This window comes from Streptomyces sp. NPDC059696, assembly GCF_042733745.1.
Lineage (GTDB): Bacteria > Actinomycetota > Actinomycetes > Streptomycetales > Streptomycetaceae > Streptomyces.
On the sequence record NZ_JBHWFG010000015.1, the window covers coordinates 1 to 115,343 of the forward strand.

Consider the following 115,343-nt stretch of genomic DNA (forward strand, 5'->3'; position numbering starts at 1 on the left):
CCGTCACGCCGTCTCCGTACGTGACGGGCCGGCGACGGCAGGCCGGTCACCGGCCGGAGGTGCACACGGGAGGGGACCTCCGGCCGGGCCGGGCGGGGGGTGGCTGGTGACGCGGCGCGACGGGAGCGGCCGTGCGGTGGCAGAGGGCTCGGGCATGGAAAGCCCGTGCGGAGACACCGGGCGACGAGATGCCCGTACGGGGACGGGCGGGTCCGGGACACAAGGACGTGCCGCGTGACGGATCCGGCGCCACGGACCCGGTGGGACGAGGAGAGTTGTAGACCTGCGCCTCCGCCAACGTCAAGGCCCTGCAAGGGAGTTGTCAGGAGACTGAGCCTTTCGGAACAGCGGCGACTCACCCGTGACGCACAATCACCACTCTTTGTTCACACTTCCCTTGACCCTTCATATAACCCCCGGTAACTTCCTCATCGGCTACTGCGGCGTAACGAGAAAGCCCTTGCAACCGCCGGGAGTTGCGGGAGACGTGCGTACGCGGTCGATGTCCGCGCCAGGGCAACGTGCCACCGACGTCCGATCCGCACCGACACGCACCTGGAGCAGACATGACCTCCGCCGAGCAGACCCCCGAAAGACCGGACGGCGCCGCCGCCCCGGACGCCAGTGACGCTCCCGCGCGCCGGGGCCGGGTCCGGGCCCGCCGGGCCGCGGTGATGGCGGTGCCGGCCACGCTGGCCGCCGCCGGCCTCGCGGTGCTCACCGCCCAGGGGGCGCTGGGCGTGCAGTTCGCCATCTCGGGCATGCCGTTCACCGTCACCGCGACCGAGCTGAACGGCACCGGCTTCGCGCAGTTCGGCGGCCTGGACGAGATGGCCGAAGGCAGCCCCAACGCCGGCGACACCGGCGGCCAGGTGCTGGTCGTCACGTCCGTGATCAGGAACGCCACCCTCTCCAAGCTGTGCCAGAGCGTCGACCTGGGCGGCACGAACCTGGTCATCCGGGCCGGTGAGGGCGCGCAGAAGGTCACCGCCAGCGACCTCACGACCGACTCGACCGAGCTGACCGGCGACGCCGCGTTCAACAACATCGAGATCGGCAACGACGCCAGCACGCTCGACAAGGCCGGGCCCAAGGGCCGCGGGCCGAAGGGCGTCTTCAGCCAGCAGTCCGACACGGTGCACATCGCCAACCTGCGGCAGACCAACTACGCCACGACCGCCGGTGTGTTCAAGCTGCCCGGTCTGAAGCTGGGCTTCAGCGGGTCGGGCTGCTGATGTCGCGCGGTCCGCGCGAGGGTGTCCGGCCCGCCTTCCGGCAGTGGCGGGCCGACCGCCCGTTCTGGGGCGGGCTGCTGCTCGCCCTGGGCGGGGCGGAGGTGCTGCTCACGCTGAAGGCGTCGCTGGACGTCGTCCTGCACGTCGGCATGCAGGGCCTGGCCGGCTATCTGCTCCCGGTCGTGATGCTGCTGTGCGGGGTGCTGATCCTCTTCAACCCCGCCCAGCGGCTGTTCTACTCGGTCATCGGGGTGCTGGTCTCCCTGGGTACCTGGCTGACCTCCAACCTCGGCGGCTTCTTCGTCGGACTGCTCCTGGGCGTGGTCGGCAGCTGCCTCGCCTTCGGCTGGCTCCCGGACCAGGAGCCCCGCGTCGGCCGCAGACAGCGCCGCAAGGAGGCCAGGGCCGCCGCGCGCACCGCACCGCTCCCCCGGGAGCGGCAGACCGGCCAGACCGCCTGAATCAGGTCACTGATCCTCCCTCCCCTGGCGCCACCGGGCCACGGCCCAGTTGGCTGGACGGGACGCGCGCCCGCCCACCGGCGTGTGCGTGCTCCGTGACAGCCGCCGATCCAGGGAGAGTCCGATGGAATTCAGCAACCCGACGGTGATCGACCCGACCGGCCGAGACATCCACGGCGAGGCCGCCCGGATCCGGGCACGCGGACCCGTCACACCCGTCGAACTGCCCCACGGTGTCCCGGCCTGGGCGGTCAGCAGCGCGCCGCTCCTGAAGCGGCTGCTCACCGACCCGAGGGTGTCGAAGGACGCACGCCGGCACTGGCAGCGCTGGAGCGACGGCGAGGTGTCGCCCGACTGGCCGCTGTACACGTGGGTCGCGGTGCGGAACATGTTCACGGCGTACGGCACCGAGCACAAGCGGCTGCGCACCCTCGTCTCCAAGGCGTTCACCGCCCGCCGCACCGCCGCGTTGCGGCCCCGGATCGAGGAGATCACCGCGGCGCTCCTCGACCGCGTCGCCAAGGCGGGGTCCGGCGGCCACGCGGTCGACCTGCGGGAGGAGTTCTGCTATCCGCTGCCCATCCAGGTCATCGGCGAACTCCTCGGCTTACCGGAGGAGCTGGGCGCCGAGCTGCGGGTCGTGGTGGACGGCGTCTTCCACACGTCGGCCGACGCGGCCGAAGTGGCCGACATCTACGCCCGCTTCTACGCCGTCCTCGGTGAACTGGTCGCCGCGAAACGGGCGGCGCCCGGTGACGACCTGACCTCCGCGCTGATCTCCGCCCACGAGGAGGAGAGCGGCACGCGGCTCAGCGAGCAGGAGCTGCTCGACACCCTGATGCTGATGATCAGCGCCGGCCACGAGACGACGGTGAACCTGCTCGACAACGCCGTCCACGCGCTGCTCACCCACCCCGCCCAGCTCGCACACGTCCACGAGGGGCGGGCCTCCTGGGACGACGTCATCGAGGAGACCCTGCGGGCCGAGGCGCCGGTGGCCAGCCTGCCGCTGCGCTACGCCGTCGAGGACCTTCCCCTCGGTGAACTGGGTGGCCCGGACGGCGCGGTGATCCGCAAGGGGGAGGCGATCCTCGCCGCGTACGCCGCCGCCGGACGCGATCCGGAGCAGCACGGCCCGGACGCCGCCGTCTTCGACGTCACGCGCGCCTCCAAGGATCATCTGGCCTTCGGCTACGGCGTCCACCACTGCCTGGGTGCCCCGCTCGGCCGGCTGGAGGCGCGCGTGGCCCTGCCCGCCCTGTTCGACCGGTTCCCCGGCCTGACTCTCGCGGCACCCGCGGACGGACTGCCGCCGGTGGACTCGTTCATCTCGCACGGCCATCGGTCACTGCCGGTCCTGACAGGCTGACGCGCGGCGCGGCAGGCGCCGCGGCCCGTCGGCGGGCCGGTCCGCACCGGTCCGCCGAACCGCACGGACGGTATGGAAACCCGAGGTGAGAGCGTCCGTGACCCCCATGGTTCGACCGGCCGGACAGATCATCACGATGCGGCAGCATCAACTCACGGCAGGTGGCCGCTCACTTGACGACCAGTGGTCACACACGGTTGGCTCCGGGCCAGCGAGAGTCATCCGGGCGGTGCGCACCTGCGGCCCCGCCCGCGCTCTCCCCCCTGCTCTTGCTCGGCCGCACAGCGAGGTCCGCCCCCCATGAACAGTCCCCGCCCGCCGCACACCTCCGCGAGAGGCCTGCGTGTCGCGGTCCTGGCGTCCGTCCTGTGTCTGCTGGTCTCGGGCTGCTCCGTGCTCGGCGCGGCCGGTGACGGCCCGGACGGGGACGCGGCGGGCGGGCCGGTCGGCGGGATGAAGGTCGCCCTGGTCACGCACGGCGGCAAGGGCGACGCGTTCTGGGACCTGGTGCGCAAGGGCGCCGAGACGGCCGCCGCGAAGGACGGCGTCGACCTGACGTACGCCAGCGACGCCGACCCGGCCGCACAGGCCGCGCTGGTGCGCGACGCGGTCGACGACAAGGTCGACGGCATCGCGGTGACCCTCGCCAAGCCGGCGGCGATGCGCGGCCCGATCGCCCGGGCCAGGGCGGCCGGCATCCCCGTCGTCGGGCTCAACTCCGGCATCGACGCCTGGCGGCCCGCGGGCCTGCTGGAGTACTTCGGCCAGGACGAGTCCGTCGCGGGCCGGGCCGTCGGCGACAAACTGGACGAGGTCAGGGCCGGGCACGCCCTGTGCGTGGTGCACGAGCGGGGCAACGTCGCGCTGGAGGCCCGATGCGCCGGGATGAGGAAGACGTTCCACGGCGACACCGACAACCTGTACGTCGACGGCAGCGACATGGACACGGTGACCGCCGCCATCGCCGCCCGGCTGCGCCAGGACACGAGCATCGACGAGGTCGTCACCCTGGGCGCGCAGTACGGGCTCAGTGCCGTCGACGCCGTGCGGCGGGCCGGCAGCCGGGCGAAGGTCGCCACCTTCGACCTCAACAAGGACCTGGTCGAGGCGGTGAGGAGCGGGCGGGTGCAGTTCGCCGTGGACCAGCAGCCCTACCTGCAGGGCTACCTGGCGGTGGACGCCCTGTGGCTGTACCGGACCAACGGCAATGTCAGCGGCGGCGGAACGGCACCGGTGCTCACCGGGCCCGCCTTCGTGACCAGGTCGAACGTATCCGCCGTCGCGCGGTTCGCGGCCGCCGGGACCCGGTGACCGGGCACGTCCTGTGACGGAGTCGCCAAAGATTCGGTCAGGCCCGGCCCGCATGTCCACTTGTACGGATAACATCCTGCGCATCCCATGTGCCGCGCCCGGGACGGCACCACCCCCGCGCCCGTCCCCCACCTCCCCCTATCGCTCCGCCTCCCCGCTCCTTCCTCCCCGCTGATCGCCCTAGGACGACGATGTCTCGACGGACAGGTGCCCGGCGCCGCCTCGGTTCCATACGCCTCTCCCTGGTGCTGCTGGCCCTCGTGCCCGGCGTCACCCTCGCCGCCATGTGGGGCGTGACGACGATCCAGATGTTCTCGGAGGGCCTTCGGCTGCGCGACCAGACGGAGCTCAGCCGGTCCACCGGCGCCATGGGCACCGACGCGACGCTCGCACTCCAGCGGGAACGCAGTCTGTCCGCCGCGTTCCTGGCCTCTCCGAAGAGCTCCCGGGCGGCGCTCGACGCCCAGCGCGCGGAGACCGACAAGGCGGTGGCCAAGCTGGTCGGGCAGGCGGACGCGATCGAGAAGGCGCCCGCGCGCATATCCGACCGGCTGTACTCAGTCCTGGGCTCGGTGGGCAGTCTGGAGTATTACCGGGACCAGGTGGACAACCCGACCGACATCACCGCGCAGCAGGCGCTCGACCAGTACTCGTCGATCATCGACGACCAGATCCACGCCTTCCAGGAGCTGTCCCAGGTCGACGACGGCGACCTCACCTCGCAGGCCGGCCCGCTGGTGGCGCTGGAGCACGCGGCGGAGCTGGTCTCCCGGGAGGACGCGCAGCTGACCCTGGCCTGGCCGACCGGGCACCTGGACGACAGGGCGTGGACCCAGTTCACGGAGTTGGTGAACACCCGGCGCTGGCTGGTCCAGGACCAGGTCCTGCCGCAGCTGACCGGCAGCGCCAAGGCACAGACCGAGCGGATCCTGGCGAGCCGGGAGTGGCGGACGCTGCAGTCCGTCGAGGACCGGGTGCTGGCGGCGCGCAACGCGAGCACTACCGCCGACCGGATCGACCTGCCGGACGCGCACCGGCAGTGGTCCGCCGCCATGAGCCGGCTGTCCGACCGGTACGCGAGCCTCATCGAGCAGCAGACGGCGGGCCTGCTGCAGCGCAGCGCCGACAAGGCGGACGCCCTGCTGCTCAAGGCGGGCCTGCTGAGCGCGGGCGGGCTGCTCGCGCTGCTGGTGTGCGTCGGCATGTCGTGGCGGATCACCCGCTCGCTGTCCCGGCGGCTGCGCGGCCTGCGCCGGGCCGCCGTCAGCCTCGCGCAGGAGCGGCTGCCCGACGTGGTGGCGCGGCTGGAGCGCGGCGAGACGGTCGACCCGGAGTCGGCGACGACGCCCCTGGACTACGGGCACGACGAACTCGGCCAGGTGGCGCGGGCGTTCAACACCGCCCAGCGCACCGCCGTGCACGCCGCCGTCGAACTCGCCGACACCCGGCGCGGCTTCCAGAAGATCATCCTGGGTATAGCGCGGCAGAGCCAGAACCTGGTCAACCTCCAGCTGAGCAAGCTCGACACGCTGGAACGCGAGCACACCGATCCCGACATCCTCAAAGGCCTGTACGAACTGGACTCCACCGCCAGCCAGTTGCGCCGCTACGAGGAGAACCTCGTCATCGTCAGCGGGGAACGGCCCGGCCGCAGCTGGACCGAGCCGGTGGCGCTGATCGACATCCTGCGCAGCGCGGTCGGGGAGGTCGCCGAGTACCAGCGGGTGGAGGTGCTCACCGAGGAGGAGGTGTTCGTCGCGCCGCCCGCCGTCGCCGACGTCATCCACCTGCTGGCCGAACTCATCGACAACGCGACCGCCTACTCCCCCGCCCCGAGCGCCGTCACGGTGCGCACCCAGATGGTGGCCAAGGGCCTGGCCGTCGAGGTCGAGGACCGGGGCCTCGGCATGTCGGAGGAGGACTACACGTCCTTCAACGAGCAGCTGGCGGTGCCGCCGCAGTTCGACGTGGTGGCCCTCGCCGACGACCTGCGCCTCGGCATGTTCGTGATCGCCCAGCTGGCCCACCGGCACGGCATCGCCGTCACCCTGCGCTCGTCGCCCTACGGCGGGACCACCGCGATCGTCCTGCTGCCGCACGAGATCGTGGTGCGTGAGCTCGCGGACACCGGGGCGCCGGGCGGCGACGCCCCGGACGAAGGGCACGCTGCCGTGGACGGGCGGCGTGCGGGGGACGCCGAGCCGAGTGCGGAGCCGCGGCGCGGCGGGGCGTCGCGCGGGAGCGACGACGGCGCGGGGGCCGCCCACGCACTCAGGCCCATCGTCACGGCCCGCACCGCCTCGGCCGCCCCGTCGGCCACCCCGTCGGCCACTCCGTCGGTCACCCCGTCGGCCGCCCCGTCGGCCACCCGGGAAGTCCTCCCCCGCCGGGACGGTCTCGCCCCGCTCCCCCGCCGGGTGCCGCAGACCAGCCTGGTGGAGGAGCTGCGCGAGGAGGCCGCGCCCGCCGGTGACGACGGCTCCCTCGACGACTTCACCGCGGAGGCCGCCGCGTCCTCCCTGGCCGGTTTCCAGCGCGGCACGCTCCGGGCCCGTGACGACGCCGCCACGCCGCCCCCCGCCGACGAGACGCCCGTCCTGCCCGGGCAGGCCGCCGCCGGTTCCGTCCCCTCGACTCCGCCCGCCGACCGCTGACGAAGGACACCGCAATGACACGCCCCATCCCCGCCACGCACACCCAGCTCGACCAGCTGCTGACCGGACTCGTGGAGCGGGTCGCCGACGTGAACCAGGCCGTGGTGCTCTCCGAGGACGGCCTGGTGGTCAGCAAGTCCACCGGCTTCCTGCGCGACGACGCCGAGCGGCTCGCGGCGACCGCGTCGGGTCTGATGAGCCTCAGCAAGGGCGTCAGCATGGACTTCCGGGGCGGTCCGGTGCGCCAGGCGCTCATCGAGATGGCCAACAGCTATCTGATCCTGACCTCCGCCGGACCCGGTGCGCACCTGGTCGTGCTGACCGGGCCGGGCGCGGACGTCGGGGTGGTGGCGTACCAGATGAACATGCTGGTGAAGAAGATCGGCGAGCACCTCAGCGCGGCACCCCGGGGCGTCGCCGGCCCCGTCGCCGGTCCCGGCGTGTGAGGTGGACGCAGGTGATGCGGCGGGCCGGCTCGTCAGACCGTTCACGCTGACCCGTGGCCGGACCCGCCCCAGCCGCGCCGACTTCACACTCATCTCGACGGTCACGGCGGTCGACCCGCCGCCCGCCGCGGCGGCCCGGTGCCAGCCCGAGCACACCCGCATCCTGCGGCTGTGCGCCGAGCCGGTCGCCGTGGCGGAGCTCGCGGCCCGGCTCGACCTGCCGGTGAGCGTGGTCGTCATCCTGCTGTGCGACCTGCTGGAGGCGGGCCGGATCACCGTCCGCCCGCCCCGCCCGGTCTCCCGTACCGCTCCCGACCTGGACCTGCTGCAGAAAGTGAGGGACGGCCTTGGCCGGCTCTGAGCTTGCCACTGACGCGTCTTCGGCACCCGACACGGTCAAGATCCTGATCGCCGGTGGCTTCGGCGTCGGCAAGACCACCATGGTCGGGTCGGTCAGCGAGATCGTCCCGCTGCGCACCGAGGAACCCCTGACCATGGCCGGTCTGGGCATCGACGACCTCGACGGCATCGAGGAGAAGCGGGCCACCACCGTGGCCCTGGACTTCGGCCGGATCACCATCAGCCGCGAACTGGTGCTGTACCTGTTCGGTACGCCGGGACAGCAGCGGTTCTGGTTCATGTGGAACGACCTGGCGCTCGGCGCGCTCGGGGCCGTGGTCCTGGTGGACGTGCGCAGGCCCCGGGCCAGCTTCGCCGCGATCGACTTCTTCGAGCGCCGGGGCATTCCGTTCGTCGTCGCGGTCAACGGCTTCCACGGCGAACACCCGTATCCCGCCGAGGAGATCAAGGAGTCGCTGGCGGTGCCGGATCACGTCCGGGTGCTGCTGTGCGACGCGCGGGACCGGGAGTCGTGCCGGGACGTGCTGATCGCGCTGATCGACCAGTTGATCGCGTCGGCGGTGCAGGCTTAGGTTCCGTCCGGCGAACGTCGCCGGCCCGGGGCGCCAGGAGGACACATGCGACGCGGTGAAGTCTGGTGGGTCGGCTTCGACGAGCGACGTCCGGTCGTGCTGCTGTCGGACGAGGAGTCATCCGGGTTCCGGGTGATGCAGATCGTCCCTCCAGCGGGCGTCGACATGAGCGGCCTCGGCATTGAAGTGGCCGTCGGAAGCCTGGATGGACTGCCCTTCGGAGCACTCGACGAGTAGCGGACGCCCCTGCAGCTTCCGGGCAAGGGCGGCCCGCTGCCGTCCGGGGGATCCGAGAACGGCCGCTGCCTCGGTGCCGGCGAGCCGAGGCTCCGGCCAAAGAGGAGCCGGCCCGGGCGGTCTCACTCGCCCGGGCCGGTTGCCGCCAGGCCGTCACGCCGTCACGCCGTCAAGCCGTCACGCCGTCACGCCGTCACGCCGTCGCGCCGTCAGTTCAGGCCCGCCGACTTCAGCCACGTCGTCGCCACGTCCAGCGGGTCCTTCTTCTCCAGCTGCACCTGCGCGTCGAGTTCCAGCAGGGTCTTCGTGTCCAGCTTGGCGGAGACCGCGTCGAGGGCGTCGACGCCCTTCTGCGGGAGGCCGCTCTTGTTGACCAGCGGGGTGACGTTGGCGAACCCGAAGAGGTTCTCCGGGTCCTTCAGGACGACGAACTTCTCCTTCACGATGGTCGGGTCCGTGGTGAAGATGTCCGCGGCCTGGATGGTGTTCCGGGCCAGGGCCGCCTGGGTCAGCGGGCCGCCCGCGTCGAGCGCCTTGAAGGACTTGAACTCCAGGCCGTACACGGACTTCAGGCCCTTCAGACCCTGCTGCCGGGTCTGGAACTCGGGCGAACCGCCGATCACCAGGTCCGGGGCGGCGTCCTTGAGGTCGGCGAGGGTCGAGGAGGCCGTGAGCTTGTACTTCTTCGCGGTCTCGGCGTTGACCGTGACGGAGTCCTTGTTCTCGGCGGGCGAGGACTGCAGCAGCGTCAGCTTCTTGTCCAGCTTGGCCTTCACGGCCACGTCCACCGCGTCGGCCGACTTCTGTTCGGCCTTCGGGTCCAGATAGGCCAGCAACGAGCCGTTGTACTCCGGCAGTACGGTGACGGAGCCGTTCTTCATCAGTCCGTACGTGGTCTCACGGCTGCCGATGTTGTGCTTGTAGGTGACCTTCAGGCCCTTCGCCTTGAGTGCCTCGCCGTAGATGTCGGCGAGCAGGGTGCTCTCGGCGAAGTTGTTGGAGCCGACGACGACGGTGCCGGCCTTCGCCTTCTCGCCCGCCAGGGGGTTGTCGCCGGAGTCGCCGGAGGAACAGCCCGCGAGCAGCGCCGCAGCGGCGGTGAGCGCGACGGCCGCCACGCTGGTGTGCCTCGTCCTGGACCTGCTGCTGTTCGCGGTGATAGTCATCCACCGATCCAATCCAGCCGCTTTGTGATCAGTCAAGAGCGTCCTGGTCACGGTTTGTCACAGACCCGGCCGGCCGTCAGCGCCGGCGCACGCCCGGCGACACGGCCACCCGGCCCGCCGCCCAGAACAACGCCAGGGTGACCAGGGCCAGTACGGCCACCAGCGTGGCGCCCCCGACCACCTTCTCGTAGTCGCGCTGGTAGAGCCCGTCGACGATGTAGCGGCCGAGGCCGCCCAGACTGACGTACGCGGCGATGGTGGCCGTCGACACGATCTGGATGGCCGCCGAGCGCAGACCGCTCAGGATCAGCGGCAGCGCGACCGGCAGTTCGACCTGGAACAGGATCCGCGACTCGTGCATGCCCATGCCGCGGGCGGCGTCCACCGGAGCGGGGTCGACAGTGCGGACCGCCTCGTAGGTGGTCACCAGGATCGGCGGCACGGCGAGGACGACCAGGGGGATCATCACGGGCAGCAGGCCGAAGCCCATCACGATGACGATCAGCACCAGGAGGCCGAAACTGGGCAGTGCGCGGGCCGCGGTGGCGATGAAGGCGAGGGCGTTGCCGCCCCGCCCGGTGTGCCCGGTCACCAGACCGACGGGCAGGCCGATCGCGGCGGCCAGGGCCAGGGCGAGCAGGGAGTACTGGACGTGTTCCAGCAGGCGTTGCGGGATGCCGTCGTAGCCGTGCCAGTGGGCGCTGTCGCTGAAGAAGGCGTTGACGAAGTTCAGTACGTTCACCGGGTCACGTCCTGCGGGCGTGCGGGCAGGGGCTGCCGCGCTCCGGTCTTCGGGCGTCTGCGGGCGCCGCTCGGCATCCACGGGGTCAGCACGACCCGCAGCAGCACCAGCAGGGCGTCGCACGCGATGGCCAGGACCGCCGTCGTGATCACGGAGTTGACGGCCAGTTCGGGCCGGTCGTACTTCTGCGCGTCGGCGAGCAGATTGCCGAGGGCGCCCTGGTTGCCGATGAGGGTGCCGACGCTGACCAGGGAGATGCTGGAGACGGTGGCGACCCGGAGTCCGGCGATGATGGCGGGCACGGCGATCGGCAACTGCACCTGCACGTAGCGCCGTACGGGTCCGAAGCCCATGGCGGTGGCCGCGGCCAGGGTCTCCTGGGGCACGGACCGCACCCCGTCGACGATGGCCGGGACGAGTACCACCAGGCTGTACACGGCCAGCGGGATCATCACGGTCAGCTCGGTCTGGCCGGTGTAGTCGATGAGGACCACGAAGAAGGCCAGCGACGGGACGGCGTAGAGGATGGTGGTGGCGCCGAGCACGGGCGGGTACAGCCAGCGGAACCGGACGCAGAGCTGGGCGAGGGGCAGGGCCAGGACCAGCCCGGCCAGCACGGGCAGCAGGGCCTCGCGCAGATGCAGTCCGATCAGACCCGGGTAGCTGTGCTGGAGGTCGCTCGGGATGTCGAAGAAGCCGTTCACGAGGCGACCTCGGCCTCTTCGGCATGACCCGCGGCGTGGGCGCTGCGGATCGCCTCGCCGATGGTCGCCTGCGAGACCACGCCGGTCACCCGCCCGGCGTCGTCCACGGCGACGGCCCAGCCGGCCGGGGAGAGCACCGCGCAGTCGAGGGCGGCGCGCAGGGAGTCGGTGCCGGGGACGAACGGCCGTCCGTGCGGCAGGAGCCGGCCGGGGTCGATGCCACCGGCCGACAGATCGCGGGGCTCGGCCCAGCCGAGGGGCCTGCCCTCGGCGTCGGTGACCAGCAGCCAGGGGGCGTCGGCGGCGGCGATCCGCTCGGCGCCGGCGTCGGCCGGGACGACCGGGCCGGTCGTCAGCGGGAGGTCGGCCGAGGAGAAGAACGACAGCCGCCGGATGCCGCGGTCGGCCCCGAGGAAGTCCTCGACGAAGGCGTCGGCGGGGCTGGACAGCAGTTCGGCGGGCGGGGCGTACTGGGCGAGGTGACCGCCCTCGCGCAGCACGGCGACCATCGTGCCGAGTTTGATCGCCTCGTCGATGTCATGGGTGACGAAGACGATGGTCTTGCCCAACTCGTCCTGAATGCGCAGCAGTTCGTCCTGGAGCCCCTTGCGCACGACCGGGTCGACCGCCGAGAACGGCTCGTCCATGAGCAGGACGGGCGGGTCGGCGGCGAGTGCCCGGGCCACACCGACGCGTTGCTGCTGGCCGCCGGAGAGCTGGTACGGGTACCGCTTGGCGAGCGCGGCGTCGAGACCCACGCGTTCCATCAGCTCCGCCGCCCGCGCCCGGGCCTTCTGCTTGCCCCAGCCCAGCACCCGGGGCACGGTGGCGATGTTGTCGAGGATCGTGCGGTGCTGGAAGAGGCCGGCGTTCTGGATGACGTACCCCATGGACCGGCGCAGGGTGGTGACGGGCCGGCGCTGGATGTCCTCGCCGTCGAGGAGGATCGTTCCCTCGCTCGGTTCGACCATCCTGTTGATCATCCGCAGGGTGGTCGTCTTGCCGCAGCCGGAGGGCCCGACGAGGACGGTGATCGAGCGGTCGGGTATCTCCAGGGACAGCCGGTCGACAGCCACCGTGCCGTCCGGATAGCGCTTGGTGACTGATTCGATCCGTATCAAGGCGCCGGAGCCCTTCGGGTTGGCGGAAGCGTTGGCCGGTGGTCGTACGGGCTGTTTCCGGACGAGTCTAGAGGGCGGCTCTCACCGGTCCGCAGGGCGTACGCCGCTCCTGGGCAGGCGCACGGTGAACACCGTCGCTCCCGGCGCGCTGTTCACCTCGATGCGGCCGCCGTGGGCGCGGACCAGGGACCGGGCGACCGCCAGGCCCAGGCCGCTGCCTCCTCGGTCGCGGCTGCGGGCCTTGTCGACGCGGTAGAAGCGGTCGAAGACGCGCGCCCGGTCCCCGGGCGGGATACCCGGCCCGGTGTCGGCGACCCGCACCTCGGCCTCGCCGGGTGTGACGGCCACCGCCACCGACACCTCCGTGCCGGCGGGGGTGTGCACGGCGGCGTTGGTGAGGAGGTTGTCCACGACCTGCCGGATGCGCAGCGCGTCCATCGGCAGCGGTACCGGTCCCGGCCCCGTGCGGACGGTCAGCGGATGGCCGGGGTGACCGGCGCGGAAGGCGTCGGCGGCCTGCGCCACCAGCTCCACGAGGTCGGCGTCCTCCAGGCGCAGCGGTGCCTCCACCTCGGCCGCGTCGAGCCGGGCGAGCAGCAGCAGGTCGTCCAGGAGGACGCCCATGCGGGCGGCCTCGGCGCGCAACCGGGCCAGGTGCCGGTCGCGTTCCTCGGGGGCGTTGGCGGCGGCGTACTGGAAGAGGTCGGCGTACCCGCGCACCGACATCAGCGGGGTGCGCAGCTCGTGCGAGGCGTCGGCGACGAAGCGGCGCAGCCGTTGCTCGGCCTCGGCACGCACGGCGAGGGAGTCGTCGATGTGCTCCAGCATCGTGTTGAAGGCGGTGCGCAGTTCGTCCACCTCGGGCCCGCCGTCCCGGCCGTCGACGCGCAGCGGGAGCCGGGCCGCCGACTCGGTCAGGTCGTGCGAGGCGATGCCGTGCGCGGTGGACGCCATGTCGCTGAGCGGTTTCAGACCGCGGCGCAGCATCCGGCGGCCGAAGACGACCAGGGCGAGCAGGGCGAGGGCGAAGGTGACGACCTGGAGGGTGATCAGCTGCCCGACGGTGTCCTCGATGTCCTCCAGGGGCGCGGCGCTGACCAGGACCACCCCGGGCTCGACCTCGCAGGCGCGCAGCCGGTAGGTGCCCGCGCCCTCGAGGTGCTCGGTGCGCAGCAGTTCCTGGTGGGCGGCGGTCTGGGCCCGCGCGAGGGAGGTGAAGTCGTCGACGTCCTCGGGCAGATCGGCGGGGTCCTCGGGCCTGCGCAGTTCGGGCCTGCCGTCCGGCACGTCGTACACCGCGTAGAACCAGCTGTAGTACTTCTTGCCGGAGAGGGTGCCGTAGTCGGCGATGCTCTTGGACTGGGCGATCTGGGCCTGGGCGAGCTGGGTGTCGAGCTGGGCCGACAGGTAGTCGCGCATGTACGTGGTCAGGGCCGTGCCGACGACGGCGAACACGACCAGGGCCAGGGCGCCGAGGCCGAGGGCCAGCCGGGTTCCGAGCCGCATGGACCGGTAGGCCCGGCGCAGCCGGGCGATCACTCGGCGGCCTGCCGCAGCACGTACCCGAAGCCCCGCACGGTGTGGATGAGCGGCGAGCCGCCCTCGTCGCCCTCGCCGGTCTCGTCGAGCTTGCGGCGCAGCCGGCTGACGACCAGCTCGACGACGTTGGAGCGGCCGCCGAAGCCGTACTCCCACACATGGTCGAGGATCTGCGCCTTGGTGAGCACGGTGGGCGACTTGCGCATCAGGTAGCGCAGCACCTCGTACTCGGTCGGGGTCAGCGACAGCAGCCGGGCGCCGCGCCGGACCTCCCGGGTGTCCTCGTCCATCGTCAGGTCGCCGACCCGGAGCACGGACCGCTGGAAGGCGGGCCCGGCGCTGCGCCGCAGCACGGTGCGCAGCCGGGCCATCAGCTCCTCCACGGCGAACGGCTTGACCAGGTAGTCGTCGCCGCCCCGGGTGAGGCCCGCGACCCGGTCGGCGACGCCGTCGCGGGCGGTGAGGAAGACCACCGGCACCATCGTGCCGGAGGCGCGCAGCCGGTCCAGGACTCCGAAGCCGTCGACGCCGGGCAGCATCAGGTCGAGCACCACGATGTCCGGGTGGAACTCCGCGGCCCGCCGCAGGGCGTCCTCGCCGGTGTACGCCGTGACCGCCTCCCAGCCCTCGTAGCGGGCGACGGTCGCGACGAGATCGGCGATGGGCGGGTCGTCGTCGACGACGAGAAGTCGTACTTTCTCCACGCGCTCATAGTGCTGCACGGGTCCGGACCCCCCATAGCCGCCCGCCCTCTCGCTGCCGGATCGATAAACACTTGAAAGTTGAGCGACAGCTTTCCGACAGTTCCCGCGCGCCAAGCTCGGTGCACCAGGAGCCGATCAAGGAGCTGCCGATCGTGACGACCCTCCGACAACCCGCCGTGACGGCCCGCCCGGGCGTCCGCCCCCGAGTGGTGGGCCGCATCGGCCTGTACGCGGTGCTGCTGGCGAACGCGGTCGCGGTGGCCGTGTTCTTCGCGCAGGCCGGTTTCGCATCGAACGCGCTGATCGTGCTGGGCCGGCTGACCGGTCTGTACGCGGCGTTGCTGATGGCGTTCCAGCTGCTGCTGGTGGCCCGGCTGCCGTGGTTCGACCGGCGGATCGGCATGGACCGGCTGACGTCGTGGCACCGCTGGACGGGCTTCTCGGTGCTGTGGCTGCTGCTGTCGCACGCCGTGTTCGTCGTCCTCGGTTACGCGCGGGCGTCGTCGCTGGACCCGGTGAACCAGCTGGTCGACCTCGCGGAGACCGTCGAGGGCGTGCTGCGGGCGGTCGCCGCGCTGGCGATCATCCTCGTGGTCGGCGCGGTCTCGGCCCGCTCCGCCCGGCGCCGGCTGGCCTACGAGACCTGGCACTTCATCCACCTGTACACCTACGTGGCGGTGGTGCTGGCGTTCACGCACCAGGTCGCGGCGGGGACGACGTTCGCCTCGTCGCCGGTGGCGAGGGCGTACTGGTACGTCCTGTGGGGCGCGGCCCTGGCCTCGGTGTGCGCGGGCCGGCTGCTGCTGCCGCTGTGGCGGAACGCCCGCCACCGGCTGCGGGTGACGGCGGTCGTCCCGGAGAACGACCAGGTCGTGTCGGTCTACGTCACGGGCCGCGACCTGGACCGGCTGCCGGCGCGGGCGGGGCAGTTCTTCCTGTGGCGGTTCCTGACCAAGGACCGCTGGTGGCAGGCGAACCCGTTCTCCCTGTCGGCCGCCCCGGACGGCCGGACGCTCCGTCTGACCGTCAAGCGGGCCGGTGACGGCAGCGCGGCCCTGCGGCACCTGAAGCCCGGCACGCGCGTGTTCGCCGAGGGCCCCTACGGCGCCTTCACCGCCCTGCACCGCACCCGGCCCGACGCCGTGCTCATCGCCGGTGGCGTCGGTGTCACACCGATCCGGGCGCTGCTGGAGGAACTCGACGGGCACGCGGTCGTGATCTACCGGGTCGCGACGGACCGGGACGCCGTCCTCCACGACGAACTGCGCGACCTCGCCTCGGCGAAGGGCGCCGAGCTGCACCTGGTGACCGGGCCGCCCGTGCCCGACCGGCTGGCGCCGCGGGAGCTCGCCCGGCTGGTGCCTGATCTCGCCGAGCGGGACGTCTTCCTGTGCGGGCCGCCCCCGATGATGAACGCGGTGCTGGGCAGCCTGCGCGCGCTGGGCGTGCCCGGGCCCCGGATCCACTTCGAACGCTTCAGCCTGGCCGGATGACGAGGAGAGATTCGTGAAGCGAGCCCTGCCCGTCCTCGTCCTCAGTGTCGCGGGCCTGATCCCGCTGTGGCGCTGCTCCCCCGCGCACGACACCGGCTCGGCGGCCGCCCCCGCCGAGGCGGCGCCGGCGTCCACCCCGTCGGTCTCCTCCTCGGGCGGCACCGCGACGACCGTCGTGCCGGGGTCGCTCGTCGACACGGAGAAGGGCCCGGTGCGCGTCGAGGTCACCTTCGACGGCGACCGGATCGCCTCGGTGCGGATGCTCCGGCAGCCGGACCATCCGCAGACCACGGCCGCCGTGCCCCGGCTGATCGAGGAGACACTCCGGGCGCAGAGCGCCGACATCGACGCGGTGTCCGGCGCGACGGTCACCAGCGAGGGCTACAAGGAGTCGCTCCAGGCCGCCATCGACGCGAAGGGCTGAGGGGATGCGCCGCGTCGAGCACGTCATGGGGTTCCCCGTGTCGGTACGGATCGACGACGAGGACGTCCCCGAGGCGGCGGTGGACGGCCTGTTCGCCTGGCTGCGCGAGGTCGACGCGCGGTTCAGCCCGTTCCGCCCGGACAGCGAGGTGTCACGGCTGGACCGGGGCGAGGTGCGCGAGCCCGGCCCGGAGCTGCGTGAGGTCCTCGACCTGTGCGAGGAGTACCGGGTCGCCACCGGGGGCGCCTTCGACGTGCGTCTGCCCGGCCGGGGCCTGGACCCCTGCGCCGTGGTGAAGGGGTGGTCGGTGCAGCGGGGGGCCGAGCTGCTGCGGGCGGCGGGCGCGCACCGCTTCTGCCTCAACGCCGGCGGCGACGTGGTCGCCTCCGGCGGTCCCTGGCGCGTGGGCGTGCGCCACCCCGAACACGCCGACCGGCTCTGCGCGGTCCTGGACGTGACGGACCGGGCCGTGGCGACCTCCGCCCGCTACGAACGGGGCGAGCACATCCTCGACGGCCGCACCGGCCGCCCGGCGACCGGTCTGATGAGCGTGACCGTCGTCGCCCCGACCCTGACCGAGGCGGACACGGTCGCGACGGCGGCGTTCGCGCTCGGCCGGGAGGGCGCCCGGTGGGCCGCGGCCCGCGAGTGCTGCGAGGTGTTCGCGGTGGACGCGGAGCGGCGGGTGCTGCGCAGTGCGGGGTTTCCGGTGGCACGGGGCGATGTGACCGGGCGTCACCTGCCGGGCAGGTCCTCCAGGAAACCCGCGGGCGGTACGAAGAACAGGCTGCCGGTGACGGCACGCGAGTAGTCCAGCAGCGGGTCGGGGCCCGCGTCCGGCCCGCCCAGGAACATCGTGCGCAGCATCGTCTCGGGGATCCGGGGCGTGCGCGCGTAGGCCACGAAGTACGTGCCGAACTCCCCGTGCCCGGGCCTGCCGAACGGCATCGCCGAGCGCAGGATCCGCACCTCCGCGCCGTCCGGGCCGAGGACGGTGTTGACGTCCTTGTGCGAACCGGGCGCGTCGAGTTCCAGGTTGGTGAGCTTGGTGCGGCCGATGACCTTCTCCTGCGCCTCGACGGCGAGGGCGTCCCAGGCGTCCACGTCGTGCAGGTACTTCTGCACCAGCGCGTAACTGCCGCCCCGGAAGCGGGGATCCTCGTCGCCGACCAGGGCCGCGTCGGCGGCGGCCTGCCCGACCGGGTTCTCGGTGCCGTCGACGAAGCCGAGCAGGTTGCGCGAGTCGAAGGAGGAGAAGGCCTGTGTCTCGTCCCGGACGGTGACGGCGCCGCGCAGCCGCCGCAGCAGCTCGGCGGCCAGCGCGAAACAGAGGTCGGTGCGGGCGGCCCTGATGTGGAGGAAGAGATCCCCCGGGGTGGACGGCGCGTGATGCCGGGGCCCGGCCAGTTCGCGGAAAGGGTGCAGTTCGGCGGGGCGCCGGCCGCCGAACAGCCGGCCCCACGCCCGGGATCCGACCCCGGCGACGCAGCCGAGACCGCTGTCGGGGCTGGGGAATCCGACGGACCGCACGAGGCCCGCGACCGAGCCCAGCGCCTCCCGCACGGCGCCTTCCCCGCCGGGTTCGATCGTGGCGACCAGAAACACCGCGACCGAGGCCGGCGGGTTCAGCACCGGCTGCGGCAGCATCTCGCCCGAGGGCAGCGGTGACGTCATGGATTCCCATCCCTTCGCCCGGACGGCACGGCCCGTCCGCTCCCCCTCCGGGACGGTACGGCCCGCGCCCCTGACACGATGCCCAGCGAACGGACGGCCGGAACTCCCCTGCTGCCACGAGCAGTTGATGTGTCCGCCCCGCCCATCGCGCCTGGACGTTCGTCGTACGTCACCCGGCGGCCGCGGCCGGCCCGCCCGGCCGCCGCCCGGCGGAGAGGACCTTTCGACTTCGTTCGTCACCCACTCGCACCTCATCGGCACCGGTTACTGTCATAGGTCACCGAAGGTTGACGGGGGGTTGCCCATGGTGAAGGACGCTCGCACGCCGCCGGACTGCCCTGGGGGCCACGACGGCATGCCGGAGAGCGACGCCGCGCGCCACCTCCAGAACCAGCTCGAGGTCCTCATCCAGGACTTCCGCAGGAGCACCGAGCCACCGATGCCGGTGTTCGTCGTGCACGCGCAGGACGGCGGCGACGACGACGCGGTGGCCGGTCTGGTCCGCCAGCTGCACACGGGCCAGGAGGCGCACGGCACACGCTGCGCGGTGACGCAGGACTCCTACGAGGGGTCCACGGAGGTGCGCCGGGCCGCCGCTCTGGTGAGGGCGTTGAGCGACCCGCGCAAGTGGGGCGGCCCCAAGGCGGTCTACCGCCGCTACGCGTTCCCGCGGCTGCGGCTGGTGCACGCCATCGACGACGCGGTCGCCGCGCTCGGCGACACCTGGCCGTCCCCCGCCCCCGGCAGCCCCGAGGCGGGACAGGACCCGCGCCAGCGGCTGCTGAACGAACTGGCGCAGCAGCGCTGGCGGCCGAAGAACACGGCCCGCTGGAGATCCGGCCTGCCGCTGTTCGACATGGCGCACATCCTCCCGGCGAGCCTCGTGACCGTCCTCGCCGCGCTCCTGGCCCGCAGCGAGTGGTACGTCGCGGTGGGCGCCGGTCTGGTCTTCCTGCTGCTGCTGACCGTCCTCAACTACGTCCTGCCGGGCCGGGCCCCGATCTTCCTGTGGCTGCGCCGGGAGAGCCGCTGGTTCATGACGACGACGTTCCTGAGGGCGGTGGACCAGGAGGAGCCCACCGAGGTGTCGCTGCTGCGGCCGGTCCGCTCCTGGAAGGCGATCGCGGCCCGGGCCCACGACGTGGCGGAGGCGCTGGCGGCGGGCGGCGACTTCCACCTCCAGCTGTGCGTGCTGGCGCTGCGCGAGGACCTGCGGGACAACCACCGCCGCTGGAGCTGGGACCTGCGCGGCTTCAAACGCCCGCGGCCGCCGATGCTGTTCCTGCCGCACGCGGACGACCGCAACGGCGGCATCGAGCTGATCCGGGCCATCAGCGACGTCCGCAGCCGGCGCAGCGAGCTCGACCCGCTGCTCGTGGTGGCCGCGGTGCGCGCGCAGGACGTGCCGCGTCTGGAGCGCAGCGTCGTCCAGGCGGCCCCCGCCTCCGACGCGACGCCGCCCACGTTCGGGGTCCGGCTGCGCACCTGGTACCAGGAGTGGGGCCGCAACCTGCGCGCCGAGCAGTCACCCAGCCGGGAACGGTCCGTCCTCCCGTGGGTGATGAAGGTCCCGCTGCCGCACGACCAGCTGGGCCCCGTCGAGGAGGGCCGCCACCACCTGCGGGCCTCCGCCCGGCCGACACCCGCCCGGCTGGTGTGGGCGCTGCACACCCTGGTGCTGGTCGTCGCCCTGGTCACCGCCGCGACCGTGATGCGGGCCGACGCCCTGCAGGACCGGTACTGCTCGGCGTCCGTGCTGACCGCCAACCGGGACACCCGGCGCGAGCAGGGGCCCGACGGCCGCACGGAGTGCATCGGCGTCGCGACGGACGACGTCCGTTTCGCGGACTGGCTGCCCGTGCCCCGGGCCGACGACGACCTCAAGGCGCTCACGGCCGACGACGACACGCCCTGGACGGTGGCCGACCTGGAGGAGCGCATCGCCCGGCAGAACGCGGACGTCCTCGGCCGGCATGCCGGCGCGTACGTCACCGTCGTCTACGCCGGACCGCTCAGCGCCGACACCTCGGCCGGCTCCTCCCTGGTGAAGGGCGCCGAGGAGCTGGCGGGTGTGTATCTGGCGCAGGCCGTCATCAACGAGAACTCCAGTGTGAAGCTGCGCGTCCTGATCGCCAACGGCGGCGTGGACCTGGGCCGGCAGGCGGAGATGGCGGAGTCGATCGCCGCGTACGCCGCCCACGACCCGACCGTGGTGGGGGTCGTCGGCACCGGCCGCGACCTGAAGTCGAGCCGGGCGACGACCCGCATCCTGATGGAGGCCGGTCTGCCGGTCGTGTCCGGCACGAACTCCGCCACCTATCTGCCCCGCGAGTTCGCCAACTGGTTCAGCCTGGCCGCCACCGACGAGTGGCAGAGCCGGCAGCTCGGCCTGATCGCGGCCCAGTTGCGCACACCGAACCGGCGGCAGTACTCCCTGGTCCTGGCCCGCGACACTGCGCGCACCGACGACCTCTACACCGACGAGCAGGCCCGCTACGGCCAGCGGATGCTGCGCCGGCAGGGCTTCACCCCGCTCGAGCAGCGGCGCTACACGCTGAGCGGCGGCAAGCCGGAACTGCGCTCGCACGCCCAGGAGATCTGCCGCGGCGGGCGGGTCCCCTCGGTGATCTACTTCGCGGGCCGGGTGGAGGACATCGACCCGCTGATGAACCAGCTGGGCACCGAGCCGGGCTGCGCCGGGAAGCCCCTGGCCATCCTCACCGGCGACGACCTGTCCAAGGCCGACTTCGCCGGCGGCGGCCAGTCCGTCGCCCCGAAGGTCACGCTGTACCACGCGGCCCTCGCGGAACTGGAGATCGCCGCCACGAACACGGGCTTCTACCTGGACGCCGCCAAGCACCTGCCCGGACTGCGCGGCCACCGCCTGCGCTACGACAGCCCCGCCCTGGCCAGCGGCCAGACCGCACTGGCCCATGACGCGACCCGGGCCCTGTTCTACGCGGCCACCCGGGGCGACCGGCCGCAGAGCAGGGCCTCGACCTGGGTGAATCTGCGCAGCGTCAAGATCGAAGGCATGGCCACCGGCACCATCGACTTCACGGGAGCCCCGCTGTACGGCGACCGCAGGGGGCACAGCATCGTCCTCAAGGAGGTCCACCGCACCGAGGACGGCACCTCCGAACCCCGGGTGGTGTGCCGCCGCACGGCGGGGAACACGGCACCCCTCACCCAGAAGGAGTGCCGGATCCGCTGAGCGCGGCCTCAGCCCTGCTCGGGGGTGAGGCGCAGCGCGATCGAGTTGATGCAGTAGCGCTGGTCCGTGGGTGTCGGATACCCCTCACCCTCGAACACGTGCCCGAGGTGCGAGCCGCAGCGTGCGCAGCGCACCTCGGTCCGCACCATGCCGTGCGACCGGTCCTCGATCAGCTCGACCGCGTCGGTGTCCCTGGGATCGAAGAAGGACGGCCAGCCGCAGTGCGACTCGAACTTGGTGTCCGAGGTGAACAGGTCCGCTCCGCAGGCACGGCAGGAGTAGACGCCCCGGGTCTTGGTGTCGGTGTACTCACCGGTGAAGGCGGGCTCCGTGGCCGCCTGGCGCAGCACCGCGTACTCGCCCGGGCTCAGCTCCACGCGCCACTGCTCGTCCGGCTTCTCGACGTCGTACGGCATGAGCCTCCAGCCCCTCAGTTCGACAGACGGTCCAGGATGAGCGGGCCGAGGTCGGTGACGTCGCCCGCTCCCATGGTGAGAACGAGATCCCCCGGCTTCGCCATTCCCGCGACGACCGAGGGGGCGTCCGCCTTGTCGTGCACCGGCGTCACGTCGGCGCCCGCCGCCCGGGCCGCCTCGATGATCAGCTCGCTGGTCACGCCGGGGATCGGGTCCTCGCGGGCCGGGTAGATGTCCAGCACGACGGAGGCGTCCGCGAGGGCGAGGGACTGGCCCATCTCCTTGCCGAGCTCCTGGGTCCGCGAGAACAGGTGCGGCTGGAAGACGACCAGGATCCGGGCGTCGCCCGCCGCCGCGCGCATGGCCTCCAGGTCGGCGGTCATCTCGGTGGGGTGGTGCGCGTAGGAGTCGATGACCTGCACGCCGGCGGCCTCGCCCTTCAGCTGCAGCCGCCGCTTGACCCCCGTGTACGCGGCGATCGCCGGGGCCAGCTCGGCCGCCGGGACGCCCAGGGCCGCTCCGGCCGCCAGCGCGGCGACCGCGTTGTGCGCGTAGTGCCGACCGGGGACGGAGACCGCGAAGGTCAGTTCCGTGCCCTCCAGCACCACGGTGACCTCGCTCTTCAGTCCCTGCGGCACGACCGACAGGATGCGCACGTCGGCGTCCTCGGACTCGCCGTAGGTCACCACGCGCACACCGCGCCCGGCGACCCGGCGCGTCAGCTCGCGCGCACCCTCGTGGTCGGCCGCGATCACCAGCGTGCCGCCCTCGGTGATGCGGTCCACGAACGTCTCGAACGACGCGTAGATCTCGTCCATCGACGCGTAGTTGGCGTGGTGGTCGAGCTCGACGTTGAGGACGATCGCGACCTCGGGGGCGTACTTGTGGAAGCTGCGGTCCGACTCGTCCGCCTCGGCGACGAAGATCTCGCCCTCGCCGTGCAGCGCGTTGGAGCCGGGCGCGTCCAGGTCCCCGCCGATGGCGTAGGAGGGCTTCAGGCCCAGCTCGCTCAGCGACACGGCCAGCATCGACGTCGTGGTCGTCTTGCCGTGCGTCCCGGCGACGGCGATCGGCCGCAGCCCGTCCATCAGGGCGGCGAGGGCGTCGGAGCGGTGCACGACGGGGACGCCGAGCTCGGCCGCGCGGGCGAGCTCGGGGTTGTCCTGCCGGATCGCCGACGACACGACCACACAGCTGGCGTCGTCGGCGAGGTGCTCCGCGGCGTGCCCGATGTGCACGGTCGCGCCCAGCGCGCGCAGCGCCTCGGCCGTCGCCGACTCCTTGGCGTCACTGCCCGCCACGACGGCCCCGCGCTGCGCGAGGATCTTCGCGATCCCCGACATTCCGGCGCCACCGATCCCGATGAAGTGCGGTCGGTCCATGGCGGGAGGAAGGCCGGCTGCCATGCGTGTCTCCAAGTTCGGGTGGCGAGGGTTGGCGGGGCCAAGCCTATTGCGTACGCGGGACCGGCACGCCCATCAGGGGCGCGGGGAGCCGCGCGAACGGCCATGAACGCCCCGCACCCGGCAAACCCCCGCGATCCGCCCCTACGCCTTGCTGTGCGAGAACAGCTTCAGCACCGGCACCCCCACCTTGTGCCGGGCCCGTGAGGCCCAGTCCCGGTGGAAGAACTCCTCCACGTAGTGGGGGTCGGTCAGCACGATGACCTCGTCCGCCCCGACCTCCTCCACCAGCGACTTCAGCGCGTCGAGCGGATGGTCCTCGATCAGCCGCCCCTGAGCCGCGCTGCCCGAGGCGCGCAACGCCGTGAGGGACACCTCCAGCGCCCGCTGCCCGACACTCAGCGCTTCCTCGCCCTCGGGGGTCTCCCCCTCGCGCACGGCCTCGTCGAGTTCGCCGAGCGCCACGTCGTCGATGGCCCGCAGCAGGCGGTCCGCCTGCTCGCCGCGCGGCTGCAGCAGCACCTCGAACGAGACCTGCTCCTCGCCGTGCAAGGTGGTGACGAACTCCACGTCGGCCGACGTGAGCGCCTTCTCGATCATCAATACGCTCGTGAACACCAGGCGCCCCTTCTGCTCCCGGGGCCCAGGGCCCCGCCTCGCCGCAGGCCGGCCGTGCCAGGCCCTGCGGAAACCATCCTGCCCCGTCTTCGCACGGGTACTGCCGGATTCAGTGTGCCCTCCTAAAACCAAACAGAACGGAATATTCGACCGATGAACGGACTCACGGCGGGGCCCGCTTCCCCTCCGGACGTACCGGTCGTCCGGGCCGCCCGCCGCCGACACCTTCTACCCGGAGCCCGGCGTTTCAGTACGCGCTCAGGCCCGTCCGTACCGGGTGAACAGGAAGCCGTCCTCCTCCAGCATCGACACCAGCCCGAAGCGCTGCGGGACGGTGACCGCCGGCCCCCCGGCGATGCGCTGCGCGTCGCCCGCCGTGAGCATCGGGGAGACAGTCAGGCAGAGCTCGTCCAGCACACCGGCCGCGACCAGCTGCCCCAGCAGTCGCGGACCGCCCTCGGTGAGCAGCCGGGTGTGGCCGAGGTCGGCCAGGGCGCGCACGGCGCGGGCGGGGTCCACGCCGATGCCGTCCCCGGCGATCAGCACCCGCGCGCCCGCCTTCTCGGCGGCCGCGACGCGGTCCGGGGCGGCCGCGGCGCCGGTGAGGATCAGGGTGGGGACCAGGGGCGAGGTGAACAGCGGGAGCGAGAAGTCCAGGTCCAGGCCGGCGGTGACCACCGCGATCGCGGGTGCGGGCCCCTGGCCGGCCGCCTCCCGCATCGCCGCGAAGTCCTCCCGCGCGCGTGCGGGCCGGTAGCCCTCCTGCCGTACCGTCTCCGCGCCCACGACCACGACGTCGGCGAGCGCCCGCAGGGTGCCGAAGATCCGCATGTCGGCGGCGCTGGAGATGGGCTGCGAACGGCCGTCGTGCTGCGCGGCGCCGTCCAGGGTGGACACCATGTTGGCGCGCAGCCACGGGACCGGCCCGCCGGGCCCCGGCTCGGGATAGGCGTACGCGGCGGCCAGCTCGTGCAGGCTCCATTCCCGCCCGGCGCCCCCACCGGACGCGCCGCCCGGCGCCGGAGCTGCTGTTTCATCGGTCACAGGGAACAGACGTCGCATGCCGTGCAGTGTTCCACGCGCCGTAGCATGGTGAACCGTGTCTTCTCCCCTGGCCCCCTCCGGAAGCGGCCCCATAACCGACCCGGCCCCGCTGTCGCTGTGCGCCCGTGAGCCGCGGGTGCCCGCGGACCGGCTGGTCGCCGAGATGGTGCCGCCGCCGCGGTTCGACTCCGTCCGCTTCAGCACGTACATCCCCGACCCGAACCAGCCCAGCCAGACCGAGGCCGTCCGGGTCCTGGAGGGTTTCGCGGCGGGCCTCGACTCGGGCGGGTCCCCGGGCTCCGGCAAGCGGCGGCTGTTCGGCTTCGGCAAGGCACCGAAGAAGGCCCCGGCCGGCCCGCGCGGCGTCTACCTGGACGGCGGTTACGGCGTCGGCAAGACCCACCTGCTGGCGTCCCTGTGGCACGCCACCCCGGCCGAGCCCGCGCTCAAGGCGTTCGGCACGTTCGTGGAGCTGACCAACCTGGTCGGGGCCCTGGGCTTCCAGCAGACCGTCCAGACCCTGTCGGGCCACCGCCTGCTGTGCATCGACGAGTTCGAGCTCGACGACCCGGGCGACACCGTGCTGGTGTCCACCCTGCTCGGCAAGCTCGTCGACGCGGGTGTGGCACTGGCCGCCACCTCCAACACGCTGCCCGGCAAGCTCGGCGAGGGCCGGTTCGCCGCGGCCGACTTCCTGCGGGAGATCCAGGGGCTGTCGGCCCACTTCCGCGCCCTGCGCATCGACGGGGAGGACTACCGCCACCGCGGTCTGCCCGAGGCTCCGCCGCCGTACTCCGACGAACAGGTGACCCGCGCCGCGCACGCCACCGAGGGCGCCTCCCTCGACGCGTTCTCGCCCCTCCTGGAGCACCTGGCCCGCGTCCACCCCAGCCGGTACGGCGCTCTGACCGACGGGATCAAGGCCGTGTGCCTCACCGGTGTGCACCCGGTTCCCGACCAGTCGACGGCCCTCAGGCTGGTCGTCCTCGCGGACCGGCTGTACGACCGCGAAGTGCCGGTGCTCGCCTCGGGCCTGCCCTTCGACCGGTTGTTCAGCGACGAGATGCTGAACGGCGGCTACCGCAAGAAGTACTTCCGGGCCATCTCCCGGCTCACCGCCCTGGCCCGCGACGCCGGCTCCCTGGCGGAACCTCGGTAGACACCACCCGATACCGCGTCAACCGCTGTGCGGGTAGGGCTTGTTCAAGCCACGCCACCTGCGGTTTTCAGGCTCTCTTCAGCTTGAAACGTTAAGTTAACCCTGCAAACGACTTTGCAGGGTTAACGTGTTTCTTGACCGGCCGTTGACCAAGTGTTGGTCTGCACTAGAGGTGCGACGTACCGGAAGGGGGGCGCATGTACCGAGGTACGACGGCACGGACCGTGGTGTCCGTCCTCGCCGCCGTTCTGCTCGCCCTCCAGTTCTTCGCACCGACGGCATCCTTCGCATCCGCGCACACGCACAGCCAAGCCGAGGCCAAGGCTCAGCCCGGAACGAAGCCCTCCGGTACGTCCTCCCGCCCCGGGCCCAAAACCCCGGGGAAGGCCCTGCGCGACGAGACGGCCACCTGCCGGGCCGGACACCACGGGGACCCGACCGGTCCCCTGCGGACCCGGCACCGGTCCCACACCGCGGACCTCACACACCCGGTCCCGGAGCGCCCGCTGCCACGGCACATCCGGCCGACGGCGCCCGAACCGGTCAGACCCGGCGCCGCGCACGACCACACGTCGAGATCCTCGACCTCGCACACTCCGGCGGCACTTCAGGTCTTCCGCTGCTGATCGGCGAAGCAGTTCCCCCCACCCCCTTGCCATGCCCGTCCGACGCGCCCCCACTGCGCGCCAGGAGGAGTCACCACACTCATGCAACCCCTCATCGACAACGCCCGCATCTTCGGACAGCGCCCTGAGGAGTTCGCCCACCTCGCCGAGGGCCAGTCCCCCGACGTCCTGTTCATCACCTGCTCCGACTCCAGGGTCGTACCGGCCCTGATCACGGGCGCCCGTCCCGGCGAGCTCTTCGAGCTGCGCACCGCGGGCAACGTCGTCCCCCCGCACACCCTCCGGCACCCCACCTCGGAGGCGGCCACCATCGAGTACGCCGTGGAAGTCCTCGGCGTCAAGGAGATCGTGGTCTGCGGCCACTCGCACTGCGGCGCCGTGGGCGCGGTGGTGCGCGGCGACGACCTCTCCGGCGTCCCCGCCGTGCGTGACTGGCTGGCGCACGCCTGCGACCAGCCCAAGTGCGCGGACCCGGCCGACAAGACGGTCACCGAGGCCGTGCAGAACCACGTCCTGACCCAGGTGGAGCGGCTGCGCTCCTACCCCTGTGTGGAGAGCCGCCTGACGGACGGCCGGCTCCGGCTGCACGCCTGGTTCTACGAAGTGCACACCGGCACCGTGCGCGCACACCGCGCGGACACCGATTCCTTCGAGAAGGTGTGAGGGCGACCATGACCAAGTTCCCCTACCTCAAGCAGGACTTCCTCGCCTCGATCGTCGTCTTCCTGGTCGCGGTCCCGCTGTGCGTCGGGGTGGCGGTCGCCTCCGGCGTCCCCGCGGAGCTGGGTCTCATCACCGGCATCGTGGGCGGGCTCGTCACCGGGATGATGCGCGGCAGCAGCCTGCAGGTGTCCGGACCCGCCGCCGGCCTCACCGTGCTGGTCTTCGAAGCCGTGAGCCGGTTCGGGGTGGCCACGCTCGGCGTGATCGTGCTGCTCGCCGGCCTGCTCCAGCTCGCCATGGGCTTCCTGGGGATCGGCCGCTGGTTCCGGGCGATATCCGTCTCCGTCGTCGAGGGCATGCTCTGCGGCATCGGCCTGGTGATCATCGCCGGGCAGATCTACGCGGCGGCGGGCCTGAAGGCGCCGGAGACCGGCCTCGGCAAGATCGCCGGCCTGCCCGGGATGTTCGCCGACACGCTCGGCAGCACCGAGGCCCTGACGTCCCTCGCGATCGGTGCGGGCACCATCGCCGTCATCGTGTTCTGGACGAAGACGCCGAAGGCGGTCCGGACCGTGCCCGGCGCCCTCGCGGCGGTCCTCCTGGCCACGGCCGCCACGCTCGCCTTCGGCCTGCCGGTCGCCACCGTCCAGGTGGAGGGTCTGCTGGGCGTCGTCCAGCCGCCCGGGGCCGAGGCCTTCGGCGAACTGGCGGATCCGGCCATCTGGGGCACCATCATCGCGTTCGCGCTGATCGCCTCCGCGGAGAGCCTGTTCAGCGCGGCCGCCGTGGACCGGCTGCACAACGGTCCGCGCACCGAGTACAACAAGGAGATGATCGCCCAGGGCGCGGGCAACACCCTGTGCGGTCTGCTCGGCGCGCTGCCGATGACCGCCGTCATCGTGCGCAGCTCCGCCAACGTCAACGCCGGCGCCAGGACCAAGGCCTCCCGGGTGCTGCACGGCGTGTGGCTGCTGCTGTTCGCCGCCGCGATGCCGTGGGCGCTGGCGCTCATCCCGGTCCCCGCCCTCGCCGGCATCCTCGTGCACGCCGGCTGGAAGCTCATCCCGTTCCGCCAGATCGCCACGCTGTGGCGGGCCCACAAGGGTGAGGCGCTCATCCTGATCGTCACCGCCGTGTCGATCGTCGCGGTGAACATGTTCGAGGGGGTGCTCATCGGTCTGGCCCTGTCGATCGTCAAGACCGCCTGGGAGGCCTCGCACATCAAGCTCGACATCATCGACAAGGGCGCCGGCCCGATCCAGGCGTACCTGTCCGGCAACGCGACCTTCCTGCGCCTGCCGAAGATCCTCGACAGCCTGGAGAGCCTGCCGCAGGACCGCCCGGTCGAGCTGGACCTCTCGGGTCTGCACCACCTCGACCACGCCTGCCGCACCGCCCTGGAGAACTGGGCCGCACGGCACAGCGCGACGGGCACGGAGCCGGTGAAGGTCACCGAGCCCGAGGAGGCACCGGAGAAGGTCACCGTCGCCTAGCCGACGGGACCACCCGCCCGGCCCGGTCCGGGGCGCGCCGGCTGCGCGCCCCGGACCACGCGCGTCCGCCCCCGTTCCGGCCCGTTCGCCGGGCATGGCCCCACGCCCCGGTTCGGGCATATCGTTACAGGAGTGGACGGATAGGGACCTCTGAACCGGGAGGTCGGCATGGTCGAAGAGCTGGTCGGCGTGGTGGCCGCGGTCGGGGCCGGTGCGCTGGTGTACACGGCCGCCGCGGCACGGGTCGTCAAGCAGTACGAGCGCGGGGTCGTCTTCCGGCTCGGGCGCCTGCACGGGGAGGTGCGGCGGCCCGGGTTCACCCTCGTGATCCCCGCGGTGGACCGGATGCGCAAGGTCAACCTGCAGATCGTGACCATGCCCGTCCCCGCCCAGGAGGGCATCACCCGGGACAACGTGACCGTACGGGTCGACGCCGTCGTGTACTTCAAGGTGGTGGACCCGTCGGCCGCGGTCGTCAACGTCGAGGACTACCGCTTCGCCGTCTCGCAGATGGCGCAGACCTCGCTGCGCTCGATCATCGGCAAGAGCGAGCTGGACGACCTGCTGTCCAACCGGGAGAAGCTGAACCAGGGCCTGGAGCTGATGATCGACAGTCCGGCCGTGGAGTGGGGCGTGACGATCGACCGCGTGGAGATCAAGGACGTCTCCCTGCCGGACACCATGAAGCGCTCCATGGCCCGCCAGGCGGAGGCCGACCGGGAGCGGCGGGCCCGGCTGATCAACGCCGACGCCGAGTACCAGGCCTCCAAGAAGCTGGCCCAGGCCGCCCACCAGATGGCCGACACGCCCTCGGCCCTCCAGCTGCGGCTGCTGCAGACCGTCATGGCGGTGGCGGCGGAGAAGAACTCCACGCTGGTCCTGCCCATCCCGGTGGAACTGCTGCGGTTCCTGGAGCGGGGCGCGCAGCCCGGGGCGGAGAGCGCGGGACAGTCGCGCTCGGCGGCCGGCACGGCGGAGGAGAGCGCGGGACAGTCGCGCTCGGCGGCCGGCACGGCGGAGGAGAGCGCGGGACAGTCGCGCTCGGCGGCGGGCACGGCGGAGGAGGAGGCCGTGGACCGCGCGCAGCCGACGGACCGTGCGGAGATCGAGGAGCGCGGCGCCGACCTCACGGAGCAACGCGCCGTCGACCTCACGGAGCAGGCCGGGGAGGCCATGGAGCGGCTGCGGCGCGCGGTCGAGCAGTGACGCGCGCTACGCGCGTGGTTCCCGTGGCCGGAACCAGGTGATAGACACAGCGGGATCACTGTTCCTGTCCGCCAGCAGGAAGGTTTCCCCATGACCGCATCAGGTCGCTTCGCCACCCGACGCCGGATGCTCGCCGGAACGGGTGCCCTGGGTGTCGGGATCGCGTTCTCCGGCGCCCTCTCCGAACTCTTCGCCGGCACCGCCGCCGCCCAGGGCCTCGGCCACACCGGCTACGGACCGCTCGTCCCCGACCCGAAGGGCGTTCTCGACCTGCCGGAGGGGTTCCGCTACCGGATCCTCTCCCGCGAGGGCGACGAACTGCGCTCCGGTGAGGGCAAGGTCCCCTCCAACCACGACGGCATGTCCGCCTTCGGCGGCAGAGGCGGCCGGGTCCATCTGGTCCGCAACCACGAGAACCGCGTGAACGGCAAGGTCCCGGTGCCGACCGTCGAGGGCCTCACCTACGACCCGGGCGGCAAGGGCGGCTGTACGGCGCTGACGCTCGACTCCCGGGGCAGGGTGCTGTCGGAGCGGGTCGCGATCGCCGGCACGGCGGTGAACTGCGCGGGCGGGCCCACCCCGTGGGACACCTGGCTGACCTGCGAGGAGACCGAGGACAGGGCCGGCACCAACGGCTACACCAAGGACCACGGCTTCATCTTCGAGGTCGACCCGGCCGATCCGCACCGCACCGGGGCCGTGCCGCTGACCGCGATGGGCCGCTTCGCGCACGAGGCGATCGCCGTCGATCCCCGGCGGGGCGTGGTGTACGAGACCGAGGACGCCTTCGAGAAGCCCTTCGGCCTCTTCTACCGCTTCCTGCCGAACCGGCCGCTGGGCGGCAGGGGTTCGCTGCGCGCCGGCGGCCGGCTGCAGGCCATGCGGGTGCCCGGCGTGCCGGACCTGTCCTCCGTCCAGGACGTCGGCGCCGAGTTCGACCACATCGAGTGGGTGGACGTGCCGGACCCGCAGGCCGCGCAGACCCCGATCCGGTTCCAGGACTTCGGCCGCGGGGGCATCACGCACGCGCAGAAGCTGGAGGGCTGCTACTGGGGCGGCCGTTCGGTGTACTTCGTGTCGTCCTTCGCGCGCCGGTCCGACGGTTCGGCGGCCGACCACTTCGGGCAGGTCTGGCGCTACGACCCGGAGCGGCGCCGGCTCACCCTGGTGATCGTCTTCGGCCCGGACACCGATGTGCAACTGCCGGGCGAGTCGCCGGACAACATCTGCCTGGCGCCCAGCGGCGGCCTCATGGTCTGCGAGGACGGCAACGGCGCCCAGCACGTCTTCGGCGTCACCCGCCGCGGCGAGGTCTACGCGATGGCCCGCAACCGGCAGAACATCGGCACCGAGCAGGAGCCCGAGTGGGGCGAGTTCGCCGGGGTGACCTTCTCCCCGGACGGCGACACGATGTACGTCAACTGCTACACACCCGGCACCACGTTCGCGGTGACGGGCCCCTGGCGGCGATAGCAGCCGCTCCGCTCCCGACAGGGGCGCCGGGTGCGAAACCCGGCGCCCCGCCGGATCATCGAGGCGCCGGACCGTGGCTCGTCGAGCCGGTCGAGTTCCAGGCGGACTTCGACGTGGCCGAGTGCCCCGGGCGACTGTCGGAGCAGGCCTGACCGGGCGGGCTCAGGCCGCGAGCAGGGCGTCGATCTGGCCGACGGCCTCCTTGAGGCCCTCCTCCATGCCCATGGCGACCATCTGTTCCATCTGCTCACGGGAGTCGAACAGGGAGCGCATCTCCATCCGGGTGCCCCCGGCGTGCTCGCTGAGCCGCACCGTCACGGACATGGTGGGCAGATCGTCCTTGGGCTTGCCGTCGTCGTCGGCGAAACCGTCGGTGAACTCCAGGGCCGTCGGCTCGCTGACGGAGGTGACACGCCACCAGCCGCGGTGCCGGTCGCCCTCGGGGCCGGTCATGAAGTAGGTGACCTCTCCGCCGGGGGTGAGGTCGTGCTCCTCCACGGTCGCCGGGTAGGTCGGCGGGCCCCACCAGCGCTCCAGCTGCCGGGGGTCGGCCCACAGCCGCCACACCCGCTCGACGGGGGCGGCGAAGTCGGCGACCAGGGTGAGGGTGAGGGCGTCGAGGTCCTTGTCGACACTGGTGACAGTCATCGCTCGGGTCCTTCCGTCGGGTCGTTCTCTTCGGGTCCGTGGTCCTCGGCGAGCAGCCGGGCCATCCGGTCCACCCGCCCGCGCCACGCCGATGCGAGGTCGTCCAGGGCCTGGCGTGCGCGGCCCACCGCGTCGGGGTCGGTGCGCACGAGCTGCTCCCGTCCGCTGCGCTGCTTGGTGACCAGACCCGCCCGCTCCAGCACCGCCACGTGCTTCTGTACCGCGGCGAAACTCATCGGGTAGGTCTCGGCCAGCCGGGACACCGACAGCTCCCCGCGCACGCAGCGGCGCAGTATGTCCCGGCGCGTGGTGTCGGCCAGGGCGTGGAACAGCCGGTCGACCGTCTCGTCACTCCACTCATCTACAACCATTTGGTTGTACGTTAGCCCGGCCCGCCCCCGCTGTAAAGCCAACCCCCGCTGTAAAGCCAGGCTGTCCAACGCGGCTGCACAGCCCAGCACCCGACACTGAAGCGGCCGGACCGGGGTACTCGGCCCCGCATGAGCGAGAAGCAGCAGGTCAGCAGCTCGTACTGGCTCGAGACGGCACCGGACGGCCGTCACCCGGCGCTCACGGAGGACCTGGACGTCGACGTGGCGGTGATCGGCGCCGGGATCGCCGGGCTGAGCACGGCGTGGGAACTGACGCGGGCCGGGCGGAGCGTGGCCGTCCTGGAGGCCGGGCGGGTCGCGGCCGGCGTCACCGGACACACCACCGCCAAGGTCACCGCCCTGCACACCCTCGTCTACGACAAGCTGCGGCGCACCCGCGGCCCGGAGGGTGCCCGGCTGTACGCGCGGTCCCAGTCGGAGGCGATCGGGCACGCGGCCCGGATCGCGGAGGAACTGGGCGTCGACTGCGAGTGGGAGACGAGGAGCGCCTGCACCTACGCGCGCGACCCGGGCCGGGTGGCGGAACTACGGGCCGAGGCGGAGGCCGCGGCCGAGGCCGGGCTGCCCGCCTCGTTCGTGACGGAGACCGGGCTGCCCTTCCCGGTCGCGGGTGCGGTCGAGGTCACCGGGCAGGCCCAGTTCCACCCGCGCAAGTACCTGCTGGCGCTCGCCGCCGATCTGGCCGGGCGCGGTGGGCGGATCTTCGAGGACACCACCGTCCTCGGCCTGGACGAGGGCGAACCGTGCAGGCTGTCCACCGCGACCGGGGCGACGGTCCGGGCCCGGGACGTCGTCGTCGCGACGCACTACCCGATCTTCGACCGGGCCCTGCTGTTCGCCCGCCTGTCCACACGCCGCGAGCTGGTCGTCGCGGGGACGATCCCCGCGGACCAGGACCCGGGCGGCATGTTCATCACGCCCGAGGAGGACACCCGCTCGGTGCGCACCGCGCCCCACGGGGACGGCCGGCGGCTGCTCATCGTCACCGGTGAGCACTTCACCCCCGGCACCGGCGACCCGCGGGCCCGCTTCGAACGCCTCACCGACTGGGCCACCGGCCACTTCCCGGACCTGGAGGTCACGCACCGGTGGGCCACCCAGGACACCGAACCCACCGACACGGTGCCGATGGTCGGCCCCCTGCACCCGGGCGCCCGGCACACGTACGTGGCCACCGGCTTCGGCGGCTGGGGCATGACCGGGGGCATCATGGCGGGCCGGCTGCTGACCGCGCAGATCCTCGGCCAGGAGTGCGAGTGGAGCGCGCTGTACGACCCGCGGCGGGTCAAGCCCGCGCTGCGTGAGGCGCCGACGTTCCTCAAGACGCAGGCGAAGGTCGCCGGGCACTTCGTGGGAGACCGGCTGCGGCCCTCGCCGCCGGTGGAGTCCCTGCCGCCGGGCGAGGGCGCCGTGGTCCGCGCCGACGGCCACCGGGTCGCGGTGTACCGGGACGAGGACGGCGGGCTGCACGCGGTCTCCGCCCGCTGCACCCACCTGGGCTGCCTGGTCGACTTCAACGCCGCCGAGCGCGCCTGGGAGTGCCCCTGCCACGGCTCCCGCTTCGACACGGACGGCAAGGTGATCCAGGGCCCTGCGACCAAGCCCCTGGAGCAGCGGGACCTCTGACCACCCGCCCCGGACCCGCGCCCCGGTGGCCAGACACCGCACGGCGCCCCGGTGACACAGCACTGCACGGCCGCCCGGGCGGGTCGGCCGGTGACCGCGCCCCCGTGCGGTGGCCGGAGGCGACGGTCGCCTGCGGTCATCCCGCACGATCTTCCGGCTGGCACACTGGGGCTCGTGAGCGAGAACCCGACGCCCGAGAGCGAAAACGGCAGTCCCTTCCGGTCCGAGCCCTCGGCGCGCGACGAGGCACCGCAGTTCGTGCTGCCGCTGGTCGTACGGATCGAGCGGGCGGACCCGCCGGCCCGCACCGACGCGCTGGAGACGGCCGCGCGGGCCGTGCTGACGATCCTGGCCGACGAGCGGTCGGCCGGTGAGGGCGAGTGGGCCGGGGCGATGCGGGACTGGCAGGACGCCAGGATCCGCAAGGTGGTGCGGCGGGCGCGCGGCGCGGAGTGGCGGCGGGCCGAGGCGCTGCCCGGCATCACGGTCACCGGCAAGTCGGCCGAGGTGCGGGTCTTCCCGCCCGTCCCGCTGGACGGCTGGCCCAAGGACCTGGCCCGGCTCCAGGTCTCCGGCACCGACCTGGACGACCCGGAGCAGCCGGCCGACGAGGACCTCTCGGCCCCGGTGCTGTGGCTCAACCCGGACCTCGGCATGTCGGCCGGCAAGGCGATGGCGCAGGCCGGCCACGCCGCCCAACTGGCCTGGTGGGAGCTGTCCGACGAGGAGCGGACCGCGTGGCGCGACGCGGGTTTCCCGCTCGCCGTGCGGACGGCCGGTGCGGACCGCTGGCCCGAACTGACCGGCCGGGGGCTGCCGTTGGTCCGTGACGCGGGCTTCACGGAGATCGCGCCCGGCTCGTGCACGGTGGTCGCCGACCACCCGGCGCTGCGCCGCTGACCGCGAGGGCCCGGCCGCGCGGCGTCCACTCGTTCGGAGCAACCGCGGGCGCGCCGGTCCCGGGCGAGTGCTCCAGTGGGGTTACCACCGACACCCCTGGAGGCAGCCATGACCAGCGCCGCGCCCCCTCCCCCCGCCCCGCCCGCCCCCGACGACCGGTCGCCCGGCGGCTCCGGTCCGGAGGGCTCCGGCGACCCGTGGGCGGCCGGGGGTCTCGCTCTCGGCGGCGTCCTGATGGTCGTCTACGGCCTCTTCGCGGTGCTCCAGGGCATCGCGGCGATCGCCGGCGACGAGGTGTACACGAGCTTCGGCCAGTACTCCTTCGAGTTCGACCTGACCGCGTGGGGCTGGATCCACGTGATCGTCGGTGTGCTCGTGGTGGCGGCCGGACTCGGCCTGTTCGCCGGGGCCGGCTGGGCCCGGGTGGTGAGCGCGGTCGTGGTCGGCCTGGCCCTGATCGCGAACTTCCTGTGGCTGCCGTACCAGCCCTTCTGGTCGATCATCATGATCGTGACCGGTCTGTTCGTCCTCTGGTCCGTGTTCAACTACCGCTCCTCGGGCCCGGTGTAGGGCCCGGTCGGGACGGCGGCGGGCGCCGCTCGCGCTCCGCGACCACCGCGTGCATCCGCCGTGACAGCGCGGTGGCCGCCGCCGTGAGGAAGACGAACGTGTAGACGATCTGGGCGACGGTCACCAGGCGGGCCTCCTGCCCGCGCGGGGTGATGTCGCCGTAGCCGACGGTCGCGAGCGTGACGACGGTGAAGTACAGGGCGTCGACGCGGGTGCGCAGGCCGGTGAACTGTCCCGGCTGCTGCGCCAGGGCGTAGTACCCGGACGAGAACACCAGCACGGCCAGGCACATCAGCAGCGTGATCATGATGCCGGACCGGGCCTGCGGTTTGTCCAGCACGATGGCGCGCACGTGGCGCAGCAGCAGCGCGGCGACGAGCCCCAGGCACAGCACGAACAGGGGCCGGCCCAGCCAGGGGCGGTCGGCCCCCAGCCCCTCGAAGGGCAGCAGGAAGTAGGCCGTGCCGGCGGCCAGGAGCAGGGTTCCGGCCCCGATCCGCAACCGGTGGACGGCGGTCGCCGTCGACTCCGCCTCCCGGCTCCGCGCGGGGCGGTGGGGCTGCTCGCTGCCTTCGGGCATAGGTCCGGTGTACGACGGACCGGGGCGGTACGCGAGCCTTGCGCCTCCGTCGGTGGCGGCAGCGGGCCGGACCCCCGAACCTCAAATGTTGCTCTGAAGGCGGGCCGGGCGCGGTTGGGCGGCGAGCGGCTGGGCCATACCCCCCTCACGTTCGAGGAACGGGCCGGGTGGAGGAGGGGACGATGGAGCGACTGGGGACGGGCATCGGCTGGCGACCGGAGATCGCGGACGCCGTGGAGCGGATGCCGGGGATCGACTGGGTCGAAGCGGTGGCCGAGAACGTCTGCCCCGGGCATCTGCCCGACTCCCTGCGGCGGCTGCGCGAGCGCGGTGTCACCGTGGTGCCGCACGGCGTCTCCCTGGGCCTCGGCGGCGCGGACCGGCCCGACGCCGGGCGGCTGACCGCGCTGGCCGAGCGCGCCGAGGCGCTGGGCTCCCCGCTGGTCACCGAGCACATCGCGTTCGTCCGGGCGGGTGGGCCGTTGACCGCCTCCCCGCACCTGGAGGCGGGGCATCTGCTGCCCGTCCCCCGGACCCGGGACGCCCTGGACGTCCTGTGCGAGAACGTACGGATCGCCCAGGACTCGCTTCCGGTGCCGCTGGCCGTGGAGAACATCGCCGCGCTGGTCTGCTGGCCGGGCGAGGAGATGACGGAGGGCCAGTTCCTCTACGACCTCGCCGACCGTACGGGCGTCCGCCTGCTCATCGACGTGGCCAACCTGCACACCAACCACGTCAACCGCGGCGAGGACTCGTCCAAGGCCCTCGCCGAGCTGCCCCTGGAGGCCATCGCCTACGTCCATGTCGCCGGCGGCTTCGCACGGGACGGCGTCTGGCACGACAGCCACGCCCACCCCGTGCCCCGGCCGGTCCTGGACATCCTGACGGACCTCGCCTCCCGCGTCAGCCCGCCGGGCGTCCTGCTGGAAAGGGACGAGAACTTCCCGGAACCGGCCGAGCTGGAAGGCGAGTTGACCGCGATCCGCCGGGCGCTTGAGGCAGGCGCGGTCGAGCGTGTGAAGACGGAACTCCGCTCGGCCGCCGGGGCGGCGGGGGCGGGACTCGAGACCGGGGCGGCCGGGGCGACACGGGGCGCCTCCGGCCCGCCCCCATCACAGGGTGACGGCGCGGCCCGGCAGCGGCTCGGGCTGGCGCAGGCCGCGCTGCTCTCGGCGCTGGTCGCGGGGACGCCCGTGCCCGAGGGGTTCGACCGGGTCCGGCTCGGTGTCCAGGCCCGGGCGCTCGCCGGGAAGCGGGCGGACGTCGTGGCGAAGGTCGCTCCCGAGCTGCCGGTGATCCTCGGGGACGGGTACCGCACGGCGTTCCTCGGCTACGCCCAGACCCACCCGATGACCGCCGGATACCGGCGTGACGCCCTGAGCTTCGCCGAGTACCTGCTGGCCGCCGGGCGCCCGGGGGACACGCGGGCACGGCGGGAGCTGCGGGCGTGGTGGCGGGAGCGGTCGGGCCCGGCGCCCCTCTCCCGGCGGCCCGCCCGCCGGCTCGCCCGCGTCACGCGCAGGGTGCTGACCCGGCGTTGACGGGGGGTGAGGAGCCCGGACCGGTCCGGTGACCGCGGGGACCCCGGACCGGACTCCCGCCCCTCTCGTCTCGCACTCACGGTGCGCCGGGCGAAGACCCCCCGGCCGTCGCACCGGTCTTCTGCGGCACCGCGTCGCCCGCGGGGGCGTCGCCGCGGCCGTAGTGGTGCGTGGTGAACATGTAGAGCAGGCCCGTCCCCAGCACCACACCGCCGCACAGCAGGACGATCCAGTTCTCCCACCAGGACTTCTCCGGGGAGCGGGGCCAGCAGATGTTGATGATGGCGAGGATGCCGTAGACCAGCGCCGCGATGTTGACCGTGAGCCCCCAGCGGCCCAGGGTGAACTCCCCTGACGGACGCCAGCCCTTGAGCCGGGCGCGCAGTGCGGCGAGGACCACCATCTGGAACGAGCCGTAGATGCCGAGGATCGCGAACGAGACGATGTTGGTGAGGGCGTCCTCGGAGAGCAGTGAGGCGAAGGCGATGATCAGCGGCACCGCCGCGGACACGAACAGCGCCCAGCTCGGCACCGCACGGGCGTGCACGAACCGCCGCAGCAGCCGGTGCCCGACGATCATCTCGTCCCGGGCGTAGGAGTAGATGAGCCGCCCGGCCGCGGCCTGGAGGCTGATCGTGCAGGACAGGAAGGAGATCAGCACCACGGCCATCACCATCCGCGCCCCGGTCTCGCCCATCGCGTCGTACAGCACGTCCACCACCGGGTCGGGCTGCTCGCCGGAGATGATCGCGTTGAAGTCCGTGACCGACAGCAGCAGCGACATGCAGGTGAAGGTGGCCGCCGCGCCGCCGATGTAGATGGTGCGGCGCATCGCGCGGGGGATGACCCGGCCCGGGTGGGCGACCTCCTCGGCGGTGTCGCCGCACGCCTCGAAGCCGTAGTACTGGTAGAGGCCGATGATGCTGGCTGCCAGGAACGCCGGCAGGTAGGAGCCGTCTCCCTCGACGTTGTAGGTGTCGAAGATGACGCCGAGGCCGTGGTGACGGTGGGTGGCCAGCAGGTAGACGCCGACGACGAGGGCGCCGATGAGCTCGCCGGTGAAACCGATGAGCGCCGCCGTCGACAGTGCCTTGGTACCCATGTAGTTGATGAGGATGGCGACGACGATGAGCACGGCGGTGCACAGCACGGTGGTGTGCACGGTGGCTCTGAAGCCGAAGAGGATGGCGATGTAGGGGCCGGCGCCGTAGGCGACGGAGGTGATGGTCACCAGCAGCGCCCACATGTACACCCAGCCGGTCATCCACGCCCAGCGCTTGCCCCACAGCCGCCGGGCCCAGGGGTAGACACCGCCCGCGATCGGGAACTGGGCGACGGTCTCGCCGAAGATCAGCGCGACGAGGAACTGGCCGCAGCCGGCGATCAGGAACGCCCAGATCATCGGCGGTCCGCCGTCGGCGATCGCGATGCCGAAGAGGGTGTAGGTGCCCACGACCGGGGAGAGGTAGGTGAAGCCGAGGGCGAAGTTGGCCCAAGGGCTCATGTCCTTGCGGAACTCGGAGCCCGGCTCCCCGGAGGGGGCGCCGGACGCCGGTGCGGGAGGCTGCGTACCGGTCATCGTCGTGCCCCTCCTTCCGCTTTGATCAGGTCGGCGGCGCGTTCGGCGGCGAGCAGCACGGTCACCATCGGGTTGATGGTGGGCATCGTCGGGAACACCGACGCGTCCACGATCCGTACGCCCTCGAAGCCGCGCAGTCTGAGCTCCGGGTCGCAGACGGCCAGGGGGTCGTCCGCGGCGCCCATCCGGCAGGTGCCGGCCGGGTGGTACACGGTGTGGGCCGCTCGGCGGCCGTATTCGGACAGGTCGGCGTCGGAGACGACGTCCGGGCCGGGTGCGACCTCGCGGACGAGCCAGTCGCGCAGCGGGCCGGTCTCGGCGACCTCGCGGGCGACCTTGAGGCCGTCCACGATGGTGCGCTCGTCATAGCCCTCGGGGTCGGTGAAGTACCGGAAGTCCAGGGCGGGATGCTCGGCGGGGTTGTTGCTGCGCAGCCACATGCGGCCGGTGGAGCGGGCCCGCGGCACGTTCGGGGTCATGCACACCCCGTGCTGCGGTACGGGGTAGCCCAGGCGTTCGGTGTTGACGGTGAACGGCACCTGGTAGAAGTGGAACATCAGGTCGGGGCGCGGCTCGCTCTTGTCGCGGCGCAGGAACAGACCGGCGTCGGAGTCCATCGCGGAGTTGGGCGGCAGCGGCCCCGCGGTCTCCCAGACGATCACGGACTCGGGGTGGTCCAGCAGGTTCTCCCCGACACCGGGCAGGTCGGCCCGGACCTCGATGCCCAGGGCGCGCAGGTCGTCGGCCGGTCCGATGCCGGAGAGCAGCAGCAGCCGCGGGGTGTCGATGGCACCCGCGCAGAGCAGCAGTTCGCGCTCGGCGCGCACGGTGGCGGGTTCGCCGTCGGCGCCCCGGACGGCGACCCGGGTGAGCCTCCCCGACTCGTCCGGGATCAGCCGGTGGGCCCAGGTCTCCAGCTTCAGCGTGAGGTTGGGCCGGTCCAGCACCGGGTGGAGGTAGGCGACCGACGCGGAGCAGCGCAGGTTGCCCTCCGGCTGGTAGGCCAGCGAGAAGAAGCCGGTGCCGTCGGCGAAGGGTTCGGCGTTGAAGTCGTCGATGACGGGGACGCCCAGGGCGCGGGAGGCGGAGGTGACGAAGTCCTTGGCGATGGGATTGCGGTCGGCTTCGGCCACGGGCACGATCTGTGTCTGCAGCCGGTCGCGGTAGGGCAGGATCGTCGCCGGGTCCCAGCCGGAGCAGCCGCGGCGCACCCAGTCGTCGAGGTCCTGGGGCAGCGGCAGGAAGCTGATCAGCGTGTTGTGCGAGGAGCAGCCGCCGAGCACCCGGGCCCGGGAGTGCAGGATGTGCGAGTTGCCGCGGGGCTGTTCGACGGTGGTGTAGCCGTAGTCGAACTCCGAGCCGAGCAGGTTGATCCAGTTGCGCAGGCGCAGGATGCGCTCGTCGCCGACGTCGCTGGGGCCGCCCTCGATGACGCAGACGCGGCAGTCGGGATCCTCGCTCAGCCGGGCGGCGAGAACGCAGCCGGCGGTGCCGCCGCCGACGATGACGTAGTCGTAGGCGGACTCGGCGCCGTGCGCGGGAGTGGTGGCCATGCGGTGCTCTGCTTTCTTTGTCGTCCGGTGCGCCCCTGGGTGCTTGCCGGAGGGTCAGCCCTTGAACCAGCCGGAGGGGGCGGGGGCGAGGTTCTGGTAGATGTGCTTGGCCTCCTGGTACTCGCGCAGCCCCGTGGGGCCGAGCTCGCGTCCGACGCCGGAGCGGCCGAAGCCGCCCCACTCGGCCTGCGGTACGTAGGGGTGGAAGTCGTTGATCCACACGGTGCCGTGCCGCAGCCGCTGGGCGACGCGCTGGGCGCGGCTCGCGTCGGAGGTCCACACCCCGCCGGCCAGGCCGTAGCGGGTGTCGTTGGCGAGTTCGACCGCCTCGTCCTCGGTGCGGAACCGCTCGACGGTGACGACCGGGCCGAAGATCTCCTCCTGGACGATGCGCATCGACCGGTCGCAGTCGGCGAAGATCGTCGGCAGCAGGAAGAACCCGCGGCTGAGGGCCGGGTCGTCGGGGCGCATGCCGCCGGTGACGAGCCGGGCGCCCTCCTCCTTGCCGAGGGCGATGTAGCCCTCGACCTTCTCGCGGTGCTCGGCGGAGCTGAGCGGGCCGCTCTCGGTGCCGTCCTCCATGCCGTTGCCGAGCCGGATCGCCCGGGCGCGCTCGGCGTAGGCCTCGACGAACCGGTCGTGCAGGGAGTCCTCGACGAGCAGGCGTGATCCGGCGGAGCAGACCTGCCCGGAGTGCAGGAAGGCGGCGTCGAGGGCGTAGTCGACGGCGGCGTCGAAGTCGGCGTCGGCGAAGACGATGTTGGGGTTCTTGCCGCCCAGTTCCAGGGCGATGTTCCGCGGCCCCTCGTGGGCGGCGGCGGCCATGATGGCCCGGCCGGTGTTCAGGCCGCCGGTGAAGGAGACCAGGTCGACGTCGGGGTGGCCGGTGAGGGCGGCGCCCACGGTCGCCCCGGAGCCCAGCACCAGGTTGGCGACGCCGGGGGGTGCGCCGGCCTCCTCGATGAGCCGGATCATGGTGATGGTGGTGAGGGGCGTGATCTCGCTGGGCTTCAGGACGAAGGTGTTGCCGGCGGCCAGGGCCGGGGCGACCTTCCAGGAGGCCTGCAGCATCGGGTAGTTCCAGGGGGCGATGAGCGCGCACACGCCAACCGGCTGGTAGACGACCCGGCTGAGGACGTCCGGGCCGACGTCGACGACCCGGCCGCCGTCCTTGCCCGCGAGTTCGGCGTAGTAGCGGAAGGCGTTCGCCACGTCCTCCACGTCGATCCGGGACTCGGCGAGCGTCTTGCCGGTGTCGAGCGTCTCGGTGCGGGCGATGTCCTCCCGGTCGCGCAGCAGCAGGTCGTGGACGCGCATCAGCAGGTCGGCGCGGCGGCGGGTGGGGGCGCCCGCCCAGTCCTCCTCGGCGAAGGCGCGCCGGGCGGCGCGCACGGCGCGGTCGACGTCGGTGGCGTCGGCCTCGTCGACCGTGGTAACGACCGAGGCGTCGTAGGGGTTGACCACGTCGCGCCGGCCGCCGGCCGCCGCCTGCGTCCATTCGCCGTCGATGTACAGCTCACCCACCGCGGGGCCTCCTCTACGTCCGGCCGGAGCCCGATCGGCTCGACGGTCAGCAACATGGCCCATCGGGCGGGCGGCGGCCACGGGGCGCACCGCCACGACGGCGTCCGGGTGGCCGCAAGGACCCGGCTGGGCTAGTCGGGCGGGCGCGGCGAAGTGTGCCGGGTCTGACAGCCGGCCCACGGGCGAGGAAGCCTCGGGAGGCATTGACCCTGTTCGCACCGGTATGCCACGCGACGCCCGTCCCGCGTTCGTCCCCGATCACCCCCGAGGCAACCCTGTACGCCTGTACGGCAGATGGCATAACCCCGGAAGTAACATGTCACCTCCGCACCCGTAGCGCACCAGCGTGCAGTGCCGTACCAGGAGGCACCACCATGCGACCGCGACCCCCCGTCAAGGGCCGAGGCATCGTCAGCGGCACAGGGCTCATCGTCACGTGCCTGACGGTGACGCTCGCCGCGCTGGTCTTCCCGATCTGGTCGTACCGGGACCGGCCGGGGACGGCCCCGAACGTGCTGAGCGCCCAGACCCTGCGGACGAGCTACGGCCCGCTGTCCGCGCTCGACCAGGACTTCCTCACGAAGGTCAGGCTGGCCGGGCTGTGGGAGCTGCCCGCGGGGCGGCAGGCGCAGTCGAAGGGGACCACACCCGCCGTACGGACCGCCGGCCGGCATCTCGTCGACGGGCACCGGTTCCTGGACGAGCGGGTCCGTGGCGTCGCCGCCCGGCTGGGCCTCGACCTGCCCGACGAACCCACCGCGCAGCAGGAGCAGTGGCTGGACCGGCTCGACCGGGCGCGGGGCACGGAGTACGACCGCGAGTTCGCCACGGTCCTGCGGGTGGCCCACGGCACGGTGTTCCCGGTCCTCGCCCAGGTCCGCGCGAGCACCCGCAACTCGCTGGTGCGCGAACTCGCCGACGACGCCAACACCACCGTCCTCGACCACATCAAGGTCCTGGAGGCCACGGGTCAGGTCGACTTCGACGCCGTGGCCCGCGACCTGGCCGTGGGCGGCACTCCCCCCGCGACCGTCCCGGGGTTCGCCGTTCCGCCCTCGTCGTCGTCCGCGTCGCCGTCGCCCACGCCGCCGCCCTCGTCCGGCTACACGCTCCCGCCGCCCGCCTACAGGCCGCCGCCGGACTGAAACGGAACGTCACATACCGACAACACTCCGTCCGGATCGTGAACGAGGCATGGTGTTCCCGGGACCGTGTCACATACAAACAACATATGCTCTGGGTTCTTTTCCTGCTGGCGGCCTGGGCCGTGACGGGCACGGCCTGCACCCGTCTGTGCCTGGCCGCCGTCCGTGCCGCGGCCGTGGCCGCGGAAACCGGCCGGAGTCGTGAACTCACGCTCTACGAGGCGGCGTTCCTCTCCGGCGGTCCCCGCCGGGTCGCCGACGTGACGCTGGTCGCCATGGCCCGTCAGCGTCGGCTGCTCCTCGCCCGCACCGGCTGGGCGACGGTCGTCGACCCGCGCGGGCGGGACGACATGGAGCGGTCGGTGATAGGGGCGATCGGCCCCGAGGGGCAGTCCCGGATCGCGCCGGTACGGTCCACCGCCGCCACGGCGGACGCGGTGCGCGGGATCGCCGAGGGACTGGTGCGCGCCGGACTCGCGGTGCCGGACAGCGCCCGTACGACGGTCGCGGCGGCCGTCCGGCAGGTCCGTCTCGCCGCCGTCGCCGTCCTCGGGCTGGGCGTGGCCGCCCTGCTGACGCCGGCTCCGCCGGACATGCCGCGGCACCTGGTCGCCCTGTGGTTCGCGCTGCCGCTCACCCTGGCCCTGAGCTGCCTGGCCATCGCGCGGATCGAGATCCACCCCTACTCGCGCTGGGCCTCGCCGGCCGGCCGGCAGCTGCTCGGTACGCTGACCCGCACCGCGGACGGCACGGCCGACGACCGCACGTTCCTCACCTCGGTGGCCGTGCGCGGCGTCGGCGCGATCGGCGAACCGGACCTGCGCGCGGCGTTCACCCACCGCGAGTCCCACGACTGAACCGACCGGGCGCGCGCGGGGGCTCGGGCGCCGACACCGGCCGACGGTGCTTGCCTTCCTCGTCACCCGACCGAAACATCCCTTTCGTCGCCACCGTGCACCGAAGGGATACGCGATGAGAGCCGCCCTCCTCTACTCGGCCGCCGGGTCCTTGCTGCTGAGCACCCTCGCCGGGGCCCCGCACGCCGAGGACCGGACGGGCGCGGCCGAGCGGCGCGGCACCGCCGTCGCCGCCGCGCGCGCGAAGGCGGCCGGCGTCGACTTCGGCCCGTGCCCCGACGCGCAGGACCTGCCCGGCAGCATGCGGTGCGGGACGGTACGCGTCCCCCTGGACTACGCCCGTCCGGACGGCCGGCAGATCGAACTCTCCGTCAGCAGGGCCCGGGCCACACAGAAGGACCCGCGGAACGACAAGCACAAGGTCCTGCGGCAGGGCGCCCTCGTCCACAACCCGGGCGGCCCGGGTGCCACCGGCCTGTACTTCCCGCTCATCGGCCTGCTCCCCGAGTGGAAGCGCATCGCGGCGGCGTACGACCTCGTCGGTTACGCCCCGCGCGGCGTGGGCCGTTCGGCACCGCTGTCGTGCAAGGACCCGCAGCAGTTCTTCACCGGGCCCTCGCAGGCACCGGCCCACCCCTCGGAGGCGTACAAGAGGGAGCGCGTCGCGAAGGCCGAGGCGTACGCGCGGGGCTGCGCCGAGCGGGCCGGTGACGCGCTGCGGCACTACCACTCGCTCAACAACGCCCGTGACCTCGACGTCCTGCGCGCCGCACTCGGCGAGGAGCGGCTGACCTTCATGGGCTCGTCGTACGGCACCTACTTCGGTGCCCTGTACGCGACGCTGTTCCCCGGGCACGTGCGGCGGATGGTGTTCGACTCGGCCGTCCACCCCGGCCCCGGGCGGATCTGGTACCGCAACAACCTCGCCCAGTCGGCGGCGTTCGAGCGGCGCTGGGCGGACTTCCGGGCCTGGATCGCCCGCCACGACGACGTGTACGGACTGGGCACCACCGCGCGCGAGGTGCTGCGCGCCTACGAGCGGGCGAGCGCCCGACTGGCCGGCGACCCCGCGGGCGGGAAGGTCGGACCGGGCCAGTTGCGGGCGGCGTTGCTGCAGGCCGCCTACTACGACGACCTGTGGCCGCACCGCGCGCACGCGCTGTCGGCGTACCTGGGGGGCGACCCGAAGCCCTTGATCGAGCAGGCGGAGCAGCACCCGGAGGCGGCGGCCGAGGCGGAGAACGCACGCGCGGTGTACCTGGCCGTCGAGTGCAACGACGCCCCGTGGCCCGCGCACTGGGCGGTGTGGGACCGGGACAACACCCGGCTCGCGCGGGTGGCGCCCTTCGCGACCTGGGACAACGTGTGGACGAACCTGCCGTGCGCCTACTGGCCGGCGCCCCGGCAGCGGCCGCTCGACGTCGGCGCCGGGCCGGGTGAGCTGCCGCCGACGCTGATCCTGGCCGCCGAGCGGGACGCCGCCGCGCCGTACGACGGCGCCCTCGAACTCCACGACCGGCTGGCGGGCTCGGCCCTGGTGACGGAGCGGGACGCCGGCACCCACGGACTGGCGGGCGGGCCGAACGCCTGCGTCAACGGGCACATGGAGGCGTATCTGCTGGAGGGCCGGCTGCCCGGACGCAGCGCGCAGTGCGCCCGGCACGCCGAGCCGAAGCCGACGGCCCCGGACCGTGCCGGGGCCGCGGCCCGCGGAAGCGTCCGCTGAATCAGGCCAGCGAGGCGACCAGCTCGGAGACGTCCTTGCGGCGGCCCGTGTAGAACGGCACCTCCTCGCGGACGTGCATACGGGCCTCCGAGGCGCGCAGGTGGCGCATCAGGTCGACGATGCGGTACAGCTCGTCGGCCTCGAAGGCGAGGATCCACTCGTAGTCGCCGAGGGAGAACGAGGCGACGGTGTTGGCGCGCACGTCCGGGTAGCCGCGGGCCATCTTGCCGTGGTCGGCGAGCATGCGGCGGCGGTCCTCGTCGGGCAGCAGGTACCAGTCGTAGGAGCGCACGAAGGGGTAGACGCTCACGTAGTCGCGGGGCGTCTCGTCGGCGAGGAACGCCGGGATGTGCGCGCGGTTGAACTCGGCGGGGCGGTGCAGCGCCATGTTCGACCAGACGGGCTCCAGGGCGCGGCCCAGCCTCGTCCGGCGGAAGAGGTTGTAGGCCTCCTGCAGCGCGTCGCTGGTCTCCGCGTGCCACCAGATCATGAGGTCGGCGTCGGCGCGCAGGCCCGAGACGTCGTACGTGCCGCGGACGGTCACGTCCTTCGCGGCGAGCTGGTCGAACAGCTCCTGCACCTCGTCGGCGTACCCGGTGCGGTCCTCGGGGAGGACGTCCTTCAGCTTGAAGACGGACCAGAGCGTGTAGCGGATGACCTCGTTGAGGTCCTTGGCCAGCTTGCCCTTGTTCGGGATCCTGCCGGACTCGGGGGTAGGGGCGTCGTTGCTCATGGCCTCATTCTCCCGCTCCGCCGTGCAGACTCTGCACCGGGTGGGCGGTGAGCTCCTGCACACCCCGCAGGTCGCCGTGGACCTGGTCCACGGCGGCGTAGGCGCTCGCGATGCAGGCGGGGATGCCGACGCCGTCGTAGGCGGCGCCGCAGACGGCGAGGCCGGGGAGGCGGGCGATGTGCTCGCGGACGCGGGCCACGCGCGCGTGGTGGCCGACCGGGTACTGGGGCAGGCCGTCGTCCCAGCGGGTGACGCGGGTGGCGACCGGGGCGGCGTCGAGGCCGGTCGCCGCCTTCAGGTCGTGCCGGGACACCTCGACCAGTTCGCTGTCGTCGCGCCGGAGGATCTCCGTCTCACCGTACCGTCCGACGGAGGTGCGCAGGACGACCAGGTCCGGGTTCTCGTCGGCGATCCAGCCCCACTTCTGCGAGGCGAAGGTGGACGCCTTGACGGTGCGTCCGTCGACCGGCGGCACGAGGAAGCCGCTGCCGCCGGGCAGGGCCGTCCCGGCGCGGCGGTAGGCGAGGGTGACCAGGGCCATGGAGGCGTACTCGACGGCGTCGAGCTCGGCGGCGGCCCCGGGGGTCTCGGCGCGCAGCAGCCGGGCGGCGACGGGGGCCGGCGCGGCGACGACCACGGCGTCGGCGAGCCACTCGCGCTCCGCGGAAACGACCCGCCAGCCGCCCTCGGGCGTGCGACGCAGCTCCGTCACGGGCGTCCGGGTGAGGATCTTGCCCCCGCGTGCCCGCACCGAGTCCGCCACCGCGAGCGGCAGGGTGCCGATGCCGCCCCGGATGCCCATGAACACCGGTCCGGTCTGCCCGGCCGCGGCCGCCTTGGCCTGGAGCTCGCGGACCCCCTCCGTCAGGGAGGTGTGGGTGCGGGCGACCTGGAAGAGCTGCGGGACGGCCGAGCGCATGGAGATGCGGTACGCATCGCCCGCGTACACCCCGCCCAGCATGGGCTCCAGCAGGCGGTCGACGACCTCGCGGCCGAGGCGTTCCGCCACGTACTGCCCCACCGCCACGTCGTCGCCGACCTCGGTGCGGGGCAGTTCGGCGTCCCGCTCGATGCGGGCGAGGCCCTCTTCGGACACCACGCCGGCCAGGGCGGACGCGGTGCCGGGCACGCCCATCACATGCCCCTTGGGGAAGGGGCGCAGGGCGCCGCGGGTCCAGAGCGAGGCCGTCGCCGTGGCCGGGGGCTGGAGGCGGTCGGCGAGACCCACCTCGCGGGCGAGTGCCACCGCCTCGGGGCGGCGGGCCAGCATCGACTCGGCGCCGAGGTCCACCCGGGCGCCGGCGACCTCCCCGGGCAGCAGCTTGCCGCCGACTCGGCCGGACGCCTCCAGCACGGTCACCTGCGCCCCGCGCTCCAGCAGCCGGTGCGCGGCGGCCAGCCCCGCGATGCCCGCCCCGATGACGACGACCTGCCCTTGAACTTCGCGCATGCCCCCAGCCTCTCAGACCCCACCGGCAGGGCTGCCGCGCCCCGGTGTCCTTCACGAGTCCCGACCGTGACCGCATCGGAACCGTCCCGGGCCAAACGATCGGCACGGTCCGGGCGTCGAAGAAGCGTCAGCAGAATCGACCCTCGGGGGAAGCCGCATGCGCACACGACGATCGGTACGACGCCCCGCCCCGGCCCTGGCCGCACTCCTGCTGGCCGCCGCCCTCGCCCTCACGGGGTGCAGCGCCGGGGACGACGCCTCGGGCGGCAGCAACTCCGCCGCCGACCGCGGGGCGGACCACAAGGGCGTCTCGGGCCAGGCCGCCCCGGGCGGCACCGCGAGCGGAGCCAAGGCCACGGCACCGCCGAAGCTCACCGCGAGCCACATCATCCGCACGGCCTCCCTGACCGTGCGGGTCAAGGACGTCCCGAAGGCCCTGGACCAGGCCCGCACCGGCGTGGAGAACGCGGGCGGCTACGTCGGCAACGAGACCACCACCCGGGACGCGGGGGGCCACGAGCGCACCCGGGTCGTGCTGCGCGTCCCCGTCGAGAAGTACGACGAGGTCCTCGCGGAACTGGAGGGCTCCGGCAAGCTCCTCGACCGCAGCGCGAAGGCCGAGGACGTCACCGACCAGGTCGTGGACGTGGAGAGCCGGATCACCACGCAGCGCGCCAGCGTGGCCCGGATCCGCGAGCTGATGGACCGGGCCACCAAGCTCAGCGACGTGGTGACCCTGGAGGGCGAGCTGAGCACCCGCCAGGCCGACCTGGAGTCGCTCCTGGCCCGGCAGAAGTCCCTGAAGGACCGCACCAGCCTGGCCACCATCACCCTGTCGTTGTCCGAGACCCCGGTGAAGAAGGCAGCCGAGGACGACGACCCGGGCTTCGTGGACGCGCTCGCGGGCGGCTGGAACGCCTTCGTGACGATGCTGCGCTGGCTCACCGTGGTCCTCGGCGCCGTCCTGCCGTTCGCGGCGGTGGCCGCGCTGCTCGTCTGGCTGTGGCTGCGCGTCGTGCGGCCCCGGCTGCCGCGCCGCCCCGCGCCGGCGCCCACGGCGACCGCGCCGGGCCCGCTGCCGACGGCCCGCCCCGCCCCGGAGGCCACGCGGCCGGGAACACCGGGTGAGCGGGACTGAAATGCCCTGCTCCCGTAGCGTGTTCACATGAACATGAGCCGTACCCGGGAGCGACTGGTCGTCATCGGCGGTGACGCCGCGGGCATGTCCGCGGCGTCCCAGGCGCGCCGTCTGAAGGGTCCCGACGAGCTGGAGATCGTGGCGTTCGAACGGGGCCACTTCACGTCGTACTCGGCGTGCGGCATCCCCTACTGGGTCGGCGGCGACGTCACCGACCGGGACCGGCTCGTCGCCCGCACCCCCGAGGAGCACCGCGCCCGCGCCATCGACCTGCGGCTGCGCACCGAGGTGGTGGAACTCGACCTCGACGGGCAGCGGGTCCGCGCCCGGGACGTCGACTCCGGCGAGGAGTCCTGGACGTCGTACGACAAGCTCGTCATCGCGACCGGCGCCCGCCCGATCCGGCCGAACATGCCCGGGGCCGACGCGGCCGGGGTGCACGGGGTGCAGACCCTGGACGACGGCCAGGCGCTCCTCGACACCCTGGACCGCACGCGGGGCCGCCGCGCGGTGGTCGTCGGGGCCGGGTACATCGGCGTGGAGATGGCCGAGGCGCTCATCAAGCGCGGCTACGAGGTGACGGTCGTCAACCGCGGCAGCGAACCCATGTCGACCCTCGACCCCGACATGGGCCGCCTGGTCCACGACGCCATGGAGGGCCTGGGCATCACGATGGTCAACGACGCCGAGGTCACGAAGATCCTGACCGGCGACGACGGGACGGTGCGTGCGGTGGTCACCGAGGCCCGCGAGTACCTCGCGGACGTCGTCGTGCTCGGCATCGGCGTCCGCCCCGAGACGGCCCTCGCGCGGGACGCCGGCCTCCCCCTCGGCCCGCACGGCGGCCTCCTCACCGACCGCTCGATGCGGGTGCGCGGCCGGGAGAACGTCTGGGCCGGCGGCGACTGCGTCGAGGTCCTGGACCTGGTCTCGGGCCAGGAGCGGCACATCCCGCTCGGCACCCATGCCAACAAGCACGGCCAGGTCATCGGCACCAACGCCGGCGGCGGTTACGCCACCTTCCCGGGTGTGGTCGGCACGGCGGTCAGCAAGGTCTGCGACCTGGAGATCGCCCGCACGGGCCTGCGCGAGAAGGACGCCCACCGGGTGGGCCTGCGCTTCGAGTCGGTCACCATCGAGTCGACCAGCCGCGCCGGCTACTACCCGAACGCCTCCCCCATGACGGTCAAGATGCTGGCCGAGCACCGCACGGGACGCCTCCTCGGCGTCCAGATCGTCGGCCGGGAGGGCGCGGGCAAGCGGGTCGACGTCGCGGCGGTCGCCCTCACGGCGGGCATGACGGTGGAACAGATGACGGCCCTGGACCTCGGCTACGCCCCACCTTTCTCCCCGGTCTGGGACCCGGTCCTGGTGGCGGCCCGCAAGGCGTCGGCGAAAATCCGCAGCACCGTGTGAGGGGGCGGGGTCTCGCCCCCTTTACACGGTGCTGCGGACAAGGGGGGGCGGGGTCTCGCCCCAGCGGCGCGGGAACTGCGCGACGCACCACAGACGCCGCGCACTCGGCAACGATCCCGCACCCCTCCGGCGAACCGGCCTACGCCGTCCCGGCCGTACCGTTGATCCGGTCGATCGCCTGCCGCGCCTGCTCCGCCGGCGGCCGCGACGGCAAAGAGGACACCGACGCGGCCCCGGCCGTCACCGCCGGCGGCTGCTCGCCCGCCGGCTTCGCGTGCGAGGCCACCCGGGTCGACCGCAACCGGTGACTCACCGCCTCCTCCAGCGTCACGGGCCGCCGCAACTGGGTCGCCAGCCGGCCCGCGTCCTGGCCGAGGCGGGCCACGTCCTCCCAGGGCAGCCGCACCACCAGCGTCAGCTCCGCCTCACCGTCGGGCAGTGCGTGCATGGTGGGAGTAGCTCGGTCGTTCATCGCCTGTTCCTCACGTCGGCCCCGCGACCCGCCTTCCCCGCGCCGCGGGCGGTTGCCGACACATACGCACGCCCGTGCGGCCGCGTTCACCGAACCGGCCGATCGGTCCCCGCGTCAGCGCGCGGTCAGCGTGTGCACGTGCTCGACCAGCCGCGTCAGGGCGTCCGGGTCCGTGGACGGCATGACGCCGTGACCCAGGTTGAAGACATGGCCCTCCAGGTCCTTCGCCGCGTCCAGCACCTCGCGGGTCTTCGCCTCGACCGCCTCCGTCGGAGCGAACAGCACCGTCGGGTCGAGGTTGCCCTGGAGCGCCTTGCCGGGGCCGACCCGGCGTGCGGCCTCGTCCATCGGGACGCGCCAGTCGACGCCGACGACGTCCGCGCCGGCCTCGCCCATGAGCCCCAGCAGCTCGCCGGTGCCGACACCGAAGTGGATGCGCGGCACGCCGTACCCGGCCACGGCGTCGAAGACCTTCGCCGACGCCGGCAGCACCGAGCGGCGGTAGTCGACGGGGGCCAGCGCACCCGCCCAGGAGTCGAACAGCTGGACCGCCGAGGCACCCGCCTCGATCTGCACCTTCAGGAACGCGGCGGTGATGTCCGAGAGACGATCGAGCAGGTCGGCCCACAGCTCCGGGTCGCCGTACATCATCGCCTTGGCGTTCTCGTACGTGCGGGACGGGCCGCCCTCGACCAGGTAGCTGGCGAGGGTGAAGGGCGCGCCGGCGAAGCCGATGAGGGGCGTGGCGCCGAGCTCGCGCGTCAGCAGGCCGATGGCCTCGGTGACGTAGGAGACGTCCTCGGGGGTGAGGTCGCGCAGCTGCGCGAGGTCCTCGCGGGTGCGGATCGGGCGCTCGACGACCGGGCCGACACCGGGCTTGATGTCGAGGTCGATGCCGATGGCCTTGAGCGGGACGACGATGTCGCTGAAGTAGATCGCCGCGTCCACGCCGTGCCGGCGCACCGGCTGGAGCGTGATCTCGGTGACCAGCTCGGGCCGCATGCAGGACTCCAGCATCGGGATGCCCTCGCGCACCTTGCGGTACTCCGGCAGTGAGCGCCCGGCCTGCCGCATGAACCACACCGGTGTGTGGGGTACGGGCTCGCGCCGGCAGGCCTTGAGGAAGGCGGAGTCGTACGTGGCGGACGGCTGCTGGGCCCGAGGGGCGTCGTTGGCACTCACGGGGCCAAGTTTCGCACGGCGTGGAACGGCGTGATTCAGCCCCTGGAGAGGTGCGGGGTGTCTAGCCCGGCACCCGGGCCCGGGTCCCCGTAATCTTCCCGCATGGCTGCGGCTCAGGGACGACTGTCGGACGGCGCTGGCGGAATGGACGAAGCGAAGGACACCGAGAACGACCGGCGGGAGGCGGACTCCGCCCCGCTGCCCTTCCGGGCCGCCGTCGACGCGCTCAGGGCGGCGCGGCTGCGGCCTCAGATCGAGGTCGAGCCGACACCCGCGCCGAGACGGCTCGCTCCTCACAGCTACGCGCTGGAGGCCGCGGTCGTCGACGGGGAGCAGGACCTGGCCGACGGCCGGCTGGTGCTGCTGCACGACCCTGCCGGGCACGACGCGTGGCGGGGCACGTTCCGGCTGGTGACGCTGGTGCGCGCGGAGCTGGAGCCGGAGATGGCGGCGGACCCGCTGCTGCCGGAGGTGTGCTGGTCCTGGCTGACGGGCGCCCTGCAGGCCCGGGGGCTGACCGGCGGCGAGCCGAGCGGCACCGTCACGCGCGCGAGCTCCCACTACTTCGGCGGGCTGTCGGCGCGCCCGGCCGCCTCGCAGATCGAGATCCGTGCGTCCTGGACGCCGCGGGAGGGTCTGGGAGGCGTCCCGGACACGGCGGCGCATCTGGCGGCCTGGTGCGATCTGCTTGCCCAGATCGCGGGCCTGCCCCCGGCCGTCCCCGGCGACGCCTCGGTGGTGACGCTGCCGCAGCGGCGGGGCCCGCAGTCCCGCTGACCGCCCCCTGACCTGCCCGATCCCCCTCTGACCGCCCCGCACTGATCGACCTTGTGCGGGGCGGTCAACCATGTCCGGTCGACGATCACACCTGAGTACCCCTCTTGGCCGAATCACTTTGTCGATACGGCCACTTTCGACCGCGTACCGACGCAGACCGAAACCGTCCGGCCTTCGAATGATCGACCGCGTGTCCGAATTGCACGGATTGTTATCACCGAATCGTGATCATTCTCTAAAGGCGGACGGGTTCGGTGCCGAAGACGACTGTGACCTTGAAAGCACGGTTCGTCCCGGCTTCATCCCCACGAGCCGGCCCCGTCCCGCACCCCAGGAGGCCTGGTGTCCGTTCTCCTCGAGCAGCCCGCAAGCCTGGTCGCCTACCGCCCGAACAAGCCGACCGCCATGGTGGTCGTGGCCGACCCGCGCGTCCGCTCCACCGTCACCCGCCACCTGTGGGCGCTCGGTGTGCGCGACGTCATCGAGGCCTCGTCCATCGCGGAGGCTCGTCCCCGCATCGGCAACCCCCGCGACATCTGTGTCGCAGACGTCCACCTGCCGGATGGCTCCGGCCTCACGCTGCTGTCGGAGACCCGCGCCGCGGGCTGGCCCAACGGGCTCGCCCTCTCCGCCGCCGACGACATCGGCGCCGTGCGCAACGCACTCGCCGGCGGCGTGAAGGGTTACGTCGTCACCGGCACCCGCACCAACGTCGGGCTCCCCACCCGGCCGGGCGCCGCCCCCATTGGTGCCGCCGCCGCCCGCCTGCACCGCCGCCCCCCGGGTGCCCCGAGCCACCCGGGCGGCTACCGCGAACTGTCCGGCCGCGAGGTCGAGGTGCTGCGGCTGGTCGCGGAAGGCCAGTCGAACAAGGCGATCGGCGTCTCGATGGGCCTGTCCGCCCTGACCGTCAAGAGCCACCTCGCCCGCATCGCCCGCAAGCTCGGCACGGGTGACCGCGCCGGCATGGTCGCGGTGGCGCTGCGGACCGGGATCATCCACTGACCTGCTCCACCCCGACCCTCCGCGCCCCTTCCCCCACGTGAGGCGGGACCGGCCGCCGGCCCCGTTCACGTCACGCACGGTTCGTGAACCCGCCGCTTCCCCGACATGACTGGTTTGCGACCCCCCGGCGCCCGTCGACGGAACGTTCCGTCGGCGGGCGCTGTCCATACATGGATACCCTTGACAGGTGACCGACGCCCACGACACCGCAGCAGACAGCTCACTGCGAACCACCGGAGGCGCCCCTCCGGACGACGGCGGATCTTCTGTTACGGAGGCGCCGATCCCTCTGCTGGAGCCGCGTGAGGGCATTCCGCCCGTCATCGCGGACGAAACCGCCCTGGCCCGGGTGATCGCCGCCTTCGAGGCGGGGTCCGGGCCCGTCGCCGTCGACGCCGAGCGCGCGTCCGGCTACCGCTACGGGCAGCGCGCCTATCTCGTCCAGCTGCGCCGCGAGGGCGCCGGGACGGCCCTGATCGATCCCGTGGCCTGCCCCGACCTGTCCGCCCTCGGCGACGCCCTGTCCGGCGTCGAGTGGGTGCTGCACGCCGCCACCCAGGACCTGCCGTGCCTGCGCGAGATAGGCATGGTGCCGACGCGGCTGTTCGACACGGAGCTGGCCGGGCGGCTCGCCGGGTTCCCCCGGGTCGGCCTCGGCGCGATGGTCGAGAGCGTGCTGGGCTTCGTCCTGGAGAAGGGCCACTCCGCGGTCGACTGGTCGACCCGGCCCCTGCCCGAGCCCTGGCTGCGCTACGCGGCGCTGGACGTCGAGCTCCTCGTCGACCTGCGCGACGCGCTGGAGAAGGAGCTGGACCGGCAGGGCAAGCTCGACTGGGCCCGCCAGGAGTTCGACGCGATCGTCTCGGCCCCGCCGCCCGAGCCCCGCAAGGATCCGTGGCGGCGTACGTCCGGCATGCACAAGGTGCGCCGACGGCGGCAGCTGGCGGTCGTACGGGAGCTGTGGCAGACCCGGGACCGGATCGCGCAGCGGCGGGACGTCTCACCGGGCAAGGTGCTCGGGGACGCGGCCATCGTCGAGGCCGCGCTGGCGGTTCCGGCCAATGTGCACGCGCTGGCCGCGCTGAACGGATTCGGCCACCGCGTCGGCAAGCGGCAGCTGGAGCAGTGGCAGGCGGCGGTGGACCGGGCGAAGGCGCTGAGCGAGGCGCAGTTGCCGCAGCCGGGGCAGCCGGTGGCCGGCCCGCCGCCGCCGCGCGCCTGGGCCGACAAGGACCCCGCGGCCGCGGCACGGTTGTCCGCGGCCCGGGCCGGGGTGACGGCGCTGGCCGAGCAGCTGAACATGCCGCAGGAGAACCTGATCACCCCGGACACCGTGCGGCGGGTGTGCTGGGAGCCTCCGGCGGTGGTGGACGCGGAGTCCGTCGCCGCGGCGCTGGCCGGGCATGGTGCGCGGCCCTGGCAGGTGGAGCAGGTGACGCCGGTTCTCGTGAAGGCGCTGGCCGTCAAGGAGTCCTAGCCGCCGCCGGGTTTCCCGTCGTACGGCGGCTGCGGGTGGTCCGCGGCTCGTCGCGCGGTTCCCCGCGCCCCCGACGGGCGTCTCCTTCGTGGCCCCTCGGGCGAAGCCGTTGCAGAGGGAGCGCTGGAGGGGGCCCTTACGGCCCTCACAGCGGAACGGCGACGTCGAGATCGCGCCAAGATCTTCCGATGGCACGCCGCCGCAATGGGGGACGTACGGGTGTGCGGGGGCGTTGCGGCTGGTCGCGCCGTTCCCCGCGCCCCCGAGGGCACCGCACCACCCGGCGATGGGATGTGACCTTCGCCGCTCCCCCCGCCAGGACTGTGCAGCTACGTTACTCATAAGTAGCATGGGCCTGAGCGCGCGCTCAGCGCATCGCAGCAGCAATGCAGATCCTGACCCTGGAGGAGAGCCATCGTGCCTCGTACCGTCAGGGACGTCGTCTTCGTCGACGGCGTCCGCACCCCGTTCGGCAAGGCGGGCCCGAAGGGCATCTACCACGAGACCCGCGCCGACGACCTCGTCGTGAAGGCGATCCGGGAGCTGCTGCGCCGCAACCCCGGACTCGACCCGAAGAAGATCGACGAGGTCGCCATCGCCGCGACCACGCAGATCGGTGACCAGGGCCTGACCATCGGCCGCACCGCGGGGATCCTCGCGGGTCTCCCGCAGTCCGTGCCGGGCTACTCCATCGACCGCATGTGCGCCGGCGCCCTGACCGCCGTCACCTCGGTCGCCGGTTCCGTCGCGTTCGGCGCCTACGACATCGCCATCGCGGGCGGTGTCGAGCACATGGGCCGCCACCCCATGGGCGAGGGCGTGGACCCGAACCCCCGGTTCGTCTCCGAGAAGCTGGTCGACGAGTCCGCCCTCTTCATGGGCATGACCGCGGAGAACCTGCACGACCGTTACCCGCAGATCACCAAGCTGCGCGCCGACGAGTACGCCGTGCGCTCCCAGGAGAAGGCCGCCAAGGCGTACGCCAACGGCAAGATCCAGGCCGACCTGGTGCCGGTCTCGGTCCGCCGCACCAACGCCGAGGCCGGCGAGACCGGCTGGGGCCTGGTCACCGCCGACGAGCCGATGCGCCCGGGCACGACCCTGGAGAACCTCCAGGGCCTGAAGACCCCGTTCCGCGTCCACGGCCGGGTCACCGCCGGTAACGCGGCCGGTCTGAACGACGGCGCCACCGCCTCGCTCATCGCCTCCGAGGACTTCGCGCGCGAGCACGACCTCCCCGTGAAGATGCGCCTGGTCTCCTACTCCTTCGCGGGCGTGGAGCCGGAGGTCATGGGCTACGGCCCGATCCCGGCGACGGAGAAGGCGCTGGCCCAGGCCGGCCTGTCGATCTCCGACATCGGCCTGTTCGAGATCAACGAGGCCTTCGCCGTCCAGGTCCTGGCCTTCCTCGACCACTACGGCATCGCCGACGACGACGAGCGCGTCAACCAGTACGGCGGCGCCATCGCGTTCGGCCACCCGCTGGCCTCCTCCGGCGTCCGCCTGATGACGCAGCTGGCCCGCCAGTTCGAGGAGCAGCCGCACGTCCGCTACGGCCTGACCACGATGTGTGTCGGCTTCGGCATGGGCGCGACGGTCATCTGGGAGAACCCGCACTTCGAGGGGGACAAGTGAGCACCACCGCCGAGCTTCTGAAGCAGGCTTCCGAACTGTTCCCGGACGAGGTCGTCACGAGTGCGCACGTACGCCACTTCGACCTGCCGCTGGGTGCGGGCCGTTTCGCCCTGATCACCCTGGACAACGGCCACGACCACACCAAGCCGACCACCTTCGGCCCGGCCTCGCTGGCGAACCTGAACGCCGCGATCGACCAGGTCGAGAAGGAGGCGGCGGACGGCGAGATCGTCGGCGCCGGCATCACCGGCAAGCCGTTCATCTTCGCGGTCGGCGCCGACCTCAAGGGCGTGGAGATCCTCAAGGAGCACGAGCACGCCCTCGCCATCGGCAAGGGTGGCCACGAGGTCTTCAAGCGGCTGTCGCAGCTGGCCGTGCCGACCTTCGCGTACTACAACGGCGCCGCGATGGGCGGCGGTGTCGAGGTCGGTCTGCACTGCACCTACCGGACGGTCTCCGCGGCCGTGCCGGCGTTCTCCCTGCCCGAGGTCTTCCTCGGCCTGGTCCCGGGCTGGGGCGGCTGCACGATCCTGCCGAACCTGATCGGCCCGGAGAAGGCCGTCTCGGTGATCATCGAGAACAGCCTCAACCAGAACAAGCAGCTCAAGGGCAAGCAGGTCTACGAGCTCGGGATCGCCGACGCGATCTTCGAGGGCGCGGACTTCCTGGAGCAGTCGCTGATCTGGACGGCGACCGTCCTCAAGGGCGAGCTGAAGATCGAGCGCCCGGTGATCGACCGCGGTGAGGCCTGGGACCAGGCCGTCGCCAAGGGCCGCTTCATCGCCGACTCCAAGGTGCACGGCGCCGCCCCGGCCGCCTACCGCGCCCTGGACATCATCGCCGCCGCCAAGAACGGCGACCTCCAGCAGGGCTACGACGCCGAGGACGAGGCCCTCGCCGACCTCATCATGGGCGGCGAACTGCGCTCCGGCATCTACGCCTTCAACCTGGTGCAGAAGCGCGGCAAGCGCCCGGCCGGCGCCCCGGACAAGTCCCTGGCCCGCCCGGTCACCAAGGTCGGTGTCGTCGGCGCCGGTCTGATGGCCAGCCAGCTCGCGCTGCTGTTCCTGCGCCGCCTGGAGGTGCCGGTCGTGCTGACCGACATCGACCAGGAGCGCGTCGACAAGGGTGTGGGCTACGTCCACGCCGAGATCGACAAGCTGCTCGGCAAGGGCCGTGTCAACCAGGACAAGGCCAACCGCCTCAAGGCGCTGGTGTCCGGTGTGCTGGACAAGGCCGAGGGCTTCTCGGACGCCGACTTCGTCATCGAGGCGGTCTTCGAGGAGATCGGCGTCAAGCAGCAGGTGTTCGCGGAGGTCGAGGCGGTCGCCCCGGCGCACGCCATCTTCGCGACGAACACCTCCTCCCTCTCCGTCTCGGAGATGGCGTCGAAGCTGAAGCACCCCGAGCGGGTCGTCGGCTTCCACTTCTTCAACCCCGTCGCCGTCCTGCCGCTGCTGGAGATCGTCCGCGGCGAGAAGACGGACGACGCCTCCCTGGCCACGGCGTTCGCCGTCGCCAAGAAGCTGAAGAAGACCGCGGTCCTCACCAAGGACGCCCCGGCGTTCGTCGTGAACCGCATCCTGACCCGCTTCATGGGCGAGATCCAGAACGTCATCGACGAGGGCACGCCGGTCGAGGTCGCCGAGAAGGCCGTGGAGCCGCTCGGTCTGCCGATGTCCCCGCTGGTGCTGCTGGAGCTCGTCGGCCCGGCGATCGGCCTGCACGTCTCGGAGACCCTCAACCGGGCCTTCCCGGACCGCTTCACGGTCTCCCCGAACCTCGCGGCCGTCGTCAAGGCGGGCAAGCGCGGCTTCTACGTCTACGACTCCGGCAAGCCGGAGCTGGACCCCGAGGTCGCCGCGCTGCTGAAGCAGGGCGACACCGTCCTGACGGAGGAGCAGGTCCGCGACCGTGTGCTCGACGCGGTGGCGCAGGAGATCGGCATCATGCTCGACGAGGGCGTCGTCGCCGAGGCGCAGGACATCGACCTGTGCCTCATCACGGGCGCCGGCTGGCCCTTCCACCTGGGCGGCATCACGCCGTACCTGGACCGCGAGGGTGTCTCCGAGCGCGTGAACGGCAAGAGGTTCCTGGCGCAGGGCGTCGCGAGCGTCCCGGCGTAACGCGTTACCCCTGAGGGGGGTGGGGCGTACGGTAACAATCCGTGCACCCGCCCCCCTTTCTGCATGCCGCCACAGATAGGATCCTCACACAATCCGACCATTGTTTACCTGACTCTGACGGTCTCCACCCCAAGGCCGCCGGGTGTCCTCGAAGGAGTCCTGCGTGGCGTCCCCTCGTCGCCGAACACCCCGACGCCGGGTCTGGCCCAAGATCAGGCTCCTGCTCCTCGTGGCGGTGGTCGCCGCCGGCGGCACGGCGCTGTACCCCGTGTGGAAGGCCGCGAACCCGGACCCGCCCGAGCTGAGGGTCCGCTACCGGACCGACACCCCGGCGACGGCCGCGGCGGCCAAGCCGTCCTTCGAGGTCTTCAACGACACCGGCAAGCCACTGCCGTTGAGCGATGTGACGCTCCGGTACTGGTTCACCGCCGACAACGGCGCTTCCTACGCCTTCAACTGTGTCAACGCCGTCTTCGGCTGTTCGAACGTGGCCGGACGGATCGTGGCGATGGACAAGGCCACCGGCTCCGCGGACCACTGCCTGGAGGTCCGCTTCACGGCCGCGGCGGGCAGCCTCAAGCCCGGCGCCAACAGCAAGGGCATCGACCTCCAGCTCTTCCGCACCGACCACAAGAAGCTGAAGCAGTCCGACGACCGCTCCTTCGACGCGGAGATGACCAGCTACAAGGCGGCGGAGAAGATCACCGCCTACAAGCGCGGCGTCCTGGTCTGGGGTGAGGAGCCGGACGGCACCACGGCGGGCGACCAGAAGAAGACGGCGGCGAAGACCGCACCCGAGCGGCTGCCCGCCCGGCCCGCCGGTGTGCTGTTCGACGACTTCACCTACCAGGGCCCCAAGGACCCGGCCCTGTTCAAGCACGGCTGGCTGGTCCGCACCAGCAAGGGCGGCCCGGGCGTCGAGAACACCTGGTCCGCGAGCGGCGTCAGCTTCCCCACCGCCGACGGCTCGCACGCCGACGGACAGGTGCTCAACCTGCGGGCGAGCACGGACGGCACCAAGGCCGGGACGAAGCAGGCGAGCCTCGGCACGGCCGCGAGCAAGTTCCGCGACGGCACCTACGCGGCCCGCATCCACTTCAGCGACGAGCCCGCCACCGGGGACAGCGGCGACCACGTCAACCAGACCTTCTACACCATCGGCGGCAAGGGCTCGAAGTACAGCGAGCTGGACAACGAGTACATGCCGAACGGCGGCTGGGGCCGGCCCGGCCCCAAGCTCGACACCGTGACCTGGTTCGACCACAAGACGAACGACCGGGTGTACCGGACCACCAACAAGAGCCTCGACACCTGGCACACCGTGCTGATCCGGGTGAAGGACGGCGTCGTCGCCTACTGGCTCGACGGCAAGAAGCTCTTCCTCAGCAACGGCAAGTACGCCCCGCGCGCGGACATGTCCGTGAACTTCAACCACTGGTTCATCGACCTGCCGTTCAAGGGCGAACGCGCCTGGGACATGAAGGTGGACTGGCTCTACTACAACGCGAACGAGACCCTCTCGGCGAAGCAGGTGCAGTCCGCTGTCGACGGCTTCACCGACGAGGGCATGAACTACTTCGACACGGTTCGGGAGTCCCGGTGAGGAAAAGGCGGTCCGGCGCCCACAGGCACGCTGCCGAGGCAATGGAGGACAAGCCGGTGGTGAGCAGGCGCTCCGCGCTGCTGATGGGCGGTACGGGAGGCGTCGCCATGGCCGGCGGCGGCGCGTGGCTGGGCAAGGTGGTGGCGCAGCCCGCCGCCGCCCCGGCCGCCGCGGGCGGCATCGGAGGACTCACCACGCCTCCCCTCTACGCCCCCTCGGGGCGCCGCCCCAAGTACCGCCGGGCCACCTGGTCCCAGCAGTTCCAGTCCGGCCACGGCTGGACGCCCGGGGGCGCGGGCACCGCGTCGGCGGAGGCGAACGACACGTCCGTCTTCGTGCGCGGCACCCAGTCGGTCCGGGTGACCACGGGCGGCACCGGCAAGCAGAGCTACGTCCGCAAGACGGGCATGCCGGCGATGAGCCTGACGGGCAAGATGATCCGGCTGGTCTTCCGGGTCGAGGACGTGACGAACCTGGCCAAGCTCGTCTTCTACCTGGGCAGCGGGTCCCTCGCGAACCACTTCGCCTGGACGCACCACGTCCACTCCAAGACCTCGGCCAACTACGTGCAGTCCGGGGAGTGGGTGACCGTCCACCTCCAGTGGGCGGACGTGACCGCGGCGGCGGGCACGTACTCCATCGGCGCCGACGGCAAGCCGTCCACGAAGACCGGCTTCACCGACATGTCGTTCGCCGTGTACGACGACGCGGGCGGCCCGGTGACCTACCGGCTGCAGGCCGTCGAGCTGATACCGGACACGGTCTCGGTCTTCCCCAAGGGCGTCGTCTCCATCACCTTCGACGACTCCCACAAGTCGATCCACGACCTGGCCCGGCCGGTCATGGACCGCTTCGGCTTCCCCGGCACGGTCTACAACATCGCCGACGCCATCGGTACGGGCAGCTTCCTGACGCTCGACCAGATGCGGTCGATGCAGGACTTCTCCGGCTGGGAGATGGGCGGCCACTCGTACGCGAACGCCGTCCACACCGCCAGCTACCCCAAGCTCACCGCCGAGCAGGCCGACGACGACTTCCGCAAGCTGCGCGAGTGGCTGGTGTCCAACGGCTTCACCAGCGAGCACTTCGCCTATCCGCACGGCGCGTTCCAGAAGACCTCCGACGGGGTCCCGGTCGACCAGATCGCGAGCCGGCACTTCACCACGGCCCGGTCGATCATCTCCGAGACGATCGAGTCGTTCGCCCCGGCGATGCCGTACCGCCTCAAGGCGCTGACGGGCATCAACGACGGCACGGGGATCGGCGGTACGGCCCTGTCGAAGCTGACCGGCGCGGGCGGCCGGCTCGACCGGTGCGTGGGCAGCGGCGACTGGCTGATCCTCTGCCTGCACAAGGTCACCGAAGGCGCCCCGGCGACGAGCACCGAGATCGGCAAGGCGGGTCTGGAGACGCTGATGAAGGCGATCGACGACCGGGACATCCCGGTGCTGACGGTCGAGGAGGCCATGGCCTCCTACACCTGAGGCCCCGGCGTCCCGCCCGGACGCACAAGAGAGGGGCGGCCCCCCGGCCGCCCCTCTCTCCGTTCTCCTGCGGCTCTACCAGCCGCCCTGCCCATACCCCTGGCCCTGTCCCTGGCCTTGGCCCTGTCCCTGGCCTTGGCCCTGCTGCCACGACGGGTCCTGGGGCGGGTATCCGCCCTGCCCGTAGCCCTGGCCCGGGTGCTGCTGGTGGTACGGGTCGTGATGCCCGGGGTGACCGCCCTGCCACTGTGGCTGCCCGGCCGGTGCCGGCGCCCCCCAGCTGACCCGCTGCTGCGGAACGGCGGCGTGCTGCTCCTCGTGGTAGCCGGGGATCGGCTGCGGCTGGGAGGGGATGCCGCCCGTCGGACGGGGGCGGGTGCGCAGCGCCACGCCCTCCAGACGCATCAACTGGAGCGTCTCGGTGACCTTCTTGTCGGAGTAGGGGTCCTCTTCCTCGAAGATCTCCGTCACATCGCTCTCGTGGTCCCCGGCCACGGACACCTCGACACCGCCCTGGCGGGTGCCCCAACTGCCCTTGTGGAGCGTGAACAGGGCGTAGAAGCGCAGCGGGGTCAGCAGCGTCAGCTGGATCACGCCGTAGATCGGCGCGAGCAGGAACATGCCGAACCGTTTGATGAAGCCCATCCCGCGCCGCGGGAAGTCGAGGTAGCGCACGTTGCGCAGGTAGCCCATCAGCACCATGAAGACCAGGTAGTCGCCGATGTGGTTGACGAACTGGGCGGGCTTCATGATGGGCAGGATGACCATCGAGTAGAACATCGCCGAGCCGAAGACCAGCCAGAGGGCGAGTTCCATGCAGGTCAGCCAGAAGGCCGGCCGGTACTTCTTCTGGTGCCGGAACGCCCACAGCGACTCGCGGAAGAAGGACTTGTTCCAGCGCACCTGCTGGCGCAGGAAGTGCGGCAGCTTCTCGGGGACGGCCGTGTAACCGACGGCGGTCTCCTGGAAGACGACCTGGCCCTCCATCAGGCAGTAGTTGGTCATGCGGCGGTCGTCGCCGAAGACGGCCGGCTTGCCGAGGAACTGCTGGTTGAGGAAGTCCGGCAGGTACTTGCGCACCAGCGTGCCGCGGTACGCGGAGAGCGCGCCGCAGCAGCACAGGACCGACTTCAGCCGCGAGTAGGCGGCCCGCTCGAACAGGAACGAGTTGCCGTAGCGCAGGTCCTGGAGGCGGGTGAAGATGTTGCTGTCGTGGTTGAGCGCCAGGACCATGCCGGTGGAGGCCATGATCTTCTCGTCGGCCAGCGGCAGCAGCAGCTCACGCACGGTGTCCCGGGACAGCACGGTGTCCGAGTCGACGCACAGGAAGATGTCGGAGTACGGCGCGGCCTCGAAGCCGAGAGCCAGTGCCTCGCGCTTGCCCTTGTTCTCGGGCTGGACGCTGACGGTGTATTTGACGCCCTTGGCCTCGAACTCGCGGCGCATCTTCTTCGCGGCGCGGATGCCGGAGTCGTTGGCGCTGGCGTCGTCGATGATGTGGATCTCGTTCGGCAGGCGGCTCTGCGCGAGGAGGCTGCGCATGCCCTGCTCGAACATCACCGGGTCCTCGTTGTAGATCGGGATGACCGCGGTGACCCAGGCGTTCTCCAGGTACTCCAGTTCCTCCCGCCCGGCCTTGGCGGGGCGGTAGAAGAGGGCGCCGAACATCTTCAGGGCCAGCAGGCCCATGGCGCCCATGGAGTACAGGTGCAGGGAGCCGGCGTCGAGCCGGGTGGCGATCAGCGCGGCCAGGCCCAGGAAGACGAAGTACGAGACCTTCAGGTGCCGCCGCTTGCGGTGTGCTCGACGCCCACCGGAGTCGACGGCCCCGGGTATGTACGTATCTTCGGAAGTCACAGCTTGACCACCCGCGGGTGGTCGGCGGACTTGCCCCGGGTGTCGAAGAGCGCCCGGGCGCGGTCGGCGAGTTCGTCGAGGTCGATCTCGCGGTGCGGCTGGAGCAGGATCGTCAGGTCGGCGGCCTCGGCGGCGGCGAGGTAGTCCTCGGCCCGCTCGACGGGCGCACCGGCGACGCGCCAGTCCTCGACCCGGGGGTCGAAGTAGACGAGCTCGGCACCGCGCGCGAGGAGGTTCTCCGCGACGGCCAGGGCCGGGCTCTCGCGCTGGTCGGAGATGTCCGGCTTGTAGGTCACGCCCAGCAGCAGGACCCGGGAGCCGCGCACGGCCTTGCCCTGGTCGTTGAGCAGGTCGGCGGCGCGGTTCACCACGTGCACGGGCATCCGCTGGTTGATCTCCTGCGCCAGCTCCACGAACCGGAACGGGATGCCCAGCGAACGCACCTTGTACGACAGATAGTTGGGGTCGATCGGAATGCAGTGCCCGCCGACGCCGGGTCCGGGGTAGAAGGGTGCGAATCCGAACGGCTTGGTGGACGCGCACCGGATGGCGTCCCACAGATCGACGCCGATCTCCCGGCAGAACATCGACATCTCGTTGACGAGGGCGATGTTGACGTGCCGGTACGTGTTCTCCAGCAGCTTGGCCATCTCGGCCTCGCGGGTGCCCTTGGCCTCGACGACCCGGTTCACGAAGCGCTCGTAGAGGGCGCGGGCGGCCTTGGTGCAGTCGGCCGTGATGCCGCCGACGACCTTCGGGGTGTTCTCCAGGCCGAAGGAGGGGTTGCCCGGGTCGATGCGCTCCGGGGAGAAGGCGAGGTGGAAGTCGACGCCGACGCGCAGGCCCCCGGCCTCCAGACGCGGCCGGACGACCTCGTCGGTCGTGCCCGGGTACGTCGTCGACTCCAGGACGACGAGCGTCCCGGCGGTGAGGTGGGCGGCGATGTCGTCGACGGCGGCGTGCACCGCGCCGAGGTCCGGGGCGCCGTGGTCGGTGAGCGGTGTGGGAACACACACCACGACCGCGGCGGCGTCGGCGATCACATCGGCTTGGTCGACGGCCTCGAAGCCCTGCTCCAGCATGGCCCGCACTTCGGCGTCGGTGATGTCGTCGACATGTGAACGACCGGCGTTCAGTCCGTCGACCACCCGTCGGCTGCGGTCGAGACCGACCACCTTCAGGCCCGCGGCCGCGGCGGACCTGGCCAACGGCAGCCCCACGTAACCGAGTCCGACAACGACAAGATCCACCGCGGAGGATCTGCTCACGACATCATTCCCCACCCCGTTGCAACGGCGTCAGCCAGACGCAGCAGCAACCGGCCCCCCGAGCAAAATCGAACAAGTCCGAGGAGGTTAACAAGACCTTCACTTTTTGACCATGTTTACCAAAGGTGCGCCTTGTCACGTACACATCTGTACAACCCTTGACACATCTCATGTGTCTGGAGCGACAAGAACCACGGAATGAGGGAGTCTGTTCCGCTTACCGCAGCGGGGTTCAGAGCTCCCGCCAGGCCTCCAGCGCGAGCCCCGGTTCGTCCTTGCGGCGGGTGAGCAGCACGGTCCCGGTGGAGGGCGTCAGAGAGGCGGCGACGACCTCGTCGTGCTCGTCGAGCGCCACCGCCACCAGGGCCTCGGCGGGCAGCCGGGGGCCGGACTCGGTCCACCAGGCGCCGGCCGACTCCTGCTCGGTCGGGTAGGCGGCGAAGGCGACCCGGCCGCTCGCCGACCGCTGGGCGAGCACGGTGCAGTCGTACCCGTCGATGACACACCGGACGGCGGAGACGGGCCCCGGCCCGGCGGAGGGCAGGACGGTCGCCGGCTTCTCACCGGGACGCCAGGCACACAGATCGCCCGAGCCGTCGGTGTAGAACAGGGTGGTGTGCTCGGCGGACGTGGCGAGCGCGCGCAGGGTGCCCGCACGGACGGAAGCGTCGACGCGCTCGGTCCGCACCGGCTTCTTGCCGTCCCCCTCCTGCCGCCAGTGCAGGATCCCGCCGGGTACGGACGCGTACAGCTCGACCAGCCCCGACTCACCCGTCACGGGAGCCGGCTCCCCCTCGACGTCGTGTCCTTCGAGGTCCAGCCAGCCTCCCCAGCCGCCCTTCACCTTCTGGTTGCGCAGGCTGACTCCGCCGCCCCCGTTGCGGACGAAGACATAGCCGCGCCCCGCCCCGTCCACGGTCACGGCGGGCGGTCCCGTACGGTCGCCCTTCTTGTCCGGGTGGCCGATGGGGGTCCAGTCCAGGGCTGCGAGGTGGGGGCGGAAGTGCGTGGAGTGCACGAGCCCGGACTCGCCCGGGGCGGTGGGCCGCCAGGCCGCCAGATGCGCGTAGCCGTCGGCGCCTTGTCCGACCGCCGCCCCCGGGTGCAGCTTCTGGGCGCCGCCGACGGTGCGCGGCTCGTCCTCCCAGGGGCCGCCGGGGGCGCGTTCCGCCCGGCACAGGACGGCGTCGCCGGAGGGCAGATAGACGGTGAGGCGGCCGTCGCGGCCGCGGATGAGCCAGTCGCCGTTCACGTGTTCACTTTATGCGGCCGCCCGTGCCCGGCGCGCCCGCCCTCCCCCCGCCGCCGGCCCGTCTCCCGTGCGACCCTGGCCACATGAACGAGTCATCTCCTCTCCTCGTCGTCGTCGACGCCGCGAACGTCGTCGGTTCGGTGCCGGACGGCTGGTGGCGGGACCGCCGGGGCGCGGCGGAGCGGCTCCGGGACCGGTTGGCGACGGAAGGGGTCCCCGGCGTGTCCGGCCCGGTGGAGATCGTCCTGGTCGTGGAGGGGGCCGCTCGGGAGGTGGAGTCCGTGCCCGGAGTGCGGGTGTCGTCCGCCCCGGGCAGCGGCGACGACCACATCGTCGAGGTCGTCTCCTCGGCCGGTGAGCGCCCCGTCCTGGTGATCACGGCGGACCGTGAGCTGCGCAGGAGGGTCGGGGAACTGGGGGCGGACGTGGCGGGTCCGCGGACCGTACGTCCGTAGGGGCGGGGCGCCGCGAGCCGGGGCGGGGTGGACCCGCGGCCGGGGGGCGAGGCGCACCCGCGGCCGCCTACGGCGTGCCACCGCCCACGCCCGGCTGCTCCTGCCCCGCCTCCTTGCGGGCCAGGAGGCTGTGGGAGCGGCCGTACAGGAAGTAGACGAGGAAGCCGACGGCCATCCAGATGGCGAAGCGGATCCACGTCTCGGCCGGCAGGTTGATCATCAGCCACAGCGAGGCGCACACCGACAGGATCGGGATGACCGGCACCCACGGGGTGCGGAACGACCTGGGCAGGTCGGGCCGGGTCTTGCGGAGGATGATCACACCGATCGCGACGACGACGAAGGCGAACAGCGTGCCGATGTTGACCAGCGCGGCGAGCTCCGTCAGCGGCGTGAAGCCGGCGAGCACGGCGATGATCACACCGAGCAGGATGGTCGGCCGGTGCGGCGTCTTGAACCGCGGGTGGACGCGCGAGAAGAACCGCGGCAGCAGCCCGTCCCGGCTCATCGCGAAGAACACCCGCGTCTGCCCCAGCAGCAGGATCATGCACACCGTCGTCAAGCCGACCGCGGCGCCGAAGCTGATGAAGCCCGCGAACCAGGGATGCCCGGTGGCCTTGAACGCGTCGGCGAGCGGCGCGTCCACACTCAGTTTCGTGTAGTGCTCCATACCGGTGACGACGATCGACACGAGGACGTACAGCGTCGTGCAGATGATGAGGGAGCCGAGGATGCCGCGCGGCATGTCGCGCTGCGGATTCCTGGTCTCCTCCGCGGCCGTCGCCACGACGTCGAAGCCGATGAAGGCGAAGAACACGACCGAGGCGGCGGTGAAGATGCCCATCACGCCGAAGTTGGACGGCGCCCAGCCGAACATCAACTGGATCAGTGGCGAGTCGAGGCTCGCCCCCGCCTCCACCGGCTTCTCCTTCGGGATGAACGGGTCGTAGTTCTTCCCCTCGATGAGGAACGCACCCGCGATGATCACCACCAGGACGACCGTCACCTTGATGGCGACGACGACCGACGTGATCCGTGCCGACAGCTTCATGCCGACCACGAGGATGGCGGTGAGGACGAGGACGAGCGCGGCGGCGAGGATGTCGAAGCCGAAGGTGTCGGCACCTTCCCGGCTGCCCAGCGCCGCCGGCATCGTCCAGCCCGCGTTCTCGATGAGCGACTGGATGTATCCGGACCAGCCGACGGCCACCACCGCCGTCCCCAGCGCGAACTCCAGGACCAGGTCCCAGCCGATGATCCAGGCGGGCAGTTCCCCGAGGGAGGCGTACGAGAACGTGTAGGCGGACCCGGCGACCGGGACCGTGGACGCGAACTCGGCGTAGCAGAGGGCGGCCAGGGCGCAGGCGATGCCGGCCGCGACGAACGCCAGGGCCGTCGCGGGCCCGGCGTTGTCCTTGGCGACCGTGCCGGTGAGTACGAAGATGCCGGTGCCGATGATCACACCGACGCCGAAGACGGTCAGATCCAGCGCGGACAAGGACTTCTTGAGCGCGTGCTCTGGTTCCTCGGTGTCGAGGATGGACTGCTCGACCTTCTTCGTCCGGAAGAGGGTGCTGCTCACGGGGTACCTCCCACGCTTGTCGTCCTCGACATGATCGAGAGGTGGCACCATCCGTATGCCCCGGCACGGGCCGATTCACGCCAATGGGCCGGTTCCACCACCCTCACGGTGGGGAAACCGGCCCATCCCGAACCCGCTCGGCCGTGCCGGCCGCGCCGGTCGTCAGTCGCGCGCGGCGTCCACGGTGTCCGCCGCGCTGCGCTCGAAGCGCCCGTCCAGCTTGGCGACCAGTCCGGTCACCTGCCTCGCGATGTCCGGTGCGGTGAGCCCGATCTCGGCGAGGACCTCGGCCCGCGAGGCGTGGTCGAGGAAGCGCGGCGGGATGCCGAAGTCACGCAGCGGCACGTCGACGTCCGCGTCGCGCAGGGCCTGCGCGATCGCCGAGCCGACGCCGCCGACCCGGCTGTTGTCCTCGACGGTGACGACCACGCGGTGCTGCTCGGCGAGCGGGGCCATGGCCTCGTCGACGGGCTTGACCCAGCGCGGGTCGACGACGGTCGTGGAGATGCCCTGCTGGTCGAGCAGGGCGGCGATCTCCAGGCACATCGGCGCGAGGGCGCCGACGGAGACCAGCAGCACGTCCGGACGGTCGGTGCCGGGCTCGCGCAGCACGTCCATGCCGCCGACGCGCCGCACGGCGGGCACGGCGGGGCCGACGGCGCCCTTGGAGAAGCGGACCACGGTCGGTGCGTCCTCGACGGCGACGGCCTCGCGCAGCTGGGCGCGGACCTGGTCGGCGTCGCGCGGCGCGGCCAGCCGCAGGCCGGGGACGACCTGGAGGATCGACATGTCCCACATGCCGTTGTGGGAGGCCCCGTCGGTGCCGGTGACCCCGGCCCGGTCGAGGACGAAGGTCACGCCGCACTTGTGCAGGGCCACGTCCATCAGCACCTGGTCGAAGGCGCGGTTGAGGAAGGTGGCGTACACGGCGAACACCGGGTGCACCCCGCCCGTGGCCAGGCCGGCCGCGGAGACGGCGCCGTGCTGCTCGGCGATGCCGACGTCGTAGACCCGCTTGGGGAAGCGCTTGGCGAACTTGTCCAGGCCCACCGGCTGGAGCATGGCGGCCGTGATGGCCACGATGTCCTCGCGCTCCTCGCCGAGCTTGACCATCTCCTCACCGAAGACGGACGTCCAGTCGGCGCCGGAGCTGGCGATCGGCAGGCCCGTGTCGGGGTGGATCTTGCCGACGGCGTGGAAGCGGTCCGCCTCGTCCTGGAGGGCGGGCTGGTAGCCGCGGCCCTTCTCGGTGAGGCAGTGCACGATGACCGGCCCGCCGAACCGCTTGGCCTTGGCGAGGGCGGACTCCAGGGCCTCCAGGTCGTGTCCGTCGATCGGGCCGACGTACTTGAGGCCGAGGTCCTCGAACATGCCCTGCGGGGCGATGAAGTCCTTCAGGCCCTTCTTGGCTCCGTGCAGGGTGTCGTAGAGCGCCTGCCCGACGACCGGGGTGCGCTCCAGGACCTCCTTGGTGCGGGCCAGGAAGCGCTCGTAGCCGTCCGTGGTGCGCAGGGTCGCCAGGTGGTTGGCGAGGCCGCCGATGGTCGGCGCGTAGGACCGCTCGTTGTCGTTGACGACGATGACGAGGGGGCGGTCCTTGGCGTCGGCGATGTTGTTCAACGCCTCCCAGGCCATGCCGCCCGTCAGGGCGCCGTCACCGATCACGGCCACGACGTGGTCGTCGCGCTCCATGATCTGGTTGGCCTTGGCGATGCCGTCGGCCCAGCCGAGGACCGTCGAGGCGTGCGAGTTCTCGATGATGTCGTGCTCGGACTCGGCCTGCGAGGGATAGCCGGACAGGCCGCCCTTCATCTTCAGCTTCGAGAAGTCCTGACGGCCGGTGAGCAGCTTGTGGACGTAGGACTGGTGGCCGGTGTCCCAGAGCACCTTGTCCCGGGGCGAGTCGAAGACCCGGTGCAGGGCGATGGTGAGCTCCACCACGCCGAGGTTGGGGCCGAGGTGACCGCCGGTCTTGGAGACCGCTTCGACGAGGAAGCTCCGGATCTCCTCCGCCAGCTGGTTCAGCTCCTCCGGGTTGAGCCGGTCCAGATCGCGCGGTCCCCTGATACGGGTCAGCAGCGGCACCCGTGCCTCCTTGCAGTAGAGCTGTTGCCGGGCTTGTCGAGTCTAATGTTCCGCCTTTGCGGGCGGCGCCGAGGCTGTGCGTCGTACGTCACGCGTTCGGCTCTACCCATGGTGCGCCACCCCTACGACACAGCTGTGCCCGGTACCTGTGGGGTACCGGGCACAGGAGGTGTCACTCAACGCTATGCGCGCCCCGCGGTCTTCTGCGTCTTCCGGGTGACGGCGTCGATCACGACCGTGGCCAGCAGCACACCACCGGTGATCATGTACTGCACCGGGGAGGCGATGCCCTCCAGGGCGAGGCCGTACTGGATGGACACGATCACCAGGACACCCAGCAGGGCGTTCCAGGTGCGTCCGCGTCCGCCGAACAGGGACGTGCCGCCGATGACCGCCGCGGCGATCGCGTTCATCAGCAGGTCACCGCCACCGGCGCCCTGGTTGGCCGCCGCGATCTTGGAGGCGATGAACAGGCCGCCGACCGCGGCGAAGGTGCCGGAGATCGCGAACACCGAGATCCGGACCGCTTCCACGTTGATGCCGGCGCGACGGGACGCCTCGACGCTGCCGCCGAGCGCGAACACCTTCCGGCCGTACGACGTGCGGCGCAGCACGAAGTCCGTGACCAGCAGCACCGCGATGAAGATCACCACGGCCAGCGGCAGGCCCTTGTACTGGTTGAAGACGATGGCGACGGCGAAGGCGAGGACCGCCAGCAGCGCCGTGCGCACGATGGTCTCGCTCAGCGGCCTCGACGGCACACCGGCGGCCTCGCGGCGCCGGTTGCCGAGGAAGGAGCTGAGGAAGAACCCGGCGGTCACCACCGCGGCCAGCGCGTACGCGGCGGCCACGTCGGAGAAGTAGTAGCTGGTCAGCTGGGCCACGACCCCGTCCGGGTCGAGGTTGATCGTGCCGTTCTCGCCCAGGATCTGGAGCATGAGGCCGTTCCAGAACAGCAGACCGGCCAGGGTGACGGCGAAGGCGGGGACGCCGACCTTCGCGAAGAAGAAGCCGTGCAGCACACCGGCGACCGTGCCGGTGAGGATGGCCAGCACGAAGGCCAGCCACTCGTTCATGCCGTTGGTGACGCTCAGCACCGCGAAGCTGGCGCCCGCGACACCGGACACCGAGCCGACCGACAGGTCGATCTCGCCGAGCAGCAGCACGAACACGATGCCGACGGCGATCATGCCGGTGCCGACCATGGCGACGGACATGTCGGACAGGTTGCCCGCGGTGAGGAAGTTGGAGTTCAGGCTCGTGAAGATGAGCCAGATGATCGCCAGGCCGATGACGACCGGGATGGAACCCAGGTCACCGGACTTCATCTTCCGCTTGAACTCGGTGACGTAACCCTTGAGGCCCTGCTCACGGACCAGCAGCCGGGGGTCGACGACCGTGACGGCGGCCTTGGCCGCCTCGGGGTTCTCGACGACGTGGTCGTCGGGAGCCGTGGAGGTCTTGTCGATGCTCACTTGGAAACCTCCCCGTTCGTGCGCGCCGCACGGCGGGTCACGGCGTTGTCGGTGGCGCCGGTGATGGCGGAGATGATCTCTTCCTGCGAGGTCGACTTGACCTCGAAGACGCCGTTGTTGCGGCCGAGACGCAGCACGGCGACCTTGTCCGCGACGGCCTTCACGTCGGCCATGTTGTGGCTGATGAGGATCACGGCGTGGCCGCGCTCGCGCAGCCGCTCGACCAGGTCGAGGACCTGCGCGGTCTGCTCGACGCCGAGCGCGGCGGTGGGCTCGTCGAGGATGACCAGCTTGGGCTCGCCGAGCATGGAGCGGGCGATGGCCACGGTCTGGCGCTGACCGCCGGAGAGCGAGGCGATCGGGATGCGCACGCTGGGGATGCGGATCGACAGCGTGTCGAGGAGCTCGCGGGAGCGGCGCTCCATCTCCACCTCGTCCAGGACGCCCCGCTTGCGGAGTTCCCGTCCCAGGTAGAGGTTGCCGACGACGTCGATGTTGTCGCAGAGCGCGAGGTCCTGGTAGACGGTCGCGATGCCCAGGTTCTGGGCGTCGTGCGGCTTGGTGATCTGGACGGACCTGCCGTCCCATTCGATGACGCCCTCATCGATGGGGTGCACGCCGGCGATCGTCTTGACCAGCGTGGACTTTCCGGCGCCGTTGTCGCCCACCAGGGCGACCACTTCACCGGCGTGGACCTCAAGCTCTACGTCGGTGAGCGCCTGAACGGCACCGAACCGCTTGGAGACCCCGCGCAACGCCAGCACGGGCGTAGCGGACACGTGAACCATCTCCTTCGCCGCCTGACCCGGCGGGAGGTTGTGCAGAAGGGTGGGAGGGGGATCCGTCCGGCGCCCCGCATAGCTTGCGGGGCTGATGTGGCGGGGCGCCGGAGGAACTCGGGGGCGAACCGGTCCCCGCATGGAGTCACGGGAGTCCGGCTCGGACTCCCGTGCTCGGCAGGGGACTTGGCGGTCGCTTACTTGAGACCGATCTTGTCGCAGGCGGCCTTGTACTTGCCCGTGCAGATCTCGTTGACGGTGTAGATGCCGTCCTTGATGACCGTGTCGTTGATGTTGTCCTTGGTCAGCGAGACGACCGGGACCAGGACGGACGGGACGGCCTTGGTGGTCGGGCTGTCGACCTTGTCCTTGGCGAGCGAGTCGAGCGACTTGCCCTGGGCGAGGGCGACGGCCATCTCGGCGGCGACGTCCGCCTCCTGCGGGTAGGGCTTGTAGACGCTCATGTACTGCTCACCGGTGACGATGCGCTGCACACCCGCGAGCTCGGCGTCCTGGCCGGTGACCGGGATGTCGGCGATGCCGGCGGCCTTCAGGGCGGTGATGATGCCGCCCGCCATGCCGTCGTTGGCGGAGTAGACGCCGACGATCTTGTCCTTGCCGAGGGCGGAGATGGCGCCCTCCATGTTGGCGTTGGCGTTCTCCGGCTTCCACTCCTTGGTGTCGTACTCGCGGCCGACCTTCACCTTGCCGTCGAGCACGGAGTGCGCGCCCTTCTTGAACTGGGCGGCGTTCGGGTCGGTGGACGACCCGTTCATCATGACGATCTGGCCGTCCTTGGCCTTGCCGCCGAGGGCCTTCAGCAGGGCCTCGCCCTGGGTCTTGCCGACGGTGACGTTGTCGAACGAGGTGTAGGCGTCGATCGGGCCCTCGGCCAGGCGGTCGTAGGCGACGACGGGGATGCCGGCGTCCTTGGCCTTCTTCACCGAGCCGGCGATGGCCTTGGAGTCCACCGCGTCCACGATCAGCACGTCGACCTTGTTCGACACCATCGTGTCGACCTGCTGGTTCTGCTTGGCGGCGTCCTGGTTGGCGTTGGCGTAGACGACCTCGCCCTTGTCGCCGGTGAGCTCCTTGACCTTCTTCTCGATGAGCGGACGGTCGAACTTCTCGTACCGGGCGGTCGCGTTCTCCGGAAGGAGCAGGCCGACCTTGATGTCGTCGCCCTTCTTGGCGGACCCGGAGGAATCGGCGTTGTCGCCCGACTCCTTGGCGCTGCCACAGGCAGCAAGCGAAACGGCCATCGCACCAGCGGCAACAGCAACGGCGGCGCGACGCATACGCGTGTTCACTTCAGAAACCTCCCTGACGAGGCCGCGACATTGCGGCCGAGGTGGCTGGAAGTCAACTCGGCCACACGTGCGACGTCAAGAAGTAAATCCTTAACGAGATGGCAACGGTGCCATCCGTTCTCTAAGTGAAGGCAGGGGTGGCCGCCTTCAGTGCGGCCGGGGCAGTTCCGTCGAGAAGGGTCGAATCGCCCATCTCGCTGAGGGCGAGAGCGAGCGCTCCGAGCACCTCCGCACGGCCGCCGAGGGCGCCGGGGAGCACCGACAACTGGCGTGCCGCACTGGGGATCGCATAGCGGCCGACGGACTCCCGGATCGGCCCGAGCACCAGCTCACCGGCCTCGGCGAGATCACCGCCGAGGACCACCCGGCTCGGGTTCAGCAGGTTGCAGAGATTGGCGACTCCACTGCCGATGTGGCGGCCGACGTCGGCGATCACCCGACGGCAGCCCGGGTCTCCGTCCCGCGCGAGCCGTACGACGCCTTCCATGGTCAGATCGGTGCCGTGGCTGGACTGGAGGAGCGGGAGCACGTAGCGCGCTGCCGCGAAGGTCTCCAGGCAGCCGCGGTTGCCGCAGCGGCAGACCGGGCCGGATTCGTCGAGTGTAATATGTCCGATTTCTCCGGCGGTGCCGCCGGGTCCCCGGTAGATCTTGCCGTCTATCACCAGACCGGAGCCGACACCGCTGGCGACCTTGATGTAGGCCAGGTCGCGGACGCCTCGGCCGCTGCCCCAGACCATCTCGCCGAGGGCGCCGAGGTTGGCGTCGTTGTCCACGTGCACGGGGACGCCGAGGCGGCCGCGGAGCTCCTCTGCGGGCTTGGTGCCGGTCCATCCCGGGAGGATGGCGGTCGAGCCGAGGGTGCCGGACTCGACGTCGATGGGGCCGGGGACGCCGAGACCGATGCCGGCGATCTTGGATCGGGAGACGCCGGTGGCCTCGACCAGGCGGGTGACCAGCTGTTCCGCGCGGTCGAAGCCCTGCGTGGACGAGGCGTCGACGTCGAGGGGCTCGGATTCCTCGGCGAGGACCTGGTGGGCGAGGTTGCCGATGGCCACGCGGAGGTGGGTGTGGCCGAAGTCGACGCCGATGACGATGCCGGCGTCGCCGCTCAGCGACACGCTGCGGGCCCTGCGGCCGCCGGCGGAGGTCGGGGTGACCTCGACGGTGCCGCCGTCCTTCAACTCCCGGACGATGTTGGACACCGTCGCCGCGGACAGGCCTGTCGTCCGCGCGATCTCGGCCTGGGTGAGGGAGCCGGCGAGGCGCACGGCCCGTACGACCCGCTCCAGGTTGGCTCGGTGCAGCGACGACTGCGACCCCGGAGTCTCCACGACGACCTCCTGCGCGCGGGGCCGCTTCGATGAGGCCCCGTCTATGTCCAACTAGTGAACTCTAAGCTGAGCCGTTCGGGTTGCCTCCCGTCAAGAGGTTGAACTGATTCCGGGGGGTATGCGGGTGGTTGCGGAGTGCTACGTCGTGGTTTGCGCTTTCTGTCGGGGCGGGTGCTTGTGCGTTGCGCCGGGTGGTGGGCCGGGGCCGCATCGGGGTACGGGACCACGCCCCGCCGGGCCGCGGGCCCACTCGGCCCCAGACCCTCCGGCCGGGCTACTTCAGTGCGCCGGCCGTCAAGCCCTGTACCACCTGCCGCTGGAAGATGATGTACGCCGCCAGGACCGGCAGCATCGCCATCACCAGGCCCGCGAAGAGGCCCGACCAGTCGCCCTTGTAGCCCTGGCTGACCGCCAGCTGCACCAGGCCCTGGGTGAGGACCCGCTTGTCGGGGTCGGTGTTGAGGACCGTGGGGAGCATGTACTGGTTCCACTGGCCCAGGAAGTTGAAGATGCCGACGCTGATCAGGCCCGGCTTGGCCATGGGCAGCATGATCTGGAAGAACGTGCGGCTGTGGGACGCCCCGTCCACGAAGGCCGCTTCGGCGATCGACGTCGGCAGGGTGCGGAAGAACGCCGTGAGGAAGAACACCGTGAACGGCAGCGAGTAGGCGATGTAGACCAGGATCAGGCCGTGGATGGTGTTCAGCAGGCCCATGTTGTTCACGACGTAGAACAGCGGGACCAGCGCGAGCATGATCGGGAAGCTCATGCCGCCGATGAACAGGAAGTAGATGAAGCGGTTGCCCGGGAAGTCGAAGCGGGCCAGGACGTAGGCCGCCATGGAGCCCAGGACCAGCGTGCCGATGAGTGAACCGCCGACCACGAGGACCGTGTTGAGGAAGTAGTCGCTCATGTTGGCCTGGGTCCACGCCCGCGACCAGTTGTCGAAGTGCAGGGAGTCCGGCAGCGACCAGGGGGAGCTGAAGATGGAGCGGTCGTCCTTGAAGGACGTCATGACCGCCCAGAGCAGCGGCAGGACCACCATGAACGCCCAGATGACCAGGACGCCGTGGGAGAAGACGTTGAGGACCGTGCCTTCCTTCTTCTGCTTCACGGGAGGCGGCGGCCGGACGTCCGTCTTGGTGATCGGGGCTCCGGACTCGGCCGGCAGCGGCGCGGGGGTTTCGGTCGTCTTCATCGGTCAGTACTCCAGCCGCTCGCGACGGCCCAGCCGCATCACCACGGCGGCGAAGGCCAGCGTGACGACGAGGAGGGCGACACCGATGGTGGTGGCGTAGGCGGCCTGCCCGTCACGGAACGCCTTCTGGTACACGTACAGGACCATGACGGTGGTCGAGTAGTCGGGACCGCCCGGCCCGGTCGTCATGATCTGCACGACCGCGAACGACTCGGCGCCCAGGGCCAGGATGCCCATGTAGACCCAGCCGGACTGCACCGTGTCCCACAGGAGGGGCAGGGTGACCCGGAAGAACGTGGTGACGCGGTTCGCGCCGTCCAGGAGCGCGGCCTCGTACATCTCCGCCGGGATGGAGGCCATGCCGGCGGAGAAGAGGACCACGAAGAAGCCGACCGTGGACCAGACGAGGACCCCCATCACCGCCCAGAGGGCCAGATCGGGGTCGCCCAGCCAGAGCGGCTGGACGTCGTCCAGGCCGATGCCGCGCAGGAGCGAGTTGATCGCGCCGCTGTCCGGGTTGTACGCGAACGCGAAAAGCAGCGCCACGATGGCGATCGAGAGGACCTGTGGGAAGAAGTAGACGATCTTGTAGAAGGAGGAGCCGCGGACGCCGGTGACGACCGGGCCGTTTCTCCGCTTTCTGCCGCCCACGTTGATCATGAAGGCGAAGAACAGCGCGAGGCCGATCGTCACCACCGGCAGCAGGAGGGCGAACAGCAGGCTGTGCTGCAACGACTTCCAGAAGATGTCGTCGTCGAGCATCCGGCTGTAGTTGTCGAAACCGACCATCTTGAATTCGGGGCTGAGGCCGGTCCAGTCCGTGAACGAGTAGTAGATGGACTGGATGAACGGCCAGACCACGAAGAGCGCGTACAGTCCCAGGGGCAACGCGAGGAAGCCCACGATGAACCGGTACTTGCCGTGCTGCATCGCCACTCCGGTGCCGTGTGCGGAATTGGTTTTCCGGTGCCGTTACTGGTGCTTGTAGTGCTTGATGGAGTCGTCCTTGGCGGTCTCGTCGGCGAAGCCCTGGATCTTCTTGATGGCCTCGGCGGGAGTCAGCCGGCCGGCCATCATCTCGCCCAGGCCGGAAACGCCGATCTTCTCCTTCTGCAACTGCACGTACCAGTCCTGCATACGGGGATTCACCACGTTCTCGCCGGCCTTGTCCAGTGCCGCGACACCGGATTTCAGACCGGGCGTGAGCGCGATGCCGTCGGTGCCGCCGTTGTACGCGGTCAGCGACTTCACCTTGCCGGTGAAGTTCTTCGACGAGGCCTCGCTGAGCATGATGCGCAGTTGCTCCATGCCGCCGGCGGCGTTCTTCGCCTTGGCCGGGACGATGAAGGGCTCACCGCCGGAGGCCCAGATGGTGCCGAACGGCATCTTGTCCGAGGAGTCGAGGCCGGTGGGCGCGGAGACGGCCAGGTCGAAGTCCTTCGGGATGACGTTCGCCGATTCGTTCTCCACCCAGGAGCCGTTCGGGATGAACAGCGCCTTGCCCTCGGCCCACGCGGTCTGCGACTGGATGTGGTCCAGGCCCGGGGTGCCCTTGAGGACATAGCCCTTCTTGTAGAGCTCGTAGTACGCCTCGAAGCAGGCCTTGACGGCCGGGTGCTTCCAGGCGTTCGGCTCCAGGTTGTCGATCGCGTCGAGGACCTCGCGGCCGCCGACCTTGCCGATCATCGGGTAGAGCGAGAAGGGAAGGTAGTACGGGTACTTGCCCGCGTACGTCCAGCCCGCCATGCCCTTCTTCTTCGCCTTGGCGCAGACCGCGAGCATCTGGTCCCAGGTCTCGGGGTACTGCTCGTCGAGCGAGTCCAGGGCCTTCTGCGAGTACCAGACGCCGTACACCGTGTAGGCGTAGTAGAGGATCCAGACCTTCTCGCCGTCGAACTGGCCCATCTCCACGATGCCGGGGCGCAGCGTGTCGCGGACCTTCTTGTTCGGGTCGTCGTAGGAGGGCGCGTCCAGCAGCGGGGTGAGGTCGGTGAGCTGGTTCTTGCCGACCAGGACGCCCATGTCCATCTGCTCGGCGCCGGAGTTGTCGATGAGGTCCGGCGGGGTGCCCTGGTTGAAGCGGGGCTGGAGCGTGGACTGGATCTTCTGGGTGGCGGAGAACTTCACCGAGGCCTTGGGGAAGTTCTTCTCGTAGATCTTCACGGCGTCCTCGGCGTACTCCTTGCCGAAACCACCGTCGAACAGGACGAATTCCATACCGGCCGTGTCATTGACGGCGAGCGGGTTCTTCGCGGTCTTCTTGCCTGCTTTGGCCTTGTCCCCGCTGTCGTCGCCGCCGCTGCTGGCACAGGCGGACAGGAAGCTCATCGTGGGGACGGAGATCAGCCCGAGCGCGGCGGACCTCTTGATCAGGTCACGGCGGCCGACGCCTTCGGTGCCGTGGTGCTCGGCGGAAGTGGATCCCATGCTCAAGTCCTCGCCTTCTCCAGGACTCAGGCGGTGAACCGGATCCCTCCCGGCACCGCGATCGGGTCAAGCTGGGTCGTGCAGGAAGTGCGGGTGGTGATGTGCGGATCGGGTGAAGCGTCCGACAGGTATAGTCCACTTCCCGCCAGCGGATCAAGATCGAACGCAAGGTTGGCCGTGGGTCTTATCCGAGTTGAGACCTCGCGGAAGTATGCGGGGCCTGCGGATGCTCCGCCGGAAATATCCCGGTCGCCGCGCCCGAATGCCGCAGGCAACACCCTTGACACTCCTCGCCACTTGGGCAACTACTGGTCCTTGCGCATCGAAGGTGACAACGTTGTCCACTGCGCAGGGAGGGTACCCGTTGATGCAGCGGAAAGCTCGGCACAGATGGGGTTCGGCGGTCGTGTCGGCGACCGCCTTCGCTTTGACCCTGGGTTCGCAGGGCATTGCGGTCGCACTGCCCCAGGCCCCCGGAAAACCCGATCGGGAATTCGTGTCCTCCTTCGAGGCGGACGACCCGGTTCCGGACTGGGTGAACACCGTCGACACCGGCCCGGACGGCGCCGAGCGGGCCTCCGGAGTCGACGGCGGCTACAGCAGCGGCATACCGGGCAATGTGACGGACCAGGTCACCGACGTCCGGGCGAGCGCCGAGAACACGGGCGGGGGCGAGGTCAAGGAGAACCTCGTCGACGGCGAGCCGAGCACCAAGTGGCTCACCTTCGAACCCACCGGCTGGGCGGAGTTCGACCTGGACACACCGGTCAAACTGGCGCGCTATGCGCTGACGTCGGCCAACGACCACGACGAGCGCGACCCCAAGGACTGGACCCTGAAGGGTTCCGCCGACGGCAAGGAGTGGAAGACGCTCGACACGCGCTCCGGCGAGTCCTTCTCCGAGCGGTTCCGGACCAGGACGTACGACCTGGCCGAACCCGGCGAGTACCGGCACTTCCGGCTGGACGTCACCCGGAACAACGGCGGCGACATCCTCCAGCTCGCCGACGTGCAGCTGTCCACGGGCGGCACCGACGGGCCCGTTCCCCAGGACATGCTCTCGCTCGTCGACCGCGGCCCGAGCGGATCCCCCACCGCCAAGTCCGGCGCCGGGTTCACCGGAAAGCGTGCCCTGCGGTACGCCGGCCGGCACACCGCCGACGGGCGGGCGTACTCGTACAACAAGGTCTTCGACGTGAACGTGGCCGTCGGCAGGGACACACGGCTGGCCTACCGTGTCTTCCCCTCGATGGCGGACGGCGACCTCGACTACGACGCCACGAACGTCTCCGTCGACCTCGCCTTCACCGACGGAACCCACCTGAGCGACCTGGGCGCCACCGACCAGCACGGGTTCCCGCTGACCCCGCGGGGACAGGGCGCGGCGAAGATCCTCTACGTCAACCAGTGGAACGACGTCGCCTCGAGGATCGGGTCGGTCGCGGCCGGGAAGACCGTGGACCGGATCCTGGTGGCCTACGACTCCCCCGAGGGCCCGGCGAAGTTCCGGGGCTGGCTGGACGACGTCAGGATCGGGTCCGTAGCGCCCGAGCGGCCGAAGGCGCATCTGTCGGACTACGCGGTGACCACCCGCGGCACCAACTCCAGCGGCGGCTTCTCACGCGGCAACAACTTCCCGGCGACGGCCGTGCCGCACGGCTTCAACTTCTGGACGCCGGTGACCAACGCCGGTTCGCTGAGCTGGCTGTACGACTACGCGCGGGCGAACAACGCGGACAACCTGCCGACGATCCAGGCGTTCAGCGCCAGCCATGAGCCGAGCCCCTGGATGGGTGACCGGCAGACCTTCCAGGTGATGCCCTCGGCGGCCTCCGGGACCCCGGAGTACGGGCGGGACGCCCGGGAACTGGCCTTCCGGCACGAGAACGAGACCGCCCGGCCGTACTACTACGGAGTGCGGTTCGAGAACGGGCTGAAGGCCGAGATGGCGCCGACCGACCACGCGGCGATGCTGCGCTTCACCTACCCCGGCGACGACGCGAGCGTCCTGTTCGACAACGTGACGGACCAGGCCGGGCTGACGCTGGACAAGGAGAACGGGGTCGTCACCGGTTACTCGGACGTGAAGTCCGGGCTGTCGACGGGCGCGACGCGGCTCTTCGTGTACGGCGAGTTCGACCAGCCGGTGACGGAGGGCGACTCCAGCGGCGTCAGGGGTCACCTGCGGTTCGAGGCCGACGACCGGACCGTGACCCTGCGCCTGGCGACCTCGCTGATCAGTCTCGACCAGGCCGAGGACAACCTGCGCCAGGAGATCCCCGAGGGCCGGTCGTTCGAGGCGGTCGAGAAGAGCGCCCAGCGGCAGTGGGACCGGCTGCTCGGCAAGGTCGAGGTGGAGGGCGCGACGCCCGACCAGCTGACGACGCTGTACTCCAGCCTGTACCGGCTGTACCTGTACCCGAACTCCGGGTTCGAGCGGGTCGGGGGCACGTACCGGTACGCCTCGCCCTTCTCCCCCATGCCGAAGCCGGACACCCCGACGCACACCGGCGCGAAGATCGTCGACGGCAAGGTGTACGTCAACAACGGCTTCTGGGACACCTACCGGACGACCTGGCCCGCGTACTCCTTCCTCACTCCGTCGCGGGCGGGTGAGTTGGTCGACGGGTTCGTGCAGCAGTACAAGGACGGCGGCTGGACCTCGCGCTGGTCCTCCCCCGGCTACGCGGACCTCATGACGGGCACGTCCTCGGACGTGGCGTTCGCCGACGCCTACGTCAAGGGCGTCGACTTCGACGCGGAGGCGGCCTACGAGGCGGCGGTGAAGAACGCGACGGTCGTGCCGCCGAACCCGGGCGTCGGCCGCAAGGGCATGACCACCTCCCCCTTCCTCGGCTACACCAGCACCGAGACCCACGAGGGCCTGTCCTGGGCCCTGGAGGGCTACCTCAACGACTACGGCATCTCCCGCATGGGCCGGAAGCTGTACGAGGAGACCGGTGAGCGGCGCTACAAGGAGGAGTCGGAGTACTTCCTGAACCGCGCCCGGGACTACGTGAACCTCTTCGACGCCGAGGCCGGTTTCTTCCAGGGCCGCAACGCCAAGGGCGACTGGCGGGTCGAGTCGCCGAAGTACGACCCGCGCGTCTGGGGCCACGACTACACCGAGACCAACGGCTGGGGGTACGCCTTCACCGCCCCGCACGACAGCCGGGGCCTGGCCAACCTGTACGGCGGGCGCGAGGGCCTCGCCGGCAAGCTGGACGCCTACCTCTCCACCCCCGAGACGGCCTCCCCCGAGTTCGTCGGCTCCTACGGCGGTGTCATCCACGAGATGACCGAGGCGCGGGACGTGCGGATGGGCATGTACGGCCACTCCAACCAGGTGGCCCACCACGCCCTGTACATGTACGACGCGGCCGGGCAGCCCTGGAAGACGCAGAAGAACGTCCGCGAGGTGCTGTCCCGGCTGTACACGGGCAGCGAGATCGGGCAGGGCTACCACGGGGACGAGGACAACGGCGAGCAGTCGGCCTGGTTCCTGTTCTCGTCGCTCGGCTTCTACCCGCTGGTGATGGGCAGCGGCGAGTACGCCATCGGCTCACCCCTGTTCACGAAGGCGACCGTGCATCTGGAGAACGGGCGCGAGCTGGTGGTGAAGGCGCCCCGGAACAGCACGCGGAACGTGTACGTGCAGGGGCTGAAGGTCAACGGCCGTGCGTGGACGAAGACGTCGCTGCCGCACGCGCTCGTCGCCAAGGGCGGTGTCCTGGAGTTCGACATGGGCGCGCGGCCGTCGTCCTGGGGCACGGGCGCGCACGCGGCACCCGTGTCGATCACCCGGGACGACGAGGTGCCGACGCCCCGTGCGGACGTGCTGAAGGGTGACGGCGCCCTGTTCGACGACACGTCGGCGACGGACGCCGCGGTGACCTCCGTGGACCTGCCGGTCCCGAAGGCGGCCGAGGCGGTCCAGTACACGCTGACGTCGTCGGCGGACCGGGCGAAGGCACCGGCCGGATGGACCCTCCAGGGCTCCTCCGACGGCAGCACCTGGCGCACGCTGGACCGGCGCTCCGGGGAGTCCTTCGCGTGGGACAGACAGACCCGCGCGTTCTCCGTGAGGTCGCCGGGTACGTACGAGAGGTACCGCCTGGTCCTCGACGGTGAGGCCACACTGGCGGAAGTCGAACTGCTCTGCTGAGCACGGGAGTTGAGGCCTGATACCGCCTTCCGTCCGGTCCTGCCGGAGGGTGTCGACCCGGCCTGGCTGCCGCCCGCCGCCTTCCGGGCTCTCGGCAGCCGGCGGACCCTGATCCGGGGGTCGGATCCGCTGGTGAAGACCGTGCACGGGGAGGTGGCGAAGGCCTGCCGGCGGTTCGGGGGCCGGGTCGTACGGGACGCCGTGCCGGACGGCGCGTACGACCCGATCCTCGACCTCGCCGATGACGCCCCCGACGGCGGGGGCTTCGCCTCCGCCCGCGAGCCGAGCGGCGGCGCCCCCGGGCGTCGCGCCGCCACGACCTGCCCCCTCGGGCCCGTCGCATCGCCCGCTTCAGGCCCTCGAAGGCGCTTCGACGTGCCGCGCGGGGACGCGCGCGCCGCCGCGTCGGCGAGGCGGCCCGCCCGGGCCTGTGCGCGGGAGCCGTTTACATCTGCCCCGTCGGGCGCTAACTTCCGCAACAGGCGGGGTGGGAGCGCTCCCATCAACGGTGGACCGGAACCCGCCCGTGAGTCGCTCCCATCCCGCGCATCCGCGCACACATCCGCAGGTCCGTACCCCCACGAACGGATAACACTGTCATGATCCTGACAACCCTGCCCGGAGGATCCCCTCCGCCCCGACCGGCGCTTTCCGGCCGGGCCCGAGCCCTCTTCCTCGTGCTGCTCTCCCTCCTGGTCACCGTCCCGGCCGTCGGCCTGGTCATGACGGCCGGTGGTGAGGCGGAGGCGCACGGCACCCCCATGAAGCCCGGCAGCCGCACCTTCCTGTGCTGGCAGGACGCACTGACCGACACCGGTGAGATCAAGCCGGTCAATCCCGCCTGCCGGGGCGCACAGCAGGTCAGCGGCACCACGCCGTTCTACAACTGGTTCTCGGTGCTCCGTTCCGACGGGGCCGGCCGCACGCGGGGCTTCGTGCCGGACGGCGAGCTGTGCAGCGGCGGCAACACCAACTTCACCGGGTTCAACGCGCCCGGCAAGGACTGGCCGCTCACCCATCTCACCTCGGGCGCGACCGTCGACTTCTCCTACAACGCCTGGGCGGCGCACCCGGGTTGGTTCCACGTCTACCTCACGAAGGACGGCTTCGACCCGACCAGGACGCTCACCTGGAACGACATGGAGGAGCGGCCGTTCCTGAGCGTGGACCACCCGCCGCTGAAGGGCTCCCCGGGTACGGTCGAGGCCAACTACTCCTGGACGGGCAAGCTCCCCGAGAACAAGTCGGGACGCCACATCATCTACATGGTCTGGCAGCGCTCCGACAGCCAGGAGACCTTCTACTCCTGCTCCGACGTGGTCTTCGACGGCGGCAAGGGCGAGGTGACCGGGATCAGGGAGCCGGGCAACCCGTCCGAGCCGGTGCCCGGCACCTGTGCGGCCACCCGCAGGACCACGGGCAGCTGGAACGGCGGCTACCAGTCCGAGGTGACCGTCACCAACACCGGCACGGTGCCGATGCTCGGCTGGATGGTCGACTGGACGCTTCCGGCGGGCCAGAAGGTGGAGAGCCTGTGGAGCGGCAGCGCGACCTACAACGGCCAGGCGGTGATGGTCCACAACGCCGACTGGAACGGCTCCCTGGCGCCGGGCAGGAGCGCGACGTTCGGTTACACCGTCTCCGGGTCGGGGGGTGACAGTACGAGCAGTCTGCCCTGCCGGGTGGGCTGAGCAGCCGCACAGGACGGCGGGGCGGCGGGGCGGCGGGGCGGCGGGGCAGGGCAGGACGGCCCCGCCCGCCGGCCGGGCGAGTGTCGGGGTGCGGCTGGGGTCCGGTGTTTGGAGGTGCAGGTTCCGCTGCTTCACCGGACCCCGGCCAGGGGGACCAAGTGCCCCGGAAGGTGCTGGTTACACCGTTTGCCCGGGGAGCCGGCCCAAAGCCAGACATGCCTGCGGGCCCCGGGGTGTCCCCGGGGCCCGCAGGCCGGCTTCCGTGTGGCGGGCTACCAGCGGTACCAGCGACCCTTGCGGCCGCCTGTGTCCGCACTGCGCAGCACGAAACCCAGGAGCCAGACGACCAGCACGATGACGGCGATCCACCACAGTGCCTTCAGCGCGAATCCCGCACCGAAGAGGATCAGGGCCAGAAGCAGGACGAGAAGCAGGGGAACCATAGTTATCAACCTCCGTTGCTCCTCTTGCCCGGCGATTCGAAGAACACGCGGCCGACCTGCCTGGTTTCTTCACCTCTCTTGCGGGAACTGGGCTCAGTTTCGTCACCGGCGTTCCCTGAGGTGCGGGTGGGGCGGTCTCCGGGCCTCTTCCGCGGCTGTCGCTACTTGCCGGCTGCCGGATCGCCGTCGCCGAGGCCGATCCACCAGTGTCCGTCGTCCTTGACCAACAGCACGTTCTGCCGCTGTCCGGTCTTCTCGTACGCCACCGTCACCGGGTTGAAGTAGTCGACGGACCCTTCCCGCACGGTGACCTCGACCTGCCCGCCCGCCGCTTCGCCGTATTCCCGCACATACCTGGCCGCGGTCGGTCCGGGCTGCCGGTAGGCGGGCCCGGCGAGTTCGGCGAGCCCCTCGGCGTCGCCGTCCTTGAGCCGTTGCACATAGATCCGGACGAGCGTGTCGACGTCCTCGGCCGTCTCCTGCACGTCGGGGTACACGGACGTCTCCGCACGCACCGTCACGTCGACCTCGGGCGCATCGGCCAGCGCATAGGGCGCCCGCACCCAGTTCCACCACACCGCCGCGGCGATCCCGGCCACGACGAGCACGCCACCGCACAGCAGGATGACCCGCTTGCCCATTCACATCTCCCCCTCAGTGTCAGTTCGGCATGACGCGGAGGATCGAGCAGTCGGTTCCCCGGCCCCCGGCCGGACTCCCCGCGGGCGACCGGCCGGGCGCCGCCGGCGGCTTCCGCGACGGAAGCGGGCTGGTGGCGGCCGTGGCCCACGGCGCCGCCGGCATCGCCATGGGCACCCGTTTCCTCCCGGTGGCGCGGCCTCCCGCCGACCGCCCCAGCGGCATCCGGTCCGGGAGCGAGAAGCCGGGCGCACCATATGTCCGGCCTGGCCCCGTATGCGATTCTGTTGTGTGGGTGCCCTGCCGCTCATGTGCGGCGTGGAACCGCCATGGGAGGCGCGACCCCGCGCCGCCGGTCCCGTGCCCGCGTCGTCGTCGCCTGAGTCCCGGGGACTCCCACCTGCCGGTGGCTGCGGCATGGACGGGAGGTGGATGCGGACATGCCCCATCACGGCGATGCCCGGGCCGCGATCCCCGGCCTTCGGGCGCCGGGGGACGGGGGCGCCGGTCCGTCCCGTCCCACCCCGGAGCAGGCCGCCCGGGCGCGGCTCCTGGCGTTCGCCGGGGTGGCCCTGGCCGCGGTGTACGTACGCGGCGAGGACGGGACCGGACTCCGGCTGGTGGAATCCGCCGGGGCCGAGTCCGAGCAGGCGTACCGGCTGCCGGAACGGGTGCCGCTGCCCGCTCCCGGGAAATCCCGGGAATCCCCCGGAGCGGGATCGAGCAGTTCGCTCGGGCCGGCACCGGAAGCCCCGGCCCCCGGCGCCCCCTCCCCCGGACCGACACCGGAAGCACCACAAGCCACCCGCCCCAGCGCCCCCTCCCCCGGGCCGACGCCGGAAGCACCACAAGCCACCCGCCCCAGCGACCTCTCCCCCGGGCCGACGCCGGAAGCGATACGAGGGGCTGTCCACGGACACCCGTCTCCCGGCCCGGCGCCGGAGGCCGGCGGCGGGCCCAGCGCGGGCGGCGATGGTTCTGCCGTCGTCGAGGCCTATCTGCGGGGGCGGCCCGTCTGGCTCGCGGGGTTCGTGCTCGCCGGGGCGGAGGAAGGCGTCGCGGCCTCCGCCCCGTTCGGGGCCCTGCCGTTGGGGGCCGCGGGCGGATGGCTGGGGTGTCTCGTCGTGGTGGGAGAGGCCGGGGAGGGGTTCGGGGCCGAGCAGCGGGATTTCCTGGAGCGTTATGCCGAGGCCGTCGCCGAGCGGCTGCGGGGCGAGGCCGACCGCTCGGCGCCCTCGCCGCTGCTGGACTCGGCCCTGCGTGCCATGGGAGTGGGTTCGTTCGCCCTGTCCCCCGGCACCGGGCTGGTCGAGACGGACCCGGCCCTGCTCGAACTCGTCGGCATCCCCGAGGGCGGGTTCGACGGCAAGACCGACACGCTGCTGTCGGTGAGCGTCCCCGAGGACGTCCCCGCGCTGATGTCGGTCATCGAGCCGTCCGCGCAGACCCCCGGCCGCCGTGAGCTGGAGTTCCGCATCCGGCGGCCCACCGGTGAACTGTGCTGGCTGCGGCTGGACTGCCGGGTGCTGAAGGGGCCCGACGGCGCCCCGGAGCGGGTGCTGGGCGTGGTCAGCGCGGCGCCCGTGCTGCGCCGCAGCGCCAGCGACGTCGCCCGGATCCAGTGGCTGACCGCCGCGCTCGACGACGCCACGACCGTCCGGGACGTCAGCCGGGTCGTCGTCGCCGCGTTGCGCGAGCCGCTGGGCGCCGACCGGGTCGCGCTCGCCGAGCTGCTGGAGGACCGGCTGGCGGTCACCGTGCTCGATCCGCCGGGTGCCGCCGCCTGGCCGGAGCTGTGGCGCCGGGAGTGGCGCTCGGAATGGCCCGACGCCCCCGTCACCGCCCTGCCCACGCTCCAGGCGGCGCTGCGGGACGGGCGGATGAGTCTGTGGCCGGCCGGTTCCGAGCTGGAACCGGGGCTCGCGGGCATCGGCCCCGGCGGGCTCGCGGTGCTGCCGCTGCCGGCCAGGAACGGGGTGGCCGGGGTGTGTCTGGTCGGCTGGGACACCCCGCACGAGTTCGCCCCCGAGGAGCGGGCCCTGCTGACCGCGACCGCGGGCCTGGTCGGGCAGGCCCTGAAGCGCGCGCACGCCTACGACGCCGAGCAGGAGCTCGCGACGATGCTCCAGCGCAGCCTGCTGCCGCGCCGGCTCCCCCGGCTGCCCGGCGGCACGGCCGTGGCCCGTTATCTGCCCGCCCGGCGGGGGCTCCAGGTGGGCGGCGACTGGTACGACGTGATCGCGCTGTCGGAGAGCAAGGTCGCCCTGGTCATCGGGGATGTGCAGGGCCACAGCGCGGCGGCCGCGACGATCATGGGCCAGATGCGTACGGCGGTCCGTGCCTACGCCGTGGAGGGGCATCCGCCGGACGTGGTCGTCGCGCACGCCAACCGGCTGCTCGTCGGCATGGAGACCGACCTGTTCGCCACCTGCTGCTACGTCGAACTGGACATGGAGGAGGGCAACGCGCTGTTCGTCCGGGCCGGGCACCTGGCCCCGCTGGCACGGCATCCCGACGGCGGCACCGAGGAGATCGCCGTCGAGGGCGGCCTGCCGTTGGGTGTCCTCGCGGAGGCGGAGTTCCCGCTGACGGCCCTCGCGCTCGCCCCCGGATCGGTGCTGGCGCTGGTGACGGACGGTCTGGTCGAGTCGGCGGATCTCCAGGTGGACGAGGGGATGCGGCTCGTGCGCCAGGCGCTCGCGGCGGCGGATCCGGCGGACCTGGGCCGGATGGCCGACGCGCTGCTCGGCGAGGCCGGGCGGCGCGAGGACGACGTGGCGGTGCTGCTGCTGCGTTACGACGGGATGCGGGTACGTCCGGTGCGGGCGGGCTGGGTGGTGTGGCGGCTGCCGGACGCGGTGATGCACGCCCGCCGGTTCAGCGCGCGCACGCTGCGTTCGTGGGGCATCGCCGAGGAGGCCGACACCGTCCTGCTGGTGGTGTCGGAGCTGGTCACCAACGCGCTGGTGCACACGCAGGGCGCGGTCCGGGTGGAGCTGACCCTGGCGGCGGACCGGTTGCGGGTGACCGTGAACGACTCGTCACCGCGGGCACCGGCCAAGCCCGTGGTCGTGGACTGGGAGTCGACGGGCGGGCGGGGGCTCTTCCTGGTCGAGGCCGTGTCGGCGGCCTGGGGTTCGGTACCGGTGGGCGGCGGCAAGCAGGTGTGGAGCGAGATCGTGGTCACGCGCCGCGAGCCGGAGCCCGGGGAGGTCCCCGACGAGGAGCCGGAGACCGAGCCGGAGGAGGAGCGCAGGCCGGGCCGCGTCTGGGGCCTGGGCCGTGACCGGACCTGGGGCCTGGGCCGCAACCGGGACCGCCGCAGGACCCGCGAGGAGGACCGCTCCCGTGCGGACGACCCGGCGGCGGACCGCACCGGCGATCCCGCCGCGGACCGCACCGGCGATCCCGCCGCGGACGGCGACGGCAAGCGCGCGGGGGGACGTGCGGGCGAGCAGGGCGTCGGCCTCGACCGGGCCATGGAGCACGTCGGCGAGGGGCCCGCGCGGCCACCCGCACCCCCGCGCCGCAACCGGTCCCGCGAGGGAGGCCCCTGATGCGCGGGCCGGGTCTGCGCGCTGCCGCCGGGCTGCTGGCGGTCCTCCTCGCCGTGTCCCTCTCGGCGTGTGCGGACAGCGGCGGTCAGGGCGAGGACGAGCTGACCATCGGGCTGCTGCTGCCGAGCCGGGCCGTGCCCCGGTGGGAGAAGTCCGACAGGCCCCTCATCGAGAAGCGGGTCAAGGAGCTCTGCCCGGAATGCCGGCTGCTGTACGCCAACGCCGAGAACGACGCGGCGAGCCAGCGGCAGCAGATGACCTCCATGATCACCCGGGGCGTGTCGGCCCTGCTCCTGGACGTCGTCGATCCCAAGGCCCTGCGTTCCTCGGTCCACGCGGCGCAGCGCGAGGGCATCCCCGTCGTCGCCTACGACCGGCTCGCCGAGGGCCCGATCTCCGGTTTCGTCAGCTTCGACGGCGCCCGGGTCGGCAGGCTCCAGGGCCGGGCGCTCCTCGCGGGCATGGGTGCCAGGGCCGACAGGGGCGGTGTGGTCATGATGAACGGAGACCCGTCCAGCCCCAATGCCGCCTGGTACGAGGGCGGAGCGCGGTCCGTCCTCCAGGACGAGGTGCGGATCCTCAAGTCGTACGACACGCTCGGGTGGCGTACGGAGAACGCGCACGACCACATGTCCGCCGCGATCAGCGACCTCGGCCCGGCCGCGATCGACGGGGTGCTCGCGGCCAACGACTCCATCGCGGCGGGTGTCATCTCGGCTCTCAAGAGCGCCCGGGTCTCCCCGCTGCCCCCGGTCACCGGGCAGGACGCCGATCTCGACGCCGTACGGCGGATCGTCGAGGGCGAGCAGTACATGACCGTCTACAAGCCGTTCCGGCTGGAGGCCGAGGCGGCGGCGGCGATGGCCGTCGCCCTGGCCCGTGGCAACGACATCGACTCCCTGGTCCGGACGACGGTGGACAGCCCCACGACGAGGGACGTCCCGGCGATCCTGCTCACCCCGAAAGCGGTGACGCGCGAGACGATCGGGCAGGCGCTCGTCCGCAACCGGGTCTACACGGTCGACCAGATCTGCACCCCGAAGCTCCGCCCGGCCTGTGCCCGGGCCGGACTCATCCGGTGAGCGAGGTGGTCCCCGTGGCCCATCCCCCCGTCCTGGCGTTGCGCGGCATCACCAAGCGGTTCGGCGGCGTGCAGGCGCTGGTGGACGTCGATCTGCAGGTCCGGGCCGGTGAGGTGGTGGCCCTGGCGGGCGACAACGGGGCGGGCAAGTCCACGTTGATCAAGGTGATCTCCGGGGTCAGCCCCGCCGACCGGGGCGTCATCGAGTGGGAGGGGCGTCCGGTGCAGATCAAACGCCCGCACGACGCCCACGCCCTGGGTATCGCGACCGTCTACCAGGACCTCGCCATGTGCGACAACCTGGACGTCGTCGGCAATCTCTTCCTCGGCCGCGAGATCGACCGGGTGGGCGTCCTGGACGAGGTGGAGATGGAGCGCCGCGCCCGTGACCTGATGCGCGCGCTGTCCATCCGCATCCCCGACGTGCGGATGCCGGTCTCCGCGCTGTCGGCCGGGCAGCGGCAGGCCGTCGCGATCTCCCGCTCGCTGATGGGCTCCCCCAAGGTGCTGCTGCTCGACGAGCCGACCGCCGCGCTCGGCGTGGAGCAGACCAGCCATCTGCTGGACCTGATCGAGGAGGTCCGCGACCGGGGCATGGCGATCATCCTCATCAGTCACAACATGGGCGACATCAAGGCCGTGGCGGACCGGGTCTTCGTGCTGCGCCTGGGCCGCAACAACGGTCTGTTCGACGTGAGCACCGTGACCCAGGAGCAGATCATCTCGTCCGTGACAGGAGCCGCCGACAACGCCGTGGCCCATCGTTCGAAGGGGGACGAGGAGGCGTGGCCGTGAGCCGCGGCGGACCGCACCGGGACGGCGGGCCGGCGGGCCCGGGCAGCGCCGGGCCGGTCACCGCCGGTGACGAGCGGCGGGCCGCCGCCCGCGGCTGGCGACAGGGTGTGCGGGAGTACGTACGGGACCTGCGCGGTGGTGTGCGCGACGGCGAGCGGGGGCCGCTGCTGGTCATCGCCGGTCTGATCGTGATCTGGATCGTCTTCCAGGGACTGGACGACAAGTTCCTCTCGCCGCGCAACCTGTCCAATCTGAGCGTGGACATCGTCGGGACCGGACTGGTGGCCGTCGGGATCGTGTTCGTGCTGCTGATCCGGGAGATCGATCTGTCGGTCGGCTCGGTGAGCGGTCTGGCGGGCGCGGTGTTCGCGGTGCTGAACGTGAACCACGGGATGCCGGAGTGGCTGGCGGTGATCGTGGCGGTGGCCGTGGGGACGGCCGTGGGCGCCTTCCACGGCTCCTTCCACGCCTGGCTCGGCGTGCCCGCGTTCGTGGTGACGCTGGCCGGGCTGCTGATCTGGAACGGTCTGACGCTCTACCTGCTGGGGGCGAGCGGCACCATCAACATCGACGAGGAGGGCCTGGTCGCCTCCCTGACCAGCCGGCACTTCGGCAGCGACCTGGTGGCGTACGCGGTCGCCGCGCTCGGCACCGCCGGGTACGTCCTGGCCGCCCGCCGTCGGCGCAGCCGCCACCGGGCGGCGGGCATGCCCTACCGGCACGGGGGCGACATCTGGCTGCGCACGGCTCTGCTGGCGGTGGTGGCCTTCGCCGGCGCGTACACCCTCAACCGGTTCCAGGGGCTGCCGCTGGCGCTGCTGATCTTCCTGGTGGTCCTGGTCGTCTCGGACTACGTGCTGCGCCGCACCCGCTACGGCCGGCGGGTGTACGCGCTGGGCGGAGGGGTCGAGGCGGCGCGGCGGGCCGGCATCGGGGTGGAGCGGGTGCGGATCGCGATGTTCATGGTGTCGGGGACGCTGGCCGCGTTCGGCGGGCTGTTCGTGGCGTCGGGGCTGACGTCGGCCAGCCCGACGACGGCCCGTGCCGCCGGTTCGGGGATGCTGCTGATCAACGCGATCGCGGCGGCCGTCATCGGCGGGACGAGCCTGTTCGGCGGGCGGGGCTCGCCCTGGTCGGTGCTGCTGGGTGTCGTGGTGATCCAGTCGATCGCCTCGGGGATGGGGCTGCTGGGCGTCCAGGACGCGGTGCAGTTCATGATCACTGGCGGGGTGCTGCTGGCCGCCGTGGCCGCCGACGCGCTGTCCAGACGCGCTCAGGCCCGACGCGGCAGGCCATGACGGCGACGCGGCAGGCCATCACGGCGGTCCGCCGGACATGTCCCTCTTGTTCCATTGGGCAACGTCATGCCTAAGAAAGGGCAAAGCTGGGTACGGGGCGAGGTGTCATGAAGCGCAGCCGCCTCGCTCAGGTGGCCGTGGCCGTCACGGCCGCCGCCGGTCTGGTTCTCGCCGGGTGCGGTGACACCGATCTGCCCGGTGGCGAGAAGCAGGCCGACCTCCGTGTGCTCGCGACGGACGTGCCGCAGACCCAGACCCTGAAGAAGCTCACCAAGAGGCACTTCACGGCGGAGACCGGCATCACCGTCGACTACACGCTGCTGCCGGAGAACGAGGCGCGGGAGAAGATGAACCGCGAGTTCGCGACCCAGGCCGGCACCTACGACGTGGCGAGCGTCAGCGCGTACGAGGCGCCGATCTACGCGGACAACGGCTGGCTCGCCCCACTGGATTCCTATGTGAAGGCCGACCGGGACTTCGACCAGGACGACGTCTTCCCGAACCTGGTGTCCTCGCTGACCGGCGAGGACGGCAAGCTCTACGCCGAGCCGTTCTACGGCGAGGGTTCCTTCCTGATGTACCGCAAGGACCTGTTCCGCAAGGGCGGGCTGACGATGCCGGCGAACCCGACCTGGAAGCAGGTCGCCGACCTGGCCGCCCGGGTCGACGGCTCCGAGGGCGCCAGCGGCATCTGTCTGCGCGGCCTGCCCGGCTGGGGCCAGAACCTCGCCCCGATCAACACGGTCGTCAACACCTTCGGCGGCGCCTGGTACGACATGGACTGGAACGCCCGCCTGACCTCACCGGAGTTCAAGGAGGCCGTGGGGTTCTACGTCGGCCTGCTGCGCTCCCACGGCCAGCCCGGCGCCGAGCGGATGGGCGTGCTGGAGATCCTGGACAGCTTCGTCGAGGGAAGGTGCGCGATGATGTACGACGCCACGTCGCTGGCGTCGTCGGTCGAGGCCGACAGCTCCCCGGTCAAGGGCAAGGTGGGCTACGTCCCGGCCCCGCACGAGAAGACCGAGAAGGCCGGCTGGGTGTGGACGTGGGCGTGGGGCGTCCAGCAGGCGTCCGAGAAGAAGGACGCCGCCTGGGAGTTCATCTCCTGGGCCTCCTCCAAGCAGTTCCAGGAACTGGTCGGACAGGAGATGGGCTGGACCTCGGCACCCGCCGGGAACCGCAGGTCGCTGTACGAGAATCCCGAGTACCGGCAGGCGGCCGGCGCCTGGTACCGGCAGGAGTACACGGCGGCGACGGACTCCGCCGACCCGAAGAACCCGGGTGTCGGCCCCCGCCCCTACACCGGTATCGGCTTCCTGGGCATCCCCGAGTTCGCCGTGCTGGGGACGGCGGTATCCCAGCAGATCGCCTCGGCCATCGCCGGCCGGCAGTCGGTGGACACGGCCCTGGACAAGTCCCAGGACCTGGCCCAGGCCGCGGCGGCGAAGTACCGCGGCGAGTGACCCGACCGCGCCCGGAGACGGCGCGGACCGCGTGAACGGCGCGGACGGCGTGAACGGCGTGAACGGCGCGGGCCGCGCCCCCGGTCACCCGGGAACGCGGCCCTCGAACTGCCGTGGTGCTCCGCCTGCTCGTTACTTGCGGATCAGGCTGCGCAGCACGTACTGCATGATGCCGCCGTTGCGGTAGTAGTCCGCCTCGCCGGGGGTGTCGATGCGGACGACCGCGTCGAACTCGACGCCGGTGTCGGTGGTGACCTTCACCGTGCGCGGGGTGGTGCCGTTGTTGAGCTCCTCGACGCCGGTGAAGTCGAAGGTCTCCTCACCGGTGAGGCCGAGGGACGCCGCGGACTGGCCCTCCGGGAACTGCAGCGGCAGGACGCCCATGCCGATGAGGTTCGAGCGGTGGATGCGCTCGTACGACTCGGCGATGACGGCCTTGACGCCGAGGAGCGCGGTGCCCTTGGCGGCCCAGTCGCGGGACGAGCCGGAGCCGTACTCCTTGCCGGCCAGGACGACCAGCGGGATGCCGGCGGCCTGGTAGTTCTGCGAGGCGTCGTAGATGAACGACACCGGCGCGTCGGGCTGCGTGAAGTCGCGGGTGTAGCCGCCCTCGGTGCCCGGCGCGATCTGGTTGCGCAGGCGGATGTTGGCGAACGTACCGCGGATCATGACCTCGTGGTTGCCGCGGCGGGAGCCGTAGCTGTTGAAGTCGCGGCGCTCCACACCGTGCTCGGTGAGGTACTTGCCGGCCGGGGTGTCGGCCTTGATGGCACCGGCCGGGGAGATGTGGTCGGTGGTGACCGAGTCGCCCAGCTTGGCCAGCACGCGGGCGCCGGAGATGTTCTCCACCGGAGCCGGCTCGTGGGCCATGCCCTCGAAGTACGGGGGCTTGCGCACGTAGGTGGACTCGGCGTCCCACTCGAAGGTGTTGCCGGTCGGGATCGGCAGCGCCTGCCACTGGGCGTCACCCGCGAAGACGTCGCTGTAGGACTTGGAGAACATGTCCTCGCCGATGGCGTTGGCGACGACGTCGTTCACCTCGGCCTCGGAGGGCCAGATGTCCTTCAGGAAGACCGGGTTGCCGTCCTGGTCGGTGCCCAGGGCGTCACGGGTGATGTCGACCTTCATGGAGCCGGCGAGCGCGTAGGCGACGACCAGCGGCGGCGACGCCAGGTAGTTCATCTTGACGTCGGGGTTGATACGGCCCTCGAAGTTCCGGTTGCCGGAGAGGACCGAGGTGACCGCGAGGTCGTGGTCGTTGACGGCCTTGGAGACCTCCTCCGGCAGCGGGCCGGAGTTGCCGATGCAGGTGGTGCAGCCGTAGCCGACGAGGTTGAAGCCGACCTTGTCGAGGTAGGGGGTCAGGCCCGCCTTCTCGAAGTAGTCGGTGACGACCTTGGAGCCCGGGGCCAGGGTGGTCTTGACCCACGGCTTGCGGGTCAGGCCCTTCTCCACCGCCTTCTTGGCCACCAGCGCGGCGGCGACCATGACGTACGGGTTGGAGGTGTTGGTGCAGGAGGTGATGGCCGCGACCGTCACCGCGCCGTGGTCGATCTCGTACGACGTGCCGTCGGGGGCGGTCACGGTGACCGGGTTGGACGGAACCGGGGCGCCGGTGCCCTCACCGTGCTGCGGCGCGCCGGCGCCGTTCTCGTGACTGCCGTAGGCCGGGGCGTCGGACGCCGGGAAGGACTCGGCGCTCGCCTCGTCGACCGGGGAGGCGGCCGCGGCCGGGGTCTGGGCCGCGGGGGCCTCGACGTAGTTGAGGACGTCCTTGGCGAACTGCTGGGCGGCCTCGGCGAGGACGATGCGGTCCTGCGGGCGCTTCGGGCCGGCGATGGACGGGACGACCGTCGACAGGTCGAGCTCGAGCTTCTCGGAGAAGTCGGGCTCGGCGGCCGGGTCGAGCCAGAGGCCCTGCTCCTTGGCGTACGCCTCGACCAGCGCGAGCTGCTGCTCGCTGCGGCCGGTGAGCCGCATGTAGTTGATGGTCTCGTCGTCGATCGGGAAGATCGCCGCGGTGGAGCCGAACTCCGGCGACATGTTGCCGATGGTGGCGCGGTTCGCGAGGGAGGTGGCGGCGACGCCCTCGCCGTAGAACTCGACGAACTTGCCGACGACACCGTGCTTGCGGAGCATCTCGGTGATGGTCAGCACGAGGTCGGTGGCGGTGGTGCCGGGCTGGAGCTCACCGGTCAGCTTGAAGCCGACGACGCGCGGGATGAGCATGGAGACCGGCTGGCCGAGCATGGCGGCCTCGGCCTCGATGCCGCCGACGCCCCAGCCGAGCACGCCGAGGCCGTTGACCATGGTGGTGTGCGAGTCGGTGCCGACCAGGGTGTCCGGGTAGGCCTTGCCGTCGCGGACCATCACGACACGGGCCAGGTGCTCGATGTTCACCTGGTGGACGATGCCGGTGCCCGGCGGGACGACCTTGAACTCGTCGAAGGCGGTCTGGCCCCAGCGCAGGAACTGGTAGCGCTCCTTGTTGCGGCCGTACTCCAGGTCGACGTTCTGCTTGAAGGCGTCGTTCGTGCCGAACTTGTCGGCGATGACGGAGTGGTCGATGACCAGCTCGGCCGGCGCCAGCGGGTTGATCTTCGCCGGGTCGCCGCCCAGCTCCTTCACGGCCTCGCGCATGGTCGCGAGGTCCACGACGCAGGGAACGCCGGTGAAGTCCTGCATGATCACGCGGGCCGGCGTGAACTGGATCTCCTGGCTGGGCTGGGCCTGCGAGTCCCACCCGCCGAGGGCACGGATGTGGTCGGCGGTGATGTTCGCGCCGTCCTCGGTGCGGAGCAGGTTCTCCAGCAGGACCTTGAGGCTGTAGGGAAGGCGGGCCGAGCCCTCCACCTTGTCCAGCCGGAAGATCTCGTACGACTCGTCGCCCACCTGCAGCGTGCTGCGGGCGTCGAAGCTGTTCGCCGACACGACAGTCTCCTTCATTGATGTGCGCGTACCACCACGATCCTGCCGCCACGGCATCTTGGCCGATCCGCTAAGGTAAGGCTAAGTTAGGTAACCCTTACCGCCGGACTCGATGGCGGCGTGCGGCTGCGGTGCTCTCTCGGCAGATATCTCGATGTCGAGATAACTCTAGTACACGAGCGGCGGATGGTCATGCCCCGGCGCCCCCCGGTGGCCATGTACGCCGATTTCCCGGGTATCCGAACCAGGCGTCCACGCACCACACGGACGGACGACCACGCACACACAGGAGGGGAGACAGGCATGCCGCTCACGTTCCGCAAGAGTTTCCGGATCCTTCCGGGGGTGCGACTGAACATCAACAAGCGCTCCTGGTCCATCACCACCGGCGGCGGAAAGAACGGCCCCCGGTACACCCGCAGCAGCACGGGACGCCGTACGACGTCGATGGACCTGCCCGGGCCCTTCGGCTGGCGGCGGACCACCAGGACGAGTCGACACTGAGCCGGCCGGACGGGATTGACGTCCCGTCACCCGTTCGGACCCCCGCGCGGGCTTCATCTCATATCTGAGATAACCTCAGCCTCATGGCAGACGACTACCTCGTACGCATCGGCAAGCTCATCCGTGACGCCCGGCAGCACCGCGGCTGGACCCAGTCGCAGCTGGCCGAGGCGCTCGGCACCAGCCAGAGCGCCGTCAACCGGATCGAGCGCGGCAATCAGAACATCAGCCTTGAGATGATCGCGCGCATCGGGGAGGCCCTCGACAGCGAGATCGTGTCGCTCGGCTACGCCGGTCCGATGCATCTGCGGGTGGTCGGCGGGCGCCGGCTCTCCGGTGCCATCGACGTGAAGACGAGCAAGAACGCGTGCGTGGCACTGTTGTGCGCCTCACTGCTCAACGAGGGGCGCACGGTGCTGCGCCGCGTCGCCCGCATCGAGGAGGTGTACCGCCTCCTCGAGGTGCTGGGCTCCATCGGGGTACGTACCCGGTGGATCAACGACGGCGTGGACCTGGAGATCGTGCCGTCGGCCGAGCTCGACCTGGCGGCGATCGACGCGGACGCGGCCCGCCGCACCCGCTCCATCATCATGTTCCTCGGCCCGCTGCTGCACCGCGTGGACCAGTTCAAGCTGCCGTACGCAGGTGGCTGCGACCTCGGTACGCGCACGATCGAGCCGCACATGATCGCGCTGCGCCGGTTCGGCCTGGACATCGCCGCCACCGAGGGCCAGTACCACGCCCGCGTGGACCGCTCGGTCAGCCCCGACCGCCCGATCGTCCTGACCGAACGCGGCGACACGGTCACCGAGAACGCCCTGCTCGCGGCCGCCCGGCACGACGGCATCACCGTCATCCGCAACGCCTCGTCCAACTACATGGTCCAGGACCTGTGCTTCTTCCTGGAGGCCCTCGGCGTCAAGGTCGACGGCATCGGCACCACCACGCTGACGGTGCACGGCGTGCCCACCATCGACGTCGACGTGGACTACTCCCCCTCCGAGGACCCGGTCGAGGCGATGAGCCTGGTGGCCGCGGCCGTGGTGACGGAGTCGGAGCTGACGGTGCGCCGCGTGCCCATCGAGTTCCTGGAGATCGAGCTCGCGGTCCTGGAGGAGATGGGCCTCGACCACGACCGCACGCCCGAGTACTTCGCCGACAACGGCCGTACCCGGCTGGTGGACCTGACCGTCCGGCCCTCCAAGCTGGAGGCGCCGATCGACAAGATCCACCCCATGCCGTTCCCGGGCCTGAACATCGACAACGTCCCGTTCTTCGCGGCCATCGCGGCGGTCGCCCAGGGCCAGACCCTCATCCACGACTGGGTCTACGACAACCGCGCGATCTACCTGACCGACCTGAACCGCCTCGGCGGCCGCCTCCAGCTCCTGGACCCCCACCGCGTCCTGGTCGAGGGCCCCACCCGCTGGCGCGCCGCCGAGATGATGTGCCCGCCGGCGCTGCGCCCCGCGGTGGTCGTCCTGCTGGCGATGATGGCGGCCGAGGGCACGTCGGTGCTGCGCAACGTGTACGTCATCAACCGGGGTTACGAGGACCTGGCGGAGCGGCTGAACTCGATCGGGGCGCAGATCGAGACGTTCCGGGACATCTGAGGTCGCCCCGGGGCAAGCCTCCGCCGAGCCGGGCGGGTCCGGGCCCGGCCCGGACCCTGCGGTGACACGCGCGCCCCTGTCTCGTTGTGCCTGTTCGGCACGGAGCCGAAAGCGATGGTGTCGGCTGGACGAGTGGGTCAAGTTCCGGCAGCTTGGGACCTGGTCTGTGGGCTGGGAGAGGGGATACATCGTGCGGGACCTGGCGTCGACGCTGGACCACGTCCGGACGGCGGACGGGAGGCGGTTGCGGGTCGAGTGCTCGGGGGACCCGCGGGGGCGACCCGTGTTCCTGCTCCACGGCACTCCCGGCAGCCGGGTCGGCCCCAGACCGCGCCCCATGTACCTGTATCAGCGTGGAGTCCTGCTGATCAGCTACGACCGTCCCGGATACGGAGGATCCGACCGCCAGCCCGGCCGCCGTGTCGTGGACGTCGTGCAGGACGTGACCGCCGTGGCCGACGCCCTGGGCATGGACCGCTTCGCGGTCGTCGGCCGTTCCGGCGGCGCCCCGCACGCCCTGGCCTGCGCGGCCCGGCTGCCGCACCGGGTGACCCGTGCGGCAGCCCTCGTCACCCTCGCCCCCCGGGACGCGGAGGGCCTCGACTGGTTCGCCGGGATGGCGCCCTCCAACATCGACGAGTACAGCACGGCGCTCGCCGATCCCGAGGAGTTCGAGGCCCGGCTCATCCCCCGCACCGACTCCATCCGCTCCGACCCCGCGCGGCTGCTGGAGGAACTGCGCGCGGAGATGACCGACGACGACCGGAAGATCATCTCCGACAACGGCGTCCGCTCGATGTTGCTGCGCAACTACTGCGAAGCGCTGCGCAGTTCGCCGTACGGCTGGATCGACGACTCGTTCGCCCTCACCGAGCCCTGGGGATTCGACCCGACCTGCATCCAGGTGCCCGTCCTGCTGTGGCACGGTGCCCGCGACGCCTTCTCCCCGGTCGCCCACTCGTCGTGGCTCGCGGAGCGCATCCCGCGGGCCACGTCCGTGATCGAGCCGTCCGCGGCCCATTTCGGCGCCCTGCGCGTGCTGCCGGACGTGCTGAGATGGTCGCTCATCGACGCCTCACCCAGCGAGGTGCTGCCGTTCCAGGAGGAGCAGCCCGCCGGGTCGCGTTACACGGCCAGCGGTTCCAGGTCGCGGTAGAGGCGTCGTTCGTGCCGTACGGACCGCAGGTTCATGGTCTCGTCGCCGAGCAGTCGCCTCAGCTCGCCGAGGCTCTCCTCGCGCAGGCGGTCCCCCTCGGGGCTGCCCAGTGAGCTCAGCGTCAGTGCCGAGTTGGCGACCGCGGTGAGGGCGTCCGGGTGGTGCCGCCCCAGCACCGCGCTCAGGCCGGCGGCGGCCTTGCTCTCCAGGTCGTACGCCTCTTCGAAACGGCCCTGGTCGGCAAGGACGTTGGCGAAGTTGAGGCCGGAGATCAGGGTGTGGGGGTGATCCTTGCCCAGCATGTCCCGCAAGCGCGGCAGGACCCGCTGGAAGACCTCTTCGGCCTCTGCCAGGTCCCCGCAGCCCCAGTGGAAGATACCGAGGTTGTTGAGGGCGCCCTGGGTGTAGGGGTGGGCCTCGCCCGGGACCTTCATGTACCCGGCCAGCGCTTGGCGGGCGACCTCCCGGGCCTGTTCCTTCTCGTCGGCCGCGTACAGGTCCGACGCGAGGTTGAGGTCGCAGGCCAGCCAGTCGGGGTTCGGCGATGCGTACTGCTCGCGGTACCTCGCCAGGGTCGCGGTCGTCAGCCGCAGCGCGTCCTCCACCCGCCCCACTCTCCGCAAGGAGACGGCGAGCGACTTGGCACAGCTGAGGGTGGAGGGGAAGTGCTCCCCCAGGATGCGCTTGTGGTCCTCGTACACGCGGGACAGGATCTCCACGGCCTCGTCGTAGCGGCCGATCTCCCGCAGGTCGCGGCCGAGGCTGGAGGCCGAGCCGAGGGTGTAGGGGTGTGTGGGGCCGAGCACGACCAGGCGGCGGTCGTAGACGTCCTGGTCCACGGCGCGGGCTTCCTCGTAGCGGCCGACCATGCGCAGCGCGAGGGCGAGGTTGTTGGCCGCGCTGAGGGTCCGCTGGTGCGACTCGTGGAAGATGTCGCGGAATCCCCGGTGTGCGGCCTCGGCCAGCTCCACGGCCGACCGGTACTCGCCGAGTGCGGCCAGGTCGCTGGCCAGGCTGGACGCGGTGATGTAGGTGTGCGGATGACTGGAGCCCAGGACCTGGCGCTGCCGCTCCAGCAGTTCCTCGTCGATCGCGCGGGCTTCCGCGTAGCGCCCCTGTGAGCGGAGCACGTTGGCGAGCTGACAGCGCAGGTAGAGGCATTGCATGTGGTTCTCACCGAGGCGCTCGACCCAGCGCTCCAGCACGTCCTCCGCGAGCTGGCGGGCGCTCGGCAGGTCACCGCGCTTCCACAGGTACCGCACCCGGTCGATGAGCAGTCGCCGGGGTTCGGGTTCCGAGCAGTCCTGGATGCCCGAGGCCAGCAGGTGCGACCAGATGGAGTCGAAGAGCGGCCAGGTCGAGGGATCGTCGGTGGGCTCGTCCCCGTCGGGCCGGGCGCTGGCGAGGACGGTGTGCACAACGTGCCGTGCCTGTTCCCGTTCCCCCTCGGTGAGCTGTGAGCGGATGACGGCCTGGACCAGCCGGTGGACCTGGATGCTGCCACTGCTCTGATCGACCTTGGCCAGGGCGAAACGGCCGATCTCGCGGACCACGCGGCCCAGCAGCAGGCTCTCCTGGAGCGAGGGGTCCCACTCCCGCAGGGCGTCCAGCATCTCCTTGTTGTAGAGCACGCGCACGGAGATCGGTTCCGGAGCCATGAAGGCGCACAGTTGCAGGAGCCGTACCGAGGCCGGTGACCGCTCCCGGAGGCGGGCGATGGAGATGTTCCAGGTGGCGGCCACCGGCTGCGGGTAGTCCTTGGGGTGGTTGAGTCCCAGGACGGCGGTGGTCTGTTCGGTCAGCTGCCGCAGGTACTCGTCGGTGGGCGTGGCCGTCTCCGCGAGCCAGGCGGCTGCCTGTTCGACGGCCAGCGGCAGGTCGCCCACGGCGTCCGCCACCCGGTCCGCCTCGTCGGTGGTCAGGCCGGGTGCCTGCCGGGTGAGGTGCTCGATGCTCTCCTCGCGGGGGAAGACGTCGACGGACAGGGACGCGCCCTGCTGTGCCCAGGCCTGGTTCCGGGACGTGACCAGGATGTGCCCGCCGCCGGCCGGGAAGTACCGCTTGAGCGTCTCGGGGTCGTCCGCGTTGTCGAAGACGAGCAGCCAGCGGGTGGTCGGCGTACCGGTGGCCAGCATCTGCACCACCTCTGCGCTGGCCAGTGCCATGTCGTCGCCTCCGGAGGCGCCGATCCGCGATCCGAGTTCGGCGAGGGAGGCGATGATGGCGTCCTTGTGCTCCGCGGAGATCCACCACACCAGGTCGTAGTCGGCGACGAAGCGGTGCACGTATTCCAGGACGATCTGGGTCTTGCCCACGCCGCCGAGCCCGAAGAGCGTCTGCGGCTGCGGCAGTACGACGGAGAGGCCCTCACCGAGCTGCGTGCGCAGCTCTTCGAGCACGGCCGCCCGGCCCGTGAAGAGGGTGTTGCGGCTCGGAGCGTTGAAGATCCTCGGCCAGCTGCCCGGGAACCGTGGGCTCGCCGTACCGGCGGGCACCAGATCGGTCGTCAGGTTCAGCGCTTTGAAGACCCTCTGGACGCACTCGGCCTCGTCCACCCGGTGCAGGTCCACCGAGGTGTGCTCCACGTCGGAGTCGGGCATCTGCGCGCGGTCCAGTCGCAGGCGGGTCACCTGGAGGGTCGGCAGGCCCGGAGCGGCGTCGGTGAGGGCCCGCCACGCGGCCCGTCCGTGGCGGGCCTGCAGGAAGGCGTCCGAGGTCAGGATCAGGGCGCGGGTGGCCGGGTCGGGGCGCTCCGGGACGCGGATGGCCACGTCGTGCAGCGTCACCCGTGAGCAGTACGGCTTGAGCGTCCCCTCCAGCCACTCCGCCCACATGCGGTCCTCGCCCGCGTACACCACGCAGACGTCCGCGGCCAGGGTCGTCGGCCGGCGCCGCGTGTAGGCGGCCAGACAGCGCTGGCGCACGGGTTCGGGGATCGGCGGCAGCCGGGTCACCTCACCGTCGGAGATGACCTCCGTGAGGCGTTCGAAGGCGGACAGCAGGGAGCTCGACACCCCGCTCTGGTCGCCGATGGCCGCGAGCAACTCCTCGTAGGCGTAGTACGGGCGGTACGGGATCTCGACGGCGCCCCAGTACTCGTTCAGCTGCGCCGGGTCCAGTGGTTCGCCGTCCTTCCCCTTGGGCAGCCCGTCGAATTTCAGCCGGGCCAGCGCCCGTCCCGCGTCGGCCTTCTCCTTCTCGCCCTCGTCGACCCGCATCGGCACGGGGAGCACCCGGATGTGCCGGTCGCGGTAGTCGGCCTCGACGGTCCGGGCCACGGCGGCTCCGCCGTCCAGCGCCTGGTCGCTGAGGGTGAAGCAGTCGACGAGGACGTCGGGCATCTGGATGGTGCAGATGTCCGCGCTGTCCGACAGGCCGGTGCGGCTGTCGATGAGGACGTAGTCGTACGACGCCTTCATGTCTTCACGCAGGGCGTCGAGGAAGATGCCGCCGCCGAGGCGGTCGTAGAAGTTGTCCCATTCGAAGGAGGAGACGGTGGCCGAGTAGGCGCGGTTCTGCTGACCGGCGGACAGGAAGTCGAGCGAGCCTCCGTCGGGGAACGACAGTCCGAGGGCCTTCGGATTGAGGGAGACCGCGTGCCGGCCGGCGCGCGCGTACTGCCGGTGCCAGGTGCCGGAACGATGACTTCCGCTGGTCGCCGCCCAGGAGTACTCGCTGATCATGTCGATCACGCCGGGGGTGGCCTCGAGCGTGCTGGGGTCGAGAAACGGATGGAAGAAGCGGTGCAGCCCGGGGGCTTCGAGGTCCCAGTCGACGGTCAGCACACGCGCACCGTTGGCGGCGAGGATCCACGCCGTGTTCGCCAAGGCCATGGTGCGGCCCGTACCGCCCTTGTAAGAGTAGAACGTGACGATACGTCCACTCCGGCGCGCCATCATGCTTTTCCTCCGTTGTCGGCCCCTGGTACGTAGGCAGGGAGTGGGCGGGCTCGATGGGACGAGGCCGGGGCGGGGGCACCCGTCCGCGTCTCCGGGGGACTGCGGAATCGTGCGCACGTCGGTCGCGGGGAGAACGCCCGCCTGAGTATTCCGCACGACGGCCCGGCTTCGGAGACGGCGACCGTGGCTCGACGACGCGGGTTGACGGGGCCTGGGCGGGGACAGGGGTGGTGAGCACTGATCCGATGTCGCATCTCCACACGTCCCCCTGCCGGTTGAAGCCCCGGGAAGTCACCCGACGGCGTCATGTGGCCGGAATCAACACTGTGCCCCACCCACCTGTCCGACGGGTGGTTCGTTTTACGCCGTTCTCCCCCTGTATCCGGACATCTGGCGTTGGGCGGCGTCCACAGTCTCCCGCATCTCCACGAGGGTGGCCGCCTTTCCGGCGAATTCGCCTTGTATCAGGAGTTCACGCGGGATCCGGGCTCCGATCGCGGCGAAGTCGCTGTCGTCGAGCACGAGGTCCTCGTAGGAGGTCCACGCTCCGCCGCCCGCCGCACAGCGGTAGGTCCGCGTCGGAGGCCGCGGTGTCATGCGGTACTCGGCGAGATGGAGTGCGCTGCACGCCTCGAACCCCACGCGGAACAGCAGGATCTGCGCGTGAGACCGGTACAGCCGCGCCAACGGGGACCGTTCACCCAGGTGACAGTGCGGGTCGTGGCCGGTGAGCAGGTCACGGGCCCGGGGGCCGATCGCGGCGAACGAGGTCTGCGGATGCGCGCTGCGCACCGCGCCGGGGGTGGCCCGTACGCAGTCGGCCAGTGCGCCGACCGCCGGGCACGGGGTGAGGTCCGGATCGAACGCCGGCATGCCCGCCCGGTAGACCTCCTTCTGCTGTTCGGTCAGCCCCGCGGTGAGCACACGGTGGCGGTCGGAGGTGTCGGAGTTCTCGGGGGTGAAGGCCGGCGAGACGAGTGTGCCGGCCGGGCCGAGGGCGGCCAGCAGGGCATCCCGTACCGCGGCGGGCGCCAGACCCGTGCCCCTCAGGGAGGCGTGCACCAGCAGAATGCCGCCGCGCCGCACACCCAACTCGCGCAGGAACCGGACCAGTCGGATGCCGTCAGTCAAGGAGGGTTGTCCATTCCGCTCGCAGCTCGTCGGCCACGTAGGTGCCGTTCTCGGTGAGCTCGCGCGGGGGGAGGCCGGCCAGCTCGCGCAGGGCGCGGCCTGCCAGGATGCGCGCGGGACCGGCTTCCGGGGTGGGACGGGCGGCCCGGCCGATGTACTCGCTCGCCAGATCGAGGAGGGGCCCTGCCGGGCTGCCCGGCAGGTGCAGGTCGAGGACCTCGCGCAGCGCGGCGAGCCTCTCCTTCCGGCCGAGGTGGGGCAGCTCCCGGACGAATTCCTCCGGCTCGATGTCGATCGCCACCCCCAGGGCGCCGCTGCCACAGGCGCCCAGGCGCAGCCCGGCGCCCGCGGTGAGCGGGGTGATCGTCGTCGAGGCGGGGGCGTGGGCGCTCTGCCACCAACCGGGCTCACGCCGCTCCAGAAGGCCGTACGCATTCCTCAGCCGGCCGCGGAACGCGGCCAGGGCGCCGGGGTCGAGCAGCGGGGTGACGGCTGCGGCGAAGCAGTCCCGGTCCGGGTCGGCGTCGTCGATCAGCAGCCGTGGGCCGTGGCCGAGAGACAGCGTGGCCAACGGCCGCCAGCCGCGCAGGACGAGGGGGGAGGCGTCGGTCCCCGGCGGGCCTTCCCCGCCGCGTACGCGGAATTCACCGCTGTCGACGTGGAAGCGGATCTGCCCGTGCCTCGACAGCCGAACGGTGCCGAGGGTCGGGAGGTGGATCAGCGGGCTCGGCTGCTCCCAGCGCAGGGTCGCTTCGACGCCCGCGCGCAGTGCCGCCGCCGTCGCGACCGCCATGAAACGCGGTAGATCCGCGGTGCCGTCCCAGGCGCGGGCCAGGGAGGGTCTGAGATAGGGGTGGGAGGCGACCGCGTCGAGGTGGGGAGCGGTGGTCTCGTCGGAGTCCAGGCGGACCAGCAGGCTCCAGGCCTCGTCCCAGCCGGCACGGCCGGTGAGCCTGGCGTTCACTCCCGCGAGCAGCGCGCGGTCCAGCCGTAGCCGCGCCCGTCTGAGTTCACCGGCGCTCGTCACCGCTGGGGCCAGCGAGCGCTCCGTGATCCGTTCGGCGATTCCCTCGATCAGGGCGCGCAGGTCCGCGCAGTACACCGACGGGTTGTCGAAGCCGCGCCCGGTGCTGTAGCGGTGTGCGACCAGTCCCCCGCCGCACGTGGCGAGGACGGGGCACCGCCGGCAGGTCTCGCTGAGCGCGCCGCGGCGGTCGGAGGCCTCCGCGCGCTCGGTGAACTCCCGCAAGCCGTGCTGGAAGACGTCGTGTCCGGTGACGGGCGCGCCGTCGTAGGCGACCTTGAGCGAGTCGGAGCGGGTGAGGGTGCCGTCCGTCTCGACGACCGCGATGCCGTCGTCGGAGGCTCCCAGTGCCTCCGTGAGTGCGGGACCACCGCGCAGCGTGCTGAGTATCGAGTCGAAGGTCCGTACGGGTACCGGGCGCCCCTGCTCCTCCCACCGGTCGAAGACCCTCAGCAGCCAGTCGGCGTAGGGCGTGGACACTCCCGCGCGGCCTGGAGGCGGTGGGGCGTCCCAGGTGGCGTGGGGCAGGAGGTAGTCGATCCGCGGCGGGTCCAGTCCGATCAGCGCATCGTGCACGAGGACCGGATCGCCGGCCACGTCGACCGTGCACAACAACCCCTGGAAGAGGTGCCGGTACTCGGGGAGCCGCAGCAACTCCAGCCCCCGGAGCACCCGTTCGTAGCTGCTGCGGCCCCGGTGGTCGAGCCGATGCCGGTCGTTCGCGGCCCGGTCGCCGTCCAGGGAGAGGCCCACCTTGACGTCGAACTCCCTGAACACCTCCAGGTGCGCGCGGTTCAACCGCACGCCGTTGGTGTGGATGTGCAGATCGAGGTCGGTCGTCGCGGCCAGCGTGCGGGTGAGCTCCGCACAGATCGACCGCAGCCGGGCCGGACCCGCCAGCAGCGGCTCGCCGCCGTGCAGGATGACCGCGAGCCGCGGGAGCCGTTCCTCGCGGACGTACTCGGAGAGCCGACGGGCCACCTGGCGGAGCGTCCCCTCGGAGATCAGCGGCGGCATCCCGCGCCAGCTCTGGTCCGCGTGCCGATAGACATAACAGTGGTCACAGGCCAGGTCGCACCTGCTGTGGACCTTCAGGACGAGCTCCCGTATGGCCACGTCCTCACACCTCGCCGGCCGCGCCGCGCGTCCGCACCGGGTGGCCGGCTAGACGGCGGAGTTGAAGGTGGGGAGCGTGCGGGCCCCGTCCTTTCCCGGAGCCGGAGTCACTCGCCTCACGACCGTGATGACCTCGATCCCGTGGGGGCGGATCTCCGCGAGCGGGGTTCTCTCGGAGACCGGGGCTGCCGTAGGGGGCTTGTCTGCGGGTTTCGTGACGGGATTCTTCATCTGCGTCGGCTTCACCTTGGTTCAGGGCCGCCTCCCACACACCGGGGACGGCGAGAGTCCGGGGCTGGAGTGGACACGGTGCGCGTAGACGTTCCGCCAAGCATGCCTCTGCCATCTTCGCAGCCCCTGCGCGAAGTGGGCAATGCGTACCGCACTGCACCGTGCGGCAGCGGTGATTTCTCGTCATCGTCGCCCAGGGGGGTTCGCCGGGACGCCGAACGGCGTGGCGGAGCAGCACAGTTCAGGCGGGCAGCAGGAACTCCAGATCGCGGTCGACGCGCTGCCAGCCGCGGCCCGCGGCCGTCCAGGGATGGCCGGGCCCGAGTCGCTTGTCGAAGGCGTTCACCGCCCGGTCCCGCAACCGGGCGGCCTCCGCCGTGCGGCCCATCGAGCGCAGGGTGACCGCCAGGGACAGGTCGGCGATCAGGGTGTCCGGGTGTCCCTCCCCGAGGCAGGCGCGCAGGTCCTGGGCGCAGGCCCGCGCCATGCTCTCCGCGGGAGCGAACTGCTCCATGTCGCCCAGGACGTTGGCCATGGTGAGCCTTCCGAACACGGTGTACGGGTGGGCGTCACCGAGGAACCTGCCGAAGGACCGGACGGTCCGCGTGGCCGCGGCCAGTGCCTCATCGGTCTCTCCGGCGGTGCGCAGCCACGCCGCGAGGTTGTGGTCGCAGACCGCGTTGTCCGGGTGTTCCGGGCCGCGCAGCTGGGCGACACCGTGCTGGAGGCGGCTGATCACGGTGCGCGCGGCGGCCAGGTCGCCCGCGCCGGCGGTCAGGGCCGCCAGGTTGACGCCGCAGACCAGCCAGTCGGGATCGTCCCGGTCCCGTTCCGTCGTGTACCCCGCCTCGGCGTGCGCGGCGAGCTCGTCGGCCTCGTGGCGCTCGCCGATGCGGCGCAGGGAGACCGACAGGCTGACGGTCGCGCGTAGCGCGCCATGGGTGTTCTGGCCGCGAAGGGCCTCCAGGGCGGGGCGCAGGACGCGCACGGAGCCGGTGTAGTCGCCCAGTTCGCGCAGGTCCCGGGCGAGGCCCAGTGCCGACGCCAACGCCGCGGGATGACCGTCCCCGAGCACGCGGCACTGTCGTTGCCAGGTGGCCAGGCTCCGCTCCCGCGCGGCCGCGTAGTTGCCCACCAGGCGGAACGACCGGGCGAGCGCCTCGGCCGCGGTCAGCGTCTGGGGGTGTTCCTCGCCGAACAGGTCGTGGAATCCGGTGTACACCTCACGCGCCAGGTCCAGGGCCTCGCCGAACCGGCCGAGCGCTCGCAGGTCCTCGGCCAGGCCGGCGGCGGTGATCAGCGTGTGGGCGTGGCCGGGCGGCAGGAGCTCACGCTGCCGGGCCAGGGTGCGGGCATCCAGGCCGTACGCCTCGCCGTGGGCTCCGAGGCTGCGCAGCGCGCTCGCCTGGTGGCTCCGCAGCTGCAGCACGTGCTGGTCGTCGTCTCCCCCGTCGACGGCGGTCCAGCTCCGGTCCAGCCGACGCCCCAGTTCGAGGGCCCGGGCGGGCATGCCGTGCCGCGCGGTACGGCGCACCCGCTCCAGCAGCACGGCGCGGGTGTCGCCGTCGCGGCACGTGTCCGCGCCGGCGTGGTCGAAGTGGGGCCACAGCCTCTCGAACGCGAGGTCGTCCGTCTCGGCGGCGGTGTCGTCGCGCCGGGGCGCGGCGGCCGTGAGGAGGCGGTGCGCCTCGTGGCGGACCTCGTTCAGCTCGTCGGCGGTCAGGGACGCCGTGACCAGGCGCTGCACGACACGGTGCACCTTCAGGGTCTGCCCCGCCTGGTCGACCTCGGCCAGGCCCAGCCGGCTGAGTTCCTGCACCTGTCGGTCGATCAGCATCGGCTCGTGCAGGGCGTCGTCGTACGGGCGCAGCAGGCGCAGCGCGGTGTCGGTGCAGACCAGGCCCAGCGGGAGCGGCTGCGGTGCGAGCACACTGCACAGGGTGAGCAGCCGCAGTGCCGCGGGGGCGCGTTCGGCGAGTGCGTCGAGGGCCACCGCGGTGCCGGCGGCGATCGCCGGGGCGGCCGCCTCGTCGGCGCCCTGCGCTGCCCGGGCCTCGCTCCGGACGGTCAGCCGGTGCAGGTAGTCCTGCGCAGACGGGAACTGCGTGAGCCACGATCCGGCCTGGGCGACGGCCAGCGGGAGGTCGTTCGCGGCCGCCGCGATCCGGTCCGCGTCGACGGCGGAGAGCGACGGAGCCCTCCGGCGCAGCAGCTCGATGCTCTGCTCCCGGGTGAACGCCTCGACCCACACGGGGTGCATGCTCTCGCTCCACGTGCGGTCCCGGGAGGTCACCAGTACGTGCCCTCGGGGGCCGGCGGGCAGCAGCTCGGACAGGGCCGGGCGGCCTGCCGCGTTGTCGTACACCAGGAGCCACCGGCCGCTCGGAGATCCCGCGTCCAGCGCGTCGAGGGCCCGGCGCGCCGCCGTGGGAACGTCGTCGCCGTTGCGCAGGCCCATCCGGTCCGCCAGCTGTGCCAGTGACAGCAGGACCGATTCCCGGCTGTGTGCGCGGATCCACCACACCAGGTCGTAGGCGGCCTGGAAGCGGTGGGCGTATTCCACGGCCAGCTGGGTGCGGCCGGTGGCGGCGAGGCCGTCGTGCGGGAGTATCGCGGCCTGTTGCCGGCTGACCTTGAGTGTGGCGGCGAGCTGGTCCAGCAGCCGGTCCCGGCCTACGAAGAACGGGTTGCGCGCCGGTGCCTCCCACAGGTCCGGCGTCCGGCGCGGGAACCGTGGACGGGCCGGCCCCAGGACGCGTTCGGCGGCGTCGCCGGACAGTCCCACGCCGCGCAGCAGGGCCTCGGCGGTACCGGGCTCGTCCAGGGAGGTCAGGTCGACGGCCTCGCAGTCGCCGAACGGGGGTGTGAGCGCGACGGGTTCGATCCGCAACGGGATCAGCGTCCCGGATGGGCCGGAACCGGACCCGCCCATGCTCTCCCACAGCGTCCGGGACTGCGGCGAACGCAGGAAGGACGACGACAGCAGGGCCAGGGTGCGAGGGGCACGGCCCCAGGGGCCCGGTTCGCTGCCGCCGCCGGACGTGATGACCTCGAAGCCGGAGCCGGCGAGGAGCCAGCCGACCCAGTCGGCCCACATCCTGTCCTGGGGTGCGTACCACAGGCGCAGCGGGGTGGCCATGGGTGACAACGGCCGGACGTAGGAGGCGAGGTGGCGTCGGCGCAGTTCGTCGTCGAGGGGTGGCAGACGTCGCACGCGGCCCTCGGTGATCCGCTCCGTCAGCAGCTCGAAGGCGGCGAGCAGGCTTCCGGGTTCGCCCGGGGGGTCGCCGAACGCGGCCAGTGTCTCCTCGTAGGCGTAGTCCGACCGGTGCGGGACTTCCACGCCGGTGCGGGAGGCGGGCGGCAGGTGCTGGAAGCTCATGCGGACGAGCTCGCGGGCGGCGGCCAGACGGTCGTCCCTGTCGTCGGCGACCCGCAGGGCGACGGGCAGTACGCGCAGGGGCCGTGGATGGACGTCCTGGAGTATGGACCGGGCCATGCGTGCCGCGCCCTCGATGCTCTGTGAGCTCAGGGTGAAGCAGTTGACCAGGATGTCCGGCATGTCGATGGTGCACAGTCCGACCAGGTCGCTGACGCCGCTGCGGCTGTCGATGAGGGTGAAGTCGTAGTGGCTCTTCATGTCGTGGCGCAGCGCCTCGAGGAACCGCGTGCCACCGAACCGTTCGGCGAATTCGCGCCAGCTGAAGTCCATGAGGTGCGTCAGGTACTCGCCGTCCTGCCGTCCCGCGGGCATGTAGTCCAGGCTTCCGCCGTCGCGGAACGTCCAGTCGACGGAGACCGCGTGCGGCAGGACCCGGGCGAGTCGCCGTCTCAGGTCCGCCGCGGATTCGGTGTGCGGTTTCGTGCGCCACTCCGTGACGTATCCCGAGAACAGGTTGAGCACGCCGGTGGTGGCGGCCGAGGTCGCGGCATCGAGGAACGGGTGGAAGTAGCGGTGCAGCCCCGGTGCCTCCACGTCCCAGTCGGCGGCCAGCACGTGGTAGCCGTTGGAAGCCAGGATCCAGGCGACGTTGGCCACGGCCATCGTCCGCCCGGTGCCGCCCTTCTGGGAGTAGAAGGTGACGATCTGCCCGTCAGCCCCGGGGGTCATCAGGCGTCTCCTGTGCGGAGCCCTGCTCCGGGGCGGGGCCGCGCAGCCTGGGCCGGGGGACGTGGGGACCGGCGGGCGGGTACACCGGTGACACGTAACGGAGGAACTGGGCGGCCGCCCACTGGATCACGGTGGGGAGAATGTCGGCGAACGCCGACAGGGAGGGGACTCCGCCCGTCGCGGCCCGGGAGACGCTGCGGCCCCGCTGCAACGTGCGGGGCAGGGTCTTCTCCAGGGCCGCCTGCAGCTCCGCCCCCGAGGACCCGTTGTCCGGGTCCGCGTGGTCCCACGGCACGATGACCACGACCCACGGCTGAGCCGCCGCGTCCACTCTCGTGAGCAGCTCCCGTTGTTCGGGGTCGGCGACCGCCCACCGGTCGAGCAGCATCACCGTCGGCGCCGAGGGATGCGCCTCGGCCAGCAGACCGCCGACCGCCTCCTCCAGGGGTTCGACCGTGGTGAGGTAGTCGAGCCCCCGCACCTGTTCGGCGGCGAAGTCCGCGAGCGGCCGGCCGGCGTCGGTGTCGGTGTCGCTCTCCCGGTAAGGGTTCCAGTCGACCGGTGAGGGGCCGTAGCAGCGGGCCGAACGTCCCGGCGGCAAGGCGTCGCTGCTGGGCGCGGCCACCACGATGCGCACCCGGCGCAGCACGGGCGGCGGCCCGAAGGCGTTGGGCAGGTCCGCCAGGTCCAGCGGTTCGCCTCGGGGTACCGGATTGTCGTGGGCCGTGGTGACGATCGACCGGGCCAGCATCAGCACGGCGTGCTCGTACTCGGCCCGGTAGCGGCGCAGTTTCATGAGGGAGTACAGGCCCCCGGACGCGTAGTGCGGGCCGAACCGTTCGTGGTCGTGCTGCAGACTCTTCGCGGGCGAGGGAAGACGCTCGGCGGGCACGGGCGTCCACAGTGCCGGCACGATCGCCGGTGGGGCGCTGTCCTGTGTGGTCCGGTTCTGTGTCTGGCGCAGGGCGAAGGCCCGCCACTCGCGGCCGCAGTGGTCGCTCACGAAGTAGCGCGGCGAGTACAGCGGTACGAACACCCGGCAGGTGGCGAGGGCGGTCGACAGGCGTGCGCTCCAGTCCTCACCGACGCGCATGGCGCGGTCCATGAAGCCGGCCGACTCGCCCTCGGGCAGGTCCGTCAGCATCAGGACGTGTTCGCAGAGGTCCTGGTAGAGCCGGCGCACCCACATGTCCGGATCCGGCCCGTCGCTCGCGCGCGGCGGGGTGTGGGCGTAGCTGAGGAAGAAGTACGGAACGTGTGGGTCCGACCGCTCCGGTTCCTGGTTCACACCAAGGCCTCCCCCCACACGTCCGGCGGTCACAGGGTCCGCAGGAACATGGCCAACTCGAGCATGTCGACCCGCACATAGTCCTCCGGAAGGACCACGATCGTCAGCTTTTTGCAGATGACCGACCGTCGTGATCTCGTGACGAAGGACAGCAGGATCAGTTTGATGAGACTCGTGTGATCCATGCTGTCGATACGGGCCAGGCCCGATCCGATCACCGGCATGGCCACCGCTTCGCGGCGCGCGTGCAGATGCAGCACGTGCCAGAGCTCTTCGAGGCTCTTCCACATCTGATCGGGCCCGGAGGCGACGGTCAGGTCGTTGCGCATCGTGCCGTACGCGCTGAGGAAGAAGCGCTTCGACGGCGAACCGAGGACGGCGACCGTGCCCAGCGGGTAGCGGGCGAGTTTCCCCGCCCGCTTCGCGGCCCGGTCCTCCACCCGTACCGGTGTCACTCCGGCGAGCGCGGTGTCGATGTCGCCGTCGAGCCGGGTGGTCTCGCTCGCGTAGAGACGGTGCAGGAACTGGCCCTGCACACTGCGCTGGACGATCAGCAGATCGTCCCGGGTGTCGGTGTCGAAGACGTCGTTGCTGCCGATGACCAGGTGGCCCGGTTGCTCGAAGAGGTCGCCGACCTCGATGGTCACTTCGAATCGCGGGTGCTGGAACTCGTGGCTCACCCGCGTCCGCGGCCAGGAGCTCAGGATGCCGCCCACGAGTGAGATGCCGAGGACGCCGAGGAACGCCGGAACGCGTGGCAGGGAGCTGTCGGGCCAGAAGGCCAGGTACAACTGGACGAGCCCGGACAGCACGGTGAACTGAACGGCGCAGGCGCGTCCGGCGGTGGACAGCCCGAGACGGGTGCCGAAGAGGGTCCGTGCCTGATGTCCGATCATCCGGCTCATGCCGGCCCCTCGGTGTTCGTACCCGGCGGCGGGACGTACAGGGTGTGGGGCGTGGGCGTTTCCTCGTAGACGCCGGTGAACCGGGATCTCTTCCTGGGCAGGTTGGTCTGTTCGTCGCGCAGCGCCTCCACCGTCTGTTCCAGATCGGTGATCCTGCTGATCTGCTCCCGCATGAGCGAGGTGAGGTCCTCCAGGATCTCCTCGGCGGAGCGGCGCGGCGGTGCCTGCTCGGCGGCGTCCGCCGTGAGGTCGATCGCGGCGAGGGCATCGCGCAGCTCGGGCCACACCTTGCGGAAGAGGTTGTCGACCCGGGTGTGGTCGGGGTAGCGGTTGGCCGACTCACGCAGGACGGAGTTGATGGTCCTGACCATGTTCAGCACGTCTTCCTCGTCGTGCGCCCGTGCCGACTGGAACTGGCGCAGTGGGCTGCTCGCCGCTTCCAGGTCGTCGTGACTGCCCTCCAGCAGGAAGGGCACGAGCTGGCCCTTGCGCTCGTCGACCTCTTTGGAGAGGGCTCCCGACTCGAAGGTGATCCACGGGGCCCCGAGGTTGGCCCGGGTCACGCAGGCGATCCCGAAGGAGCTCTCGTCGAGCTGTTTCTTGATCTCGTCCAGCCCG

General features: G+C 71.5%; 88 protein-coding genes and 1 pseudogene (1 of these 89 running past the window's edge). 46 read left to right on the top strand and 43 right to left on the bottom strand.

Going from position 1 to position 115,343, the window contains the following annotated elements:
* Positions 1 to 566: 566 nt before the first annotated feature.
* From ACFV20_RS18015 to ACFV20_RS18055, 9 genes and pseudogenes are all read left to right on the top strand, one after another.
* Positions 567 to 1,235, top strand: coding sequence for a DUF6230 family protein (locus ACFV20_RS18015; RefSeq protein ID WP_385657696.1), 669 nt, complete (start codon positions 567 to 569; stop codon positions 1,233 to 1,235).
* Positions 1,235 to 1,696, top strand: coding sequence for a DUF6114 domain-containing protein (locus ACFV20_RS18020; protein ID WP_385657697.1), 462 nt, complete (start codon positions 1,235 to 1,237; stop codon positions 1,694 to 1,696). The genes ACFV20_RS18015 and ACFV20_RS18020 overlap by 1 nt, the downstream gene beginning before the upstream one ends.
* A 124-nt stretch (positions 1,697 to 1,820) precedes the next feature.
* Complete coding sequence (locus ACFV20_RS18025; protein WP_385657699.1) at positions 1,821 to 3,065, top strand: cytochrome P450; 1,245 nt, start codon at positions 1,821 to 1,823, stop codon at positions 3,063 to 3,065.
* 300 nt (positions 3,066 to 3,365) lie between these two features.
* Positions 3,366 to 4,376: a substrate-binding domain-containing protein gene (locus ACFV20_RS18030; protein ID WP_385657701.1), complete on the top strand. Its 1,011-nt coding sequence runs from the start codon at positions 3,366 to 3,368 to the stop codon at positions 4,374 to 4,376.
* 191 nt (positions 4,377 to 4,567) lie between these two features.
* The gene (locus tag ACFV20_RS18035) at positions 4,568 to 7,030 is read left to right on the top strand and encodes a nitrate- and nitrite sensing domain-containing protein (protein ID WP_385657703.1); all 2,463 of its coding nucleotides are present in this window, start codon (positions 4,568 to 4,570) and stop codon (positions 7,028 to 7,030) included.
* 14 nt (positions 7,031 to 7,044) lie between these two features.
* On the top strand, positions 7,045 to 7,476 hold the full coding sequence (locus ACFV20_RS18040; protein ID WP_385657705.1) for a roadblock/LC7 domain-containing protein: 432 nt from the start codon (positions 7,045 to 7,047) through the stop codon (positions 7,474 to 7,476).
* 1 nt (position 7,477) lies between these two features.
* Entirely contained in the window at positions 7,478 to 7,837 is a 360-nt protein-coding gene (locus tag ACFV20_RS18045; protein WP_385657707.1) for a DUF742 domain-containing protein, read from the top strand.
* Positions 7,824 to 8,408 (top strand): ATP/GTP-binding protein, encoded by a 585-nt coding sequence (locus ACFV20_RS18050; protein ID WP_385657709.1) that lies wholly within the window; start codon positions 7,824 to 7,826, stop codon positions 8,406 to 8,408. Before ACFV20_RS18045 ends, ACFV20_RS18050 begins: the two co-directional genes overlap by 14 nt.
* A gap of 45 nt (positions 8,409 to 8,453) precedes the next feature.
* Positions 8,454 to 8,627: pseudogene (locus ACFV20_RS18055) on the top strand (type II toxin-antitoxin system PemK/MazF family toxin); the annotation flags it as partial.
* A gap of 227 nt (positions 8,628 to 8,854) precedes the next feature.
* On the opposite strand, the gene ACFV20_RS18060 reads toward ACFV20_RS18055, so the two are convergent.
* The 6 genes from ACFV20_RS18060 to ACFV20_RS18085 form a co-directional block, all read right to left on the bottom strand.
* The gene (locus ACFV20_RS18060) at positions 8,855 to 9,811 is read right to left on the bottom strand and encodes an ABC transporter substrate-binding protein (RefSeq protein WP_385657710.1); all 957 of its coding nucleotides are present in this window, start codon (positions 9,809 to 9,811) and stop codon (positions 8,855 to 8,857) included.
* A 76-nt stretch (positions 9,812 to 9,887) separates the two neighbouring features.
* On the bottom strand, positions 9,888 to 10,553 hold the full coding sequence (locus ACFV20_RS18065) for an ABC transporter permease (protein ID WP_385657712.1): 666 nt from the start codon (positions 10,551 to 10,553) through the stop codon (positions 9,888 to 9,890).
* Positions 10,550 to 11,257, bottom strand: a complete 708-nt coding sequence (locus tag ACFV20_RS18070; protein WP_385657714.1) for an ABC transporter permease — start codon at positions 11,255 to 11,257, stop codon at positions 10,550 to 10,552. Before ACFV20_RS18070 ends, ACFV20_RS18065 begins: the two co-directional genes overlap by 4 nt.
* Positions 11,254 to 12,378 (bottom strand): ABC transporter ATP-binding protein, encoded by a 1,125-nt coding sequence (locus tag ACFV20_RS18075; protein WP_385657716.1) that lies wholly within the window; start codon positions 12,376 to 12,378, stop codon positions 11,254 to 11,256. Before ACFV20_RS18075 ends, ACFV20_RS18070 begins: the two co-directional genes overlap by 4 nt.
* A gap of 81 nt (positions 12,379 to 12,459) precedes the next feature.
* Positions 12,460 to 13,917, bottom strand: coding sequence for a sensor histidine kinase (locus ACFV20_RS18080; RefSeq protein WP_385657718.1), 1,458 nt, complete (start codon positions 13,915 to 13,917; stop codon positions 12,460 to 12,462).
* Complete coding sequence (locus tag ACFV20_RS18085) at positions 13,914 to 14,621, bottom strand: response regulator transcription factor (RefSeq protein WP_385657720.1); 708 nt, start codon at positions 14,619 to 14,621, stop codon at positions 13,914 to 13,916. Before ACFV20_RS18085 ends, ACFV20_RS18080 begins: the two co-directional genes overlap by 4 nt.
* 152 nt (positions 14,622 to 14,773) lie before the next feature.
* On the opposite strand from ACFV20_RS18085, the gene ACFV20_RS18090 reads away from it, so the two are divergent.
* Genes ACFV20_RS18090 through ACFV20_RS18100 form a run of 3 tightly spaced genes read left to right on the top strand, consistent with a single transcriptional unit; the run spans position 14,774 to position 17,349 of the window.
* The gene (locus ACFV20_RS18090) at positions 14,774 to 16,114 is read left to right on the top strand and encodes a ferric reductase-like transmembrane domain-containing protein (RefSeq protein ID WP_385657722.1); all 1,341 of its coding nucleotides are present in this window, start codon (positions 14,774 to 14,776) and stop codon (positions 16,112 to 16,114) included.
* A gap of 13 nt (positions 16,115 to 16,127) precedes the next feature.
* Positions 16,128 to 16,538 (top strand): FMN-binding protein, encoded by a 411-nt coding sequence (locus tag ACFV20_RS18095; RefSeq protein ID WP_385657723.1) that lies wholly within the window; start codon positions 16,128 to 16,130, stop codon positions 16,536 to 16,538.
* 4 nt (positions 16,539 to 16,542) lie between these two features.
* Complete coding sequence (locus tag ACFV20_RS18100) at positions 16,543 to 17,349, top strand: FAD:protein FMN transferase (RefSeq protein ID WP_385657724.1); 807 nt, start codon at positions 16,543 to 16,545, stop codon at positions 17,347 to 17,349.
* On the opposite strand, the gene ACFV20_RS18105 is transcribed toward ACFV20_RS18100, so the two are convergent.
* On the bottom strand, positions 17,274 to 18,212 hold the full coding sequence (locus ACFV20_RS18105; protein ID WP_385657726.1) for a Dyp-type peroxidase: 939 nt from the start codon (positions 18,210 to 18,212) through the stop codon (positions 17,274 to 17,276). The two genes, ACFV20_RS18100 and ACFV20_RS18105, sit on opposite strands and share 76 nt — an antisense overlap.
* A gap of 304 nt (positions 18,213 to 18,516) precedes the next feature.
* On the opposite strand from ACFV20_RS18105, the gene ACFV20_RS18110 reads away from it, so the two are divergent.
* Entirely contained in the window at positions 18,517 to 21,426 is a 2,910-nt protein-coding gene (locus ACFV20_RS18110; protein ID WP_385657728.1) for an ABC transporter substrate-binding protein, read from the top strand.
* Between the two features lie 8 nt (positions 21,427 to 21,434).
* Here ACFV20_RS18110 and msrB read toward each other — a convergent pair whose 3' ends face one another.
* The 4 genes from msrB to ACFV20_RS18130 form a co-directional block, all read right to left on the bottom strand.
* The gene (gene msrB, locus ACFV20_RS18115) at positions 21,435 to 21,842 is read right to left on the bottom strand and encodes a peptide-methionine (R)-S-oxide reductase MsrB (protein ID WP_385657730.1); all 408 of its coding nucleotides are present in this window, start codon (positions 21,840 to 21,842) and stop codon (positions 21,435 to 21,437) included.
* Positions 21,843 to 21,856: 14 nt separating this feature from the next.
* Entirely contained in the window at positions 21,857 to 23,248 is a 1,392-nt protein-coding gene (murC, locus tag ACFV20_RS18120; protein WP_385657732.1) for a UDP-N-acetylmuramate--L-alanine ligase, read from the bottom strand.
* A gap of 141 nt (positions 23,249 to 23,389) precedes the next feature.
* The gene (locus ACFV20_RS18125; protein WP_234846455.1) at positions 23,390 to 23,863 is read right to left on the bottom strand and encodes an indole-3-glycerol phosphate synthase; all 474 of its coding nucleotides are present in this window, start codon (positions 23,861 to 23,863) and stop codon (positions 23,390 to 23,392) included.
* Between the two features lie 258 nt (positions 23,864 to 24,121).
* Positions 24,122 to 24,925, bottom strand: coding sequence for a pyrimidine reductase family protein (locus ACFV20_RS18130; protein WP_385657735.1), 804 nt, complete (start codon positions 24,923 to 24,925; stop codon positions 24,122 to 24,124).
* A 37-nt stretch (positions 24,926 to 24,962) separates the two neighbouring features.
* Here ACFV20_RS18130 and zapE point away from each other — a divergent pair, with 37 nt between their 5' ends.
* From zapE to ACFV20_RS18160, 6 genes are all read left to right on the top strand, one after another.
* Positions 24,963 to 26,066 (top strand): cell division protein ZapE, encoded by a 1,104-nt coding sequence (gene zapE, locus ACFV20_RS18135; RefSeq protein ID WP_385657736.1) that lies wholly within the window; start codon positions 24,963 to 24,965, stop codon positions 26,064 to 26,066.
* Between the two features lie 197 nt (positions 26,067 to 26,263).
* Positions 26,264 to 26,692, top strand: coding sequence for a hypothetical protein (locus ACFV20_RS18140; RefSeq protein ID WP_385657738.1), 429 nt, complete (start codon positions 26,264 to 26,266; stop codon positions 26,690 to 26,692).
* A gap of 81 nt (positions 26,693 to 26,773) precedes the next feature.
* A complete protein-coding gene (locus ACFV20_RS18145; RefSeq protein ID WP_385657740.1) occupies positions 26,774 to 27,355 on the top strand; it encodes a carbonic anhydrase in 582 nt (193 codons plus the stop codon).
* An 8-nt stretch (positions 27,356 to 27,363) separates the two neighbouring features.
* On the top strand, positions 27,364 to 28,848 hold the full coding sequence (locus ACFV20_RS18150; RefSeq protein WP_385657742.1) for a SulP family inorganic anion transporter: 1,485 nt from the start codon (positions 27,364 to 27,366) through the stop codon (positions 28,846 to 28,848).
* Positions 28,849 to 29,016: 168 nt separating this feature from the next.
* On the top strand, positions 29,017 to 30,054 hold the full coding sequence (locus ACFV20_RS18155) for an SPFH domain-containing protein (protein ID WP_385657744.1): 1,038 nt from the start codon (positions 29,017 to 29,019) through the stop codon (positions 30,052 to 30,054).
* 90 nt (positions 30,055 to 30,144) lie between these two features.
* A complete protein-coding gene (locus ACFV20_RS18160) occupies positions 30,145 to 31,527 on the top strand; it encodes a PhoX family protein (RefSeq protein WP_385657747.1) in 1,383 nt (460 codons plus the stop codon).
* Between the two features lie 162 nt (positions 31,528 to 31,689).
* On the opposite strand, the gene ACFV20_RS18165 is transcribed toward ACFV20_RS18160, so the two are convergent.
* Both ACFV20_RS18165 and ACFV20_RS18170 read right to left on the bottom strand, forming a co-directional pair.
* Positions 31,690 to 32,175, bottom strand: a complete 486-nt coding sequence (locus tag ACFV20_RS18165; protein WP_385657748.1) for an SRPBCC domain-containing protein — start codon at positions 32,173 to 32,175, stop codon at positions 31,690 to 31,692.
* The gene (locus ACFV20_RS18170) at positions 32,172 to 32,546 is read right to left on the bottom strand and encodes an ArsR/SmtB family transcription factor (protein ID WP_385657750.1); all 375 of its coding nucleotides are present in this window, start codon (positions 32,544 to 32,546) and stop codon (positions 32,172 to 32,174) included. The genes ACFV20_RS18165 and ACFV20_RS18170 overlap by 4 nt, the downstream gene beginning before the upstream one ends.
* 129 nt (positions 32,547 to 32,675) lie before the next feature.
* On the opposite strand from ACFV20_RS18170, the gene ACFV20_RS18175 reads away from it, so the two are divergent.
* From ACFV20_RS18175 to ACFV20_RS18185, 3 genes are all read left to right on the top strand, one after another.
* A complete protein-coding gene (locus tag ACFV20_RS18175; RefSeq protein ID WP_385657752.1) occupies positions 32,676 to 34,193 on the top strand; it encodes an FAD-dependent oxidoreductase in 1,518 nt (505 codons plus the stop codon).
* 174 nt (positions 34,194 to 34,367) lie between these two features.
* Positions 34,368 to 35,093: a peptidyl-tRNA hydrolase gene (locus ACFV20_RS18180; protein WP_385657754.1), complete on the top strand. Its 726-nt coding sequence runs from the start codon at positions 34,368 to 34,370 to the stop codon at positions 35,091 to 35,093.
* 108 nt (positions 35,094 to 35,201) lie between these two features.
* A complete protein-coding gene (locus tag ACFV20_RS18185) occupies positions 35,202 to 35,663 on the top strand; it encodes a hypothetical protein (protein ID WP_385657756.1) in 462 nt (153 codons plus the stop codon).
* Here the strand turns inward: ACFV20_RS18185 and ACFV20_RS18190 are convergent.
* On the bottom strand, positions 35,635 to 36,243 hold the full coding sequence (locus ACFV20_RS18190) for a potassium channel family protein (RefSeq protein WP_385657757.1): 609 nt from the start codon (positions 36,241 to 36,243) through the stop codon (positions 35,635 to 35,637). The two genes, ACFV20_RS18185 and ACFV20_RS18190, sit on opposite strands and share 29 nt — an antisense overlap.
* 182 nt (positions 36,244 to 36,425) lie before the next feature.
* Here ACFV20_RS18190 and ACFV20_RS18195 point away from each other — a divergent pair, with 182 nt between their 5' ends.
* Positions 36,426 to 37,784 (top strand): DUF692 domain-containing protein, encoded by a 1,359-nt coding sequence (locus ACFV20_RS18195; RefSeq protein WP_385657759.1) that lies wholly within the window; start codon positions 36,426 to 36,428, stop codon positions 37,782 to 37,784.
* A gap of 76 nt (positions 37,785 to 37,860) precedes the next feature.
* Here the strand turns inward: ACFV20_RS18195 and ACFV20_RS18200 are convergent, their stop codons facing one another.
* The 3 genes from ACFV20_RS18200 to ACFV20_RS18210 are packed head-to-tail and all read right to left on the bottom strand — an operon-like array spanning position 37,861 to position 42,440.
* On the bottom strand, positions 37,861 to 39,363 hold the full coding sequence (locus tag ACFV20_RS18200) for an APC family permease (RefSeq protein WP_385657761.1): 1,503 nt from the start codon (positions 39,361 to 39,363) through the stop codon (positions 37,861 to 37,863).
* Positions 39,360 to 40,916 (bottom strand): GMC family oxidoreductase, encoded by a 1,557-nt coding sequence (locus ACFV20_RS18205; RefSeq protein ID WP_385657762.1) that lies wholly within the window; start codon positions 40,914 to 40,916, stop codon positions 39,360 to 39,362. Before ACFV20_RS18205 ends, ACFV20_RS18200 begins: the two co-directional genes overlap by 4 nt.
* A 54-nt stretch (positions 40,917 to 40,970) precedes the next feature.
* Positions 40,971 to 42,440, bottom strand: a complete 1,470-nt coding sequence (locus ACFV20_RS18210; protein ID WP_385657764.1) for an aldehyde dehydrogenase family protein — start codon at positions 42,438 to 42,440, stop codon at positions 40,971 to 40,973.
* A gap of 374 nt (positions 42,441 to 42,814) precedes the next feature.
* On the opposite strand from ACFV20_RS18210, the gene ACFV20_RS18215 reads away from it, so the two are divergent.
* The 3 genes from ACFV20_RS18215 (at position 42,815) to ACFV20_RS18225 (ending at position 46,168) form a co-directional block, all read left to right on the top strand.
* A complete protein-coding gene (locus ACFV20_RS18215; protein WP_385657766.1) occupies positions 42,815 to 43,585 on the top strand; it encodes a DUF4142 domain-containing protein in 771 nt (256 codons plus the stop codon).
* Positions 43,586 to 43,671: 86 nt separating this feature from the next.
* On the top strand, positions 43,672 to 44,442 hold the full coding sequence (locus ACFV20_RS18220; RefSeq protein WP_385657768.1) for a TIGR04222 domain-containing membrane protein: 771 nt from the start codon (positions 43,672 to 43,674) through the stop codon (positions 44,440 to 44,442).
* Positions 44,443 to 44,557: 115 nt separating this feature from the next.
* A complete protein-coding gene (locus ACFV20_RS18225; protein ID WP_385657770.1) occupies positions 44,558 to 46,168 on the top strand; it encodes an alpha/beta hydrolase in 1,611 nt (536 codons plus the stop codon).
* A gap of 1 nt (position 46,169) precedes the next feature.
* Here the strand turns inward: ACFV20_RS18225 and hemQ are convergent, their stop codons facing one another.
* Both hemQ and hemG read right to left on the bottom strand, forming a co-directional pair.
* Positions 46,170 to 46,901, bottom strand: a complete 732-nt coding sequence (gene hemQ, locus ACFV20_RS18230; RefSeq protein WP_385657771.1) for a hydrogen peroxide-dependent heme synthase — start codon at positions 46,899 to 46,901, stop codon at positions 46,170 to 46,172.
* A 4-nt stretch (positions 46,902 to 46,905) separates the two neighbouring features.
* The gene (hemG, locus tag ACFV20_RS18235; RefSeq protein WP_385657773.1) at positions 46,906 to 48,351 is read right to left on the bottom strand and encodes a protoporphyrinogen oxidase; all 1,446 of its coding nucleotides are present in this window, start codon (positions 48,349 to 48,351) and stop codon (positions 46,906 to 46,908) included.
* Positions 48,352 to 48,508: 157 nt separating this feature from the next.
* Between hemG and ACFV20_RS18240 the strand changes: the two genes are divergently transcribed.
* Positions 48,509 to 49,489, top strand: coding sequence for a DUF4349 domain-containing protein (locus tag ACFV20_RS18240; protein ID WP_385657775.1), 981 nt, complete (start codon positions 48,509 to 48,511; stop codon positions 49,487 to 49,489).
* Between the two features lie 27 nt (positions 49,490 to 49,516).
* Positions 49,517 to 50,905: an FAD-dependent oxidoreductase gene (locus ACFV20_RS18245; protein ID WP_385657776.1), complete on the top strand. Its 1,389-nt coding sequence runs from the start codon at positions 49,517 to 49,519 to the stop codon at positions 50,903 to 50,905.
* Positions 50,906 to 51,044: 139 nt separating this feature from the next.
* Here the strand turns inward: ACFV20_RS18245 and ACFV20_RS18250 are convergent, their stop codons facing one another.
* Both ACFV20_RS18250 and hemE read right to left on the bottom strand, forming a co-directional pair.
* Entirely contained in the window at positions 51,045 to 51,377 is a 333-nt protein-coding gene (locus ACFV20_RS18250) for a hypothetical protein (RefSeq protein WP_385657778.1), read from the bottom strand.
* Between the two features lie 114 nt (positions 51,378 to 51,491).
* Positions 51,492 to 52,559, bottom strand: coding sequence for a uroporphyrinogen decarboxylase (hemE, locus tag ACFV20_RS18255; RefSeq protein WP_385657780.1), 1,068 nt, complete (start codon positions 52,557 to 52,559; stop codon positions 51,492 to 51,494).
* Between the two features lie 102 nt (positions 52,560 to 52,661).
* On the opposite strand from hemE, the gene ACFV20_RS18260 reads away from it, so the two are divergent.
* From ACFV20_RS18260 to ACFV20_RS18290, 7 genes are all read left to right on the top strand, one after another.
* Positions 52,662 to 53,336 (top strand): DUF3000 domain-containing protein, encoded by a 675-nt coding sequence (locus ACFV20_RS18260; protein ID WP_385657782.1) that lies wholly within the window; start codon positions 52,662 to 52,664, stop codon positions 53,334 to 53,336.
* A 342-nt stretch (positions 53,337 to 53,678) separates the two neighbouring features.
* The gene (locus tag ACFV20_RS18265; protein WP_003993737.1) at positions 53,679 to 54,341 is read left to right on the top strand and encodes a response regulator transcription factor; all 663 of its coding nucleotides are present in this window, start codon (positions 53,679 to 53,681) and stop codon (positions 54,339 to 54,341) included.
* 187 nt (positions 54,342 to 54,528) lie between these two features.
* The gene (locus ACFV20_RS18270) at positions 54,529 to 55,818 is read left to right on the top strand and encodes a ribonuclease D (RefSeq protein ID WP_385657784.1); all 1,290 of its coding nucleotides are present in this window, start codon (positions 54,529 to 54,531) and stop codon (positions 55,816 to 55,818) included.
* Between the two features lie 417 nt (positions 55,819 to 56,235).
* Entirely contained in the window at positions 56,236 to 57,453 is a 1,218-nt protein-coding gene (locus ACFV20_RS18275; RefSeq protein WP_234846485.1) for an acetyl-CoA C-acyltransferase, read from the top strand.
* The gene (locus ACFV20_RS18280; protein ID WP_385657786.1) at positions 57,450 to 59,579 is read left to right on the top strand and encodes a 3-hydroxyacyl-CoA dehydrogenase NAD-binding domain-containing protein; all 2,130 of its coding nucleotides are present in this window, start codon (positions 57,450 to 57,452) and stop codon (positions 59,577 to 59,579) included. Before ACFV20_RS18275 ends, ACFV20_RS18280 begins: the two co-directional genes overlap by 4 nt.
* A gap of 163 nt (positions 59,580 to 59,742) precedes the next feature.
* Positions 59,743 to 61,182, top strand: a complete 1,440-nt coding sequence (locus tag ACFV20_RS18285; protein WP_385657788.1) for a cellulose binding domain-containing protein — start codon at positions 59,743 to 59,745, stop codon at positions 61,180 to 61,182.
* 41 nt (positions 61,183 to 61,223) lie between these two features.
* The gene (locus tag ACFV20_RS18290) at positions 61,224 to 62,666 is read left to right on the top strand and encodes a polysaccharide deacetylase family protein (protein WP_385657790.1); all 1,443 of its coding nucleotides are present in this window, start codon (positions 61,224 to 61,226) and stop codon (positions 62,664 to 62,666) included.
* 75 nt (positions 62,667 to 62,741) lie between these two features.
* Here ACFV20_RS18290 and ACFV20_RS18295 read toward each other — a convergent pair whose 3' ends face one another.
* The 3 genes from ACFV20_RS18295 to ACFV20_RS18305 form a co-directional block, all read right to left on the bottom strand.
* Complete coding sequence (locus ACFV20_RS18295; RefSeq protein ID WP_385657791.1) at positions 62,742 to 64,523, bottom strand: glycosyltransferase; 1,782 nt, start codon at positions 64,521 to 64,523, stop codon at positions 62,742 to 62,744.
* Complete coding sequence (locus ACFV20_RS18300; protein ID WP_385657793.1) at positions 64,520 to 65,791, bottom strand: nucleotide sugar dehydrogenase; 1,272 nt, start codon at positions 65,789 to 65,791, stop codon at positions 64,520 to 64,522. Before ACFV20_RS18300 ends, ACFV20_RS18295 begins: the two co-directional genes overlap by 4 nt.
* A 232-nt stretch (positions 65,792 to 66,023) precedes the next feature.
* Positions 66,024 to 67,043: a hypothetical protein gene (locus ACFV20_RS18305; protein WP_385657795.1), complete on the bottom strand. Its 1,020-nt coding sequence runs from the start codon at positions 67,041 to 67,043 to the stop codon at positions 66,024 to 66,026.
* Between the two features lie 83 nt (positions 67,044 to 67,126).
* Between ACFV20_RS18305 and ACFV20_RS18310 the strand changes: the two genes are divergently transcribed.
* Positions 67,127 to 67,498: an NTP pyrophosphohydrolase gene (locus tag ACFV20_RS18310; protein WP_385657797.1), complete on the top strand. Its 372-nt coding sequence runs from the start codon at positions 67,127 to 67,129 to the stop codon at positions 67,496 to 67,498.
* 67 nt (positions 67,499 to 67,565) lie between these two features.
* Here the strand turns inward: ACFV20_RS18310 and ACFV20_RS18315 are convergent, their stop codons facing one another.
* From ACFV20_RS18315 to ngcE, 9 genes are all read right to left on the bottom strand, one after another.
* Positions 67,566 to 69,080: an amino acid permease gene (locus ACFV20_RS18315; protein WP_385657799.1), complete on the bottom strand. Its 1,515-nt coding sequence runs from the start codon at positions 69,078 to 69,080 to the stop codon at positions 67,566 to 67,568.
* Between the two features lie 162 nt (positions 69,081 to 69,242).
* Positions 69,243 to 71,165, bottom strand: a complete 1,923-nt coding sequence (gene dxs, locus ACFV20_RS18320) for a 1-deoxy-D-xylulose-5-phosphate synthase (protein WP_385657801.1) — start codon at positions 71,163 to 71,165, stop codon at positions 69,243 to 69,245.
* Between the two features lie 182 nt (positions 71,166 to 71,347).
* Complete coding sequence (locus ACFV20_RS18325) at positions 71,348 to 72,640, bottom strand: sugar ABC transporter permease (RefSeq protein ID WP_385657802.1); 1,293 nt, start codon at positions 72,638 to 72,640, stop codon at positions 71,348 to 71,350.
* On the bottom strand, positions 72,637 to 73,428 hold the full coding sequence (locus ACFV20_RS18330; protein ID WP_363118951.1) for an ATP-binding cassette domain-containing protein: 792 nt from the start codon (positions 73,426 to 73,428) through the stop codon (positions 72,637 to 72,639). Before ACFV20_RS18330 ends, ACFV20_RS18325 begins: the two co-directional genes overlap by 4 nt.
* 188 nt (positions 73,429 to 73,616) lie before the next feature.
* Positions 73,617 to 74,717, bottom strand: coding sequence for a sugar ABC transporter substrate-binding protein (locus tag ACFV20_RS18335; protein ID WP_385657943.1), 1,101 nt, complete (start codon positions 74,715 to 74,717; stop codon positions 73,617 to 73,619).
* Between the two features lie 133 nt (positions 74,718 to 74,850).
* Positions 74,851 to 76,062 carry an ROK family protein gene (locus ACFV20_RS18340; RefSeq protein WP_385657803.1) on the bottom strand — a complete coding sequence of 404 codons (1,212 nt, stop codon included), beginning with the start codon at positions 76,060 to 76,062 and terminating at the stop codon, positions 74,851 to 74,853.
* A gap of 274 nt (positions 76,063 to 76,336) precedes the next feature.
* A complete protein-coding gene (locus ACFV20_RS18345) occupies positions 76,337 to 77,260 on the bottom strand; it encodes a carbohydrate ABC transporter permease (RefSeq protein ID WP_385657804.1) in 924 nt (307 codons plus the stop codon).
* 3 nt (positions 77,261 to 77,263) lie between these two features.
* On the bottom strand, positions 77,264 to 78,190 hold the full coding sequence (locus ACFV20_RS18350; protein WP_385657806.1) for a carbohydrate ABC transporter permease: 927 nt from the start codon (positions 78,188 to 78,190) through the stop codon (positions 77,264 to 77,266).
* Between the two features lie 42 nt (positions 78,191 to 78,232).
* Positions 78,233 to 79,687: an N-acetylglucosamine/diacetylchitobiose ABC transporter substrate-binding protein gene (gene ngcE, locus ACFV20_RS18355; RefSeq protein ID WP_366714460.1), complete on the bottom strand. Its 1,455-nt coding sequence runs from the start codon at positions 79,685 to 79,687 to the stop codon at positions 78,233 to 78,235.
* Between the two features lie 367 nt (positions 79,688 to 80,054).
* On the opposite strand from ngcE, the gene ACFV20_RS18360 reads away from it, so the two are divergent.
* Together ACFV20_RS18360 and ACFV20_RS18365 are read left to right on the top strand one after the other, a co-directional pair.
* The gene (locus tag ACFV20_RS18360; RefSeq protein WP_385657808.1) at positions 80,055 to 83,852 is read left to right on the top strand and encodes a GH92 family glycosyl hydrolase; all 3,798 of its coding nucleotides are present in this window, start codon (positions 80,055 to 80,057) and stop codon (positions 83,850 to 83,852) included.
* A gap of 599 nt (positions 83,853 to 84,451) precedes the next feature.
* Positions 84,452 to 85,543, top strand: coding sequence for a lytic polysaccharide monooxygenase (locus ACFV20_RS18365; RefSeq protein WP_385657809.1), 1,092 nt, complete (start codon positions 84,452 to 84,454; stop codon positions 85,541 to 85,543).
* A gap of 272 nt (positions 85,544 to 85,815) precedes the next feature.
* Here the strand turns inward: ACFV20_RS18365 and ACFV20_RS18370 are convergent, their stop codons facing one another.
* Both ACFV20_RS18370 and ACFV20_RS18375 read right to left on the bottom strand, forming a co-directional pair.
* On the bottom strand, positions 85,816 to 85,986 hold the full coding sequence (locus tag ACFV20_RS18370) for a hypothetical protein (RefSeq protein ID WP_031106884.1): 171 nt from the start codon (positions 85,984 to 85,986) through the stop codon (positions 85,816 to 85,818).
* Between the two features lie 161 nt (positions 85,987 to 86,147).
* Positions 86,148 to 86,627, bottom strand: a complete 480-nt coding sequence (locus ACFV20_RS18375) for a hypothetical protein (protein WP_385657811.1) — start codon at positions 86,625 to 86,627, stop codon at positions 86,148 to 86,150.
* A 438-nt stretch (positions 86,628 to 87,065) separates the two neighbouring features.
* Here ACFV20_RS18375 and ACFV20_RS18380 point away from each other — a divergent pair, with 438 nt between their 5' ends.
* From ACFV20_RS18380 to ACFV20_RS18400, 5 genes are all read left to right on the top strand, one after another.
* Complete coding sequence (locus ACFV20_RS18380) at positions 87,066 to 90,182, top strand: SpoIIE family protein phosphatase (RefSeq protein ID WP_385657813.1); 3,117 nt, start codon at positions 87,066 to 87,068, stop codon at positions 90,180 to 90,182.
* The gene (locus ACFV20_RS18385; RefSeq protein WP_385657815.1) at positions 90,182 to 91,264 is read left to right on the top strand and encodes a substrate-binding domain-containing protein; all 1,083 of its coding nucleotides are present in this window, start codon (positions 90,182 to 90,184) and stop codon (positions 91,262 to 91,264) included. The genes ACFV20_RS18380 and ACFV20_RS18385 overlap by 1 nt, the downstream gene beginning before the upstream one ends.
* Before the next feature lie 14 nt (positions 91,265 to 91,278).
* Positions 91,279 to 92,058, top strand: coding sequence for an ATP-binding cassette domain-containing protein (locus tag ACFV20_RS18390; protein WP_385657816.1), 780 nt, complete (start codon positions 91,279 to 91,281; stop codon positions 92,056 to 92,058).
* Positions 92,055 to 93,356: a sugar ABC transporter permease gene (locus ACFV20_RS18395; protein ID WP_385657818.1), complete on the top strand. Its 1,302-nt coding sequence runs from the start codon at positions 92,055 to 92,057 to the stop codon at positions 93,354 to 93,356. The genes ACFV20_RS18390 and ACFV20_RS18395 overlap by 4 nt, the downstream gene beginning before the upstream one ends.
* A gap of 107 nt (positions 93,357 to 93,463) precedes the next feature.
* Entirely contained in the window at positions 93,464 to 94,819 is a 1,356-nt protein-coding gene (locus ACFV20_RS18400; protein WP_385657820.1) for an ABC transporter substrate-binding protein, read from the top strand.
* 132 nt (positions 94,820 to 94,951) lie between these two features.
* On the opposite strand, the gene ACFV20_RS18405 is transcribed toward ACFV20_RS18400, so the two are convergent.
* Positions 94,952 to 97,750 carry an aconitate hydratase gene (locus tag ACFV20_RS18405; protein WP_385657822.1) on the bottom strand — a complete coding sequence of 933 codons (2,799 nt, stop codon included), beginning with the start codon at positions 97,748 to 97,750 and terminating at the stop codon, positions 94,952 to 94,954.
* A gap of 300 nt (positions 97,751 to 98,050) precedes the next feature.
* On the opposite strand from ACFV20_RS18405, the gene ACFV20_RS18410 reads away from it, so the two are divergent.
* The 3 genes from ACFV20_RS18410 (at position 98,051) to ACFV20_RS18420 (ending at position 101,020) form a co-directional block, all read left to right on the top strand.
* Positions 98,051 to 98,251, top strand: coding sequence for a DUF4236 domain-containing protein (locus tag ACFV20_RS18410; RefSeq protein ID WP_161368811.1), 201 nt, complete (start codon positions 98,051 to 98,053; stop codon positions 98,249 to 98,251).
* Between the two features lie 83 nt (positions 98,252 to 98,334).
* Positions 98,335 to 99,864: a helix-turn-helix domain-containing protein gene (locus ACFV20_RS18415; RefSeq protein WP_385657824.1), complete on the top strand. Its 1,530-nt coding sequence runs from the start codon at positions 98,335 to 98,337 to the stop codon at positions 99,862 to 99,864.
* A gap of 190 nt (positions 99,865 to 100,054) precedes the next feature.
* The gene (locus tag ACFV20_RS18420) at positions 100,055 to 101,020 is read left to right on the top strand and encodes an alpha/beta fold hydrolase (protein ID WP_385657826.1); all 966 of its coding nucleotides are present in this window, start codon (positions 100,055 to 100,057) and stop codon (positions 101,018 to 101,020) included.
* Here ACFV20_RS18420 and fxsT (ACFV20_RS18425) read toward each other — a convergent pair.
* The 7 genes from fxsT (ACFV20_RS18425) to ACFV20_RS18455 all read right to left on the bottom strand — a co-directional run.
* Positions 100,990 to 104,919 (bottom strand): FxSxx-COOH system tetratricopeptide repeat protein, encoded by a 3,930-nt coding sequence (gene fxsT, locus ACFV20_RS18425; protein ID WP_385657828.1) that lies wholly within the window; start codon positions 104,917 to 104,919, stop codon positions 100,990 to 100,992. The genes ACFV20_RS18420 and fxsT (ACFV20_RS18425) overlap by 31 nt on opposite strands.
* Before the next feature lie 360 nt (positions 104,920 to 105,279).
* Positions 105,280 to 106,050, bottom strand: a complete 771-nt coding sequence (locus tag ACFV20_RS18430) for an aminoglycoside N(3)-acetyltransferase (RefSeq protein WP_385657830.1) — start codon at positions 106,048 to 106,050, stop codon at positions 105,280 to 105,282.
* Complete coding sequence (fxsBH, locus tag ACFV20_RS18435) at positions 106,043 to 108,190, bottom strand: radical SAM/SPASM protein FxsBH, inactivated beta-hydroxylase extension form (RefSeq protein ID WP_385657832.1); 2,148 nt, start codon at positions 108,188 to 108,190, stop codon at positions 106,043 to 106,045. The genes ACFV20_RS18430 and fxsBH overlap by 8 nt, the downstream gene beginning before the upstream one ends.
* A 472-nt stretch (positions 108,191 to 108,662) precedes the next feature.
* Positions 108,663 to 112,532 carry an FxSxx-COOH system tetratricopeptide repeat protein gene (gene fxsT / locus ACFV20_RS18440; protein ID WP_385657833.1) on the bottom strand — a complete coding sequence of 1,290 codons (3,870 nt, stop codon included), beginning with the start codon at positions 112,530 to 112,532 and terminating at the stop codon, positions 108,663 to 108,665.
* On the bottom strand, positions 112,516 to 113,820 hold the full coding sequence (locus ACFV20_RS18445) for a TIR-like protein FxsC (RefSeq protein ID WP_385657835.1): 1,305 nt from the start codon (positions 113,818 to 113,820) through the stop codon (positions 112,516 to 112,518). Before ACFV20_RS18445 ends, fxsT (ACFV20_RS18440) begins: the two co-directional genes overlap by 17 nt.
* Positions 113,821 to 113,849: 29 nt before the next feature.
* Positions 113,850 to 114,725 (bottom strand): macro domain-containing protein, encoded by an 876-nt coding sequence (locus ACFV20_RS18450; RefSeq protein ID WP_385657837.1) that lies wholly within the window; start codon positions 114,723 to 114,725, stop codon positions 113,850 to 113,852.
* On the bottom strand, positions 114,722 to 115,343 hold the 3' portion of the coding sequence (locus tag ACFV20_RS18455; protein WP_385657839.1) for a TIR domain-containing protein. The gene runs 131 nt beyond the window's last position; the window shows 622 of its 753 coding nt (coding positions 132–753); the start codon falls outside the window, past its right edge — the gene reads right to left on this strand; its stop codon occupies positions 114,722 to 114,724. The genes ACFV20_RS18450 and ACFV20_RS18455 overlap by 4 nt, the downstream gene beginning before the upstream one ends.

Coding starts and splice junctions, on each gene's coding strand:
- ACFV20_RS18195 (WP_385657759.1), top strand. CDS start 36,426: ATGGAGCGACTGGGGACGGGCATCGGCTGGCGACCGGAGATCGCGGAC.
- ACFV20_RS18185 (WP_385657756.1), top strand. CDS start 35,202: ATGACCAGCGCCGCGCCCCCTCCCCCCGCCCCGCCCGCCCCCGACGAC.
- ACFV20_RS18100 (WP_385657724.1), top strand. CDS start 16,543: ATGCGCCGCGTCGAGCACGTCATGGGGTTCCCCGTGTCGGTACGGATC.
- ACFV20_RS18450 (WP_385657837.1), bottom strand. CDS start 114,725: ATGAGCCGGATGATCGGACATCAGGCACGGACCCTCTTCGGCACCCGT.
- ACFV20_RS18030 (WP_385657701.1), top strand. CDS start 3,366: ATGAACAGTCCCCGCCCGCCGCACACCTCCGCGAGAGGCCTGCGTGTC.
- ACFV20_RS18370 (WP_031106884.1), bottom strand. CDS start 85,986: ATGGTTCCCCTGCTTCTCGTCCTGCTTCTGGCCCTGATCCTCTTCGGT.
- ACFV20_RS18130 (WP_385657735.1), bottom strand. CDS start 24,925: ATGCGACGTCTGTTCCCTGTGACCGATGAAACAGCAGCTCCGGCGCCG.
- ACFV20_RS18015 (WP_385657696.1), top strand. CDS start 567: ATGACCTCCGCCGAGCAGACCCCCGAAAGACCGGACGGCGCCGCCGCC.
- ACFV20_RS18170 (WP_385657750.1), bottom strand. CDS start 32,546: ATGGTTGTAGATGAGTGGAGTGACGAGACGGTCGACCGGCTGTTCCAC.
- ACFV20_RS18310 (WP_385657797.1), top strand. CDS start 67,127: ATGAACGAGTCATCTCCTCTCCTCGTCGTCGTCGACGCCGCGAACGTC.
- ACFV20_RS18335 (WP_385657943.1), bottom strand. CDS start 74,717: ATGCGTCGCGCCGCCGTTGCTGTTGCCGCTGGTGCGATGGCCGTTTCG.
- ACFV20_RS18350 (WP_385657806.1), bottom strand. CDS start 78,190: ATGCAGCACGGCAAGTACCGGTTCATCGTGGGCTTCCTCGCGTTGCCC.
- ACFV20_RS18365 (WP_385657809.1), top strand. CDS start 84,452: ATGATCCTGACAACCCTGCCCGGAGGATCCCCTCCGCCCCGACCGGCG.
- ACFV20_RS18205 (WP_385657762.1), bottom strand. CDS start 40,916: ATGGCCACCACTCCCGCGCACGGCGCCGAGTCCGCCTACGACTACGTC.
- ACFV20_RS18190 (WP_385657757.1), bottom strand. CDS start 36,243: ATGCCCGAAGGCAGCGAGCAGCCCCACCGCCCCGCGCGGAGCCGGGAG.
- ACFV20_RS18220 (WP_385657768.1), top strand. CDS start 43,672: ATGCTCTGGGTTCTTTTCCTGCTGGCGGCCTGGGCCGTGACGGGCACG.
- ACFV20_RS18240 (WP_385657775.1), top strand. CDS start 48,509: ATGCGCACACGACGATCGGTACGACGCCCCGCCCCGGCCCTGGCCGCA.
- ACFV20_RS18375 (WP_385657811.1), bottom strand. CDS start 86,627: ATGGGCAAGCGGGTCATCCTGCTGTGCGGTGGCGTGCTCGTCGTGGCC.
- msrB (WP_385657730.1), bottom strand. CDS start 21,842: ATGCCGTACGACGTCGAGAAGCCGGACGAGCAGTGGCGCGTGGAGCTG.
- ACFV20_RS18415 (WP_385657824.1), top strand. CDS start 98,335: ATGGCAGACGACTACCTCGTACGCATCGGCAAGCTCATCCGTGACGCC.
- ACFV20_RS18145 (WP_385657740.1), top strand. CDS start 26,774: ATGCAACCCCTCATCGACAACGCCCGCATCTTCGGACAGCGCCCTGAG.
- ACFV20_RS18140 (WP_385657738.1), top strand. CDS start 26,264: ATGTACCGAGGTACGACGGCACGGACCGTGGTGTCCGTCCTCGCCGCC.
- ACFV20_RS18150 (WP_385657742.1), top strand. CDS start 27,364: ATGACCAAGTTCCCCTACCTCAAGCAGGACTTCCTCGCCTCGATCGTC.
- murC (WP_385657732.1), bottom strand. CDS start 23,248: ATGGCAGCCGGCCTTCCTCCCGCCATGGACCGACCGCACTTCATCGGG.
- ACFV20_RS18380 (WP_385657813.1), top strand. CDS start 87,066: ATGCCCCATCACGGCGATGCCCGGGCCGCGATCCCCGGCCTTCGGGCG.
- hemG (WP_385657773.1), bottom strand. CDS start 48,351: ATGCGCGAAGTTCAAGGGCAGGTCGTCGTCATCGGGGCGGGCATCGCG.
- ACFV20_RS18175 (WP_385657752.1), top strand. CDS start 32,676: ATGAGCGAGAAGCAGCAGGTCAGCAGCTCGTACTGGCTCGAGACGGCA.
- ACFV20_RS18330 (WP_363118951.1), bottom strand. CDS start 73,428: ATGGTTCACGTGTCCGCTACGCCCGTGCTGGCGTTGCGCGGGGTCTCC.
- hemQ (WP_385657771.1), bottom strand. CDS start 46,901: ATGAGCAACGACGCCCCTACCCCCGAGTCCGGCAGGATCCCGAACAAG.
- ACFV20_RS18160 (WP_385657747.1), top strand. CDS start 30,145: ATGACCGCATCAGGTCGCTTCGCCACCCGACGCCGGATGCTCGCCGGA.
- ACFV20_RS18110 (WP_385657728.1), top strand. CDS start 18,517: ATGGTGAAGGACGCTCGCACGCCGCCGGACTGCCCTGGGGGCCACGAC.
- ngcE (WP_366714460.1), bottom strand. CDS start 79,687: ATGGGATCCACTTCCGCCGAGCACCACGGCACCGAAGGCGTCGGCCGC.
- ACFV20_RS18345 (WP_385657804.1), bottom strand. CDS start 77,260: ATGAAGACGACCGAAACCCCCGCGCCGCTGCCGGCCGAGTCCGGAGCC.
- ACFV20_RS18020 (WP_385657697.1), top strand. CDS start 1,235: ATGTCGCGCGGTCCGCGCGAGGGTGTCCGGCCCGCCTTCCGGCAGTGG.
- ACFV20_RS18400 (WP_385657820.1), top strand. CDS start 93,464: ATGAAGCGCAGCCGCCTCGCTCAGGTGGCCGTGGCCGTCACGGCCGCC.
- ACFV20_RS18060 (WP_385657710.1), bottom strand. CDS start 9,811: ATGACTATCACCGCGAACAGCAGCAGGTCCAGGACGAGGCACACCAGC.
- ACFV20_RS18200 (WP_385657761.1), bottom strand. CDS start 39,363: ATGACCGGTACGCAGCCTCCCGCACCGGCGTCCGGCGCCCCCTCCGGG.
- ACFV20_RS18385 (WP_385657815.1), top strand. CDS start 90,182: ATGCGCGGGCCGGGTCTGCGCGCTGCCGCCGGGCTGCTGGCGGTCCTC.
- ACFV20_RS18260 (WP_385657782.1), top strand. CDS start 52,662: ATGGCTGCGGCTCAGGGACGACTGTCGGACGGCGCTGGCGGAATGGAC.
- ACFV20_RS18035 (WP_385657703.1), top strand. CDS start 4,568: ATGTCTCGACGGACAGGTGCCCGGCGCCGCCTCGGTTCCATACGCCTC.
- ACFV20_RS18155 (WP_385657744.1), top strand. CDS start 29,017: ATGGTCGAAGAGCTGGTCGGCGTGGTGGCCGCGGTCGGGGCCGGTGCG.
- ACFV20_RS18165 (WP_385657748.1), bottom strand. CDS start 32,175: ATGACTGTCACCAGTGTCGACAAGGACCTCGACGCCCTCACCCTCACC.
- fxsT (WP_385657833.1), bottom strand. CDS start 112,532: ATGACCCCCGGGGCTGACGGGCAGATCGTCACCTTCTACTCCCAGAAG.
- ACFV20_RS18250 (WP_385657778.1), bottom strand. CDS start 51,377: ATGAACGACCGAGCTACTCCCACCATGCACGCACTGCCCGACGGTGAG.
- ACFV20_RS18360 (WP_385657808.1), top strand. CDS start 80,055: ATGCAGCGGAAAGCTCGGCACAGATGGGGTTCGGCGGTCGTGTCGGCG.
- ACFV20_RS18245 (WP_385657776.1), top strand. CDS start 49,517: ATGAACATGAGCCGTACCCGGGAGCGACTGGTCGTCATCGGCGGTGAC.
- ACFV20_RS18105 (WP_385657726.1), bottom strand. CDS start 18,212: ATGACGTCACCGCTGCCCTCGGGCGAGATGCTGCCGCAGCCGGTGCTG.
- ACFV20_RS18025 (WP_385657699.1), top strand. CDS start 1,821: ATGGAATTCAGCAACCCGACGGTGATCGACCCGACCGGCCGAGACATC.
- ACFV20_RS18040 (WP_385657705.1), top strand. CDS start 7,045: ATGACACGCCCCATCCCCGCCACGCACACCCAGCTCGACCAGCTGCTG.
- ACFV20_RS18225 (WP_385657770.1), top strand. CDS start 44,558: ATGAGAGCCGCCCTCCTCTACTCGGCCGCCGGGTCCTTGCTGCTGAGC.
- ACFV20_RS18215 (WP_385657766.1), top strand. CDS start 42,815: ATGCGACCGCGACCCCCCGTCAAGGGCCGAGGCATCGTCAGCGGCACA.
- fxsT (WP_385657828.1), bottom strand. CDS start 104,919: ATGATGGCGCGCCGGAGTGGACGTATCGTCACGTTCTACTCTTACAAG.
- ACFV20_RS18410 (WP_161368811.1), top strand. CDS start 98,051: ATGCCGCTCACGTTCCGCAAGAGTTTCCGGATCCTTCCGGGGGTGCGA.
- ACFV20_RS18290 (WP_385657790.1), top strand. CDS start 61,224: ATGGAGGACAAGCCGGTGGTGAGCAGGCGCTCCGCGCTGCTGATGGGC.